This is a genomic window from Pseudoalteromonas sp. BSi20429 (genome assembly GCF_000238895.1).
GTDB lineage: Bacteria > Pseudomonadota > Gammaproteobacteria > Enterobacterales > Alteromonadaceae > Pseudoalteromonas > Pseudoalteromonas arctica.
Genome location: NZ_BADV01000115.1, coordinates 57672 through 152318 on the forward strand (window position 1 = coordinate 57672; position 94647 = coordinate 152318).

Annotated in this window: 83 protein-coding genes, 1 tRNA gene and 1 other RNA gene (1 of these 85 cut by a window edge); 31 read left to right on the plus strand and 54 right to left on the minus strand. The window is 39.4% G+C overall.

The features are described from left to right. Positions 1 to 545, plus strand: partial view of a PAS-domain containing protein gene (locus P20429_RS00445; RefSeq protein WP_007587185.1) — the 3' portion only. It extends 2896 nt beyond the left edge of the window; only the last 545 of its 3441 coding nucleotides appear in the window; the start codon falls outside the window, past its left edge; the stop codon is at positions 543 to 545. A gap of 101 nt (positions 546 to 646) precedes the next feature. Here P20429_RS00445 and P20429_RS00440 read toward each other — a convergent pair whose 3' ends face one another. From P20429_RS00440 to P20429_RS00430, 4 genes are all read right to left on the minus strand, one after another. Further along, entirely contained in the window at positions 647 to 3292 is a 2646-nt protein-coding gene (locus P20429_RS00440; RefSeq protein ID WP_007587186.1) for a DUF2339 domain-containing protein, read from the minus strand. 126 nt (positions 3293 to 3418) lie between these two features. Beyond that, on the minus strand, positions 3419 to 4780 hold the full coding sequence (locus tag P20429_RS00435; protein ID WP_007587187.1) for a hypothetical protein: 1362 nt from the start codon (positions 4778 to 4780) through the stop codon (positions 3419 to 3421). A 164-nt stretch (positions 4781 to 4944) separates the two neighbouring features. Continuing rightward, entirely contained in the window at positions 4945 to 5850 is a 906-nt protein-coding gene (locus P20429_RS20040) for a GGDEF domain-containing protein (RefSeq protein WP_033027217.1), read from the minus strand. A 98-nt stretch (positions 5851 to 5948) separates the two neighbouring features. Beyond that, positions 5949 to 6533: a YqaA family protein gene (locus P20429_RS00430; RefSeq protein ID WP_007587189.1), complete on the minus strand. Its 585-nt coding sequence runs from the start codon at positions 6531 to 6533 to the stop codon at positions 5949 to 5951. Between the two features lie 194 nt (positions 6534 to 6727). On the opposite strand from P20429_RS00430, the gene P20429_RS00425 reads away from it, so the two are divergent. After that, a complete protein-coding gene (locus P20429_RS00425; protein ID WP_007587190.1) occupies positions 6728 to 7963 on the plus strand; it encodes a TMEM143 family protein in 1236 nt (411 codons plus the stop codon). 86 nt (positions 7964 to 8049) lie between these two features. Here the strand turns inward: P20429_RS00425 and P20429_RS00420 are convergent, their stop codons facing one another. From P20429_RS00420 to P20429_RS00400, 5 genes are all read right to left on the minus strand, one after another. Further along, positions 8050 to 11196, minus strand: coding sequence for an efflux RND transporter permease subunit (locus P20429_RS00420; RefSeq protein WP_007587192.1), 3147 nt, complete (start codon positions 11194 to 11196; stop codon positions 8050 to 8052). An 8-nt stretch (positions 11197 to 11204) separates the two neighbouring features. Next, positions 11205 to 12452 (minus strand): efflux RND transporter periplasmic adaptor subunit, encoded by a 1248-nt coding sequence (locus P20429_RS00415; RefSeq protein WP_007587194.1) that lies wholly within the window; start codon positions 12450 to 12452, stop codon positions 11205 to 11207. Beyond that, a complete protein-coding gene (locus P20429_RS00410; protein ID WP_007587195.1) occupies positions 12449 to 13702 on the minus strand; it encodes a TolC family protein in 1254 nt (417 codons plus the stop codon). Before P20429_RS00410 ends, P20429_RS00415 begins: the two co-directional genes overlap by 4 nt. A gap of 150 nt (positions 13703 to 13852) precedes the next feature. Next, positions 13853 to 14173 (minus strand): hypothetical protein, encoded by a 321-nt coding sequence (locus P20429_RS00405; RefSeq protein ID WP_007587197.1) that lies wholly within the window; start codon positions 14171 to 14173, stop codon positions 13853 to 13855. Between the two features lie 80 nt (positions 14174 to 14253). Continuing rightward, a complete protein-coding gene (locus tag P20429_RS00400; protein WP_007587199.1) occupies positions 14254 to 15072 on the minus strand; it encodes a helix-turn-helix domain-containing protein in 819 nt (272 codons plus the stop codon). 112 nt (positions 15073 to 15184) lie between these two features. Here P20429_RS00400 and P20429_RS00395 point away from each other — a divergent pair, with 112 nt between their 5' ends. Further along, on the plus strand, positions 15185 to 18271 hold the full coding sequence (locus P20429_RS00395) for a beta-galactosidase (protein WP_007587203.1): 3087 nt from the start codon (positions 15185 to 15187) through the stop codon (positions 18269 to 18271). Between the two features lie 61 nt (positions 18272 to 18332). Here the strand turns inward: P20429_RS00395 and P20429_RS00390 are convergent, their stop codons facing one another. Together P20429_RS00390 and P20429_RS00385 are read right to left on the minus strand one after the other, a co-directional pair. After that, positions 18333 to 18779 (minus strand): DoxX family protein, encoded by a 447-nt coding sequence (locus tag P20429_RS00390; protein ID WP_007587205.1) that lies wholly within the window; start codon positions 18777 to 18779, stop codon positions 18333 to 18335. Between the two features lie 216 nt (positions 18780 to 18995). Continuing rightward, positions 18996 to 20141 (minus strand): iron-containing alcohol dehydrogenase, encoded by a 1146-nt coding sequence (locus P20429_RS00385; RefSeq protein ID WP_007587207.1) that lies wholly within the window; start codon positions 20139 to 20141, stop codon positions 18996 to 18998. 184 nt (positions 20142 to 20325) lie between these two features. Between P20429_RS00385 and P20429_RS00380 the strand changes: the two genes are divergently transcribed. After that, the gene (locus tag P20429_RS00380) at positions 20326 to 21210 is read left to right on the plus strand and encodes an AraC family transcriptional regulator (protein ID WP_024594102.1); all 885 of its coding nucleotides are present in this window, start codon (positions 20326 to 20328) and stop codon (positions 21208 to 21210) included. A 22-nt stretch (positions 21211 to 21232) separates the two neighbouring features. Here P20429_RS00380 and P20429_RS00375 read toward each other — a convergent pair whose 3' ends face one another. Together P20429_RS00375 and P20429_RS00370 are read right to left on the minus strand one after the other, a co-directional pair. Continuing rightward, entirely contained in the window at positions 21233 to 22051 is an 819-nt protein-coding gene (locus P20429_RS00375) for a hypothetical protein (RefSeq protein WP_007587214.1), read from the minus strand. Positions 22052 to 22245: 194 nt separating this feature from the next. Then, a complete protein-coding gene (locus P20429_RS00370) occupies positions 22246 to 22665 on the minus strand; it encodes a VOC family protein (RefSeq protein ID WP_007587216.1) in 420 nt (139 codons plus the stop codon). A gap of 273 nt (positions 22666 to 22938) precedes the next feature. Between P20429_RS00370 and P20429_RS00365 the strand changes: the two genes are divergently transcribed. From P20429_RS00365 to P20429_RS00350, 4 genes are all read left to right on the plus strand, one after another. Continuing rightward, a complete protein-coding gene (locus tag P20429_RS00365) occupies positions 22939 to 23244 on the plus strand; it encodes a hypothetical protein (protein WP_007587218.1) in 306 nt (101 codons plus the stop codon). Next, positions 23241 to 23630, plus strand: coding sequence for a hypothetical protein (locus P20429_RS00360; protein WP_007587227.1), 390 nt, complete (start codon positions 23241 to 23243; stop codon positions 23628 to 23630). Before P20429_RS00365 ends, P20429_RS00360 begins: the two co-directional genes overlap by 4 nt. A gap of 169 nt (positions 23631 to 23799) precedes the next feature. Continuing rightward, a complete protein-coding gene (locus P20429_RS00355) occupies positions 23800 to 24282 on the plus strand; it encodes a DUF3015 domain-containing protein (RefSeq protein WP_024589733.1) in 483 nt (160 codons plus the stop codon). A 79-nt stretch (positions 24283 to 24361) separates the two neighbouring features. Beyond that, positions 24362 to 26200, plus strand: coding sequence for a DUF4105 domain-containing protein (locus P20429_RS00350; protein ID WP_007587229.1), 1839 nt, complete (start codon positions 24362 to 24364; stop codon positions 26198 to 26200). Between the two features lie 11 nt (positions 26201 to 26211). Here the strand turns inward: P20429_RS00350 and P20429_RS00345 are convergent, their stop codons facing one another. Together P20429_RS00345 and P20429_RS00340 are read right to left on the minus strand one after the other, a co-directional pair. After that, positions 26212 to 27033 carry a sterol desaturase family protein gene (locus P20429_RS00345; protein ID WP_007587230.1) on the minus strand — a complete coding sequence of 274 codons (822 nt, stop codon included), beginning with the start codon at positions 27031 to 27033 and terminating at the stop codon, positions 26212 to 26214. Beyond that, the gene (locus P20429_RS00340; RefSeq protein WP_007587232.1) at positions 27030 to 27476 is read right to left on the minus strand and encodes an SRPBCC family protein; all 447 of its coding nucleotides are present in this window, start codon (positions 27474 to 27476) and stop codon (positions 27030 to 27032) included. Before P20429_RS00340 ends, P20429_RS00345 begins: the two co-directional genes overlap by 4 nt. A gap of 97 nt (positions 27477 to 27573) precedes the next feature. Here P20429_RS00340 and P20429_RS00335 point away from each other — a divergent pair, with 97 nt between their 5' ends. The 3 genes from P20429_RS00335 to P20429_RS00325 all read left to right on the plus strand — a co-directional run bounded on the left by P20429_RS00335 (position 27574) and on the right by P20429_RS00325 (position 30907). Then, on the plus strand, positions 27574 to 28587 hold the full coding sequence (locus tag P20429_RS00335) for an AraC family transcriptional regulator (protein WP_007587233.1): 1014 nt from the start codon (positions 27574 to 27576) through the stop codon (positions 28585 to 28587). A 92-nt stretch (positions 28588 to 28679) separates the two neighbouring features. Next, the gene (locus P20429_RS00330; RefSeq protein ID WP_007587234.1) at positions 28680 to 29453 is read left to right on the plus strand and encodes an ABC transporter substrate-binding protein; all 774 of its coding nucleotides are present in this window, start codon (positions 28680 to 28682) and stop codon (positions 29451 to 29453) included. A gap of 356 nt (positions 29454 to 29809) precedes the next feature. After that, the gene (locus P20429_RS00325) at positions 29810 to 30907 is read left to right on the plus strand and encodes a polysaccharide lyase family 7 protein (protein WP_007587236.1); all 1098 of its coding nucleotides are present in this window, start codon (positions 29810 to 29812) and stop codon (positions 30905 to 30907) included. Here P20429_RS00325 and P20429_RS00320 read toward each other — a convergent pair whose 3' ends face one another. Further along, positions 30908 to 31309 carry an NUDIX hydrolase gene (locus tag P20429_RS00320; protein ID WP_024589726.1) on the minus strand — a complete coding sequence of 134 codons (402 nt, stop codon included), beginning with the start codon at positions 31307 to 31309 and terminating at the stop codon, positions 30908 to 30910. 186 nt (positions 31310 to 31495) lie between these two features. Here P20429_RS00320 and P20429_RS00315 point away from each other — a divergent pair, with 186 nt between their 5' ends. The 3 genes from P20429_RS00315 (at position 31496) to P20429_RS00305 (ending at position 34887) form a co-directional block, all read left to right on the plus strand. After that, a complete protein-coding gene (locus P20429_RS00315; protein WP_007587237.1) occupies positions 31496 to 33379 on the plus strand; it encodes a propionyl-CoA synthetase in 1884 nt (627 codons plus the stop codon). A gap of 200 nt (positions 33380 to 33579) precedes the next feature. Continuing rightward, positions 33580 to 34437, plus strand: coding sequence for an MBL fold metallo-hydrolase (locus P20429_RS00310; RefSeq protein WP_007587238.1), 858 nt, complete (start codon positions 33580 to 33582; stop codon positions 34435 to 34437). Between the two features lie 216 nt (positions 34438 to 34653). Continuing rightward, positions 34654 to 34887, plus strand: coding sequence for a hypothetical protein (locus tag P20429_RS00305; protein ID WP_007587239.1), 234 nt, complete (start codon positions 34654 to 34656; stop codon positions 34885 to 34887). 163 nt (positions 34888 to 35050) lie between these two features. Here the strand turns inward: P20429_RS00305 and P20429_RS00300 are convergent, their stop codons facing one another. The 7 genes from P20429_RS00300 to P20429_RS20955 form a co-directional block, all read right to left on the minus strand. After that, positions 35051 to 35638, minus strand: coding sequence for a hypothetical protein (locus P20429_RS00300; protein WP_007587240.1), 588 nt, complete (start codon positions 35636 to 35638; stop codon positions 35051 to 35053). A 232-nt stretch (positions 35639 to 35870) separates the two neighbouring features. Further along, positions 35871 to 37163 (minus strand): HAMP domain-containing sensor histidine kinase, encoded by a 1293-nt coding sequence (locus tag P20429_RS00295; RefSeq protein ID WP_007587242.1) that lies wholly within the window; start codon positions 37161 to 37163, stop codon positions 35871 to 35873. Beyond that, complete coding sequence (locus P20429_RS00290; RefSeq protein WP_007587244.1) at positions 37160 to 37843, minus strand: response regulator transcription factor; 684 nt, start codon at positions 37841 to 37843, stop codon at positions 37160 to 37162. Before P20429_RS00290 ends, P20429_RS00295 begins: the two co-directional genes overlap by 4 nt. After that, entirely contained in the window at positions 37843 to 41031 is a 3189-nt protein-coding gene (locus P20429_RS00285; RefSeq protein ID WP_007587245.1) for an efflux RND transporter permease subunit, read from the minus strand. Before P20429_RS00285 ends, P20429_RS00290 begins: the two co-directional genes overlap by 1 nt. After that, positions 41031 to 42176, minus strand: a complete 1146-nt coding sequence (locus P20429_RS00280; protein ID WP_007587246.1) for an efflux RND transporter periplasmic adaptor subunit — start codon at positions 42174 to 42176, stop codon at positions 41031 to 41033. Before P20429_RS00280 ends, P20429_RS00285 begins: the two co-directional genes overlap by 1 nt. Next, on the minus strand, positions 42173 to 43357 hold the full coding sequence (locus P20429_RS00275; protein ID WP_007587248.1) for a TolC family protein: 1185 nt from the start codon (positions 43355 to 43357) through the stop codon (positions 42173 to 42175). The genes P20429_RS00280 and P20429_RS00275 overlap by 4 nt, the downstream gene beginning before the upstream one ends. Positions 43358 to 43374: 17 nt before the next feature. Further along, on the minus strand, positions 43375 to 43533 hold the full coding sequence (locus P20429_RS20955; protein ID WP_007587249.1) for a hypothetical protein: 159 nt from the start codon (positions 43531 to 43533) through the stop codon (positions 43375 to 43377). Positions 43534 to 43773: 240 nt separating this feature from the next. On the opposite strand from P20429_RS20955, the gene P20429_RS00270 reads away from it, so the two are divergent. Both P20429_RS00270 and P20429_RS00265 read left to right on the plus strand, forming a co-directional pair. Beyond that, positions 43774 to 44856, plus strand: coding sequence for a methyl-accepting chemotaxis protein (locus P20429_RS00270; RefSeq protein WP_007587250.1), 1083 nt, complete (start codon positions 43774 to 43776; stop codon positions 44854 to 44856). 401 nt (positions 44857 to 45257) lie between these two features. Then, entirely contained in the window at positions 45258 to 46343 is a 1086-nt protein-coding gene (locus P20429_RS00265) for a hypothetical protein (RefSeq protein ID WP_007587251.1), read from the plus strand. Between the two features lie 890 nt (positions 46344 to 47233). Here P20429_RS00265 and P20429_RS00260 read toward each other — a convergent pair. Together P20429_RS00260 and P20429_RS00255 are read right to left on the minus strand one after the other, a co-directional pair. After that, a complete protein-coding gene (locus tag P20429_RS00260; RefSeq protein ID WP_007587252.1) occupies positions 47234 to 48253 on the minus strand; it encodes a nucleotidyl transferase AbiEii/AbiGii toxin family protein in 1020 nt (339 codons plus the stop codon). Beyond that, the gene (locus P20429_RS00255; protein WP_007587264.1) at positions 48235 to 49002 is read right to left on the minus strand and encodes a DUF6088 family protein; all 768 of its coding nucleotides are present in this window, start codon (positions 49000 to 49002) and stop codon (positions 48235 to 48237) included. The genes P20429_RS00260 and P20429_RS00255 overlap by 19 nt, the downstream gene beginning before the upstream one ends. A 513-nt stretch (positions 49003 to 49515) precedes the next feature. Here P20429_RS00255 and P20429_RS00250 point away from each other — a divergent pair. Beyond that, a complete protein-coding gene (locus tag P20429_RS00250) occupies positions 49516 to 49800 on the plus strand; it encodes a hypothetical protein (RefSeq protein ID WP_007587265.1) in 285 nt (94 codons plus the stop codon). Between the two features lie 383 nt (positions 49801 to 50183). Next, complete coding sequence (locus P20429_RS00245; protein ID WP_007587266.1) at positions 50184 to 50789, plus strand: DUF998 domain-containing protein; 606 nt, start codon at positions 50184 to 50186, stop codon at positions 50787 to 50789. Positions 50790 to 51197: 408 nt separating this feature from the next. Here the strand turns inward: P20429_RS00245 and P20429_RS20790 are convergent, their stop codons facing one another. Then, entirely contained in the window at positions 51198 to 51401 is a 204-nt protein-coding gene (locus P20429_RS20790; RefSeq protein ID WP_007587267.1) for a diguanylate cyclase domain-containing protein, read from the minus strand. Between the two features lie 97 nt (positions 51402 to 51498). Continuing rightward, a complete protein-coding gene (locus P20429_RS00235) occupies positions 51499 to 52416 on the minus strand; it encodes a LysR family transcriptional regulator (protein WP_007587269.1) in 918 nt (305 codons plus the stop codon). Between the two features lie 131 nt (positions 52417 to 52547). Between P20429_RS00235 and P20429_RS00230 the strand changes: the two genes are divergently transcribed. The 4 genes from P20429_RS00230 to P20429_RS00215 all read left to right on the plus strand — a co-directional run bounded on the left by P20429_RS00230 (position 52548) and on the right by P20429_RS00215 (position 56142). Further along, entirely contained in the window at positions 52548 to 53687 is a 1140-nt protein-coding gene (locus tag P20429_RS00230; protein WP_007587270.1) for an alkene reductase, read from the plus strand. A 382-nt stretch (positions 53688 to 54069) separates the two neighbouring features. Further along, the gene (locus P20429_RS00225) at positions 54070 to 54327 is read left to right on the plus strand and encodes a hypothetical protein (RefSeq protein WP_007587272.1); all 258 of its coding nucleotides are present in this window, start codon (positions 54070 to 54072) and stop codon (positions 54325 to 54327) included. A 378-nt stretch (positions 54328 to 54705) separates the two neighbouring features. Then, positions 54706 to 55470, plus strand: a complete 765-nt coding sequence (locus tag P20429_RS00220; RefSeq protein WP_007587273.1) for a DUF6515 family protein — start codon at positions 54706 to 54708, stop codon at positions 55468 to 55470. 171 nt (positions 55471 to 55641) lie between these two features. Beyond that, positions 55642 to 56142 carry an RDD family protein gene (locus tag P20429_RS00215; protein WP_007587274.1) on the plus strand — a complete coding sequence of 167 codons (501 nt, stop codon included), beginning with the start codon at positions 55642 to 55644 and terminating at the stop codon, positions 56140 to 56142. Positions 56143 to 56242: 100 nt separating this feature from the next. On the opposite strand, the gene lptG is transcribed toward P20429_RS00215, so the two are convergent. Next, the gene (gene lptG, locus P20429_RS00210) at positions 56243 to 57310 is read right to left on the minus strand and encodes an LPS export ABC transporter permease LptG (protein WP_007587278.1); all 1068 of its coding nucleotides are present in this window, start codon (positions 57308 to 57310) and stop codon (positions 56243 to 56245) included. After that, complete coding sequence (lptF, locus tag P20429_RS00205) at positions 57307 to 58419, minus strand: LPS export ABC transporter permease LptF (RefSeq protein ID WP_007587281.1); 1113 nt, start codon at positions 58417 to 58419, stop codon at positions 57307 to 57309. The genes lptG and lptF overlap by 4 nt, the downstream gene beginning before the upstream one ends. A 309-nt stretch (positions 58420 to 58728) precedes the next feature. Here lptF and pepA point away from each other — a divergent pair, with 309 nt between their 5' ends. The 3 genes from pepA to P20429_RS00190 all read left to right on the plus strand — a co-directional run bounded on the left by pepA (position 58729) and on the right by P20429_RS00190 (position 63746). Next, positions 58729 to 60240, plus strand: a complete 1512-nt coding sequence (pepA, locus tag P20429_RS00200) for a leucyl aminopeptidase (protein WP_007587283.1) — start codon at positions 58729 to 58731, stop codon at positions 60238 to 60240. A 150-nt stretch (positions 60241 to 60390) separates the two neighbouring features. After that, on the plus strand, positions 60391 to 60837 hold the full coding sequence (locus tag P20429_RS00195; protein WP_007587285.1) for a DNA polymerase III subunit chi: 447 nt from the start codon (positions 60391 to 60393) through the stop codon (positions 60835 to 60837). A gap of 53 nt (positions 60838 to 60890) precedes the next feature. Then, on the plus strand, positions 60891 to 63746 hold the full coding sequence (locus P20429_RS00190; RefSeq protein WP_007587286.1) for a valine--tRNA ligase: 2856 nt from the start codon (positions 60891 to 60893) through the stop codon (positions 63744 to 63746). 113 nt (positions 63747 to 63859) lie between these two features. Here P20429_RS00190 and P20429_RS00185 read toward each other — a convergent pair whose 3' ends face one another. Continuing rightward, positions 63860 to 65110, minus strand: a complete 1251-nt coding sequence (locus P20429_RS00185) for an outer membrane protein transport protein (protein WP_007587287.1) — start codon at positions 65108 to 65110, stop codon at positions 63860 to 63862. A 294-nt stretch (positions 65111 to 65404) separates the two neighbouring features. Here P20429_RS00185 and P20429_RS20960 point away from each other — a divergent pair, with 294 nt between their 5' ends. Further along, positions 65405 to 65728 (plus strand): hypothetical protein, encoded by a 324-nt coding sequence (locus tag P20429_RS20960; RefSeq protein ID WP_007587288.1) that lies wholly within the window; start codon positions 65405 to 65407, stop codon positions 65726 to 65728. Here P20429_RS20960 and P20429_RS00175 read toward each other — a convergent pair. After that, positions 65688 to 66902 carry an HD domain-containing phosphohydrolase gene (locus P20429_RS00175; protein WP_007587289.1) on the minus strand — a complete coding sequence of 405 codons (1215 nt, stop codon included), beginning with the start codon at positions 66900 to 66902 and terminating at the stop codon, positions 65688 to 65690. The two genes, P20429_RS20960 and P20429_RS00175, sit on opposite strands and share 41 nt — an antisense overlap. Before the next feature lie 352 nt (positions 66903 to 67254). On the opposite strand from P20429_RS00175, the gene P20429_RS00170 reads away from it, so the two are divergent. Beyond that, the gene (locus tag P20429_RS00170; RefSeq protein WP_007587296.1) at positions 67255 to 69018 is read left to right on the plus strand and encodes a lysophospholipid acyltransferase family protein; all 1764 of its coding nucleotides are present in this window, start codon (positions 67255 to 67257) and stop codon (positions 69016 to 69018) included. Positions 69019 to 69126: 108 nt separating this feature from the next. On the opposite strand, the gene P20429_RS00165 is transcribed toward P20429_RS00170, so the two are convergent. From P20429_RS00165 to P20429_RS00155, 3 genes are all read right to left on the minus strand, one after another. After that, on the minus strand, positions 69127 to 69831 hold the full coding sequence (locus P20429_RS00165) for an NRDE family protein (protein WP_007587297.1): 705 nt from the start codon (positions 69829 to 69831) through the stop codon (positions 69127 to 69129). Between the two features lies 1 nt (position 69832). Next, positions 69833 to 70384 (minus strand): hypothetical protein, encoded by a 552-nt coding sequence (locus P20429_RS00160; protein WP_237715170.1) that lies wholly within the window; start codon positions 70382 to 70384, stop codon positions 69833 to 69835. A 196-nt stretch (positions 70385 to 70580) separates the two neighbouring features. Then, positions 70581 to 70655 (minus strand) — tRNA-Arg (locus P20429_RS00155). A 246-nt stretch (positions 70656 to 70901) separates the two neighbouring features. Here P20429_RS00155 and P20429_RS00150 point away from each other — a divergent pair. Further along, entirely contained in the window at positions 70902 to 71084 is a 183-nt protein-coding gene (locus P20429_RS00150; protein WP_007587299.1) for a hypothetical protein, read from the plus strand. 3 nt (positions 71085 to 71087) lie between these two features. Here P20429_RS00150 and P20429_RS00145 read toward each other — a convergent pair whose 3' ends face one another. The 3 genes from P20429_RS00145 to P20429_RS00135 form a co-directional block, all read right to left on the minus strand. Further along, on the minus strand, positions 71088 to 71894 hold the full coding sequence (locus P20429_RS00145) for a phosphotransferase (RefSeq protein WP_007587300.1): 807 nt from the start codon (positions 71892 to 71894) through the stop codon (positions 71088 to 71090). 3 nt (positions 71895 to 71897) lie between these two features. Next, positions 71898 to 72515: a nicotinamide riboside transporter PnuC gene (pnuC, locus tag P20429_RS00140; protein ID WP_007587303.1), complete on the minus strand. Its 618-nt coding sequence runs from the start codon at positions 72513 to 72515 to the stop codon at positions 71898 to 71900. A gap of 201 nt (positions 72516 to 72716) precedes the next feature. Next, a complete protein-coding gene (locus P20429_RS00135; RefSeq protein ID WP_007587304.1) occupies positions 72717 to 72968 on the minus strand; it encodes a hypothetical protein in 252 nt (83 codons plus the stop codon). Positions 72969 to 73075: 107 nt separating this feature from the next. Here P20429_RS00135 and P20429_RS00130 point away from each other — a divergent pair, with 107 nt between their 5' ends. Continuing rightward, positions 73076 to 73315 carry a DUF2960 domain-containing protein gene (locus tag P20429_RS00130; protein WP_007587305.1) on the plus strand — a complete coding sequence of 80 codons (240 nt, stop codon included), beginning with the start codon at positions 73076 to 73078 and terminating at the stop codon, positions 73313 to 73315. A 19-nt stretch (positions 73316 to 73334) separates the two neighbouring features. Here the strand turns inward: P20429_RS00130 and alr are convergent, their stop codons facing one another. The 9 genes from alr to rpsF form a co-directional block, all read right to left on the minus strand. Then, positions 73335 to 74414, minus strand: a complete 1080-nt coding sequence (alr, locus tag P20429_RS00125) for an alanine racemase (RefSeq protein WP_007587306.1) — start codon at positions 74412 to 74414, stop codon at positions 73335 to 73337. Then, a complete protein-coding gene (gene dnaB, locus P20429_RS00120; protein ID WP_007587308.1) occupies positions 74414 to 75793 on the minus strand; it encodes a replicative DNA helicase in 1380 nt (459 codons plus the stop codon). The genes alr and dnaB overlap by 1 nt, the downstream gene beginning before the upstream one ends. A 113-nt stretch (positions 75794 to 75906) precedes the next feature. Then, positions 75907 to 76845, minus strand: a complete 939-nt coding sequence (locus tag P20429_RS00115) for a DUF4097 family beta strand repeat-containing protein (RefSeq protein WP_007587309.1) — start codon at positions 76843 to 76845, stop codon at positions 75907 to 75909. A gap of 9 nt (positions 76846 to 76854) precedes the next feature. Then, positions 76855 to 77337 (minus strand): hypothetical protein, encoded by a 483-nt coding sequence (locus tag P20429_RS00110; RefSeq protein WP_033027221.1) that lies wholly within the window; start codon positions 77335 to 77337, stop codon positions 76855 to 76857. Then, positions 77324 to 77872, minus strand: coding sequence for an RNA polymerase sigma factor (locus tag P20429_RS00105; RefSeq protein WP_007587312.1), 549 nt, complete (start codon positions 77870 to 77872; stop codon positions 77324 to 77326). Before P20429_RS00105 ends, P20429_RS00110 begins: the two co-directional genes overlap by 14 nt. A 219-nt stretch (positions 77873 to 78091) precedes the next feature. Continuing rightward, positions 78092 to 78544 (minus strand): 50S ribosomal protein L9, encoded by a 453-nt coding sequence (rplI, locus tag P20429_RS00100; protein ID WP_002962755.1) that lies wholly within the window; start codon positions 78542 to 78544, stop codon positions 78092 to 78094. A 35-nt stretch (positions 78545 to 78579) separates the two neighbouring features. Continuing rightward, positions 78580 to 78807: a 30S ribosomal protein S18 gene (gene rpsR / locus P20429_RS00095; protein ID WP_007378475.1), complete on the minus strand. Its 228-nt coding sequence runs from the start codon at positions 78805 to 78807 to the stop codon at positions 78580 to 78582. A gap of 12 nt (positions 78808 to 78819) precedes the next feature. After that, positions 78820 to 79137: a primosomal replication protein N gene (gene priB / locus P20429_RS20045; protein WP_033027223.1), complete on the minus strand. Its 318-nt coding sequence runs from the start codon at positions 79135 to 79137 to the stop codon at positions 78820 to 78822. 43 nt (positions 79138 to 79180) lie between these two features. Further along, complete coding sequence (gene rpsF / locus P20429_RS00090) at positions 79181 to 79522, minus strand: 30S ribosomal protein S6 (protein ID WP_007378473.1); 342 nt, start codon at positions 79520 to 79522, stop codon at positions 79181 to 79183. Between the two features lie 377 nt (positions 79523 to 79899). Between rpsF and P20429_RS00085 the strand changes: the two genes are divergently transcribed. Further along, positions 79900 to 81099, plus strand: a complete 1200-nt coding sequence (locus tag P20429_RS00085) for an alpha/beta hydrolase-fold protein (protein ID WP_007587315.1) — start codon at positions 79900 to 79902, stop codon at positions 81097 to 81099. 269 nt (positions 81100 to 81368) lie between these two features. Here P20429_RS00085 and P20429_RS00080 read toward each other — a convergent pair whose 3' ends face one another. The 5 genes from P20429_RS00080 to P20429_RS00060 all read right to left on the minus strand — a co-directional run bounded on the left by P20429_RS00080 (position 81369) and on the right by P20429_RS00060 (position 87749). Next, positions 81369 to 83180 carry a S9 family peptidase gene (locus tag P20429_RS00080; RefSeq protein ID WP_081473451.1) on the minus strand — a complete coding sequence of 604 codons (1812 nt, stop codon included), beginning with the start codon at positions 83178 to 83180 and terminating at the stop codon, positions 81369 to 81371. Between the two features lie 286 nt (positions 83181 to 83466). Beyond that, positions 83467 to 84633 (minus strand): FAD-dependent monooxygenase, encoded by a 1167-nt coding sequence (locus P20429_RS00075; protein WP_007587320.1) that lies wholly within the window; start codon positions 84631 to 84633, stop codon positions 83467 to 83469. Continuing rightward, positions 84630 to 85817: a 2-octaprenyl-6-methoxyphenyl hydroxylase gene (gene ubiH / locus P20429_RS00070; protein WP_007587321.1), complete on the minus strand. Its 1188-nt coding sequence runs from the start codon at positions 85815 to 85817 to the stop codon at positions 84630 to 84632. The genes P20429_RS00075 and ubiH overlap by 4 nt, the downstream gene beginning before the upstream one ends. A 15-nt stretch (positions 85818 to 85832) precedes the next feature. Beyond that, positions 85833 to 87155 (minus strand): Xaa-Pro aminopeptidase, encoded by a 1323-nt coding sequence (gene pepP, locus P20429_RS00065; RefSeq protein ID WP_007587322.1) that lies wholly within the window; start codon positions 87153 to 87155, stop codon positions 85833 to 85835. A gap of 30 nt (positions 87156 to 87185) precedes the next feature. After that, positions 87186 to 87749 (minus strand): UPF0149 family protein, encoded by a 564-nt coding sequence (locus tag P20429_RS00060; RefSeq protein WP_007587323.1) that lies wholly within the window; start codon positions 87747 to 87749, stop codon positions 87186 to 87188. A 193-nt stretch (positions 87750 to 87942) separates the two neighbouring features. On the opposite strand from P20429_RS00060, the gene ssrS reads away from it, so the two are divergent. Next, positions 87943 to 88125, plus strand: a non-coding RNA gene (gene ssrS / locus P20429_RS20490) — 6S RNA. 185 nt (positions 88126 to 88310) lie between these two features. On the opposite strand, the gene P20429_RS00055 is transcribed toward ssrS, so the two are convergent. The 3 genes from P20429_RS00055 to P20429_RS00045 are packed head-to-tail and all read right to left on the minus strand — an operon-like array spanning position 88311 to position 94112. Further along, entirely contained in the window at positions 88311 to 91394 is a 3084-nt protein-coding gene (locus tag P20429_RS00055; RefSeq protein ID WP_007587324.1) for an efflux RND transporter permease subunit, read from the minus strand. Further along, positions 91391 to 92707 carry an efflux RND transporter periplasmic adaptor subunit gene (locus P20429_RS00050; protein WP_007587325.1) on the minus strand — a complete coding sequence of 439 codons (1317 nt, stop codon included), beginning with the start codon at positions 92705 to 92707 and terminating at the stop codon, positions 91391 to 91393. Before P20429_RS00050 ends, P20429_RS00055 begins: the two co-directional genes overlap by 4 nt. Beyond that, entirely contained in the window at positions 92697 to 94112 is a 1416-nt protein-coding gene (locus P20429_RS00045) for an efflux transporter outer membrane subunit (protein WP_033027225.1), read from the minus strand. The genes P20429_RS00050 and P20429_RS00045 overlap by 11 nt, the downstream gene beginning before the upstream one ends. Positions 94113 to 94647: the final 535 nt, after the last annotated feature.

Genomic DNA, 94647 nt, shown 5'->3' on the forward strand with positions numbered 1-94647 from the left:
GCGATAACAAAGGCGTAGGCTTAGGCTTAGGTGTTGTAAAACGTATGGCTGACTTATTAAGTTTGCCGCTTGATGTGCATTCTGAGCCCAATAAAGGTAGCCGTTTTAGCATTGAAGTACCTTATGGTGACGAGCAGTTTGTACAACAAAAAAGTACGACAAACAGCCTAATAGAAAACCGTGCAGCAATTAATATTGTTGCCGTAGACGACGACCCTGAAAACCTAGCTGCAATGGCAAGCTTACTTAAAAAGTGGCAAGCTAATTACACGCTATTTGATAATGTAAATAATGTACTGGCGCACGCTAAGCAAAACGGTGCACCCGATGTTATTTTAATGGACTACCAATTAGGTAATGACTGCGATGGCATAACGCTAATTAAAACCCTGCGCGAAATTTGGCAAAGCCAAGTACCCGCTATTTTAATTACCGCAGTGCGCGACACCGAGCTTAAACAAGAAACCAAAGCCGCTAATATTCATTATTTAAGTAAACCAATTAAACCGGGCAAACTAAAGGCACTGCTTAATCACAGTACATAATAAGCGAGCAAAAAGTGATCAAGTTAAAAGCTATCAAGTAATAGCGTAAAACAAAAAGCCCAGTATCTTCACTGGGCTTTGCTTTATAAAGTGTTCAAAAGTTAAACTGGATTTACTCGGCTTCTAAGCTTTTGGAATAACCAACTTAACCCCACCAACGAAAGTCCCAATCCAATAAACGAAAGCGCTTTAAGTAAGCCCTCCAAGTTAGCCATATCAATTAAAAACACTTTAACAATAACTGCAGCTAGTAAGCCTAAGCCTATTTTTTGTATTAATAACTGGTTTTTTAAATGACCAAAAATAACAGTACCCGCCCCCATTACTAACCAAATAACAGAGTAGCTATAAAGCTCTGCATTACTTGCGCCTTTTGATAAGTAAATGTAAGGACCTTGCCAGTATTGGCGAATAAAGCTGTTTATTGCCAATAATATAAACCCACCCGCAACGGCCAATATAAATGGCGTAGCTTTAGCATTTATTGGTTTTACAAGCTTGGCCAGCCAAAGCGTTAATCCTGCAGGTACTAACCACAATAGTAATAACCAGTTAAATATTGGCAGCTCACCTATGTAAAGTGATTCAAATAATGGGTTATCGTCAAGTAGTGTCTTAATAGCAAAAAGCCCTGCTAACCCTGCAAGTGCAAAGCCCGCCACTTGGTATAACTTAGCTAAAGTACCGGCAAGTTTTGCTCTGTGTAAATACACACACCCTAATGCCAGCCAGTTACAGGTAAGGAGTATTTGTTCGTAAAAGTTAAGTGAATCAAATTGCGGATAATGCCCTACTAACTGATAACTTGTTTCGGTTGTAATAAAAAGCGCTAAACAATGAAGCGCTGCACCTTCCAGCCATATTTTAAGTTTTGATGAGTCAAAGCACTTAGCTGCGGCAAAAAATAACGCGATACATAACGGGTAAACCACTATGCTCCAATGCAAACCAAATACCGTGAGTGCATCGTAACTTGGCGTCCAAGGTGAAAGCGTAAGGCGCAGTAATAACGCAGCAACCAAGGCTTTTATAGGCCAATGTGGCATAGGCACGCTATAGCGTTTAATAAGTACGCTTATAAGTAATACTTGTACAGCAAGAGCAATGGTTAGGCCGCTGTCACTTAGTAGCATGGTAATTGCTAACGTAATATTGGCATTAGCGCCTACCCAATAAGTAAAACGCTGAAATAGCGTTGTATTATGCTGCGCGAGCTTTATTAAAATAGCCGCCACTACAAACAATACAACGGCCCAAAGTGGATATGCAGTACTTAACGCAAAATTAGGAATAAGCGTATATAAAGTCGCTATCATTACAAATACACTAAATGCCCCCGTAATATGAAACGCTAAACGCTTAATCTGTTTTTTACCGTAATAAAGCCCAAAAGCGGTAAGTAACAATCCGAGTAATAAACCCAAACCGTATTCATTTTTGAATATAAAGAGGGCGTCATCAAATAGGTTTGGCGAAAGATGCGTGCGTTCAGCACTTATAACCAATAGCGCTGCACTTGCTAATGCTACTGCTTGCCAAATATCCCAGCGGCTATTTTTAAGGACTAAAAATAACATTAGTACAATACTCAACACACCGATTGTTTGCCACTGCATATCAAAGTGACTTATTAGCATTGTAAATATTAAGGGTGCTATAAAGGCGAGTAATAATGCATGATCTGGAAGCACGTTAATTAAGCGTTTTAAACTGTGCGGGCGATGTTCAATAACATTCAGTTTTAGACCTAAGCTCGGTATAGCAATTAACCCGATAATACTCAGTAGAGCAAACGTTCCCATTAACCAAACGGTATTAATTTTAAGTAATGTAAAACCAACTAAATACCAACCAATATGCCCTGCCCATAATAAATACCACAACCAAGCTCGCTGTACTTTATGTGCAACTAACGCGGCCGACAAACTTACAAAGCCAACATACATAAATAATGCAAACAAGTTACCACTGCCAGTGCTAACCCATATTGGTACGCTGTAAGCGCCAATAATACCAAGCACGGCCAATAGCGGGCCTAACCTAAGCGCCATCGCGCTTGCACTAATTGCTATAATAGCTAACGCAAAAAATGCCACGGTAGGGCTCAGCATGTCGTAACTGCTGTAAGCTAAAAGCGTTAAAGCAAAACAGGTAATAAACCCGCCGCTTGCAAGCGCTGCGGGTATGTAATTATTAAAGCCTTCAAATACAATGCGTTTATGGTGTAAATAAGCCGCGGCTGCAATTAGGCCAAGCCCAAATAAGCCGCCTAAGCTCAGCCTCATTACAGGCGATAATAATCCCGCCTCTAGGCTGTATTTAGCTAAAAATATGCCACCAAAAGCAAGGGCGATAGCGCCTATCCAGGTCATCCAGTTTTGCTCAAACCCTGCGCGTAGTTTATTAAATAGTAATTCTATGGCTGATGCTTCAGCTGGTTTGGTTTTTTTAGGAGGCGCTGATGGCTGATTTATTACAGGTGGCGACACGCTTTGGGACGTTAAGTTTGGCTGTGTTTTATGAGCAATTGGCTCAGACCTTGAAAGCGCTGCCTGAGCAGTAGATGCTTCGCTTTGAGGTTCACTTTGCGATATCGGTTTATGTGTTTGTAAGTGTGTTACTTTGGCCCTTAAAACAGCCACTTCTTGTTTTAATCCATTTAACTGCACTAGCGCTATTAAGCCGCAGATAGCACCGGCAACTACAACCAGTATTACTATAACGGCTAACCCAACTAAATCATCCATGGCACACTCTTATTAATTATTATGCCCTGAGTGTACCTAATTATTAATGAGTAGGTAAATTTTGTTCAATAAAAAAGCCTAAGTACTTAAAGTGCTTAGGCTTTATGCTACTTAATATGTTTAGATTTATTCAACACTATCGGTAATAGTGCGCTCTAGGGTCATTTTATAACCTGAGCTTGTTGTTTCATCATGCTCTAAAATCAATATGTAGTTACCCTCTTGTGTAAAGTCCATATCGCTTTGTTGAATAAGCACAATTTGCTGACCATTATCTTCATATACAACATAAACAGTGTAAATTTCGTTATCTACAACCTGCTCTTCTTGGTCATACTTATCTAGGCCATCGACTACGTTACTGGTGTCGTCTACTGTTTCGCCGTTAAGTGTAAAGTACACATCAACATCTGAAACCGATTGCCCTGCGTAGCTTTCAATTAGGTTTACAACCGATACCGTATGGCTGTAACTACTTGGTGTTAGGTTTTCTTCAACGCTCATCATACGTAAACCGTTATCTGCGTCGTTATAAAAAATACCCACCGCACTTTGCTCACGCTCTAGCGTCATTAAAAAGTTATCAGCTAGTTTTGTACCTTCTTCGTCGTACATCGCTACGCTGTAACTATTAGGCGAAAGTTCAACATAATCGGTATAAGAGTCACTAGCGACTGTATTTGTTGTGTTTACAGTTGTACCGCGTGTAGCAGAAAAGCTCACTGGCGAGTAGTCATCAACCGTATTTATAAAACGTAATTGCCCCAGGGCAGATTGATGTTTAAGCTCAGTAACGTAGTTGTTATCGGTTACTACATCAAGCGTAATACCGCCTTCTTCTGTAGCATAACTTGGGCGGATCATTGCTACATAGCTTGCTTCGTCGTATAAATAAACAGATGACGACTCGTACACAACATCACTGCTGCCCGCTTCTGTTATGTAAATAGTGTAATAGCCTTCATCAATGCTTTGCAGATCTAACTCACTTAAATATTGAGCCGATGAAAAAAGTGTCGCGCTTTCAAATACGCCATCATCTGTTGCTAAGTAAATATCGTAGTTAGTATCCTCCCCTGCAATATTATAAAACCCTAAGTTAAACTCACCCGTATCGCTTGTGATAGGTACGCTAAGCTCTGTAAATGTAGGCTCATCAAAGTTGCCGCTCATTACTACTAACTGTGTTTTATCACCTTTAATAGAAATTTCTTGGTCGCTAATTGTTATATAGCTGTCGTTAGCATCTAGGTATTCAAAACTTACATCATAAGTGCCTGTACTGTAGTTATGGCGAGTAGTTACATCGGCAAAATCAGCGCCTGAGCGCTCTGTTTCTTCAACAAACAAACGTGTATATGGGCTATTGTAAGAGCCGTTATACAATTGGATGTAACCTGTAGAGCTTGAGCTATCATCAGAGCCGCAGCCCGACAAAATAGTAATTAGACTTAAGGGTAATGCAGCTTTTAAAAGGGAGTTGGTCATTAAGGTTATTCCTTATTATTAATATCCCCATTATGACCCAAACATTCTATTTTAATTTCATGATTTACAAAGCATTACCCTCACTGACATTTCCTTACGAAAACGTTAAAAAGTGTAGTAAATGTGCAAACAATAAGGACGTGTTTTTATATAATTAAAAACGCTTACGGGGCAATTTCAAAACGATCTCGGCCACTCTTCTTAGCTAAATATAAAGCTTGATCAGCGCGCTTCATTACTTTATCTAAAGGCTCATTAGCCGTTTGCATTGCAACACCTATACTTACTGTTAAGTGGCGAGAATTTTGAACATTTATGGTGTGCGCAAGATCAATTAATTGCTGCGAAAAATCACACGCTTGCGTCATATTATTTGTAGGCAAGTAGCCACCAAACTCTTCACCACCGAGACGAGCAAACTTGTTTTGGTGCGTAAAAGCATTGTCGTATTTAGTTGCTAGTTCTTTAAGCACTACATCACCAACATCATGACCAAATTCATCATTAATTGCTTTAAAGTGGTCTATATCGATAATTAAAATAACGTAAGGTGAGTGCTGAGTATCTTTAGCGTGCTGATAAAAATAACGTCTGTTATGTACCTTGGTTAAATCATCAATAATTAGCTCACGCGCTAATCGATTATTAATACTTTGTACAAAGCGCATCGTTTTAAATAAACCATAGGAAGTTAAAAGCATACCGCTGGTTCTGCATAAATCTTCAAAATAAATACTTACCCAGTAAGGCTGTATCACTATCTCATCGATTAAATCAGCTGTATTACCCATGGACCAGAGCATTAATCCGAGAGTCGAAAATGTATATGCAAGCTTTGAAAGTTTGGAGCACTGAACCATCCAAAATAAAAAAATAAGAACAATTAAATTAATAAAATCGGTAGTAAAACCGTAAACATTGTTTTGAACTTGTAAGGGAGGAAAGTTAGTTAGGGAGTAGGCTGAAAAGATAGCAATATAGATCAATAAAGCTAAACTTAAAACTTTATTGATCAAAGGCATTTTATAAAAATTAGAAAGTTTAACGGTGAGTTTGACTGTTTCAATCATATTAATTGCTAGGTTTTTCAGTACTTCATTTAAAAACTATAGCACAATAATAAAAACCCTCGCGGAGATAAAACCCTCGGTAATACTCAAAGTTACGCTTAAATCAAGGTACTAAGTCCCCATAATCCTAACACTAAAATAGTAATGCCGATCATGGCCTTAGTTTTGTGTTTACTAATGATTCGCTCAGCTTCATTACCTGCATAATAAACAATAATAGCCAGACCAAAGTAACGAATAGAACGCGCAATACCCGAGGCCAACAAAAACAGCCAAATAGAGTACTTAGTCGCGCCAGCTGCAAGCATCGCTATTTGAAACGGAATAGGCACTATGCCTAGTGTTATTACAAACCAAAAACCTTGATCTTGCATTTGCTGTTTAACGTTTTCAAATTGCTCAGGGCTCGAAAACGTATTAATAATCCAATCGCCAACCGCATCAAATAAATAATAACCCAACGCATAACCAAACAATGCGCCCACTATGCAGCCTAAAGTAGCCATTAGCGCAATAAGCCATAGCTTTTCACGACGAGCTTGCATTAGCGGTACTAATACAGCTTCGAGTGGAATAGGAACTATGGTTGACTCTAAAAATGACGTCACTGTAATACCGCTAAGCATATGCTTAGAGTCAATAAAATTACGCGTTTTTTCTTTTAGCTTTTTTTGAATGGCCATAGTAAATCCTTTTCACTTATAAATAAGAACAAGAGTATTCAATAAGCCAATAATTACACATTTAGGTTAATACACGCTGAAAACAGTGTACTAAATTTACAGGTCCTACTGCATTAACAAATTAGTAATATCCATAAGAATATTTTATTATGTGCCCATGCAGTTAGATTCCCTATCACAGTAGTTATTAATTTATGCAAAGTGCGCGTTTTATTCCCTTTAGAAAGCAAGATATTGTTGATATGTGTAGCGAAGAGCTTAAAAGCAGTACACAAAAAACATCGTTTAAACAATTTTGCGATTTACTAGCAAGCCTTATTCATTACGATTACCACTCAACACTTGAGTCACTTAAAAACAACTACGCCCCTTTTGATCCCAACAGTGACACGCGATCGTTAGCGCCAGTATCGGCGGATCAAAAAGCGCAGTGCCAACATGAGTTTGCTAAAGATTTTGCTAAGGTGCTTAATGCCGCTAATTTTGAAGTGATCACCAATGAAGACTTACAAGATGCATTAAACGAAGAGTCACTATTTAAGGTGCGCCTTGAAGTTGAATTTGACGACTTTGAAGAGGTGGTATTTTATCGCCGTGGCGAGTCGCAACTCACTGAAACCATTACCAGCTTTTGGGGCTTGCGTAAAAAGCCGCTGCACTTTACTAATTACGACCGTGTTGCCGTGTTTATTCGCTTTAAAGACAGCGCTTATTTTGAAACTAAAAATAAAACGCCAATGGGATTTGAGCCAAGCTCAACCATAGTAAAGCTGTTTCAAAATGTGCCAAAGGCCGATCTCGAAATGCTATTTCCTAATAGCGAAGTACGCATGCGCCCTATTGATAAAGCAATTATTGGCTCATCGGCTTTAGTTGGCGGTGCAGTGGTACTTATAACTAAACTTGGCGCATCAATCGTATTATTGCTTGCTTTGTTTGCTTTTTGGGGTGGTTTTAGAAGTGAAGCTGTAGAAATGACCCAACAACATTTTATTACCTTTGCTATTGGCATGGGAGTATTTGGCAGCTTTATTTTTAAAGAATGGAGTAAGTTTAAAAACCGTAAAATTAAATTTATGAAAGCGCTTAGCGATAACCTCTACTTTAAAAACCTTGATAATAACGCGGGTGTTTTTCACACGCTTATTGACGCTGCCGAAGAAGAAGACATAAAAGAAGCCCTGCTTGCGTATACCTTTTTACTAAAATCAGAAAGCGGCTTAACCGCCCAAACGCTTGATGAACAAATAGAGCATTGGTTTAAAAGCAAATACCAGTGCGATCTTGATTTTGAAATTAGCGACGCACTTGAAAAGCTGGTACGTATGCGTTTGGTAACGTGCACTAGTGATGTGTATAGCGCAATAAATTTAGAACACGCAAAAACGATATTAGATGAGCGTTGGGATAATCTGTTTCAATATAATTAATGTAGTATTTTTGCTAAATAATACCCAAATAAAAAAGCAGCTGTAAGTACAGCTGCTTTTTTTATTACATTATCAATAGCTAGTATTTAAACTAATTCAGCTTCTGCTTTTTTAGTAAATTTAGAATGTACTAACTTATAAAGCGCGGGCAAAATTAACAGTGTTAGTAGAGTTGATGAAATAATCCCGCCAACCACTACTGTCGCGAGAGGTTTTTGCATTTCAGAACCCGTTCCCGAATTAAGCGCCATAGGTATAAAGCCTAAACTTGCCACCAGCGCAGTCATCAATACTGGGCGCAGGCGCTGTAATGCACCGCTGTGAATTGCATCAAACAAGCTTAAACCATCGCTTCGTAATTGCTTAATAAACGACAGCATAACCACGCCGTTTAATACCGCGACACCGCTTAGGGCAATAAAGCCGACACCCGCTGATATTGAAAGCGGCATATCGCGCAGCAATAACGCAAGCACACCACCCGTTAATGCCAGTGGCACACCACTAAATATAATCAATGAATCACGAAGCGATCCAAAGGCGCTATACAGTAAGCCAAATATAAGCAGTAAAGTGACCGGCACAACCAACGACAATCGCTTACTTGCCGATTGTAGCTGCTCAAACGTGCCGCCGTATTCAAGCCAATAGCCACTTGGTAAATTAAGTGATTCATTCATGCTCGCTTGCGCATCACTTACAAAGCTTGCTAAATCGCGCCCCTCTACATTGGCAGTTACCACTACGTTACGCTTACCACTTTCGCGGTTTATTTGATTAGGCCCTTTTTCAATGCTGATTGTTGCTACTTCGCCAAGCGGTACAAATGCAAGTTCTGGGTTACTATCTTTAGGTAAAGCAACTGGCAAACGAGCAAGTGCTGATACATCGCTAGACCAACGTTTATCAAGGCGTACTAATAACGAAAAACGTTTATCGCCTTCGTAAATTAGTCCGGTTTGCACACCACCAACAGCGGCGGCAAGTGTTTGTTGAATATCGTTTACGCTTAAACCCAATAACGCCATATGGTCGCGCATTGGTGTTACCGAAAGTGTTGGCAATCCTTCCATTTGCTCCAAACGTACATCGGTAGCGCCTGCAATATTACGCATTAGCCCTGTGGCTTTTTCGCCAAACTCTTTAAGTACGCTTAAGTCGTCACCATAAATACGCAGTGCCACATCGGCGCGCACGCCAGCAATTAACTCGTTAAAGCGCATTTCTATTGGTTGTGTAAATTCGTAATTATTACCAGGGACATCGTTAACACGGGTACGAATTTGCTGAACCAATTCTGCTTTAGTGAGTGCTGGATTAGGCCACTCATCTTGCGGTTTGAGTATTAAAAAAGTATCGGCAACATTGGGCGGCATAGGATCGCTTGCTACATCGGCAGTACCAATTTTTGAAAATACGTTAGCAACCTCAGGCTGATCTAATATGGCTTGCTCAAGTTCTTTTTGCATTTGCACAGATTGCTCAATACCAGTGCCAGTAATGCGCAGCGCGTGCATAGCAATATCGCCCTCATCAAGTTTCGGTAAAAATTCTGCGCCCATGTTTTTAACTTTAAAACCAAGCACTAATACTAATGCAGTGGCAATACCCACCATCAACCACGGTAATTTAAGCGATATACCAAGTAATGGTTTATACACTTTTTTAACGCCGCGCATGACTGCATTTTCGGTTTCATCAACCTTACCGCGAACAAACACTGCAATAGCAGCAGGTACAAAGGTAACGCCAAATATAAGCGCGCCAATTAACGCCGCAACTACAGTAAATGCCATTGGCTGAAACATTTTGCCTTCAACGCCGCTTAGTGCAAATAATGGTAAGTAAACCAGCATAATAATAACAATGCCAAACACAGCCGGTGTAAATACTTCTTTGGTGGCTGCGGTCACTACATTTAAACGCTCGTTTAAGGTAAGTAGCCTGCCATGTTTATGCTGAGCTACACCGAGTTGGCGCAGGCAGTTTTCAACAACAATTACAGCGCCATCAACAATTAAACCAAAATCGATTGCGCCTAGGCTCATTAGGTTACCCGATACGCGATTACCCACCATACCTGTAATTGCAAACAACATACTCAACGGAATAACCATTGCCGTAATAAGCGCGCCCGTTACATTACCCAGCAGTAATAGCAAAATCACTATCACTAAAACGGCACCTTCAAATAAGTTGGTTTGCACGGTTGCTATGGTTTTATCAACAAGAGTTGTACGGTCGTAAACCGCTTCAACAATAACGCCAGCGGGTAAGCTTTTTTGCACATCAACTAACTTATCAGCCATAGCTTTTGCCACTACGCGGCTGTTTTCGCCAATTAGCATCATGGCGGTACCGAGCACGGTTTCCTCGCCGTTATAAGTGGCCGCGCCGGTTCTAAGCTCTTTACCTAAAAGCACGTTAGCCACATCTTTAATGCGTACAGGTGCATCGTCGCGCTTAGCTATAACGGTATTGGCTATGTCTTCTAGCGTTTTAAGCTGCCCTGGTGAGCGTACTAAATATTGCCCGTCAAAGCGCTCAATATAACCTGCGCCTCGGTTACTGTTATTAACCTCAAGTGCACTAATTACATCGCTAATAGTAAGCTTATAGGCAATGAGTTTTTCGGGCACTGGCGCTACTTGGTATTGGCGCTCAAAACCACCTTGGCTGTTTATTTCGGTAACGCCTTTTACTTTTAAAAGCTGCGGACGAATAACCCAATCTTGCAAAGTGCGTAAGTCTTCGGCGTTGTAAGCAGTGCCATCTTCTTTTAACGCATTAGGCGCGGCGTGCACACTATAAGTAAATATTTCGCCTAAACCACTGGCAATAGGACCCAAGTTTGGCTCTACGTTATTAGGTAAGTCGGAGCGAATACTTTGAATACGCTCACCAATTTGCTGACGCGCCCAATAAATATCGGTGCCTTCATTAAAAATAACCGTTACTTGCGAAAGCCCATAACGCGAAAGCGAACGGGTGTAATCAAGCTTAGGTATGCCCGCCATGGCGGTTTCTACCAAATAAGTAATGCGTTGCTCTACCTCTAATGGCGTAAAACCCTGCGCTTTGGTATTAATTTGCACTTGTACGTTTGTTATATCGGGTACTGCGTCTACTGCTAAATTTTGAATGTTGTATACACCAAATCCAGCAAATAAAAATGTAAGCGCAAGCACCAGCATGCGGCGTTTAACCGCAAAAGAAACTATCCAATTAATCATGGTGCCTCCTAGTGAGCGTGGCTTGCGCCGCTTTTTAAAATATCAGCTTTAATGACATAACTATTGTCTGTTACGTATTCGCTACCTGCGTTTAAGCCTGTAAGTACTTCTACCCACTCGCTATTTTTTGCACCTAAGGTAACGGGGCGCACTTCAAATACATTATTTTTACGAACAAACACACTGGGTTGACCGTTAAATTCTTGAATTGCTTGTGGCTTTACACGCACGCTGGCATTTATTTTAGCCACACTTACATCGCTATTTATATGCATGCCTGGGCGCCAATGCCCGTCTGGGTTATTAAGCTCTATACGGGCACGCGCTATGTGCCCGCCAGTCATCATTGGGGCTATAAAAAACACTTTGCCTTGCGTATTTAAATGATGATGCAAGTCGTACACTTTAGCGCTTTGACCAATGGCTAGTTTTTCAATGTTTTCAGGAAAAGCCGATAACTCAACCCATACTTTATTAAGGTTAACTACTTGCATCAGTGCGCTGGTGCTTGCAAGCTCGCCACGCTTTAAGTATTGCTCGGTTACAACGCCGCTAATAGGGCTTTTAATAGGGTAGTTTTGCAGTGTTTCACGGTTGGTTACATTGGCAAGTACTTCGCCTTTTTTAACGTTTTGACCAATGCTTACAAAAATATCGCTGATCAATCCGGCATACGGCGCCATTACTTCTACCGTGCCGTGCTGCGTTGGTGCAATAACGCCAAAAAGCGTATCGGTAATATCCACTTCACCACTTTGCGCTATCTCGGTTTTAATACCTGCGCGCTCAATAGCTCGCTCTGTTAACGTGGTACGGCCTTCGTGTTGGTCGTATTCATAGCTAATGCTCTCGCCTTTATAATTAGCAGTAACGGTAAGTGCAAACGAATGCGGTTCGTTAATTGATTGCGTGCTAACAAGGTAGTCGCCCTCAGCTGCAAACTGTATATTTTGCGGCGCTTCAACTAAGCGCTTTAAACTCATTGTTATGTTTAAGTCGTTTATATTAATTGGCTTATTTTGTTTATAGCCGTATACACGTAGCTCAACATTACCTGCAAATTCTTGCAATTTAAGCTCAAGTGTTAATTTAGGGTCAGTTAATAAAAAGCCGCCGTGTGGACCTTGCTTTTGCTCGTGTTGTTCTGTTTCTTTATGACCTGACTCGCCATGCTCAGCAGAGGCAAATACACCTGTGCTTACAAAGCTGCTGGCAAACGAAAGTGATACTAGTAATGCGATTATATTTTTATTCATGATTGATGAGTCTCAATTAAAGATTGGCCTGTTAAACGCTCAAGAGTAAGTAGCACTTGGTACAGCTCTGCGTGAGTTGTAATAAGTGTGCGTTTAGAATCAAAAAGTGCTTGTTGAGCATCAAGCAATTGCAACACCGAAATTTGTCCGCGTTGATAACTTTTTAAGCTTTGCTCGATCAATGTTTGTGCCTGAGGAATAATTTGATCAGATAATAGCTTCGCCTGATTAGCTCGACCTTGATAATAAGCGTACAAAGTACGTACTTGCTGGCGTAGTTGGATGCGCAATTGCCCTTGCTGCTCATTTAAAAGCATGAGCTGACTATTTGCAGCTGCAATATTTCCGCTATTTGAATTACTTAATTGCAGTGGCATAGAAAACGAAAACACTAATGAGCTGGAGTCGCTTTGTTGGTTATAGCGCACGCCTCCCCCTACATTAATATCGGTTTGTCCGTTTGCTTTTTGCAGTGTTAAATTAGCTGTTTGCTGTAAATATTGCTGTTGTAATAATGCAAATTCAGGGGCTTGGTTAACCGCATCTAAAAGTGCTTGCGCTGATTTAAGCGCAGTAATTGCATTAATATTGCCAGCAAAAGTATCGTAGGATTGCTCCTCACTCCACAGCTCGTTAAGCGATAAACTGGCTCGCTCAAATTCACTATTAAGCATGGCTTTATCAAGCTCTACTTGGCTAAGTGCATAACGCATGCGCGTTACATCAGCTTGCGACGCAGCACCCGCATTGGCTCTTTGTTCAATCGCTTTAAGCGCCTGGGTAACTACCTGTTTACGCTCGTTGTTTAAACTTAATAATGTTTGAAATTTAAGCCCTTGGTAGTATCGCTCAGCAGTGGTTGCTAATAAGGCTAAACGGGTATTTTGATACTGTATTGCTTGGGCTTTAATATTGGCGGTTGCGTAATTAATACGGTGTTGCCGCTTATCGCCCAGCTCTATTAGTTGGCTAAGCCCAAGCGTTATTTCAGCGCCTTGAATGCCACGCGCCTTGTTTGTGCCCAGTAAGTTTTCAGCTTCAACATTTAAAACAGGATTAGGCGAAAGTGCAGCTTGTGATTTAAGCGCACTCAATATTTTTTGATGATACGGGTAGCGTTTTAATACCGGGTTTTGTTGTTCGGTATTACTCAGCGCTTGCTTAAGGGTTAATGTTTTAACATTCGCCAAAGTACTAAAAGCAGGTAGCGCGCACATTAGCGCCACCAGCATAATTGGTTTTTTATTCATATAGCGTGTCCGTTTTTTAACAAACAGAGTTAACTTAATCACTACGCCTATTTTAAAAACAAGCGCGATCAAGCAACCTAAATATGTAAATAACTAGCCTAATAGCGCACAAGCGCAGGCAGTTTTTTACAAAGTATTTAAAATTAAAAACTAACTAAGTGAATTGGGTGGCGGTACATCTGGCGGGTAATTTAACCCGTTATAGCACGCAGGCGAAGTTGCTTTACTTTGCTCTGGGCTTATTGAGTGGCTAGAAGTGCTGTTGTAGCCACAGTGGCAATGTTGGTGGGCATGAATCTCGGTAGTTGATGTTTTATCGCTTTGGTTATCATCGGCTATGGAGTCGCCTTGCGATAACGAACTGGTTACGTGATCAACGTCTTCTTGCAAATGATACGCAGCGCCATCACAGCTAATAAAGCTGTGTACAAGCACTAATAATATCACTATTAAAAAACGGTTTGAGCGCATTACCTACCTAAAACTCTAAAATGCAATTTAAGAAATCGCACAATACCTTAAATTTATTCAAATGTAGAGAGCCGCTCACGTTATTTTCTAAATTCGCTTGGCGACACACCTACCGACTTCTTAAAACGTTTGGAAAAATTAAAAATATTAGAGTACCCCACATAACTTGCCACATGCGAAATTGGCCAAGCCGTGTTTAACAGTAAGTTTTTAGCTCGCTCAATGCGTAAATAAATAAGTTGTTGTATTGGACTTTTACCAAATTGCGCTTGGCATAAACGATGCAAATGCGGCGATGAGTAATGCACATGTTCGCACATTGCCTCTATTGTCCAATCAAACTGCAAGCGCTTATCTACCTCTTCAAACAGACTAATTAAACGATTATGCGCCGCACCCTGAGAGTTATTTTGCAGCGTAGCATTTAAGTAGTGACTTAAAATAGGCGTTACGCTTTCGCGTAAATTAGCATTGGGCTCGCTGTATAAAAGCTCCATAGCAAGGTGTAACGGTTCAAGTTTTTGCTCGGTTAGTACCAGTGCTTGCGCTAAGTTTAAATGCTGCCAACGTTTAGTATTTGCAAGGTTTAACCAAATAACATCCCAATGTTCAGCATCAATTTTCACTTCAAAGCTTTGCTTTGCTGGTAGCACAATAAGTGTATTGGCATTAAGTGTGTACTGCTCATTTTGTGTTGTTAATTTACCCTGCCCTGCAAGTGTATAAAAAAGTGTATGTTCTAGCGGTGCTGAGCGTGCTACACAATAACGACCCGATAGGTTTGAGCAACCCGCAAGTGCTATTTCAAGGTTTGGCATTTGTGCGAGCGTTTGTGAATCAATAAAGCGTTCTATACAGCGCGGACCAATATCGAGTATGTCTTTAATGTTATAGCGCATAATTACAATGATAGTTTTGGACAAATAAAGGAGAGCTTTAAGCATAACCCCTGCGATTATTTTTAGCTATATTTAGCGCTTTATAATTGCCCGCTTATGCAATAGGATAAACATGACCTCTTTACAGCACATAATTAATCGCCGAGATTGGGAAAACCCAATTTCAGTACAAGTTAATCAAGTAAAAGCGCACAGCCCACTCAATGGATTTAAAAGCATTGACCATGCCCGTACTAACACGCAATCGCAAAAACAAAGTTTAAACGGTCAGTGGGACTTTAAATTATTTGATAAACCAGAAGCGGTTGATGAATCGTTGCTAAGTGAAACACTAAACAGCAACTGGCAAAGTATTACAGTGCCTTCTAACTGGCAATTACACGGCTTTGATAAACCTATTTACTGTAATGTTAAGTACCCATTTGCAGTTAACCCGCCTTTTGTACCAAGCGACAACCCTACAGGCTGTTACCGCACTGAATTTAATATAAGCGAAAGTCAGCTAACTCAGCGTAATCATATTATTTTTGAAGGCGTTAACTCGGCGTTTCACCTGTGGTGTAACGGGCAATGGGTGGGTTATTCACAAGATAGCCGTTTACCGAGCGAGTTTGATTTAAGCGAGCTGTTAGTGGCAGGTACTAACCGTATTGCCGTTATGGTTATTCGTTGGAGCGATGGCAGTTACCTAGAAGATCAAGACATGTGGTGGCTAAGTGGTATTTTTCGCGATGTTAACTTACTTACAAAACCACAAAACCAAATACGTGATGTGTTTATAACCCCCAATTTAGACGCTTGCTATCGCGATGCAACGCTACATATAAAAACGGCGATTAATGCGCCAAATAACTATCAAATAGCAGTGCAAGTTTTTGATGGCGAACAGGCGCTATGTGAGCCACAAATTCAAAGTACTAACAATAAACGTGTTGATGAAAAAGGTGGCTGGAGCGATGTTGTATTTCAAACAATTGATATACAAAGCCCTAAAAAATGGACCGCCGAAACCCCGTACTTATACCGCTGCGTTGTGAGTCTGCTTGATGAGCATGGCAATACCGTCGATGTTGAAGCCTACGACATTGGCTTTAGAAAAGTAGAAATGCTTAACGGGCAACTGTGTGTAAACGGCAAGCCGCTACTTATTCGCGGTGTTAACCGCCACGAACACCACCCAGAAAACGGCCATACAGTTACTACCGCCGATATGATTGAAGATATTAAGCTGATGAAGCAAAATAACTTTAATGCCGTGCGTACTGCTCACTACCCTAACCACCCTCGTTTTTACGAACTGTGTGACGAGCTAGGTTTATACGTAGTTGATGAAGCAAATATAGAAACCCATGGCATGTTTCCTATGGGGCGTTTAGCTAGCGATCCGCAGTGGGCTGGTGCATTTATGTCGCGTTATACGCAAATGGTTGAGCGCGATAAAAACCACGCCTCAATTATTATTTGGTCACTAGGAAACGAATGCGGACACGGCGCAAATCATGATGCCATGTACGGCTGGTCAAAAAGCTTTGACCCCTCTCGCCCCGTGCAATACGAAGGCGGCGGTGCAAACACAACGGCTACCGACATTATTTGTCCAATGTACGCCCGTGTAGATACCGATATTAAAGACGATGCGGTACCTAAATACTCTATTAAAAAGTGGCTAAGCCTACCAGGTGAAACTCGCCCGCTTATTTTATGTGAATACGCCCATGCAATGGGTAACAGCCTAGGTAGCTTTGACGATTACTGGCAAGCATTTAGAGAATACCCACGCCTACAAGGCGGCTTTATTTGGGATTGGGTAGACCAAGGTTTATCTAAAACAGACGAAAACGGCAAGCATTATTGGGCTTACGGCGGCGACTTTGGTGATGAACTAAATGACCGTCAATTTTGTATAAACGGGTTATTGTTCCCAGACCGTACGCCGCACCCTAGCCTGTTTGAAGCTAAATACAGCCAGCAACATTTACAATTTACATTGCGTGAGCAAAATCAAAACCAATACACCATTGATGTATTTAGCGATTACGTATTTAGACATACCGATAACGAAAAGCTTATTTGGCAGTTAATGCAAAATGGCATCTGTGTTGAGCAAGGCGAGCATGTACTTAATATTGCCCCGCAAAGTACGCATACGTTAACTATTAAAACTAAAACAGCGTTTGAGCAAGGTGCGCAATATTACCTTAATTTAGATGTAGCATTAGTTAACGACTCACACTTTGCAAACGCTAATCACGTTATGGATTCAGAGCAGTTTAAGCTTATAAATAGTAACAATTTAAGCAGTAAGTCATTTGCATCGGCTACAGAGCAAAGCGCTATAAGAATTAATGAAACCGACTCTCAACTAAGTATTGAAAACGATAAATTTAAACTTATTTTTAGCAAGCAATCAGGGCTTATAGAGCAGTGGTTACAAAACGATACTCAGGTTATTAGTAGCCCACTGGTTGATAACTTTTATCGTGCCCCACTTGATAACGACATTGGTGTAAGCGAAGTAGACAATCTAGACCCCAATGCATGGGAGGCTCGTTGGTTGCGTGCAGGTATAGGGCAATGGCAGCGCACATGCAGCTCAATTCACGCAGTGCAATCAAGCGTTGATGTACGTATTACTTGTGTATTTAATTACGAATTTAATGGCGTGCTACAGGCTCAAACACAGTGGCTATATACACTAAATAATACCGGCAATATTAGCTTAAACATTGACGTGCACTTAAACGACACTCTGCCGCCAATGCCGCGTATAGGGCTAAGTACAACGCTTAACAAGCAAAGCGATACAAAAATAAACTGGCTAGGTTTAGGGCCTTTTGAAAACTACCCAGATCGCAAAGCCGCAGCACGTTTAGGTTATTACAGCTTGAGCTTAAATGAGCTACATACACCGTATATATTTCCAACTGATAATGGCCTGCGTAGCGATTGCCAATTGCTGAGTATTAATAACTTAACTGTAACTGGCGCGTTTTTGTTTGCAGCCAGCGAGTATTCGCAAAGTACGCTAACGCAAGCAAAACACACTAACGAACTAATTGCTGATGATTGCGTACATGTACACATTGATCATCAGCATATGGGTGTAGGTGGCGATGATTCGTGGAGCCCAAGTACTCATAAAGAGTATTTACTTGAGCAAAAGCAGTACAGCTATTCTTTAACTTTTTCAGCTAAATAATTTAGTAGTTAACCTACAAAAATAGCGGCCAAATTGGCCGCTATTCTTCAATTAATAAACTCTATTTATTAGCTAGTTTTTTAGCTAATACGTTATCAAGCGAAAAGCTTCCCGCTCCTTGAATTGCTAAAACTACAGTTACTACAAGTAACGTTAATGCGTATTCATAGCCATTGTTTGCCATAAATAAGCCATTACTAATATGTACGCTAAAAATAGCAATCATCATAGTAAAGCCGGCAACTACAGCAGCTGGGCGAGTTAACAAACCAATTGCTAATGCAATGCCACCAAAAAACTCAGCGCTACCTGCCATCATTGCTAACCAATAGCCAGGCTCTAAACCAATACTTGCCATCCATTGACCTGTACCTTCAAGCCCGTAACCGCCAAACCAAGCAAATAGTTTTTGTGCACCATGCGCCGCTAAAATAAGGCCAACTGGTACTCGTAAAATTAATGCTGCTACGCCTGCTTTTGAGCAAAGTAATGTGTTTAGTAATTTCATGAGTTTAGTCCTGTTTTAATTTATTTAATCGTTAGATTTTTTCTAACCGTTGAGCACAGTTTACTATCATCATTAAAAAACATTAATACAGACTTTATTGGTTAATTAGCAACGCAGTATTTATAATAAACCATAAAAAACCGCCAACCTAAAGGTTGACGGTTTTTTATTAACGCTAAAACTTAGTATATTTAAGTAAGCGCTTAGCTTTGAAAATTAAGCAACTGCTTGCTCTAAAATTTCGCGGCTTTCTTTAAGCGTAATAGCTTGGTTTTCACCAAGTGCTAGCATGCCGTGTGCTTCAAGTTTGCCAATAATATTGTCAATAGCAGCGGCTTTATCATCGCCATGTTCAGTAAGCTGGGTCGCTACGTCAAGGCTGTGGTAAAACGCTTCGATTGCTAAAATTGTTTTCTCAGCTAAATCGTCAGATTGCTCAAGACCAAATACGTTTTTACCCATTTGCTCTAGTTTTGCTTTTTTAACTGCAAATTGGTTGCGTAGTAAAGAAGGCTGAACAATAGCAAGTGAACGAGCATGATCAACGCCGTAAGCAGCTGTAAGCTCGTGGCCAATCATGTGTGTTGCCCAATCTTGCGATACACCAGAACCAATTAAACCATTAAGTGCTTGGTTAGCTGCCCACATAAGGTTTGCACGCCATGCGTCGTCTTGGTTTTCAAAGTTATCGCCCAGTGTTTTAAGCGTTCTTAAAAGTGCCTCTGCGTAACCTTCTTGAACCAATGCTGTTTCAGGGAATGTTAGGTACTGCTCACAGGTATGTACCCATGCATCTACTAATCCATTCACAAGTTGGCGCTGTGGTAATGTTTTCATTACATCAGGGTCCATAATCGCAAATTTAGGAAGTACTTCTGGTGATGCAAACGGTAGTTTTTGCTTTGTTGCTTCTTTGCTCACAACTGAGTTTTGGTTAGACTCTGAACCCGTTGCAGGCAATGTTAATATTGCACCAATTGGTAATGCGCTAGTAATAGTGTGCTTACCAGTAGGAATATCCCAACCTTCTCCATCATAAACTGCAGATGCTGCAATGTATTTAACGCCGTCGATTACTGAACCGCCGCCTACACCTAGTACAAAGTCGATACCTTGTTCTTTACAAATTTTTACTGCTTGGTCTAGTACTTCTATAGTTGGGTTAGCGCCTACACCCGAAAATTCAACCCAGTCAAAGCCTTCAAGTGCTGCTGCAACTTGGTCGTACACGCCGTTCTTTTTAATTGAACCGCCGCCGTACACTACAAGTACTTTTTGATCCTTTGCGATCAAATCAGTTAGTGAGGCAATTTGTTCTTGGCCGAACTGGATAAGTGTTGGGTTTACGTAGCTAAATTTCATTATTTTGCTCCTAGGTGACGGTTAAATACTAAATATAATGCTTAGTTACTAACTAAGCTAAACTTCAATGAGTGCATATTAGTGGCAAAATAAACATAAAAAAAGCCCAATAACTCGCAAAAGCTTGCCTAAAACTGTCAAGATTGATATTTTACGCAAAATTCGTACGATAGTAGAAGTTTTAATGTCCTCAATAGCCAACATGATGCAAAAATTTGCAGAGCACAATAATTTACTTAACTTTGAAGGCAACATGGAAACCATTATTCCAGGTGTGTATTTTCATCGTGCAAGTAAAAGCTCGCCGCGCCAGCCACTTATATATAACTCAGGTATTATTATTGTTGGGCAAGGACATAAGATAATTCATTTCCCTGATCATCAAATAAAATATGGTGAAGGCGACTACCTTGTTTTAGGTGTACCAGTGCCACTTGAATGCGAAGCTTTTACCGATAACAACCAGCCTGTTATGGGTATTGTTATAGATATAAACCCGGTAATGTTACATAAATTAGTAAACCAAATTGGTACACATAAGCCATTCACCACTGGGCAAATGAGTGGCGTTCAATCGGCTAAAATAGATGGCGCAATGGAGCAAGTAACCCACCGTTTACTTAGCGTGCTTAATAACCCCATTGAGGCTGACGTTTTTGGCGAAGATATAGTAAAAGAATTGGTATATCGTGTACTTTGTGGTCCACAAGGACATACTTTAATAGGGCTTGCTATGCATGATGGGCATTATGCGCGTATCGCCCGTACGCTCTCAACTATGCACAGTAGTTATGCCAATCAAATTACAGTTGAGGGGTTGGCTGAAGATGTAAACATGAGCGTATCATCGTTCCATCGTGCTTTTAGGCAAGTAACATTTGAGTCACCTTTGCAGTATTTAAAAAAAGTACGCTTAGCTAAAGCTAAAGAGCTTATAACCAGTAGTGGAAGCAAAGCCAACGAAGCTGCATTAAAGGTTGGCTATACCAGCCCATCGCAATTTAGCCGCGAATTTAAACGCCACTTTAATAAAACCCCCAGTGAAATGTTAATTCAACTACATAACTAGGTAATGGCTTTAGAGATGTAAATTAACCGAGCGAGTCAATTTTAAGCACTGCTTTTTTGGTATTTAGCATAGCTTGCTTAGTCAATTGGCGATTAATAAGTTGGCTAAAAATAATAGTAAATAATGTTGAGCAAATGGCAGCTGTTGCGTACACCTGCCAAATCATAAAGTTATGTTTTAACATAAACGCAATCACCGCAAAAAATACACACCCACCTAATGAACCAATAATACCGCCATTAAGAATTTTAAACGTTGAGGCTTGTTTGTCACTAAAATGGGCAACACTGCCCATTACCCCTAAAATAACCGGAAAGGTAGATATTAACCCGCTCCATGCAGACCCTATATGCTGCGATATAAACGTAACAAGCACGATAAAGCTCGTCACTAATATCATTTTTACCGGAAGCTCCCAGCGAGCATTTAATGGTTTTGCATCAACTGATATATTTAGTTTTGTAGAGATAATAGTTAAACCGAGTAAAATACAAAGTGAAACCACACTCGCCACAATAATATTCACTGGTAAAAATAAAGTAATAACGCTAAATACGCACCAAATACTCAACGCTGTAAAAAGCGATTTAAGCATTCCAAATCTTCGTGATACAACCAAGTAACTAAAACAAAATAAGCCTATACCGCTCATACCATAAAGAGAGGCCACCGCTGAGTTAGCTGCAAATAATTTACCTTGCTCTAATGCTATAAAATAAGAAATAGGCCCAGAGGTAATAGGCAAGCCAGGAATTATGCCGCTAACAAAACTACCAAAGCGTTTTTGGGCGAATGTTATTAGTAAAATAAGCAAAGGTGCAATTATGAGTTTAAGCAGCATAAATAACAATAAAGTATGAGAATTGAAATTAAGTCTACGTGTCTATACCTACATTGTAGAGTGAATAAAAATCATGTATGTAGCGTAATTTTTTTTACCTGTAAATATTAACTAATTTATCAAAACACTGATTAATAGTTATAAAAAAACCACTTATTAAAGTAGGTTTTTAGTCTTAACTTAAACAACAGCATTTATACTTTTTTAAATAAAACCTCTGGGTTTACCATGGTTTTCATTTCAAGCACATTGCCATTTGGATCTTCAATAAAAAACGTTTCTTGCTCAAACTCATCACCAATAAATCGGCGGTATGGTTTATCTAAGTATTCAATACCCGCATCTTCAATACGTATTTTTAACCCGTTAAATTCATCTTCAGATAAGTGAATCCCAAAGTGAGGTACTGCCACAGCTCCCATATCTACATCATGGCGAACTGTTGGTAAGCGCTCAACACTCTGGTGCAAGGTAAGTTCATTACCCCAAAAATCTATATCTACCCAGCGACCTTCTTCACTGTTACCCGTTTTACAGCCTAGTACGTCACAATAAAACGCTTTAGCCACTTTTAAATCGCCAGCCGGAATAGCCAGATGTAAACAGTTAGACATAAATAACCCTTGGTTAACACTTTAATACATTAAATTATCGCCATTATACATAACTTGTGATTTATAGAACATTAACAGCGGCACTATTAAGCATATTTAATACCTAAAAGCCGTTTAAAAAACACGCTTTTAAAGTTTGTAATTACTTATAACATTTATTTGTTAGAGAGTATTAGAAAGCGGAAAAGGATTAGTTTAAAATGCGCCGCTATGATTAAATTCTTACTTTTAAAATTCATCACTTTCTTTTTAGGCTTTGTAGCTTGCTTCGCTATGCACACTACTTTTGCATTACCTTTAGTGATTTCTGCTGCGCTAACGGGGCTTATTGGCTCGTTTATTCCTTTTCCTGCACATTATAAAAACCATCCGTATGCTGCAATTTATGCTGGTAGCTTTGCAGGCATGTGTTCAACTCATTTAATTACCAGTTACTGGGAAATTGCTATTATTTCGCTTATTGGCTCAAGTTTGTATGTGCTTACTATGAATATGTTTACAGGTTTTGGTGGCAAGCTTGGCAGCGTAGCTTTTGCAAGCGTGGCACTTTTTGTATTAGCCAAAGGAATTGTATTATGAGTATTGAATATCCATTACTTGTACTGCTTGGGGCTTTTTTAACATTTTATTTAGCTAAGCATAGTCGCTTTGACGGGGTTAGAGCGTCGTCTTCACTTTCTATTATTGCTTATTTAATTTTTAGCGCTTTAAATTTGAACCCCGATTTATACGCAATTGTATTTTTTGGCGGCACATTCATAGGTATGAGCGCCCCACATCGATTTGGTATTTATACTGTAGCAAGCTCATCTATTTTGTTTTCAATCTTATTTGAATTTCTTGTACCAAAACTTGACGGCTATGGCGGTGCATTAGGTATTAGTGCATTTTTATCTGTATGTATTTGCCATACTTGTATTTTATTAGGTGCCCCAAGAAGTAAAAAACCGCCACCAGTTCAATAAAAAGTGGAAACTAGGCTGGTTTTTATCCTGACATTAACTTTAATATATTTAAAAATTAGAGTGTAAAATATTCATGTTTTAGCCTGTTCCTTTTTTCTGCAAGTCTGTTAGAATCTTCCGCGAACTTTATTTACCCTAAATAAAGACAATCATATATGGATTTATGAAAATGAAAAAACTAATCGCAGTAGCAGCTCTATCTTTACTTCCTTTCTCAAACGCAATGGCTGACCAAGATATTGGTTGTGGTCTTGGTTCTATGTTATTTGCTGGTCAGCAAGGTAAAGGCGTTAAAATTTTAGGCGCTACAACAAATGGTACATCTGGTAACCAAACTTTTGGTATCACTTTTGGTACTCTTGGTTGTGATGGTACTGGTACAGTAACTTCTTCAGAAAAAATCGCTTTATTCATTGACGGTAACATGGAGCAACTTGCTCGTGATATGTCAAAAGGTGAAGGCGAAACTTTAGCTACTCTAGCTGAAGCTTGGGGTGTTGCAGATCAAGATAAAGCAGCGTTCAATAAGCTTGCTCAAGCACAGTTCTCTTCAGTATTTACTTCTGAAAACGTGACTTCACAAACAGTTTTAGAAAACCTAAACACTGTTCTTGCAAGTAACGCACAACTTGCTTCTTATACTCTTTCTTAATCAGCTAAATTAGCCGGTTTTATACGTATAAATAAAGCCGCTGGAGTATTTCTCTAGCGGCTTTTGTAATTTAGTGATTATGAAAAAAATATTATTTGGTTTACTGCTCGCTCTTTTTAGTACTTACTCAAACGCTCAAAGTATTGAAACAAATACATTAGCAACACACCCTTACTGGCTTAAATTAGGTCACTACCGCTTGGCCACATTAGGCGATTGGAAAAGTGAAGTAGACAGTGCTGAGTTTTTTTTATCTCCTGTAGGTAAAACAAGCCCATATGACGAACTTAAAGCCACTATAGCCGCATTTAGTGGTAAAAATACTGACCCAAAAACAACACAATATCGTTGTCAGTTTCCTGCACGTTATAAATGGCTAAAAACAAAAATTGAAAATAACTGGCCCGAACTTAATTGCCCAGAGCTACAGGCGTGGCAAAAAATAATAAACCCTAAAGGGGTTACGTTAGTTTTTCCAACTGCATTTATGAATAGCCCATCATCAATGTTTGGCCACACTTTACTTCGTATTGATGCAAAAGATCAGACTCGCCATAAAGAGTTGCTCGCGTTTGCCGTTAACTTTGCAGCAGAGCCTGATGGCTCAGACAACGCAGCCATGTACGCATTAAAAGGCTTGATTGGCAGCTACCCAGGTAAGTTTTCGCTTATGCCGTACTATAAAAAAGTACGCGAATATAATGATTTAGAATCTCGTGATATTTGGGAATACAAACTTAATTTATCAGAGCTACAGGTAGAGCTTATTTTATTGCACTTGTGGGAGCTACAATTAGCTACATTCGATTACTTTTTTATTGATGAAAACTGCTCTTACCAATTACTTGCATTATTACAACTTGCACAAGAGGACCTTGATTTAACATCGTCATTTAATATGCAAGCTATTCCATCAGATACCGTTGCAGTACTAAGAAATAACAACTTATTACAAACACCTAATTACCGCCCTGCTTTTGGTACTAAGCTTTACCATTACTCTACTCAAATGACTGACGAACAACTTGATGATGCAAGAGAGTTAATGCAAGGTGGCTCTCTCAATACTCGTAATTACTCACAGTCGCAATTAGTCGCTATATTAGAAATGGCGTATGAATGGTTAAATTTTGAATTTTACGATAAAGCGTTAAATCGTGAAGAAATTGCCCCGCGACTAACTAAGCTACTCCTAATGCGTAGCAAATATAAAATAGCTTCGCCATTTACTAAGCCAAATCGCCCTATTGCTTCCCCAGAGCAAGGTCATGGTTCTTCTAAAGTATCGCTAGGTAGGGTACAAAATAATAACCAAGCAAACCTTACAAATTTTGGTTATAGGCTTGCGTATCATGACTTACTAGATAGGCCTGAAGGTTTTATAGCGGGTGCACAAATTAGTTTTTTTGATTTGGAAGCCGCTATTACTGACGAAGGAAATGCAGATATTGAACATTTTTACTTATTAGATGCTATGTCGCTTGCACCCGATAACCGCGTATTTGATAGCTGGTCGTGGAACTTTAAAATGGGCTTTGACCGACAACCAAGTGACAATAAACGTTTAGGCCGCTTTTTTACAAAAGGAGGTTATGGTAAATCTTATGGCGATCCTAATAATGTACACGGCTATATTCTTGGTCAATTTGAGCTAAATACAGGCGATATAACCGACCAACTTAGTACTGGAATAGGCAGCGAAGCCGGTGTAATTTGGCAAATAAACAATAAGCATAAACTCGCTTTAACTGGCAATATATTATGGCTGACTGATAACGCAGCAAGTAAGCACAGCGAAATAGCTATAACATGGAATTACGCTGTTTCTCGCAATTTATCGCTGCGCAGCAAAGTACAGCATGCTCAATGGCATAGCCATAATTCATCAATGAGTTTAGCTATGCAGTTTTACTTTTAACTTTTTCAATATTATTTATATTTAATGCTACTTGTAGGGTAGCCAAATAGCACTCTACATTTAGCTTTTATTCCCGATGCCTTATAAACACTTTTCAATAAGTGCTCCCACTGATGAAACGTAATAACGACTGGGTTATTGCTATTAAGCTGCCCTATAATGCCGTATTTACAAGGCTTTGATTTATCTTCTTCTACAAAGGTGCCAAATAACTTATCCCAAATAATAAGTACACCTGCAAAGTTTTTATCAAGGTAACCTGTATTTATTGCGTGATGAACTCGGTGATGCGAAGGCGTATTAAATACTTTTTCAAACCAGCCTAACTTACCCACTATTTGAGTATGTACAAAAAATTGATACGCCAAATTTAATGCAACCACGCTAAATACTGTTAGCGGTTCAAATCCAATTAAAATCATAGGTAGCCAAAACATCCACATACCGGCTACGGGGTACATTAAGCTTTGCCTAAATGCGGTGGTGAAATTCATTTTAATTGAGCTATGGTGCACCACATGTGCAGCCCACAACCAATGAATATGATGCGATGCTTTATGAAACCAATAATACAAAAAATCTTGCAGTAAAAATGCAAATGCAATACTTAATTCACTCACTTCAATATCAAACAATCTATAGTCATACAACCAATTAAATAAAGGCATTAACAGCAGTAACGCAATAGCATCTGCGCCTTGGTGTAATAGCGCTAACACTGTATTTGCTAGGCTATCTTTTATGTCGTAATAGCACTTAAACTTAATAAACTCACAGCAAACAAATATCAAAAATAACGGGCTAAGAGCGAGCAAAATAATTTCTGAGTTCATACTTTACCCGCCAAAAAATAATTATTTAAATTGTTTAACGCTTGGGTTATATCTTTTGTAATAACATATTTAAGTAATGCATTTGGCATCCACCATGGAGCTGAGCAGCTTATGCAATAGTTAAGTTCGGTAACTAAAGTATTGATGTCTTTATTTGCACTGAGGTATATGTCGCCTCGATGATTAGCTACTGGTTTATCGCCTACTATTTGGTAACTGATCTGATTTTGATCGGCACTGATTATTTGCTCTGAAAAAGTTATTTTACCTATTTTCACTTGCCTAACAGATCCTTTTCCGCCTTTTATTTGCCCTTCGTCTTGTGCTTGTAACAGCGTAAATTTGGCATTAAAAAATCGATGCAACTGTTGATGATCCAATAGTGTGCTTATTATTTGTTTTGGCTGTGCATTAAGCGTTTGTTTTATTGTTATAAGTATCATTTTTACAGCAAGAGGTTATTAGGCATTCAACTAGCATATAAAAATTTAACGTGGCAAACTTGCTAATACACGACTATTTTTTAGCTTTAGATGACAAATGCACACATTGGCTGATCATTACTTTTCAAGTATTCTTGATTACTTACAAGCGCAAGGCATTAGTACTAAAACGGCTTTGCACGCTATTAGCTTTGACGAATTTAGTAATCAGCGTACCCATCAATTAGCGCCGCGTATTAGTTTAAATAGTTACAATGCCTTATTAGTTTATGGCAAAAAAACACTTAACGATCCTCTTTTTGGTTTTACCCTAGGTCAGCAAATTCGCACTGCTGACTACGGCGTTTTAGGTTACTTAATTGAATCAAGCGATAACTTAAGCAGTGCCATTAAAGCATTGTTAAGCTACGACAGCTTGGTGGCTGATATTGGTAAAGCCAAGTTTGAACTAAATACTGATACAGCAACTATTCGTTGGATTGCTCACCAAAGTTGTAATGAGCATGTTGTTTTACGAAACATGACCGCGTGGGTAAGTGTAATTCGCCAGTTAATAAATTTAACGCTTTCGCCAAGTAGTATTAGTTTCACTTATAATTGGTTGCCATCGCAAAGGCGCGCCCTTGAATCATGGTTTAAATGCCCTGTAAAAAGCAGTGCTGAATATAATCAAGTTAGCTTTCCGAGCGATTATTTAACGCTGCCCTTTAAAACCGATAACGCCATTATTAATTCTACTTTTAAGCAATTGTCAGAGCAGCAACTCTCTAACTTTAAAAGCCAGCAGTGTATTGACGATAAAGTTAATCAGTTACTTACAGCTAAAACTACCTTGCAAAACTGCAACCTAATAGGCATAGCTGATGCGCTTAATTTAACACCCCGAACGCTACAACGACGCTTAAAACAACAAGACTTAACCTTTGCTCAGCTACTTGAAAAAGAACGTAAAAAACGTGCAGATACATTAATAGCCAGCATGCCACTTGCTGATTTATCTAATATTTTAGGATTTAAAGATCAAAGCTCTTTTAATCGAGCTTTTTTACGCTGGCATAAATGCTCGCCATTACAATTTATAAAATACAAAACAGCAAGTACAGCCAAGTAAATGCAAATTATTTACGTTATATAAACATAATATATATATGTTTTAGTTAATACTCTCTACACTAGGTGTATTATTGCTTTAAAAGATTTTTTATGTTTTTGCGTGTTTTATTAAGTGCTTTTGTATTTATTTTATATAGCCCCCTGTGTAACGCCGATTCGGTTACTTTTATAGCTGAAGACCTTCCTCCTTATCACTTTAAAAATCAGCAAGGTGAAGTAAGCGGCGCTTTAGTCGACATTGCCAAAGCAGTTGTGAAGCAAACAAACTTAACCGCTAATTTTGAAATAATGCCTATGGCCCGCGTTTTTAAGGAGCATAAAACAAATACCAACGCCATAATGTTGTCTTTGTTAAAAACCCCAGAGCGGATTAATAAATATACATGGTTAGGCGAAGTGTATTTTGCAGATGCTTATTTAATTAGCTTAAAAAGCCATGTAGATGAAGTTGTTCACTTAAATTTTGCTAAAGAGTATAAAGTAGCAACCATTCGTGGCTACCTGAGCGAAGCCTACTTAAAGCAAAAAGGCTTTACCGAAAATAACAATTTAATACTGGTCAGCTACTATAATCAACTTTGGCAAATGCTTTATAAAAACCGGATCGACTTTGTAGTAACTAATACACTTACACTTAATAACGAGCTAAAAAGCCTAGGACTCGATCCTAGCCTAATAACAAAACGAATTCATTTAAGCGATCTTCCCTCCTCACTTAATTTTGCAGCAAGTAATCAACTTAATCCTAAAACAGCTAAAGCACTCTCTGACGCATTAAGTAACATTAAAGAAAATGGTGAATACCATGCCATTTTAAACAAGTGGCAACTTTTATTACCAAACACGACTAACATGCAGCACTAACCATAGTTAAAGCCCGGCATTAGTTATTGGCAGTGGTTATTTAGTTATTTGCTAAACGCGGCAAAGCAAACTACAAAATTAAAAATCTCCTCCCCCCCAAAATAGACTACACCTTAGCGCCAAAATCTACGTTATACATCACTAAATGAATAGCCAAACACATAAAAAATACATACCGCAAACACTTCCATAAAAGCCGTTAAAAAACACCTAAACCAAATTGGTATAACAAAAGATCATTTAAAAAATATTTATTTTTACTAATTGGTAAGTTTTAATTGTTAAATTGGTATGCTAGATTGAGATTAAGCGATGCCTGTACCGCACAATTTTTACTTCATCACACAGAGACAATAATGATAAAAAATACATCCACATTTAAACTTACGGCTTTAGCCGTTATCACCCCTTTACTTTTTACCGCTTGTTCAAGTACCCAAAGCACTAATCAGCAAAGCGATGCGCCGGTACCTGCAACAAAGTTTGATTTATCACACTGGAAAATAAATGTACCAGTTGATTTAAACAACGACGGTAAAATTGATGAAATAGATGTAGAAGAAATTCAGACTTACGCACACCCTGATTTTTTCTATCTTGATGATAAAGGCTACATGGTATTCACCTCGCCTAATAAAGCGCTTACAAGTGCTAACTCTACTAATACCCGTAGTGAACTTAGACAAATGATCCGTGGATCAAATACTAAGATTAAAACTAAACACTCTAAAAACAACTTTGCTTTAGCTGTTCACCCGCTATCTGACCGATTTGGTTCTGTTGGTGGAAAAATGGAAGCAACGTTAAAAGTAGATCACGTTGCGCTACGTGCAACTGATCCTGATAAAAAAGCAGCTTACTCTGTTGTTGTAGGGCAAATTCACGCAGGTAAAGATCAGGCACTTATTGATACCAAGCTTGGTTATGGCTGGGGCAATGAGCCACTTAAAATATATTACAAAAAATGGCCAGGACATAAAACAGGCTCAGTTTTTTGGAACTACGAACGTAACTTAGCTAAAACGAATCCTGACCGTACAGACATTACTTACCCTGTTTGGGGTAATACATGGGAAAACCCTAACGAGCCAGGCGGCGCAGGTATTGCACTAGGTGAAGAATTTAGCTACACGGTAAATGTGTATAAAAATGTTATGCACCTTACATTTAGCGCACAAGGCAAAGAAGACGTTAATTACTCTATTAACTTAGGTAATAACGTAGATGCTTATGGCAAAGTGGACGAAAAAGACCATCCACATGGCTACGCTGCAGATTGGCATTACTTTAAAGCCGGCGCTTATAACCAATGTAGTACTAAAAGCGCGAAAGGTATTTGGTACCCAGGTTGTTTAGGTACTGGCGATTGGTCTACAGATAAACAAAATGGCGATTACGCTCAAGTAAGCTTTAGTAAACTAGAGTTAAGCCCAGCGACACCGCCAACAAAATAACTAGGCTAGTACAGCCTCAGATAAGTAATTTTTTAGTGATGTAAACAGTGGCGTTGGTAGATTATTAATATCGCACCAGCGCCACTTTAAACATTTATTAGGCTCTTTAAGCTCAGGCTCTCCGCCTTCAAAATCAGCTTTTACATACAACGTAATATAGTGCTTGTTCTCTGCTGTAAAAATATCATTGGTAAAATCAAGCTTAGTAATTTTACTTACCTTTAAACCTGTTTCTTCAAACACTTCTCGTATTGCACATTGTTCAACACTTTCACCAAACTCTAAATGTCCACCAGGTGTTGCCCATGTATTAGCACCATGCGCGCCAATGCGCTCACCTAGTAAAATTGTGTTTTGATGCTTTATGATAACCGCCACACCAACTCTTACTACGTTACTCATATCGTATTTTCTCTTATTTTTACTGCCCGCCATGCTGAACCACACACTTTGTATTGTCAATTTTGTATTTTTAAAACCAGTGCATTGATTAACTTTTAACCGACCAAGGTCGAATAGCTTGCTTGCTAAAAAAAGCCTACATTTTGTAAGGTCTCTCACACACAAATTTAGTTTTAGGAGCCTTACATGTCAGGCGAATATCAACAGCAATATAATGCCTTTAAACAAAACCCAGCCCAATTTTGGCTCGAACAAAGTAAAAACATTCCGTGGTACAAAGCTCCCACAAAAGCATACACACAAGACGACGACGGGCTTTACCATTGGTTTAGTGACGGGCAATTAAACACCAGTTTTTTAGCGCTAGACCAACACGTTATTGCCGGATTTGGCGAGCAAACTGCACTGATTTACGACTCCCCAGTCACTAATACAAAGCAAACTTATAGCTACTCACAACTACAACAAGAAGTTGCTAAATTTGCAGGCGTAATACAATCGTTAGGTGTTAAAAAAGGCGACCGCGTTGTTATTTATATGCCAATGATCCCACAGGCGGTTATTGGTATGTTGGCGTGCGCTCGCCTTGGTGCTATTCATTCTGTGGTATTTGGTGGGTTTGCTGCACACGAATTAGCAGTACGCATTGATGATGCCAAGCCCAAACTTATACTTAGCGCCTCATGCGGTGTTGAAGTAAACAGCGTTATTGAATACAAACCACTTATTGATAACGCAATAGACTTAGCTGCGCACAAAGTAGAACACTGCATTATTTATCAGCGCCCACAAGTTACCGCCACTCTTAAGCCTAAACGAGACATAGATTGGACTCAGGCAATGCAAACAGCTGCAATCGCAGATCCGGTGCCTGTAAATGGTAACGATCCGCTTTATATTTTATATACCTCAGGCACTACAGGCACACCCAAAGGCGTAGTGCGCGAAAATGGCGGTCACGCAGTGGCAATGCAATACAGCATGGAAACCGTTTATGGTATGAAGCCCGGCGACGTATTTTGGGCAGCGTCTGACATTGGCTGGGTAGTTGGGCACTCTTATATAGTTTACGCGCCGCTAATGTATCGCTGCGCGACCGTATTATATGAAGGTAAACCGGTTAAAACCCCCGACGCCAGTGCATTTTGGCGCGTGGTTGAAGAATATAAAGTAAATGCATTATTTAGTGCCCCCACCGCCTTTAGAGCAATCAAAAAAGAAGATCCAAATGCCGATGGTTTTAATCAATACGATACCTCAAGCTTAAAACGTTTATTTTTAGCAGGCGAGCGGTTAGATCCTCCCACTTACGAGTGGCTTAAAGAAAAAACCAAACTGCCAGTGCTCGATCATTGGTGGCAAACAGAAACCGGCTGGGCTATTGCTTGTAACCCTGTAGGGCTTGAGTACTTAGCAACAAAACCTGGCAGCTCTACCGTGCCTACTCCAGGTTTTGACGTGCGAATATTAGATATGGATGGCAATGAATGCGCAGCTAACGAGCAAGGCGCCGTGGTAATTAAACTGCCACTTCCACCGGGTTGCCTGCCGACAATTTGGCAAGATACCTCGCGTTTTAAAGCAAGCTACCTAAATGAATACGAAGGTTATTATTTATCTGGCGATGGCGGTTATATTGATGAAGACGGCTACCTATTTATTATGGGCAGAACCGACGACGTTATAAATGTAGCAGGGCATAGGCTTTCTACTGGCGAAATGGAAGAGATAGTAGCCGCGCACCCTGCTGTTGCCGAATGCGCTGTTTTTGGTGTGAACGATCCTCTAAAAGGGCAGCTTCCTATGGGAATGATCGTGCTTAAAAATGATTTTATGGGCTCAAGTACCGACGTAGAACAAGCGCTTGTTTTAAGTGTTCGTAATCAAATTGGCGCTATTGCATGCCTTAAAAATATAGTTAGCGTAGATAGGTTACCTAAAACCCGCTCGGGTAAAATACTGCGTAAAAATTTACGTCAACTAGTTGATGGCGAAGAGCTACAAATACCTTCAACCATAGATGATGCCAGTATCTTTGAAGAAATAAACCAACAACTAACACAAAGATAAACCCAACCAACCTATCTAAAGCCATTTTTATAATGGCTTTTTATTTATGCCTTATATTTGATCATTTTACTTAAGTTTAGGCTTAGGCTTAGGTTTTAGGTTTAAGTTTTAATTTAACTAGCAACTGAAATTTTTTACAGCTTTGTACTTTCTTCTTTTAATAGCGTTATTAATTTAATCAATTTTAAAAGGAATGGTGTATGCCCCGCTTGCTACAAAAACTATTAACCACAGCCCTATTGTTTATAGGCTTTGCCACACAAGCCTATGAAATAGAAGACTTAGGAGACGGCTTACACCGCTTTATAGACGACAGACACCGCTCAGTATTTTTAATCACTCCTGAGGGCGCAATTGTTACCGACCCACTTAATAAAAAAGCCGCCACATGGTTAAACGAGCAAATTAAAACTCGCTTTAACGTGCCTGTAAAATATGTAATTTATAGCCATAATCATAGCGATCATATTTACGGCGCCGAGGTATTTAAAAGCCCGCACACCACGTTTGTAGCGCATAAACTCGCTGCGCAAGATATTAAAAACACACAAATGAAAACGGTAGCGCCCAGCCTTACTTTTGATGACGAGCTACTACTTACCCTTGGTGAGTCAACAGTAAAGCTTAACTACCACGGTCCAAACGATGGTCGTGGTTCGGTTAGTATATTATTCGAAAAGCAAAAAACGTTATTTGTAGTTGATTGGATTGTTATTGGCAGAATGCCGTGGCAAAAACTGTGGAGTTACGATATTCAAGGCATGATTAACTCAACCCAAGCGGTACTCAAATATGACTTTAATACTTTTGTAGGCGGACATGCCGATATTGGCAGCAAGGCTGATGTAGCGCGCTATTTAACTTATTTAGAGCTTTTATATAGCCAAGTAACAGCAGGCGTTTTAGCCGGTAATACGCTTGACGAAATTAAACAAAATGTAAAGTTAGACCAATTTAGTGACTTTAAACAGTTTGATGCATGGTTACCGCTTAACATAGAAGGCGTGTACGAGCGTTTAATGGAAGAGTCTGGTATGGGTTGGCGCAGCGATTTATAAGCTTGAACTCAGCGGACTAAGCTCTGAGCTCTAAACTCAATATTATAAGCATTGGTATTGGCGTATTTAACGCAGTACCAATGCACTTATTAATTAGTTAAATAGACGTCAAAAGCCATATAAGTCACCTTTACAATATCCTTACGTTTGCTTACAGCACTATACAAAAAAAAGTTTATCCTAGGCTTTGTATTAAGCTACATAGGACTAATAAACATGAACTTATCTTTAAAAATAGTTTTAGTAATGACGACCGCGCTTATTATGAGCGGCTGTACTGTATATCAACATGGTCCCAGTGCGCATAAACCACATAAAAAAGTCGTTAAAGTAGTTACGCCTGCTTTAGTAACTGAGCACAACTCTCCCAACATTATTATCGTAAAAGCCAAGCCCACAAAACAAGCCTGCACTAAACACGATGATCATTGGCATTGTAAGGCTCAATAAAAAACGCTTTGTTAAGTAAATTCGCTTAGGTAAAAGTAAACTGTGCTGCTTTTAAATTGCGCTTTTATTAATATGATATTGGCAGCGCTAGCCTCCTCAATGTAATGAGGAGGTATCCAAAAAATTAGGAGAGCACATTACACTTTGCAATACCTTGTTATAGTTATTCTTTGACCATATCAAAATATGTAGCGGAAATAACAGATGATAGCTCAGGTTGATCTATAATTTGACAAATATCTAATACTGCGAGGAATGATAACTTACTAGCTTCTGTCAATATCCATGAAGAATACTCTATAAGATTCCGCCCCGATATTTCGTCACTTTGAGTACGAGATGCGATTTGAAAAAAACCGCCATGAGTATAATCATTCATACTTTTCCATTTACCAGCTTTGTAACGCATTAATACGCCGCTTTGATAACCTTTAGTTTGTTCAACATCATTAATAAGTGAATTAACTTTTAACTCTAAGTTTTTATTACGAACAAACTTATCAATATCTGCGTCATTAGCACAGCGGAGAAACCACACCCCTCTTAATAAGGCTTCAAATTGACAGCGGAGGAGAGCAAGTGACGAGCCAAATAAATTGCATTGTGCCAATTTTAAAATTGATTGTTGGTGTTCTAAACTCAGATGAAGCAACCCCATAGCAACACGTCGCCTCGGATTTGGCTCAAAACTCATTCCATCTAACTGGGCTTGATAATAATTAGACCAACTTTCAGCAACATCTATATCCATATATCACCATAATTATTTGATAGTGCATAAATAGCGCACACTTCTACTCGCGTCACGCTCTCCCCCTTCTTACCTGCAATTTTAGCAAATTACTATCACTAAGTTTTTTATATTCTCAGCGTTAAATTAAATATTTTTGAATGTAAAAAAACGCGCTAAAGCTTCTTTTAAAAGTGCCTTAGCGTGGTTTTATATTTCAAATCTAAGTATTCTAAGTATTAAAAAAAGCGTATTAACTAAAATCGACCACCACTTCATAGCGCCCAGGCATGTCGTTTACTTCGTATACCCAACCGTGTCGTTTTATTATTTTTTCGCTTAACTCTAATCCTAAACCGTAGCCAATATTGGCAGGCTTGTTTGTGTTATTAGCAGTGTGTGGCGTATCAGTTTGTTCGCTGCTATTTACTATAATCACACGGCTGCCCTGCTGAGTAATTCGCACTTGCCCTTGTTGCGTATGCTGATACGCATTACGTATTAAGTTAGTAAGCACAATGTGGCATGCAGTGGCTTCGGTATTAATAGTCGTATTTTGGTTATCGGTATTTATAAGTACATCAACTTGTTTTGAATTGAGTAAATAGTCGAGTTCGTTACCCAAGGTCGTTATTTTTTCGGCTAGGTTTACGGGCTCTGGTGCACTTTGCTGGTCGTCATTTCTGCTAAGCCACAATAACGTCTCGGTTAAATCGCTCATGGTTAAACCGGCGCGCTCTATTCGCTGTAGTGTAAGTTGCTGTTTGTCGCTTAAAGGCGCTTTTTCGCTTAAGCGGTTAAGTAATTCAACGTTGCTGCGAATAACCGAAATTGGTGTACGTAACTCGTGGCTCGCATAACTTAAAAAGCGCTGTTCTCGCTCAAGGCTGTCGTGAGCAGAAAGCAAGCTACTGCGTATTAACGTTGCCAAGGTATTTAGTTCGTTATAGGTAAAGTCGGGCGGCGTGTTTTGTAAATTCTTTTGATTTAACGACTTAGCCCAACCACGTAGTGACTCTACTGGCTTAGCTATTTTTTTCATTACCATAAACAAAAAGAAGGTAAATAAGGCAATGGCTGCAAAACCAGTAATGGCTATCAATGTCATGCGGTGTATTGGTTTTACAGTTCCCATTCTTTTAGGGCGATTTTTTTCAAGCATAATGCGCGATATATAACGCGCCTCGCCATTTGGGTTTTGATAGTAAACAACAAAAAACAAGTCTGCAGGCATAGTAAACAATGAGGTGTCATCTTTCACTTTTTGTAGTACACCGGCTTCATTTGGCGCTACTTCAAATTTTTGCTGTATTATTTCTGGCATGTCTTCCCAACGGCTCGCCACATTAAATCCAACAATATTTTTTGGCTGCCCATCTTCAATCTCAGTGGTTTGCGAAAGCTCAAACATAACTCCATTTAACCCTCGGTCTAAGCCATCAATAAAATAATTAACACTTAAAAACGAAAAGCCAATTGCCATTAATGAACTTAAAAGCACCATGGTGGCAAAAAAATACAACCTCAGGCTGGGTCTAATTTTCATGCTTGTGTCTCATTTTTTAATTTTAGCGCAAACCCTACACTGGGTATTGTTTCAAGTACGGCTTGGCAATGCGCTTGCTCTAGCTGTTTACGCAAATGATGAATATGCACTTTTAAGCTATTGCTGTCTGGCTGATCGTCGCCCCATATTGCTTGCATAATTACCTGTCGGGTTACCGGTTTTTGCTGCTCTCGTACAAGCACTTCTAATAACTTAAAAGTAATGGGTGATAACTTTAAGCTGTGCGCTGCCACTGTTGCTGTATGCGCGGTTAAATTAAGTGTTAAGTTAGCAAATGTAAGGCGCTTTACCTCTCCACTTTTACGCTTTGATAATACTTGAACCCGCGCTACTAGCTCTTTCATGGCAAATGGTTTTACTAAATAGTCGTCACTACCGGCTGCAAACCCCTCAAGCTTATTGTCGAGGCTATCGCGCGCTGTCAGCATTAATACTGGTATATCAATGCCTTGCTCACGCAATGTTTTACACATGGTTAAACCGTCCATTTTGGGCATGTTTACATCTAATATAATCATTTGATATTGATTACGTTCTATTAAATTTAAACCCATTACGCCATTGCTTGCATGGTCACACTCTATTGACTCAATTTCGAGATAATCAACAATGGTGGTTGCCAAATCTATGTCGTCTTCAACCAGTAGTACGTTTATCATTAAGAGGCTACTTCCTGCGTTTTATTTTTAGCACCTAGCGATATTAGCACAGCATCAATACCGCGTTTAGCATCGGTTTGAATCATCAATAATGCCGGTATAAGTATTAAGGTAATAACCGTGGCAAACAAAATACCGTAGCCAAGTGATGCCGCAGCAGGAATTAAAAACTGCGCCTGCATTGAGGTTTCGCTAAGTAGCGGCACTAAGCCTGCGTACGTCGTAATTGAGGTAAGTAATACCGCACGCAAACGACTCGTACACGACTCAACTATGGCATCGTGCGTGCTCATGCCCTCCTCTTTTGTTAGTTCGTTAAAGCGTGAAACAAGTAGTAGGCTGTCGTTTACAACTACCCCACTGAGCGCCAAAATACCATTTAATGACAATATACTAATGGTTAAGTCGTTCCACCAATGTCCTAAAATAGCGCCCACAATGCCAAACGGAATTGCTACCATAATCAACATAGGTTGAATGTACGATTTAAGCGGAATAGCCAGCAACACGTAAATAACTAATAAAGCCGCTACAAACATAGTGCTCATTGAGCTGGTGGTTTCGCTTTGTTGCTCTGCCTCTCCTGCAAAATACACACTTAAGTTAGGAAATTGCTGTGTTAACTCAGGGATTAAGTCGCGCTTTAAGTTAGCAACTAACTCGTTTGGAGCAATCACGTTTTTATCCACTTGGGCGCTTAAATAAATTGCACGAAGTCCATCAATGCGGGTTATTTCATCTTGCTGATATTCACTGCTTACTGTGGCTACGTTAACTAAAGGGACAACGGTGCCATCAGGCAGGCGAATACGCGACTGCATTATATCGGCAGGTGTTTTACGAGCATCTTCTGGGTAGCGTACACGTACTTTAACTTCGTCTTTATTACGTTGGTAGCGCTGTACAACTGCACCACCAAAGGCTTGCAGTACTTGCTTTGATAAACTGGCTGTATCCATGCCAAGTGCACGCCCTTGCGCATTTAGGGTAAATTTAAGCTGTGGCTGACCTGGGTTTAAGTTGTCGTCTATTCCGTTAACGCCTGCGGTATTTTGTAAGCGCTCCTTAAATAGTGCGCCCGCCGCCATTACGGTTTCGTCGTCCCACGCTTTAAGTTCAACTTTAAAGTTATCGACCATTTTACGCGTGGCTAATATTTGTAATTTTTTGCTGCCCTCAAGGCTACCTGCTACGCGCTGCCACTCTTGAGCAAATTCGTTTGCTGTAAAAGCGCCTTCGTTTAATAGCTCAACGCTTACTTCACCGCTGGTGTCGCTGCTACTAATGACTTGTAGGCTGGTTATTTCGCTTTTGTCAGAGCTCAACTTGGTCATTAAGTTTTGCTCTGCTTGTAATGCACTTTGCTCAAGCGTTAGTAAATTTGTGTTTGTTTGCCCATAAGCAGCGTCGTTTTGCATAACTAAATCGGCTGTTACGGTGTCGCCTGCAATACTTGGGAAAAAACCAACTTTTACTGTGCCTGTCATCGGCATGCCAATAACCAGTATAAAAAAAGCGATAAACGCAGCGACTACGGCGTATCTAAAGCGCAGTGAAAATTCAATAACCTTGCAGTAAATGTTTTTACTAAACCAGTTTAAGCCACTATCAGCACCATGTTGTATTTTTGACCACAGACCTCCTAAGCCTTTTTTAACTTGGCGTTTAGTACTAATGTGGGCTAAATGCGATGGTAAAATAAGTTTTGATTCAACAACTGAAAGCAGTAAACAAATGGTCACTACGGTAGCAAATTGAGAGTAAATTTTACCTAAGTTACCTGACACATTCGAAAGCGCCACAAACGCGGCAACGGTGGTTAACACCCCAAATATTGTTGGCACGGCAACCTTCATGGTGCCTAAAACTGTATTATTTAATGTATCGCCATGTTTTTTACGTGTAGTGTAAATACTCTCGCCTACAACAACGGCGTCGTCTACCACTATGCCCAGCGCCATAATAAAGCCAAAGGTGGTCATTTCGTTTATGGTCAGTGCGGTGTAACCATCGGTCATAAAATAAAGCGTACCAAAAAATACAAACGGCAAGCCACCAGCCACCCACAGCGCTACGCGTACGTTTAAAAATATGGCAAGTATTACAAACACCATAATAATACCGGTCACCGCGTTTTTAGTAAGTAGCGATAAACGTTCGGTGATCATGGTGCTTTTGTCGTGCCAGCTTTCAAGCTCTACATTTTGGGGTAATAAACCGCTTTCGTGCCATTTATCTATTACGCTATTAGCTTGTTCAACAATGGTAGTTATATCGCTGTTATCGCCCATTAAAATTTCAACGCCTACGGCATTTTGTTGGTTATAACGGCTTAATGAGTTGCTATCTTCGGCAAATGAGTCGGTAACGGTTGCTACATCGCCTAACTTAATTTGTGTGCCTGATGCGGTTGTTAGCAATACAATATTGGCAAAGTCGCGCTGCCAGTAAGCTTGGTCGGCGGCTTTTAAGCGTATAATTTTACTGCTATCGCGCAAACTAGTCGAAAGCGGACTTGATGACTCATTGTTAATGACCTCGCTTATATCGCTAATAGTTAAGTCATAGGCTTGGAGTTTACCTTCGTCGATTTCTATGGACATCATCGGGTCAATCACACCCGACTGCGCTACGTCGCTAATGCCTGATTGCGCTAATAAATCGGCTTTAAGTTTTTCGCCCAGGTTTTGTAATGTATGGCGATCGGCATCCCCAAAAAGTTGCAGCGTTAATGCATGATCTTGCCTACGGGCTTTATCAATAACAGGTTGCTCGGCATCTGCCGGAAAGTTATTAATAGCGTCAACTTGGTTTTTAACGTCAACAAGTAACTCATCGAGTGAGTAATCAGTACTTTTTTCAATGCTTACATGGCTGCCGCTAGCATCGGATGTAGAGGTAATACGTTTAATACCTGATACGGTTTCGAGCGCTTCTTCAATTTTTAACGCTATTCCTTCTTCGGCTTGCAATGCATCGCCACTGTCGTAAACCACCGATACCGAAATAGTATCTGGCTCTAAACTCGGAAAAGCCTCTTTACGTAAAGTCGTAAGCGACATAATACCCATTACAATCACACTAACTAGCAATAAGTTAGCGGCAACAGAGTTATTTGCAAACCAGTTAATAATACCGTGCAGCGGGTTATTATTACTGGGTAATTGAGGTGCTTGATGAGGGCTCATTATTGTATCTCCTCAACAATTGGATTTACTTTCATATCGCTTAGGTAACTTACTAATGGGCGCGTTACTACTTTTAAAGCACTTTGCTCTGCAACTGGCGAAATATATACGTAATCACCACGCTCAAATACTTTATTGGCTTGTATGCTTACTAAGTTGTTTTGATCATTTACGTACCAAATTGAACCATCTTGAGATACGGCAGAAGCAGGTAGTTTTATTACGTTACTTAACTGCTTACCGGCAATTTCTACTGCTAAAAATGTGCCAGGCAGTAACGGCGTTGCTTGCTCAAAGGGTTTATCTAAGGCAACAATTACGCTGCGCTGACGCGAACTGTCATCAAGGTGTTGCTCAAAACGTGCAATATAACCATTCCATTTAGTATTGGTGGTTACATCAGTTAAAATAACCTCGCCCGATTTATTATTTGCTAAGTTTTGCCATTGGCTTAATGAAAGCGGCACGGTTATTTCTATTTTGTCGGTACTGTTTAGCGTGGCAAGCGTATCGCCAATACCTACATAAGTACCTAAATCGATATCTCGCGATAAAATAGCAGCGTCAAATGGGGCACTTAACTGGGTGTTATTTACATCACGCTGTGCGGTTTTAAGTGCATATTGTGCGTTATCGAGCGTAGCTTGCGCGGCTTCTAATTGCAGCGTTCTAAATACAAGCGGCGAGCTTGGCGCTTGCGTAACGCCTGAGCGATCCCATTCACGTTTTGCCTGTTCACCTAAATCTTGCTCTTCTTGTAGTGCTAGTTTTGCATCAGCCAATGTTGCTTTTGCGCTAGCTAGGGCCTGTAAGTATTCGGTGTCATCAATTTTTGCAAGCACTGGCCCTTTAGTTATTAAGTTACCGGTCGCAAATTGCTCGCTCATACTGGTTACTTCGCCTTTAACTTGCGCTTTTAAGCTAAGTGACCAATGCGCTTTAGCTTCACCATGCCCACTAACATAAGCCTGATAAGTGCTCGGAGCTGCATTAATTACCGATACATTTGGGGCAATAGCTTTAATAGCGGCAGGTTGTGGGCTATTTGCTTGTTCGGCCATTTTTTGACCGTTATACATAATAACAAGCCCTATACAAACAATAGCAACAAGCGTTACAACAACCGGTGTTGGCGAAATTTTCATGACGATACTCCAAGGCCCAAAGCAAGGCCTAAATCTATGCGGTTAGTTAAAAGGGTGTAGTTTATTTGGCTAAGCTGGGCTTGCAGGTCGTATACTTTTTGTTGCACTGTTAGCAAATCTAAAATATCAACCAAACCTTGTTGATACTTACTTTGATAGTTACTAAAGCTGCGTTGAGCGCTGGCAAGTGCATTGCTAATTTGCAGTTGTTGCTCGGTTAATGATTGCTCCTGCCCGAGTGCATTTTCAACTTCGTTTACCGCACTTAGCAGCGTATCTTGGTACTGCCAAAACGCTTGCTCGGCATTTAATTTTGCAATATCAACTTGCGCACGCAGTGCTCCACCTTCAAATAAAGGGGCACTTAAACTACCCAATAAACTCCACACAGGGCTAGTTAATAATGCTTGGCTTGGCGTGCTTGCTAAATCACTCAGTGATGCCGAAAGCGAAATACTCGGTAGTAGCTCTTTGTACGATACATCAACCAAGTAATGCTTTGCCTGAATGTTGTAATAGGCACTTTGTAAGTCAGGTCGGCGTGCCAAATCTTGCTCTGGTAATGTACTTAATGGCTCAATAACGCTTGGCAGTGTTAATGTACTTGGCAGGTTTTGAAGTTTATCAGTGCCTACAATTAGCATTAAAGCACGCTTTGCTTTTGCTATTTGTTCTTCGTAATCGGCAATGGTCGCGCGGGTAGATGCCGTGCTAGTACGGGCGGTATCAAGCGCTTCTAAATCACCTAACCCATATTGGTAGCGCTCTACAATACTTTGCTCATTATTTTGTAAAACAACTAAACGTTGCTGCTCTATATCGAGCAAATTTTGCTGCAAAATAATATTTAAATAAGTACGAATAACACTCGCTACTAATGTGTCTTTAGCGCCTTGATAAGTAGCTTGGTTACTGGCAATAGTCATATCTTGCGCGGCTACGTTGTCAGCAATTTTTTGCCATATATCGGCTTCCCAGCTTATACCTACTGATGAACTGTATTGCGTGCCTTCGGTTTTACTGCGCTGCGCGTCAAATCCTGCATCTACACTAAACCACTGACTTGCAGCAGTTACATCACGCTGCGCATAAGCTAGTTTTAATGCAACATGCACTTGATTAAACGATGGGTTATTAGTAACAGCTTGCTCAATAAGCGAATCAAGCCCTTCAATATCCACCAAATCGGTAATGTAATTTACTTGCTGTGCGTTACTTGTGTGTACTGCCAGTTTGCATGTTGTTTTAGCGACTGCTCAGTACTATTACCTTGATAGCTTGGCTGACTACTGCATGCAGCAAGCATACAGCTAAGTGCAAGTAACAAACCGGTTGAGTGCTTTTTAAAATAAACCATTTAACTATGCCTAATTCATACCATTGCACATAGCTTATTCGGTCGAGGGTTAAGGAGAGGTTAAATGGCATTAACCTATTTAATTTTAGTTTTAATAAGTTATTTAAAGAGTGGTTGGGCTTTGGTGATAACGCTTAAAAACACCACAAGCACCTAAATAGTATAAATATATGCTCAAATAAAATTACCATCTATAATTAAAAAGTAGATAAATATTTAATTAAAATTCAGGACGTAAAAATGTTTGTTTTAAGTAAAACGTATTCATCGGTAAAAAATAAAAATGACGAACTACAAAAAGAAATTGAGTATTTACGCGCTAAAAACATTACTTTATCCAATGAAAACGACTCATTAAAAAAAGAACTCAGCAGCCCGATTAATAATTTTGAGCAACAATTTACGCATTCTTTACTTTCAAGCTCAATAGAGTGCATTAACCAAATAGAAGGTATAAGACAAACTGTTCTTGAGTCTTATTTTAAAATTAACGAAGAAAACCAAGTAAGTATAAAAATTAATACGCTTTTAGAAAAATCAAATAGTGTGCTCAGCCATATCGTTGAAGAAATGGATTTAATGACAAATAAAATGGGCAGCATGACAACTAATATTTCTGGCTTGGCAAGTATGGCAGGCACTATTAGTGGCTTTGTTTCAACAATTAGTAAAATATCAGATCAAACTAACTTACTTGCGCTTAATGCAGCTATTGAAGCAGCTAGAGCGGGCGAAGCCGGTAGAGGGTTTAGCGTAGTTGCTGATGAAGTTAGGGTGTTGGCAACCAATACAAATAAATCAGCGCAAGAGGTTGCAGATTTAGTTAATGAAATTATTAATAAAACAAACGAAACCGTTACCTCTGTTGATGGTATTAAAGAAAACAGCTCGCAACTGAGTATTAACTTTGAATCTCTAAATACCGACTACTCATCTATTATCGGCTTTTGCAGTAATATGAAAAATACGATTTCTCAAGCTGCTACTCGCTCGTTTATACAAACGGTTAAGCTTGATCATATTGTATGGAAAGGCGATGTATACGCTGTTGCTAATGGGCAAAGTAACAAATCAATTGAAAGCTTTAGCGATCATACAATGTGTAGATTAGGTAAATGGTATAATTCTGACCAATCGGCTGACTATAAACATTCTAATGCATTCAAACAGCTTGAAACCCCACACAGCGAGGTTCATACAAACGGAGTCGAAGCACTTCGATTGATACAAGAAGGTAAAAAAGAAGCCGCTATTAAACATATAAATAAAATGGAAATCGCGAGTGAGCGTGTAATGCACTTACTTGATGAAATAACTAATTAACCACCCAGCTAAATTTTAGCTGTAGTAACTCATATCAGATCTCCGTTTTAACTAATAAGCTTAGAGTTCATCTGAGAGGCAGCTAAGAGCGAAAACCAGTCATTCAGATTGGTAAATATAAGAGTTAGTTGATTGGTTAAACTACTCTTTGCACATATATTCATGAAAATTAGAGACGTGCGCATATTGTTCTATTTAACTTTTCTTTTAAGTTTTAGAAAACTTAGTGATAGTAATACCTTAGCTTATTTGTTAAAACTATATTATGTATAAAAATGAACGTAGCGTCGGCAGAAATATGCGCGATGAGCGCACTATTAAATTGTTAAACGTCTATTGGTGATGGAAGATCCACGCTCCTTTGGGCTTAATGATGTATTTATGGATCTTATGAGGGTTTTGTGTCAGTAAGTAATTTTGTGAGAGTGCTAATAACCGAACATGGTGAATGTTTCGCAAAAAATGTTGAATATTTAACTTGTGTTCCTTTTAATTCATCTTCAGCAAGTTCCGTACTTAATGTTTTTTATAACCGAGCCTTTCCAAATAATAGGAAAGATCTTAGAACTAGTTTGATTGGACAGGAGATAAAAAACTCAACGGATGGAAAGCATGATTTTAATTCATTTTCCAGTGATGTATGGAAAATCAAGACTATTGACAGATTGCCGAAAGGACTTGATTTTAACAGTGAAACACTAAACTATATTCGCGAATCAAATGGCTTTGTCCACAGGTTCAATCTAGCTGTTGAATTGACTGGAGATTCGTTGATTCAAGCTTTTGTAGATAATTACAGCAATGATGTGAAAACCAACAAATACTCTAATGCAAAGTCTCAGTTTAAGAAATACTTTTCCGTTAATCCTGATGAAAATCTTAGTTGGATGCAGGACATTGATATTAATAACCTTCCTATCTGGTTTGGAAGAGAAGAATGTAAATATCTTTGCGAGTTTATTCGCAGTGGAAAGTCGTTTACTGAAGCATGCAGTTCTGTAAACAAGAATGTTTTCGGCTATAGTCATGATGATATTAAGTCTTTTTGTTCTGTAAGTAAATCTGAAGCAAGAATTACACTTGACAATATTTTTGAGGCGGTAAAGGAAAAGATAAGCTCACCGCTGATTAGTCGTAGAAATCATGATCAAAATGAGTATGTTTACTTTGCTGTTCTGGGTAGTGACTTGATTAAAGTTGGTGGTTCTAAGTCTGATGTTAATTTAGAAAAAAGGCTTAAGGATCACCACAACTCTTATCCTGAGCTTAGCTGTACTGAGGTGTATCAAGTTCGTAGCTACATTCAGACAGAGAAAGTCATAAAGTCAGTATTTTGTGCAAATTTTGACATTGCTGCTTTTAAGTACAAAGATCCAAATAAAAAGAGAGAACTTGCTCAAGGGGAATATTTTTCCATTGAAAAATCCAGCCACCGTCGAGCGCTTGAGTTTTTCGATAAGTGTATTGAATTAGTTCCCCAAAAATAGACGTTTAACAAAGCATTTAAGACTGATTCCCAACGCTTGGAATTCTTCATTCCATCGTTGGGTTTTGTGTTTTCGGTGCAATGGATTAGGTAAGATGGCAGCGTTGCTCACACCTTAATGCGGCGTTGAGGCTGTAGAATTACTCTTTTTAAATAAAAATAGCCTGTTTTATTTGTTCATCTCCTTATGTGATTGATACTCATTGACTGCTAACATTTTAGTATTTATGCGACACGCAGTTTGTGTTGCATAATCGCTTGTTGAACTGAGGCACTACCTGCTCGCTATATCAGAGTTGGTGTTGTTTATGCTATGGGAATTTGCTTTTTATGGCCAAAACTATAGTAAGCCAATTTCATTGGCGTATCTCGCCTTATTTAAGCTTTCCCTGCACTGCTCAGCGTTGATTATGCTTCCATTACACCTAAATTTGGCTAGATAAGCAACTATATTTTACACGCACAATAGTTTCCAGCCTGAGCAATTAGCAGGTTAACTCATTGATTTTATGAAGCAAGTAAGGCTGCTAACTCGTTCTAACCATGTGATTTTCCGTCACACCTGAATTCATGACACCAATAAATCGTAAGATACCTACCTTGAATGACTGACAAGACCAATGCGGTATTAATAGCTCTTGCTCTGCTTTCGGTTTCACCGCTTTATGTAGTGTGGAAGCTTGAGCTTTTATTAGCCCTAACTACCGTCTCTTGATTGCTCAAAGCAATCATTAAGAATTTACTCTAACTTGTATTGGGGCAAAGGCGAGTTATATTCATAACCCATCGATGGACAATAGTGACTTAGCTAATGTCCAAAAAGTGCTAAGTAAGATCGCGATGAGCGCATCGAGATTTCACCTTATCCCTTTGGATTTTATTGTTATGTCTTTAGCTCATTGAGCGTAAGCAATCTTGGTGAAAAGAGCTATTTGAGTAGCTGACAAGCCTAGCCTGTAACAAACTAAATGCAGCAGAAATCTCATCAATGTCTGGGCTTCGCTCAGGTCTAGTCACCATTTTCTCGAAATCACCATAATAAGCTTCTTCTACAAGTTTCCAACATACTTTAAACTCGTGGAAAGGCTGGTTGAGGCCTATGTCACTATTTATCCAAGGAATATCAAATCTTCCAGCATGGTTAATATCATTCTGTACTGTTACCCCCATCATTTCAAAGAAAGAACAATCTGAGTTAGTGAATTCCTTTATTTCATCATGGCGCAACATTAATGTGATATCGTAGAAGTGACGAACCTTGTCTTGTAGTAAATCTCTCGTAGATGCAGCCATCAAACCCAAAATCTTCTCACAGAGCGTTCGTTTCCAACACAACACATTAATCTCAAAATCCTGAAGGTTAAACTCTTTAATAATGTCAGAGTTTCCGCTTTTAATTGCCCACTCAGCAATTAGCGTTCTTACTGGCTTTTTCTCAATAGGTGATGGGGTTGTAAATGCATTGCACTCGATTAAAATCGTCTCTTGGACTTCACCAAGGTCCTGCTTGGGATCAATTAGTGGGAATCGAACCCTTACTTTCTTGAACTTTGATCCTGAATTAAATCTTTCCCCTGTCTCTTCAAGATCTTTGCAGGCATTTTTAACAACCCGCTTAACTACCCTCTTGATTTTATTGTCACCCCATTCATTCCCCGGAATGATCGCTAAATCGATATCCTCTGAAAACCGATAGAGCACTTTGTATATCTTTGAAAGTGAGGTTCCACCTTTAAATACAACGCAATCTTTATCCGAAGATTGTGATAAATTAAGCAGAGATTTTGTTAAGAAGTAATCCTTTTCAACATAAGCTTGAGGTACATTGAATTCAGCAGCTGTGAATCGTATTACTTGATCAAATACCTTTTGGTTTTTTTCTTCATGTAGAATCAAAACGTAATATTCCATTCATCTTTATTTTTTACGTGCCGAGAAAGACTACCTAATCGATAATGGCTTCTTCTGCTCAAATCGTTCCTTATTTCAGAAAGAAACCCCTCAAAATTTGCATCGTGTTTTTCTTGATAATCATCTAGAATTGCACCGAACAGAGCCTTGGTTTTTTTATAACTTAAGTGTTTATATAACTTTCTCAAATTCTTGGAGTCATCAACAATATGTTGTATATACTCCTCTAATGAGTCAGATAAGCTGCCACCCTCAAAATCTTGAACTTTACTAATGTTGTTTAAAATATATTCCAGTTCATATCTAGCAATGTCCTTTTCTCTTACTGTTTCTTTGGTACGTTTTACTTCAATTTTAATTCCATATGCATTAATATGATGGGGAGCATTCTTCGATGTTATGATAGTAATAACAGAAGGAACTTGGGTACTAAGCCCTTTCTTGTTGAACAAGCTAGGTCCCACTGTATAGCCAACCTTTCTTTTATTTCTGTATGTTAAAGCGTGGATTACTTCTCTATAGGACGGCGGCAAATTACCAAACCTACTTTTTTCAACTTTATAAAATAATCCATCAGCAATCTTACCAATTGAACTATCATCATTTTTTTCATCTTTTTTCATGAAGTATGCAAGAGCTTTTGTTGTAGCAGATTTTGACTCTTTATACGCTTTAAGATCACTAACCAAAAAAACAGTGCCAGGCTTCATTTTTCGTATGTCAGATCTTACTTTTTCAGCTGTAGACATAATAAACCTCCGATTAACCTACTTCTATTATGAAGGCTATACGTAAAAAATCAACCACCGAACCCAAGCATTGACAATACCACATTGATATATAAAATAAATTCCGACTCAATAAAAATAAAATGTACCATAACGACTCCGGTTATTTTTAGGTCCCTATTTTAGGAAGGTAGCGTTTCTTAGAGTCCCTATCAGTCTCGTCATCTTTTTGAGCTTTAAGCTCGCCCTAGCTCATTTGAAGGCAGAAATGAGTTACATCTCAATGACCGCTATTGGCACTAAGCCGAACTTCGGCAAAGAGCGATAACCGACCATTCAGGTGAGTCGTCATTAACTTAGTAAGAATAAGTGAAAACCTCCCTCTTTTTCACATAGTAAAATAACCTTTCCTAAGCTTAATATTTATAGATGGCAATAACTTACACTATTTGCTATTAATAGAAACTCATACAATAAGGACGTTTTCGCGCTAACAAAGGGAAAGTGTCCTCTGATAGAGTTGTTAGGTTGCATATGAGCACTGAGATTGAACCAATGTATGTTGATTGTGGCGAACATGGTAAGCGAGTTGCAGCCGTCGTTTGTTGCCATTTGTTGAAACCAGAAGGTGTACCTGTAGGCTTTATTGAAAACTCTAGCGAACCTAATGACCTTCAAGCGTGGTGTTCCAAATGTGAAGCCTTGTTTGATGAAGAAGATGGTATGACTGAGAAGTTTCGAGCCTTTAATAAAATGTCAGTTGTGTGTGTCAATTGTTATGAAACATCAGCTGATTATCACAGCGTCGAGGCTCAATAGTGTTTGTTGTAGACCAGCAACCTAACAAGCCAAGTCAGCGGGAATTTTACTCGCTGAAAAACGCTCTTAAAATCCCCTGCTTGGGGCGTTACCACCGTCCGCTCATGGCACTTTGCAGAAGTCCACTTAGAACGATAATCGCACATTGAAAAATATTTAATTTATATTTATGGGAATAGATATTGCGACTTTGTACGATAAAATTATTAATTGCCGTTTCTCGTGCGAAATAACAAGCCATGATTTTCGGCTATTTTAATTAGCTGTTTACAAAGGTAATTACTGATAGAATTATTGTAGGATGTAATGTACGCCATTTTAGTGTGTTACAAACCACCAAAATAGAACAGGATAAGCTATTAGTTCACAAAGGGAGTTTTATAGTGTTTAAAAGTATTGCGGTCTATTCAGGATTAATTGCCACAATCTGGATCTTCATTGGTGTTTATGTAGCAGGTCGATTTTATGCAGGTTACGATCATTCTAAACAATTTTGTAGTGAATTAGGTGCGACAGGTAGTCCAACTGAAAAACTGTCTCCTTTAATTAATAACTATCCCCTAGGCTTTTTGTTTTGCTTTTTCGGCTGGTATTTAGGGCAGTTATCAAACGTTTCTATTTTAATAAATATTGTAGGTTGGTTAGTCATAGCTCACGGAGTTGGTACATGGGTAGCAGGCTATTTTCCGATGGACGCTGATCCATTTACTAAGAACCCAACTTTTAATTGTAAAGTACATTCTTGGGCTGGTTTTATCATGTTACTTTCGCTAGTTGTAGCGCCAATATTAGTAGCTATAAGCCCAACCACAGAAATTATCCCTCTATACTTCCGTATTTTTTCAGCTGTTTCTGTTATTGCTGCTGTTTATTATCTATTTGCTATGGTTAAAGCCGTAAAATCTCAAAGTAATCCAGGTATCTATCAACGAATTTCATATGCATTTCAGCTAATTTGGCTAAGTGTCTTTTCATTAGTGTTGATGTAACTATAAACTGTAAACGATAAGAAAATAAGATTCCTTAGCCCGCTTATGGCACATATCTGACAATTAAAGTTAAGACTTATTTATTTTAATCAATCAGTAAAAAATTATTGTTTACGTTATGTCTATTAGCTTAATTAAGCACTCGTAAGCACTATATCTATGCACCTAACCGCTACTAAAATAAGCTTTGAATATCATTTTTTTTAGAGGTGCTATTGACCATTTTTAGAATATAATTATCTACGATTTTAAGCATTACCTAGTCATTATCACTGTTTTGATACTAAAACCAAGCACAGGCTCTTTGTATAAAAGAGAAATTATGGTTTGTTACGGTATTTATATTTATCATCCTTGATATATTATTACCGTGTATAAAAATTAAATTTTATACACTAAGTTATTTTGTTATGAAACAACCCTATTGCGCCCTGTATTCTTTGCTGTATATAAATGTGTATCGGCTCGTTTAAATGCATCTACTGGGCTTTCACCTTGTATAACCTCAATTACACCCATACTTACCGTTGACTTAATTCTATGCAGTGTATGTACACACGCATCTAAATTTATAATTGCTTTTATTTCGCTTAAATTAGTAGGAAGTGACACAAGATTAAAAGTGCCTTTAAAGATAGTGCTATATAGTCACTTTTAATAACTGGTGTGATATAAATTATTTAGCTTACTAGAACGGTTAAATAACGCTTTATAAGTTTTGTAGTTGTTCTATCAACCATTTATGAATTGGACTGTTGTTAGTACGAGGGTGCCATGCGGCTATTACTTTAAATGTAGGTGGTAGCGCCTGCGTTTTAAGCTGTTTAACTTTGCTGTTTGGTAATAATCTTGATGGGTAAAACGCCAACATATCGGTTGTATGTAAAATGTCGGGCACTGCTGAAAAGCTCGGTACCGACATAACAATATTTCGCTTTAAACCCTTATTAGCAAACCATTGATCGTGTGATCCGCGTAAATTAGCGCGCGAAGGCGACACCACCAGCTGCGGGTGCGCTGCAATTTGCGAAAGTGTTAAGGGCTCATTTTCAAACTCATTTTTACAACCAGTAATACACAAGTGCTGCTCTTCTAGCAAAGTGACATACGCCAAGTTGTCAGGAATAAACTCAGGAAAGCTTATAAGCAAATCAAGCTCGCCTGCGGTTATAAGTTGATTAACGTTGTCGGATGCAAAGTCGCGCACTATAAGCTTTAAACCCGGTGCTTCGCGGCGAGTTATATTAAAAAGCTGAGGCAATAATGCCTGCGTTGCATAATCGGTCGCACTAATAGTAAATACACCTTTGTAGCTTTGTGGTGTAAATAACTCTGGCTCTAGCAAGGTTTCTAGTTGTTTTAATATATGAATAATAGGCTGCTGCATAGCGAGGGCTTTAGGGGTCGGCACCATACTATTACCTTGGCGTATAAATAAACGATCATCGAATAAGTCGCGCAGTTTTCGTAACTGTTCACTAATTGCTTGCTGAGTTAAACCCATTTTACGAGCCACTTGCGAAAGGTTTTTTAAATCAAGTAATGCGTTAAGCACTCTGAGCTGTTTAATATCGAGCCTATTAATACCATTCATAATTGTATCTAAAACAAAAAACTGTTGTTTCAAATTGTATCTTTAAAACTCTACCCTTACCAACATTGCTTAAGCAGCGAATTGCTGATTAAGCCCATCACAATATTTCACCTCGTTAAATGCGAGGTAATAAGCCATTAAGTTTGCTTTAAGAGAGAGTTTTAATGAATCACCCTATTTCAGATACCAACACGTTATTTTCATCTGTAGAACTTGGTCCTTTCACGCTTAAAAACCGTATTGTAATGCCACCACTAACACGCTCTCGCAGCACTCAGCCAGGTAATATTCCTAATGAATTGATGGCTGAATATTATGCGCAGCGCACGTCGGCTGGCTTTATGGTTACCGAAGGCACGCAAATAGAACCTCGAGGTCAAGGCTACGCTTGGACCCCTGGTATTCACTCGCAAGCACAAATTGAAGGCTGGAAAAAAGTAACAAAAGCCGTACACGCTAAAGGCGGTGTTATTTTTGCTCAGCTTTGGCATGTAGGCCGTGTATCGCACACGTCGCTACAACCAAATGCAGATAAACCGGTTGGCCCTTCAGATATTGTTGCTGACAATGTAAAAGTATTTATTGAAACCGCACCTACTGAGGGCGCGCTCGCTAACCCAAGTGAACCCCGTTCCCTAAGCACTGCTGAGGTTGGTGAACTGGTAAATATGTATGCTCAAGCTGCACGCAATGCTTTAGAAGCAGGTTTTGATGGTGTGGAGCTTCATTGTGCTAACGGCTATTTAGTTAATCAGTTTATTTCTGAGCACACTAATAATCGTGACGATCAATACGGTGGAACACTTACTAACCGCCTGCGCTTTTTAAAAGAGATAGTTGAAGCGGTAAGTGACGTTGTAGGCTCTGATCGTTTAGGTGTTCGCTTTGCTCCTTTATTTGAAAGCACAGATGAAACACGAGTGTATCTAGGACTTGTAGAATCAAACCCTCACCATACTTATGTACAAGCCGTTAAAGTGCTTGAGCAAGCTGGCATTGCTTACTTATCAATTGCGGAAGCTGATTGGGATAACGCCCCTGATTTACCAGAACAGTTTTACAAAGCGGTAAGAGCTGAATTCTCTGGTCGAATTATTTATGCTGGTAAATATACAGTAGAAAAGGCAATTCGTATTTTAGGCGAAGGTTACGGTGACTTATTTGCATTTGGTCGCCCATTTATAGCTAACCCTGATTTACCAGAGCGTATAGCGAATAATTGGACGTTTAACGAAGCCGATGCAGCGACTATGTATGGCGGCACCGAAGTGGGTTATAGCGATTACCCGTTTTATGAAAAGTAGCTAATGTAAACTCTAAACGATATAAAATTGGTATAAAACCAATACGGTTTTATACCAAGTAGCTTAATTAAGCTACCTGTTTTGAGGTAAGAAAACGGTGTTGATAACACTGCTAAATTTGTTATTAGTTGTTCTCGGCAATTGCTCTTGCATTGCTCTACCTTCTGCATTTATGCAACCGTATAGCAGTTATTTTTTAATAGAGTTAACGTTAGATTTAATCCCTCAAACTGATTAAGTATTACTGCGGATTGGTATTATCGTCAAGAATAGTAAAGATAAGTAAAAGGGTGTAAAGCCTCCCTGTATTGCCCTTACATGCAGTTGGCATTCAGTTTCAAACGTCAATACTAGCCATGTTAACCACAAACGAGGCAATATTATGAAACTTACATTTATACTACCGGCACTATTAGTTATTGGCACTTTATCTAGTTCTGCATTTGCAGCATCACATGATAGATATACAAAGCAAGAATATAAAAAGGTTCAGCTAAAACGAGAACTGAAAAAAATTAACCAAACTAAGGTAATCAAGTATGTTCCAGTTAAAGTTGTTAAAAGAAACGTTAATAACACAGCATTTGTTAAAGTTAATGTCATAACGTATCACCCTAGCCTTAAATTTATTAAAAGATAAATGCGCACTTTAAAATATAAAGTCATGTTTGCGGCAATAAACAACGCGCCGCAAACTTAGCTTTTTACACCATTTAAACTCTATTATTGGTATTTTCCCATCTAAAATGCACGGAAATAACGTTTTCTAAGCACAACAAAAAAGTCCAAATACATAATTTAATAGCAAAATTATTAAAATATCTCTCGTAATAAATATACTTACAAAGAACAGAGTCACCCTCAAAAATCGTCAAAAATAACTAAGTATGTCAATAACTGTCAGTAAAATGTAAAAAGCTGTAAGCATAGCTCCGTTTGCTGTTATATGTCAGTTAACATTCAGTTTGAACCGCTAGTATTGAACCCAGTTATGTAAAAACATAAACGAGGCAATACTATGAAACTTACTTTTTTACTACCTGCACTGCTCGCCATTGGCGCAGTATCAGGCTCTGCGCTTGGAGCACAAAACGAGCGAGAGAATGATAAAAGCTTTAAACGTGACCACGACAAACGTGTTGAATATAAACGCGATGAACGCCGCCATGAAAAAAAGCAGCGTATTGAGCATAAAAAAGAAAAACGAGAAGACCGTAAGCAAGAAAAACGTAAACTTGCTAAGTACAAGCAGGAAAAGCGTGAACAATACCGCTACAACCAGCGCAAATATAACTACTTAACAAACCATAATAATTCAGTCGCTTACAGACAAAATCGATTTATAAACCATTTACCACGCAATAGCGCATCGATTAGATTTAATGGTATTTCGTTTACGTTTAACGACGGCCTTTACTACCGTAAAGCTAGAAGAGGCTACCACGTAGTTACGCCACCTAGAGGCCTGCGTATAAATACGCTACCAAGAAATTACAGGCATTTTAAGCATCACAATACCACCTACTACACATATCAAAACGTGTATTACGTCGCAAATAATGACGGTTATACAGTGGTTGATGAGCCACCAACCCGTCTTAATCAGGCAATAAAAGTGGGTAATGTGAATGATTATAGCTTGGGCCAAACTTACGATTCATTGCCTCAGGCAGCACAGGCCGTAATAATTAACTCGCAGCAGTATTTTAAATACGGCGATATTTATTTTTTACCGCAAATAAGTGGTGACGACATAAAATACCTTGCTATAAAGCTAGGTTAAATCCGCTATAAATTAAAAGACCTTGCTACCAATAGCAGGGTCTTTTTCATTTCCCCTGTAGGTAATAACTTAAAGCAATAAAATCAATTCCCTCTCTAAGCATTAACATGTCTTAGTATTTGTAAGCTTTTTTGCTAAACTAGCTCGCATATTAATAGTGAGAGTGTATTTATGTCGGGTGAGTTTCCACGTGCTGGTTTTTGGCGCCGTTTTGCGTCGTTAGTTTACGATACGTTAGCCATTATTGCGTTTGCGATGTTAACTGTAGTGCTGTATTTATTTGCAGTACAAGGGCTTATTTCTCTCGATGTAATTAGTTTAAACGGCGCAGAGGATGTATCTGCCTTTATTCAAAATTCAAATCTTCTTTCGGGTATTCGTACCGCTCTTTTAATTATTGTTACCTTAGTATTTTTTGGCTACTTTTGGACTAAAAGCGGGCAAACCATTGGCATGCGTGCATGGCGTTTAAAAGTACAAACTCTTGAGGGTAATTTAATTAGCTGGCCGCAATCAATTATCCGCAGCGTTAGCGCTTTACTCGGTTTAGGTAATTTGGTGGTGTTAGTAGATTTTAAAAACAAAAAAGCACTGCAAGATTACATCTCTAAAACAGAAGTTATTGCGCTTACTAAAGAAGAAAACAGACGTATTTATAGTGAGCTTGATTAATACCAGCTTTCAAATCGTGAGTTAAGCGGTAGTTAGGCAGTAATTAAAAAGCAAAAAGGGTGACCACTGGTCACCCTTTTTCATGCTATGAATAGGCACTCTATACCCGTTTATTCATCAAATATGTCGCAAAGCCTATAAATATAATACTGGGCAATACCGCACCTATAATGGCAGGTATTTGGTAAACCATAACTACAGGGCCAAATATTTCATTAGTTAAGTGAAACACAATCCCCGTTACAACACCCATAATAATACGTGCGCCCATAGTAACGGTACGTAGTGGGCCAAATATAAACGAGAGCGCCACCAGCAGCATTACCGCAACAGATACTGGCTGCATCAACTTACGCCATAGAGCAAGCTCATAGGTACTTGTGTCTTGTTCGTTTTGCTCTAAGTAACTTAAATACGACCAAAGCCCAGTAAATGAAAGTGACTCCGGTTTTACCGAAACAACCCCTAACTTTTCAGCTGTGAGTTGCGAAGGGTAAAACTCTTCTGGTAATTGCTCTGTTGTGGTTTTTTCGCTAGTAATAATAACCTTATTTACGTCACGAAGTAGCCAACCTTCTTTTCGGCTCAGTGCATCTCTTGCTTTAGTAATCTGGGTAAGCTCTAACGATTTATCAAAGTGGTACATGTGTACCCCGTTGAGCCTGCCGTTTTCATCAACATCTTCAATATTAATAAAATTATTGCCGTCTTTAGCCCATACACCTTTTTGTGTATTAAACACATCGCCGCCATGTATTGCTTGGTTTCGCATTTCTTTAGCGTGTAATTGCGCTTCAGGTGCACCCCATTCACCAAGTGCCATCATGCATACAGCCATAAATATGGCCGTTTTCATCACTGAACCAATTATTTGTAAGCGCGACATACCAGCGGCTTGCATCACTACCAGCTCACTGTTTGAGGCAAGTGCCCCCAAACCCGTTAAGCCACCAATTAGCGCGGCCATCGGAAAAAACACCACTAAATCGCCAGGTATTGTGTAAAGCGTGTAAAGCATTGCGGTCATTAAGTCGTAACTGCCGCGCCCTACCGACTTTAACTGGTCGATAAATTTAATTAAGGTGCTAATACCAACAAGTACCAGCAATGCAAAGCCAGTAGTTTGTAAAATACTGCGGCCTAAATACCAATCAAGCGTTTTCATCATGAGCCTAACTCCCGCTTAGTTACAACGGCTTTAAGCCAAGCGCCCAGTGGTCGCCCTTTTATAATTAATAACCCACCTATAAACAAGGCACTTAGATGAATCCACCACAAGCCGATTGAAGGCGGGATTTTGCCATCTTCAACTGCAAATTTAGCGGCATTTAGTAAAATAAAGTAGCCTAAGTACAAGCTAATAGCAGGCACTAGTTTTGCAAATTTACCTTGGCGAGGATTAACCACACTTAGTGGCACTGCCAGTAAGGTAAGTAGCGGGATTGATAACGGAATAGCGAGTCGCCATTGCCATTGAGCAATAGATTCAGGAGTGTTTATAGCCAATAATTGGTTAGTTGGCACAGCCTCTAATTTACGGCGTTGATGCTCTATTTCTTGTTCTCGTATTTGTACGCTGTAACCGTCAAATTCTGTTAAATTAAGTGCAGGCGTTGTGCCGTCTGTTTCGTAACGTTTACCGTCTGTTAGTACTAGCTGTTGCTCACCATTTACGGCTTCAACCACAACACCTTGCTGTGCATATACTAAGCGCGCTAGATTGCCTTTTTCGCTATCAGGTAACTGTGCAACAAATACCTTATTGAGCTCTTTGCCGCCTTTTTCAATATTATGAATAAACACCACGGCTTTTTCGTTACCGGTTTCTTGAAACCGCCCAGCTCTTAGTGCAGATAACCCCGCATCGGCTTTGGCTTGTTCTTTCAATTGATACTCTTGCTCGCTTGCCCACGGCGCTATATACATAGTCAATGCAGCGGCTAATATGGCAAGCCCAACGCTTGATATAAGCGTTACGCGCACAACATACCATTCACTTACGCCACAGGCTTTAAGTACGGTCATTTCGCTATCGGCGTAAATACGGCTGTAAGCCAAAATAATGCCTAAAAATATACTCAGCGGAAGTATTAGCGAGGCTAGTTGTGGAAGCTTTAGTGCAATCATCGATAGCACTAATTTAGCAGGAATGCTGCCCTCAGAGGCATCACCTAAAATACCAACTAACTTTTGTGACAAAAAGATTGTCATTAAAGTTAAAAATACGGCGACCTGCGATTTTAAAACCTCAGCGGTCAAATAACGGAAAATTAGCAATGCTCGCCCCTGTTAAACATGGAATTTCACTACGATAGTGAGAATTGAATAGTTAAATAGCTATTTTACCCAATTAATACCGGCAAATAGGCTATTATTATAAGCCATCAAATTTAATTATCCTACCTAAGTGCACGATATAATGTTGCATTAGTAGCCCTTAAGCATATAAAGTTCAATTACACAGTAAGAGTCTAGCAAAATCAGCTAAAATTAAAATTATCCGCACATAAGTTACGTAGATAAGACTAGAAAATACTTTTTTAGCCCCAACTTACTAACTTAAATGACTCAAAATCAGGAGTGACAATGGAATTTAACGTAAAAAGTGGTAGCCCAGAAAAACAGCGCAGCGCATGTATTGTGGTTGGCGTTTACGAGCCACGTAGGTTATCCCCCATTGGTGAACAACTCGATAAAATTAGTGATGGCTATATCTCTAATTTACTTCGCCGTGGCGACTTAGAAGGTAAGCCAGGCCAAGTTTTATTATTGCATCATGTACCTAATGTATTAAGCGAGCGTATATTGCTTGTTGGTTGTGGTAAAGAGCGCGAGCTTGATGATAAGCAATATAAACAAATTATTTCTAAAACTATTAATACCTTAAACGAAACAGGCTCTATGGAAGCAGTCTGCTTTTTAACAGAGCAACACGTTAAAGGTCGCGACACTTACTGGAAAGTTCGTCAAGCAGTAGAAACAACGCAAGATTGCTTATATACGTTTAACCAATTAAAAAGTAAAAAAGTAGACCCTCGTCGCCCACTTCGTAAAATGGTGTTTAACGTACCAACACGACGCGAACTAACGATTGGCGAAAGTGCCATTGAGCATGGTTTAGCCATTGCTGCAGGTAGTAAGCTATGTAAAGACGTGGCTAATATGCCACCAAATATTTGTAACCCAGTGTACTTAGGCGAGCAAGCACAAGAGTTGGCAACTAATTTTGACAACATCACTGTTGATATTATTGGCGAAAAGCAAATGGCAGAACTAGGCATGAATTCTTACCTAGCTGTTGGCCGAGGTAGTGATAACGAATCAATTATGTCGATTATTAACTACAAAGGCGCCGCTGACGACCAAGCCCCTATTGTACTTGTTGGTAAAGGCTTAACGTTTGACTCAGGCGGTATTTCATTAAAACCAGGCGAAGGCATGGACGAAATGAAATACGACATGGGCGGCGCTGCAGGTGTTATTGGCGCAATGCGTGCACTTGCACAAATGCAATTGCCAATTAACGTTATTGGTGTTTTAGCTGGCTGTGAAAACATGCCTGGCTCAAACGCGTATCGCCCAGGTGATATTTTAACAACAATGTCGGGGCAAACAGTTGAAGTGTTAAACACCGACGCTGAAGGTCGTTTAGTATTGTGCGACGCACTAACGTACGTTGAACGTTTTAATCCAGATACGGTTATTGACGTAGCAACACTTACTGGCGCTTGTATTGTAGCCCTTGGCGCGCATGCGACTGGTTTACTATCAAACCATAACCCACTTGCACACGATTTATTAAAAGCGTCTGAGCAAAGTGGCGACCGCGCATGGCAGTTACCGTTATGGGATGACTATCAAGATCAACTAGAGAGCCCATTTGCTGACTTTACAAACTTAGGCGGACGCTCTGCGGGTACTATTACTGCGGCATGTTTCTTGTCTAAATTTACTAAAAAGTATCATTGGGCGCATTTAGATGTTGCGGGTACAGCGTGGCGCAGTGGCGCTAAAAAAGGCGCAACGGGCCGTCCTGTTCCAATGCTTACTCAGTATTTATTAAATAGAGCTGGCGTAAGTGAAGCCGCTCAAGATTAAACACACTGTTTAGCTACTTATAAGGCGCCGTTTGGCGCCTTATTTATTTGTGTATTAATTGAAGCAAACCCCGTTATATGGCAAAATCTGCCTCTTAATTTATGTATATCAATTTGGTATGCATTCAATGTCATGGGAAACCCCGATACAATGAACATGAACGCTAAATTTTTCGTTCTAAAGCAACAAGATGAGTCTAAAGCGAAGGCTGACGATCATTTTGCTTTGGCTGCTCAAATTGCGGCCGATCAGTATCGAAATGGGCAGCGTGTGTTTATTTGTGTTAACGATAACGAAGCTGCCTGTGCCATTGATGAAATAATTTGGGCATTCGATCCAGATAGTTTTGTGCCACATAATTTACAAGGTGAAGGCCCTAAAGGCGGCGCACCTGTAGAAATTGGTATTACGCCACCTGTTGGCAATCGTAAAGTTTTAATTAACTTGGCTACTCAATTACCGGATTACATTCGTCGGTTTAACCAAGTTTTTGATTTTGTACCCGTAGAAGCAGCGGCTAAACAAGCAGCCCGCGAGCGTTTTAAAAAGCTACGCCAACTCGGTGCCAATCTCACCACGCAAGATATTAATAGCTAGCCAATCAGGCAAACTAACCAACTAATTTAAGTACTTATTTAAGGTTCTGTGTAATGGATAAAACCTACAATCCGCAAGATATTGAACAGTCTCTATATCAAGACTGGGAACAAAAAGGCTACTTTAAGCCATCTGGCAAAGGCGTACCATATTCAATTATGATCCCGCCGCCAAATGTCACTGGTAGCTTACACATGGGCCACGCCTTCCAAGATACAATAATGGATACCCTAACGCGTTTTAAACGTATGCAAGGTAACAACACATTATGGCAAGTAGGTACTGACCACGCAGGTATTGCAACGCAAATGTTAGTTGAGCGTAAACTGCATGCCGAAGAAGGCAAAACACGCCACGATTTAGGCCGCGAAGATTTTATTAATAAAATCTGGGAATGGAAAAAAGAATCGGGCGGCACTATTACCAAACAACTTCGTCGCCTTGGCGCATCGGTTGATTGGGATCGTGAACGCTTTACCATGGACGATGGCCTATCTGAAGCCGTTAAAGAAGTGTTTGTACGCCTTCACAAAGAAAACCTAATTTATCGTGGTAAACGCCTAGTAAACTGGGATCCTAAATTACACACTGCTATTTCTGATCTTGAAGTTGAAAACAAAGACAAAAAAGGCCACATGTGGAACTTACGTTACCCACTGGCTGATGGCGTTACAACGCAAGACGGAAAAGACTACATAGTAGTAGCAACAACTCGTCCAGAAACCATGCTTGGCGACTCGGGTGTTGCAGTAAACCCTGATGACGAACGCTACATAGATTTAATCGGTAAAGAGATTTTATTACCTATCGTTAATCGTCGTATTAAAATTGTTGCTGACGAACATGCCGATAAAGATAAAGGCACGGGCTGTGTAAAAATAACCCCAGCGCACGACTTTAACGATAACGAAGTGGGCAAGCGTCATCAAATGCCGATGATAAACATTTTCGATAAAGACGCCGCTATTTTAACCCAAGGTGAAACATACACTTTTGACGGTAAAGAGCTTGAGTTTGATGCGCCAATTCCTGAGCGCTTGCGCGGGCTTGATCGTTTTGCTGCGCGTAAAGCGATTGTGGCTGAATTTGAAGAACTAGGCCTACTTGAAAAAATTGAAGACCATGGCTTAACGGTTCCTTACGGCGATCGCTCTGGCGTGGTAATTGAGCCACTACTTACCGATCAATGGTATGTACGTGTTGCACCACTTGCTGAACCGGCAAAAGACGCTGTTAAAAACGGCGATATTCAATTTGTACCTAAGCAATACGAAAACATGTACTTCTCGTGGATGAACGACGTACAAGATTGGTGTATTTCACGCCAGCTTTGGTGGGGTCATCGTATCCCAGCTTGGTACGACAATGAAGGTAACGTATTTGTTGGTCGCGACGAAGCTGAAGTACGCCGTGAAAACAACATTGCAGATAACGTAACGCTAAGCCAAGACGAAGACGTACTTGATACGTGGTTCTCATCAGCGCTTTGGACTTTCTCTACACAAGGTTGGCCAGAAAATACCGATGATTTAAAAACCTTCCACCCGTCTGACGTGTTGGTAACTGGTTTTGATATTATTTTCTTCTGGGTTGCGCGCATGATTATGATGACGCTGCACTTTGTAAAAGACGAAAATGGCAAACCACAAGTCCCGTTTAAAACTGTGTATGTAACTGGCTTAATACGTGACGACAATGGCGATAAAATGTCTAAGTCAAAAGGTAACGTACTTGACCCACTAGACATGATTGACGGCATTGAACTTGAAGACCTAGTACAAAAACGTACTGGTAACATGATGCAGCCAAAACTTGCCGCTAAAATCGAAAAAGATACGCGTAAAGTATTTGCAGGCGGTATTGAAGCACACGGCACCGACGCCCTTCGCTTTACCCTTGCTGCAATGGCATCTACCGGTCGTGATATTAACTGGGATATGAACCGCCTTGAAGGTTACCGTAACTTCTGTAACAAATTATGGAACGCGAGCCGTTACGTATTAATGAATACAGAAGAGCAAGACTGTGGTTTTGCAAACGGTGCTCAAACGGAGCTTTCATTAGCTGACCGCTGGATTTTAGGTCAATATGAAGCAACCATTAAAACCTACACAGAGCATTTAGATAACTACCGTTTTGACTTAGCTGCTAACACACTTTACGAATTCACTTGGAACCAATTTTGTGATTGGTACTTAGAGCTAACTAAGCCGGTATTATTTAAAGGTAATGAAGCGCAGCAACGTGGTACACGTAATACACTTATTACCGTACTTGAAAGCTTACTGCGTTTAATGCACCCAATGATGCCATACATCACTGAAACTATTTGGCAGCGTGTTGCACCACTTGCAGGCCTTGAAACAGCAAACACCAGCATTATGGTTCAGCCGTTCCCTGTATATAATGAAGCAAGCGTTGATGCTAAAGCAATGGACGACTTAGAGTGGGTTAAACAATTCATTTTAGCTATTCGTAATATTCGTGGTGAAATGGATATTAGTCCAAGTAAACCACTTAGCGTATTACTTGCTAATGCATCGAGCGACGACGTGCGACGCATTGAAGAAAACAAATCATTTTTAGCATCACTTGCAAAAATTGAAGAGTTTACAATGCTTGAAAACAAAGACGACGCACCAGCATGTGCAACGTCTTATGTTGGCAACCTTGAGATCATGATCCCAATGGCGGGCTTAATTGATGTGGAAGCCGAGCTTTCGCGTATTAATAAGCAACTCGAAAAAGCAGAAAAAGGCCTAGCACAAGTGCAGAACAAACTCGCTAACGAAAAGTTTGTAAACAACGCACCTGAAGCTGTACTTGCTAAAGAAAATGCAAAACTGGCTGAGTTTAGCGATGCTAAAACTAAGCTACTTGAGCAAAAAACTAAAATAGAAAGCTTATAAGCTTTCATAAAATGCCTATTAACACTATTTAATAGGTATTAAAAAAGCCGCTCACTTTAATTAAAGTGAGCGGCTTTTTTGTGCCCTGTGATTAACCACAAGACACTTCTACATTAAAACTTGTAGTTGTACTGAGCGCCAATAAGTACTGCATTACCTTCTGACTCAAACTCAAATCCATCTTCTTCAAAGTTCTGAGTTTTACCACGGATAATACTTACACCAAGATCAACGTTAGAGCTTTGATCAATTGTGTAGTTACCACCGAATGAGAACCAAAAACGATCTGTATCTGGGATAGAGATCGACAGGTGATCTTGTGATACTGGAGACTGATCAAATGCTACACCAGCACGAAGTAATAAATCTTCGTTATATTGGTAATCTGAACCAACAGCGAAACGGTATGAATCAGAGAAGCTTTCATCTTTATTAAATGCGCTAAATTTATCGCCAGTTGGAGCTGTAACTTGTGCTTCTAATGAATCAAAGCTACTCCAACCTGTCCATAAAATACTGTAATGAAGACCAAGTTTTTCATCTAACTGATGAGAACCTGAAAATTCAGCTATTGCAGGAAGTGTTATTTCAACAGAACCAGGTAATTCAGTTCCATTTAATCCACCAAAAGCTGTTGGTATTTGATTCGAGTAATCACCTTCGAATGTAATATCTGTTTCTGTACGATAATTAAAACCAAAACGGCTGTTATCATCTAGCTGATACATTAAACCAACATTTAAAGCGTAACCTGTATCATCACCTTCCAAGTTCACAACTTCAGTGCTTGAAGCAAATGGTAAACCAGAGCCAGCATGACGCACAATAGTTGCATCAGCGTAAATTACGTTTAAGCCAATACCATAGCTAAACTTTTCAGTAACTTTATAAGCAACGCTTGCATTTAAGTTAACGGTGAAGATTTCTGTTTTACCAGCAATCTGTCCTGCTGAGTAGTCATCGTCAAAGTCTGTTGATAAACCAAAGTTAGAAAATGCACCAAAACCAATCGATACTTTATCGTTGTAAGGCATAGTAAAGTAAGCTGCTGGTACCACTGCACTTGGTGCAATGCTATCGTCATCTAATGAAGATTGATCAATACCAGTTGGCGCGCCTTCACCTTCTAAGCTTACATCTGGAATTACACCAATAGCAGCAACACTTAGTTGCTTTTCTTTAAATAAAGTCATTAGTGCAGGGTTACGTGCAACTACAGACGCGTCGTCTGCGATAGAAGCTTCACCAGCGTATGCACGGCCTAAACCCGATGCATTTTGCTCTGATAATTGAAACGCAGCTGCAAAGCTATCAGCTGAAACAAATGCAAGCGAAGCTGCAATAATAGTTTTAGAAAATTTCATTGTTGAGTCCTTAACCAAACTGACCGTCTGGGTACTATGTGTGTTGTTATTAGGATTTAAAACTTGGCTACACTACCTTAATTTTTTGTAAAAAACTCTATGAAAGTGTCAAAAAACAGCAAAAAAACCGATTTTTAACCACATTTTAACGACAAATTAACGGTAATTTAAAACTCATCGGACTAGAAGTGTGGTATTAGAGTAAACACTCTAAATGTAATTAATTATCATTTAGATTGACTTGAAATTAGTAGCAACTTACACTCATTATAAAATCGCAATGGAAGTAAAACTGTGATCATTTTATTTATTATTACAGGGCTAATATTTTGTGGGGCGAGTGTGTTTTGCTTTTACAAAGCAAACTACTGCGCATGTACTCAAGCAGGACAATGCGATAACCCCGTAAACCATTATTGGTTAGGGGCAATGTTAAATGCGTTGATCTCTTTAGCGCTGTGTTGTTTTGCATTGCACGTAGAGCTAGGCACTTTGTTATGGTTAACACTGATGGGAAATTGCTTTTTGGGTGCGTTTATTTCTGCAAAACAAACTAAAAAAAGGCAATGCAGTAAGGCTAGTTCAGCAAATGCTCTTTTAGCAGGCGAGACAAATTAATCTGATAATCTAAGGGCTTAACACTTGATAGTATTTTAAGCTCTTGGGTGTGCTCACTTAAATCGATGTCTTTCGGTGTAACATGATGATTGTGCTTAGCATTATAAAATAGCTTAATTTTAGGTTTAATAGGATTTAATACGTTCCCTTCAAGCACTAAGGCTAAACGTTCATTCGTTAATTTTACAATAGTTCCTACCGGATGAACCCCTAAACACTTTATAAAACGTTGTACTAACTCACCATCAAACAATTGCTTATTGGCTAATAAGTACCGCAATGCGTTGATTGGTTCATCACCATCTTGATGCATTCTATCGGCAGTCATTGCATCGTACACATCTACAATTGCCATTATACGCGCTGGACGACTTAACTTCTCTGCCTGTAGGCCTCGCGGATAACCAGAGCCATCTAAGCGCTCATGATGATTCACTATCATATCAAGCATAAGGGGTGTTATACCCTTCTCGCCTTTAACTAAACCTAAACCTTGCGCTACATGCTTTTTAATCGCTAAGAGCTCATTATTAGTAACCTTAGTTGGCTTTGAAAATATACCCTGCGGTAATTTAGCTTGGCCTAAATCATGAAGTAACGCGCCCATGGCAAGCTCTTGCACAACAGCCATTTTGTACCCTAAGTATTTAGCAAATACAGCGGTAAAAATGGCGCAGTTGATCATATGCCGCCAGTTATAGCTGTGTTTATCTTTTATACGAGTAAGAATAGTCATGGCGTTGGCGTTACGAAAAACTGAGCTGACTATTTCGCTGGCTATTTCATCAAGCACTTTTATATTAACACTCAGGCCAGATGTTAAGTCACCGTATAACGACTGTAGCTTTCGGCCATGCTGATCGTAATTGACACTCGCTTTAGCAAATTCTTGTTCAATTGAGATTGCTATAGGTGTTTTTTCGGCTTTTTGCTGGCTATTAGATGTTTTAGGTTTGCTTTGAGGCTTATATTTGGCAGGAACTGGGGCATCACCTTTAGCAAAATCTATAAGCAGCTCAAGCACCCCTTCAGAGACTAAACGCTTAATAATAGATCTATCGCGCACTAAGCCACTGGTCTTAATTTTTATGCTATTGATCCCTTCATGTTGCTTAGTAACGCTATCAACATACATACCAGGAGTAAGCTCAGACACGGGCAAAGTAATTAGCATAAAGGCGGGATTTTTCTATTAAGGAATATGTACCTTAAATAGCATTAATTAAGCCTAAAAGTCTAGTTTTTGAGTTGTAAGTAGTTATATATAACTAAAACCATTATTTACAGCCCTATTAGAGCTGCACTGTAATTCTGATTATTTTACTTTTTAATAATTAAACGCTTCCATCTCAACTACACTAAATTGCTTATCACTAAAAAGCAGGTGATTTAGCTATAAAATTTATCTAATCATTATAAAAAAGCGAACTTTATTAACCTTTCTTGAACATAATATTGTTTTGCCTCGGTCTCAATATACACAGCACTTAATAACAACTGCTTTAAATTCTTAAGAGTACTAATATATGACAAAACTAAACCACCCCGTATCAAACCTAAGTGTGGCTGCAATAAACACAGCCTCGCCTTTGGGTCATATATTAAAAATAGCCGCTCCACTACTCGATAGCTTATTAGGTATAAATAAACTGCGTGATATATACCTCTCTAATAATTTATCGGGTTTAGATAAGCAGGAGTTTAGTGAAAAGCTTTTAAATGTATTGGGTATTAATGTACTTGGCGCACAAGGTGTTATTAACAAAATACCTAAACAAGGCCCTTGCATAGTAGTATGTAACCACCCTTATGGCATGATTGAGGGCGTAATAATTGCCAAATTACTCACCCATTATCGTAGCGATACTAAAGTAATGGCTAACGTTGGTTTAAAAATATTTACAGAAATTAAAGATTATTTTATTTTTGCCAATCCGCTAAAACCAAAAGCAGCCATTAACACCAGTGCAATTAAACAGTGTTTTAAACATGTAAATAACGATGGTTTACTTGTGGTTTTTCCTGCTGGCAGGGTTTCGTTTTTTCAATCAAAAAAACAACGTGTAACCGACGGTCAATGGAATCGCTTAGCGGCTCAACTAGCCTTAAAAACACAAGCCCCTTTATTACCTGTGTTTATTAGTGGTCAAAATAGCCCTATGTTTTACAATTTGGGACGTATTTACTACCGATTTAGATTATTAATGCTAATACGTGAATTACTTAAAATTCAAAAAAGGTCCATTAATTTAGGTGCTGGTAATTTACTTACACCCAAGTTATTAAATAAATTTGAGAAAACTGACGAAATTAACGATATTGCGCGCCTGCTTTGCTATTTAAACGATGAACGCTTTGTAACACCTTGGCAAGAAGATGCCCAGTCAATGCAACTAAAAGCGATTATGCAGGATGTTGATAAAACAAAAATGACGAGTGAACTTGCTAGCTTACCAAGCGAGCAGCACTTATTAGACTTCAAAAGTTACTCCGTTTATTACGGTTATCAAGATCAAATACCTAATTGTGTTGCTGAAATAACACGCCTTAGAGAAATAACCTTTCGTACATTAAACGAAGGAAGCGGTGAGTCATGTGATACAGATAAGTTTGACGCAAGCTACATGCATTTATTTATTTTTGATCATAAAAATGAAGAGATCATTGGAGCTTATCGAATTGGACAAACTGATTTATTACAAAAAAATAGCGACGTGAGCGCCCTTTATTTATCGCAAATGTTTAATTTTGAACCCTCTTTTATCAATCAACAACAGCCGTGCTTGGAAATGGGTCGCTCGTTTATAGTTCAAAAACATCAAGGCAGTTACCATGGCTTATTACTGCTATTTAAAGGGATCGGTGCGTTTATGGCGCAAAACCCACGTTATAGGACTTTATATGGCACGGTTTCATTAAGTAAGCTTTACGACCCTCGTTCTGTCGCAATTATTGACCATGCTATGGTTAATAATAAACAAGGTGTTAGCGCCAATACGCCTTTTAATAATAAAATTCATCCAGAGTTTGAAGACTTTATTAGTGATCACACGTTAAACATAGATCATGTATCAACATTGGTTATGGGAATAGAAGAAGATAAAAAAGACATACCGATTTTATTAAAGCAATATCATAAGCTAGGCGCTCAATTTCATTGTATGGGAATTGACAGTAACTTTAATCACACCCCAGGATTACTTTTAAGTGTGCACCTACCAAGTGCGCCTGAAAAGCTACTTAAACTCTACCTTGGTGATAAAAAAGATGATTATATAAATCACTCATAATTTTCACCTGCTGTATTAATACTGCAGATGAAAATAGAGCAACAAAAAAGTCGACGTAATTAATTGCGTCGACTTTTTTAGTTATGTAACAGCTATAAAAATATTTAGTTAAGCTGCAGCCACTTTTAAACAACTAATGCTGCTAATGAGCTGAGACTGCTTATCAAAATAATTAAAGCGTATAGTGTTACCAACTTTAATATGGCTAATACTGACTGTCATTGCATCTTCTCTTTGCATATTTACACCATATTGGCCTTGCTCGGCTTTGCTGTAATGAAATGCTAAAAACTGCTCACTTGCAGGATATCTTAAGTCAATAAGTTGCTTAAATTGTTGTTTACGCTTTTGTGTAACTGTTTCTAGCTCAACGCCAGATGACGTTGCAAGCGATTCAACTTGGCAATCGATTAATTGTTTTGTGTCCCATCGAACAAAAGCGATGTGACCATTATTTAGCGATAATTTATCCGGAAAAATACACAATTTAAAAGGTGCATAACCCGATAAATCCATATTTTGTAGTTGAGACAATGCAGGGGTATTATTGCTTAGTAAATGCGGGATTAAGAGGCCTCTGCTGTGCTTTACGGCATTTATATCAAATGCACTTTGATAATCGTTTAATAAAGCTAATGTTTGCCCCCAATGCGATACACCAAGCCAAGTACCACCCCCTTGCGGATCGATAGGGTAAATTGCGTTACCTGTGTGCTTACTCGGGGCGATTGCCATTTCTCGCGTTTTTTGTTCATCACGATTAAAAAACAACTCGTAGCCATCATCAGTTAGGAAGTAACTTAAAGTGCACATATTAACTTTGCAGTGATTTAGATTGGCTTTGTTGGCTTTTTTCTCTCAAAAAAGTGGCTGTACTTGGTGCTAACCCAAAGTTCTGGTCGAATGATGCTTTTTGTGCAAAGGTAATTTGTGAAATCATCGCATAGTGATGTACTGCATGGCTTCCTACAAATATAAGCTCTCGTGCTAATGAGGTTGTTACAGTTTGTACATTTTTACTTTTAATTGATACTTCGCTTGAAAGTAACAGCGGTTTATTAAAATCATCTGTACTTAGCTGTTCAATCCACGATGCTATCTCGGCAATTTTTTTTATAGCTTCGCAGGGGTTACTTTCAATATTACTGCCGCGTAGGCGACTATCGTAATCAATATTATTTATACCAAAGCCCGTCATTAAAGATTGGTAATGATCGATAATGTGGCGCATATGTGACCCAGCTGAACTAATGAAATTAGGAGCAACGATTTGCGAATAATCCTCTTTAGTTACACTTTCAAGATAAGCATGTCCTTGAGCGAGTATTTCTAACTGACTATTTAACATTGAATCGGTTTTCCTCATTTATAATTTCGTCGTATATGCTTACATAACGTTAGATAACATTTTGAATAATGCAATTTTGCATTGTATAAATAACTAGAAAGCTGTTCTTACAATAAAATTTCAAAATTTATGCAGTAATACATTTTTAAATACAAAAGTAATTAATGAGAAGCTAGATAATATAGAGGGGAATATTAGTAGATGTAGAAGCAAATGGCGCTCTCGGTAGGGATCGAACCTACAACTCAGCCTCCGGAGGGCCACGTGATATCCATTTCACCACGAGAGCACATTTGTTGCCGCCACACCAACTCGCGATATCAGTGCTTTAGCATCAGCAATGATAAAGAGATCTTTAAATAAATACCAGTAACATCAGCTTATATGCTTATTAATTAAACTCTTTTAAATAAAACACTTCACAATGGCTTAAAAACACGCTATTTATTCTTATTGAATAGGAAACAGTAACGGTTTAGTAACATTGAAACTATGATTGTCGCTGTGCGGATGGATTTAATACGAGGAAATAATGATGAGTTTAATGTCTACTGAGCAAGTTGCTGAGTTTTTAGGTGTAAAAGTAGAGCGTGTAAAACGTCTCTCTAGAGAAAGTTTATTAATTGCTAAATCAGAAGATGAAAATGGTGAACCACAATTTGATACAGCCGAAGTAACAAAATACAAAGAGCTCGCCGAGCGCTTTGGTGGTCTTTAACATCTATAAAAAAGTATTATTAACGAGTTTAGTTAGCTGCGCGCGTAACATTACAGATTTACTAGTTATGCTGCGCTCTTCATACCAGCCAATACATAACACTAAAAAAAACAGCTTATAGTAATTCAGCTTATCCATTGAAGGATTAAACGTTTTTGTTTTATCGATACTATTTTTATAGTTATTTAACAATGCACTTTCACTGCTCTCATTAAGATTAAAGCTCACTGCAAGGGCTGCCAAATCAAAATACACATCATTAGTTTGTGCATATTCAAAGTCAATTAAATACATGCCTGAAGCATTTACAATAATGTTATCTTTTACTAAGTCGTTATGACAAAAGCCTGCATTAAATGACATAGCTGCAACGGCTTTGAGTGCCTTCTCTATTTGAGGTTTGTATTGCGTATATACGTGGGTGCTTTGATAAAAATGAAGCTCTTTAGCTATATCCATTGGCGCGGTAGACACTTTGTAATTGTGCACTTGAGCAAGTTTATTAATAAAGCTAAGCGTTATATCCGATTGCGCGCTCTTGCCTTCAATATAATTAAATACCGCACGACCGTTTTCTTTATCAAGCCAAATAGGCGCAGGACATATATTAAAGTCACTTAAAAAGCGCTGCGCTTCAAGGCCGTCACTTGGCCAATGGCTTTTATAACACTTTAACAAATACCCTTGTTGCTCGGTACGTATTAAAAAATTATCGTTACTAAAGCCATTAAGTAGTCGCTCGCTTGAAACAATGCTTGTAGGCTCTATAAACGCACTACACATTTTTACTAACTGAGTATGTGCAATCATTGATTAAAGCTGTGCTAGAGGCTTAGCTTGGCTTTGTTCGTACTCTTCGTACCAAGTTTTAAAGCCCCACGCAGCCATAATCGTATAAAATATAAAGAGTGCTAGCGTTGGGTAATAGCCTTTTTCATAATATAAATACATAGAAGCGGCATCTATTACAATCCAGTACAGCCAGTTTTCGAGGACTTTTTTAGCCACTAAGTAAGTAGTTACTACGGCAAAACATGTTGTAAAACTATCAAGATAAGCAAAATCGGCATGAGTATAATTTTGCATAACGTAACCAATAACTATTGCAGCTACGGTTGTTAAACTAATTAAAACAGCATGACGGTTTATCGACCACGATGTAATATTTAAATTTGCAGCTTTGCCTTTACGCCATACAACCCAGCCAAATACAGCCATATACATATAATAAAAATTAAGTAACGACTCCATAAGTAATGCGCCATTCCAGTACATTATTGTATAAATGAGCGTGCTAAAGAATGCCGCAGGCCAACACCATAAGCTTTCTTTTATTGCTAATAATAAATAAGCCATCGACAACCCTACCGCAATATATTCCCAATGCGACATTGCTGTAAAACCACTTAAGGTTTGTGTTAAAAAGTCCATATTATGCAGTTACCGTTTAGTTGTGCCGATTGTTATACCAATCTGCTTATATACGGGGTCTATTTAACGTTAAGAAAATTACGTTAGAACTAGGCAAAAATTTTTGTATCTAGTTGTTCTAAATAAAAAATTTTTAACGACGTTATAGTGCAATTTAATTCGTTAAATTGATCAAAGATTTATGCAGGTTGGTATTATAGGTTATTCAGGCGATAAGTCGCCAGAGAGAAACTTACATACAAAAATAGCTTTACCAAATTCTTCATATGAACGTTTAATTTCGGTATTTAACACCTGCATTACTAAATCGTAATCACCAAAAATTTGCGTTGATAACGTGTTAGTAATCACTTTTAAATCATCGTATTCGTTTAATCTGTCAATAAAGCCCTGAATAAACGGGATATAATCTTGGTGAAGTGGGTATTTACTGATCTCTACTGATAATTTCATTTTTGACTCTTTATTTTAATTACCGATTACAACAAGTCATTCAATGCTAGAGCCGTTATTAAATACAGTGTAAAATCGCTGCAACACTCAATTGAAATGAGCTTAATATGGCACGTAGAATAACCTACAAATATAAAAACGAACCGCGCGAGATTAATTTCGCTAAAGATAAATACCACGACATGTATCAAGCAATTGCTGCCGCCGAAGGTATTGATCTAACTAATTACTTAAGCATGGTACAGCAAATAGAAATGACCTCAAAAGGGTCTGCTTCTGTTCGTAACTTTCGCGACCAAGAATTTGCCCGTATGGGCTTTAGCGACGTTTACTTTATAAAAGAGTAAATACCGCTTTATAGCTGTATTAACGCTGATACTCATAACTTACGCGCGGTGTAATATTACATAATAGCTCGTAAGGAATAGTATCAGCGCATAATGCTATTTCTTCAACTGGTAGCTCAGGGCCCCACATAGTGACTCTGTCGCCCACTTTAATATTGTGCTCATTAGCGCCTATATCTACGCTAATCATATCCATAGCAACACTGCCAACAATACCATAACGCTGCTTACCAATTATTACTGGTGTGCCCTCTTTAGCGTGCCGAGGATAACCATCGCCATAACCCATAGCCACAACGGCTAATTTGGTTGGTTTATCGCTTTTCCAACGACCACCATACCCTACCGCCTCATTGGCTGGTACATTACGCACTGCAATTACGCGCGTAGTTAAGCGCATAACTGGTTTTAATTTGTGTTGTTGCCCAATGCTATTTGCCATTGGCGATACGCCATATAACATAAGCCCAGGGCGTACCCAATCACCATGGCCGCTCGGCCATGCAATAATACCAGCAGAATTTGATAAACAATGTGCTTGGTCAATGCCATTCACTAAGTTATCAAATAACGTGATTTGTTGAACCGTTTTGGCATTATCAACATCATCAGCACACGAAAAGTGGGTCATTAAATTAACGGTATTTTTGGCGTTAGGTGTTTTTTGTAAGCGGTTATAAAACTCTTCAAACTGCTCTGGCGCAATACCTAGTCGATGCATACCTGTATTTACTTTTAACCAGCATGTTATTGGCGCATCGAGCTTTGCTTTTTCAAGCGCGGCTAATTGGTATTCGTCATGAATAATAGTTTGAAAGTTATTAGCGAGTAAAATAGGTAAGTCGGCTTTGTTAAAAAAGCCTTCTAGTAAAACTATTGGCTTTGTTAAGCCCCCAGCTCGAAGGGCAAGCCCTTCATCTATTCGCGCCACAGCAAATGCGTCAGCATTATTTAAATGCTGCGCAATCGTTACTAAACCATGCCCGTAAGCATTTGCTTTTAGCACCGCCATTACTTTGCTGTTAGGTGCAAAGCACTTAACTTGCGCTAAATTATGCGCAAGTGCAGCTAAATTAATTTCAGCAGTGGCTAGGCGCATTAGTAATCGTCATCTACCGCTGGTCCCGCGTAATTATCAAAGCGAGAAAATTGACCTTGGAATGTTAAACGCACTTTACCAATTGGGCCGTTACGTTGTTTACCTATGATAATTTCGGCAATACCTTTGTCAGTACTGTCTTCGTTATAAACTTCATCACGGTAAATAAACATGATTAAATCGGCATCCTGCTCTATCGACCCCGACTCACGTAAATCTGAGTTAATAGGACGTTTATCGGCACGTTGCTCTAGCGTACGGTTAAGCTGCGAAAGCGCAACAACCGGACATTTTAGCTCTTTTGCTAGTGCTTTAAGTGAACGTGAAATTTCAGCAATTTCGAGCGTTCGGTTATCAGCAAGGCTTGGTACACGCATTAACTGCAAGTAATCGACCATGATCATACTAATGCCACCGTGGTCGCGGGCTATACGCCTTGCACGTGAACGTACATCGGTAGGTGTTAAGCCCGATGCATCATCAACGTACATTTTACCTTTTTCCATCAACAAGCCCATTGTTGATGAAAGTCGTGCCCAATCGTCATCATCTAATTGACCAGTACGTACCTTAGTTTGGTTAATACGGCCAAGAGACGCTAACATCCTCATCATAATTTGTTCTGAAGGCATCTCTAGAGAGTAAATTAATACTGGTTTGTCTTGAGTCATTGCAGCATGTTCTGCAAGGTTCATCGCAAAAGTGGTTTTACCCATAGATGGACGCGCTGCAACAATAATTAAGTCAGAAGGCTGTAAGCCCGTCGTCATTTTATCAAGATCGGCATAACCTGTACTTACACCCGTAACACCATCTTGTGGTGATTGATAAAGCTCTTCTATTTTATCAACGGTTTTTTCAAGGATGCTATGAATGCTTTGCGGGCCTTCATTATTTTTTGTTCGTTGCTCAGCTATTTTAAACACTTTGCTTTCGGCAAAATCGAGTAAGTCGTGACTGGTACGCCCTTCGGTGTTAAAACCCGCTTCTGCAATTTCGTTCGCTACGCCAATCATTTCACGTACAACAGCACGTTCGCGTACAATACTTGCGTAAGCGTCAATGTTAGCAGCACTTGGCGTGTTTTTAGCTATTTCTGCTAAATAAGCAAAGCCACCAATTCCTGCAAGTTTATTATTTTTTTCTAAACTTTCAGAAATAGTGATTAAATCTATCGGATCGCCAATCTCAGCAAGTGCCGTCATCGCTTCAAAAATTAACTTATGCGTGCGGGTATAAAAATCCTGTGATACAACAAGTTCAGCTACGCGGTCAAACGCTTGGTTATCAAGCATTAAGCCACCTAAAACAGATTGTTCAGCTTCTATTGAATGGGGAGGAACTTTAAGTGTATCGACTTGCTTATCTGGTTTGGCCATAACTTCACAGTAGTAAAATTGAATGGCTCTATTCTATCGACTTGAAGGGGCTGTGCAAATAGAAAAGCAGGAAATCTTTTCCTGCTTTTTGTAATCGTGAAGGTGAATGAGCGTTATTTAATACGAAGCTCTATGCGTCCACTAATTGTATCCATTTCAACATTAGCATTACCGCCATTAATGCTAAATTCTAAATCACTGGCTGGGCCGTATTTAGCTTTACTGACTTTATCGCTAGTAACTTTATTAATGATTTTGCCATTAGCGTGCGCTTTAATTTCAAAATTTGCAGATACGCTGTCAGGAAAGTAAAAATCACCATCGCCACTTACCGATTCAAAACGTACATCACCGCCTTTTAAAAGCTCTTTAATATGTACTTCGGCTTCGCCATTCACCGTGTTAATACGTAAGTTTTTAATTGACGATAGCGTAAAATCTATATCGCCATTTACATTTTCAAGGCGCACATCATTGGCGCTTGAGGTTGATTTAATATCGCCATTAACAGCGCTAAAACGTAGTTCACCACTTGATTTTCTATCGTTAATTTCGCCATTTACGGTTTCAAATTGAATATTACCACTTAGGTTTTCTGCATTTACATCACCATTTACGGTGGTGAGCTTAATGTTGCCAGTAATATCATCTACCGTAATTTCACCATTAACCACATCAACTTCAGCGCCGTTTTTTAGCTCTTTCGCAGTCACCGATACATTAACGCCAGCAAACTCTAAACTACTGCTTTTAGGCATAAATATGGTTAGGCTTGAGCCATCGCCATTATTACTCCAATTTGATTTACGTGGCATTTTTACAATAAACTGAGTTTTATCGCCATTTGTTTTAAGCTCATAACCCTCGGCTTTGTCATCAAGCTCGCCAGATACTTTAAATTCGTTTTTATCCCAGCCTGTAATATGTATATCACCGCGTTGGTTTTCAATAAAAATAGTGCCGCCACTTGGTACGTCTATTTGCTTATCTATTTTTTCACCCGCTAATACCGCCAACGGAAATAAGCTCAGTCCTAATAAAATCGCTTTCATGTCGTACTCCTAAATGTGCTGCCAACGTGGCGCGTGCACCTTGTTAATTAAATCAAGTTGTTGTTGATATATTTGCGCTAACATTGTTAGTAGCGCTTGGTTTTGTGGCTCATTTTCAAGAACTTGCTTTATTGCTTGCTCTGCGTTTTCGAGCTCTTGTAGCTGCGTTTGCCAGTTAGTGGTCAATGCTTCTTTATTTTCATATTCAACCAACAAACTGTTTTTTTGCGCCGAAAAGTAATCACTTATAGCCACTACGGGTTGTGGCTCGGGCGCTATAACAAATAGATTTACAGCAATTAAAGCAACTAATGTGCAGGCAGCTATTGCTGTTAGTTTTGGCCAAATAGCAGTGCCTTTTAGGTCCTGCTTATTACTAACCATTGCTCGCTCAATTCCCGCCCATAGGTCTTTTTGTGGCGTAATGTCTTTATCAAGCGTGTTTAATGACTCATTTAAATAGTCGTCAAAATTTGGTTTATTCATTTTCATACCACTCTTGTAGTAGCTGCCTAGCACGATGATATTGCGATTTACTTGAACCAACAGCCATACCTAATTGCTCGGCTATTTCCTCGTGCCTGTAACCTTCGATTGCAAACAACACAAACACCATACGTGCGCGCTCAGGGAGCCTTACTATTAATTTATCGAGACCATTTAAGCCTTTGCAGTCATTAGCTGATTGCTCATCCATACCGCAGTGTTCAATGCTCACTACTTTTTGCAGCCAATTTTTTTGCTTGCGTAAGTAGTTAATCGCAACATTACTGGCAACGCTGTAGAGCCAAGTAGAAAACTGCGAGCGACCGTCAAATTGCGCTATTTTACGCCATACCTGTACAAACACTTCTTGGGCTGCATCTTCAGCATGCGCTTGGTCCGCTAATAAGCGTAAACATAAACCGTAGACTCGTTTTATATGTAACTCATAAAGCGTTGTGTATGCGCCTTGATCACCCAATTTAACACGCTCAATGAGCTTAGCTTCGCATAAAGGCGTTTGTTCGGGTTTAACGTGTAACATCCGTGATGTCGCCTTTTAATTATTATTATTGAGTTAGTGTATTGATAAGTTAGACGTAATAACAGTTCAAAAAGGTTTAAAGGGAATGAAAAAATAATTGAATAAAAAAGGGGCTTGTACGAGGTTGTATTTAACTGTGCCCTTAACTAATAAAGTTAGCCAAATTACAGACACAAAAAAGCCGTGCTAATAGCACGGCTTTTGTCGCTTAATTAAAAATTAAGCTTCAGCGATTACGATTACTTTAATAGTAGCCGTTACGTCTGAGTGAACTGAAATTGATACGTCAAATTCACCTGTCTCACGGATAGTACCTAGAGGCAAACGAACTTCTGACTTAGCAACTTCAACACCAACAGCTGAGATAGCGTCAGCGATGTCACGAGTACCGATTGAACCGAATAACTTACCTTCGTCACCAGCTTTAGATACTAATGTAACTTCTGCTAATGCTTCTAGTTTTTCAGCGCGTGCTTGTGCAGCAACTAACTGTTCAGCGATTTTCGCTTCAAGTTCTGCACGACGAGCGTCAAACGTTTCAATGTTAGCTTTAGTCGCAGGAACTGCCTTACCTTGAGGGAAAAGGAAGTTACGTGCGAAACCAGATTTAACTACAACCTGTTCACCTAGGCTACCTAGGTTAGCGATCTTATCTAGTAGAATAACTTGCATGTTTCTACACCTTTTAAAAACTGTTAATCCGCTGCTTACTTATGTAAGTCAGTGTATGGAAGAAGGGCTAAGTAGCGAGCACGCTTAATAGCAGTTGCTAGCTGGCGCTGAAATTTAGCGCTAGTACCTGTGATACGGCTAGGTACGATTTTGCCACTTTCTGTAACATAGTTTCTAAGAGTAGCTAGATCTTTGTAATCGATTTGTTTTACGCCTTCCGCTTTAAAGCGGCAGAACTTACGACGTCTGAAATAACGTGCCATGAGATTAATTCCTCAAATAATTCTTTCTATATGCTGAGCATGCAAAACCAATTGGCTAAGGCCGTTACGACCTTCGTGGCGATTTAAAAAACCACTCACTTGCAATGCCTGCCCAACGTGCAAATGTTGAGTCTGTTGTTGCATTTGCTTTCCACTGGCAACTACCTGAAGCCTCACGTAACTATTACGGTTAAGGTCTGCTTCGGTTTGCATCGATTTATGTTCTACAACAAAAATGCAATGCGGGATGCCAGCAGGGCTTTGGCTAAACTTGGGAGTTTTACAAACTACCCCAGATATAACCAGCTGATTCGTATATGGGCTAACCATTATAGTAACTGCTGATTACATGCCATGCTAGGACTCAAAACAATTAAGCAGCTGGTGCTTCTTTCTTCTCTTCTCTTGCAAGAGGAGACGCTTCAGTTTCAGCAGTTTTAGTGCGGATAACTAAGTTACGAAGCACTGCATCGTTGTAGCGGAAAGTAGTTTCTAGCTCGCTGATTACTTCAGTTGGTGCTTCAACGTTCATAAGAACATAGTGAGCTTTATGAAGCTTGTTAATTGGGTAAGCCAATTGACGACGGCCCCAATCTTCAAGACGGTGGATAACACCACCAGCTTCAGTGATAGAACCAGTATAACGTTCGATCATACCAGCAACTTGCTCACTCTGATCTGGGTGAACCATGAATACGATTTCGTAATGACGCATGGATATTCCTTACGGTTAATAGAGCCTTCTACCGTTTCGGCCGGTCGGTTTAAGGCAAGGAATTAATAGTTTAAAAGCCGAAATGAGCGCGCATTTTACGCTTAGACGGATAATTAAGCAAGCAGGTTTTTTAAGCTTTTATAGATAAGTGTTTAAAGGTAAACATTTCGAGCTTCGCTCGTCGCGTCAGCAAGCTGTACGCCCACCGCAAAAGTTAAGCACCGAGTATAATCTCTCTTGTAGAAGCCGAGCTTACTCGAGTGAAAAGCGATAGCTTTTAATTGCTTAAGCTTTATGTTTACCCCGAAAATATAAACATTTACTCAAGCTTAAAGCCGTGCAATTATTAAGCAATACATTATTAAATAAGGATATTTATGAAGCTCTTACTATCGCTTGTATTAATACTTACTTTTAGCACGCCGCTTTTAAGTCACGCAAAAACCAATACAACTGACATAACCGTTGGTAAAAAAGTCGTTCTGCAATCAAAAATACTTAACGAAGACAGACCCATTAAAATTTTCATACCTGACACTGTAAAAGACGATCAGCCGCTTTATGTTATTTATTTACTTGATGGTGTTGAGCACTTTCATACGGCGTCTGGTGTTATTAAATCCCTTGTTGATTACGAGCAGATACCTAACGCAATGCTCGTTGGTATTGATACAACTAACCGTGTTCGCGATTATTTACCCAAAGTAGAAGGCGAGCCTAAAACAGAGTTTCAAACTTTTGTTAAAAACAAATGGCCTGACGCAGGGCAAACCGACAAGTTTTTAAAATTTGTGTCTGATGAACTCATGCCTTATATAAACAGTAATTACTCAACTAACGGCTACAACACCTTAATTGGCCACTCTAATGCAGGTACTTTAGCGCTTTATACTTTAGTTAATCAGCCTGAGTTATTTAATAACTATATAGCTATAAGCCCAAATAGTTGGTGGAGTGATGAAGAATTAAAAAATAATATTATAAAATACACTAAAAACCCTAAAGGTGATCAGGCGTTATTTATTAGTGTAGCAAGCGAAGGAGCACGCTTTTATACAGGCGTATTAAATACTTTGGTAAATTTAGAGCAACAAACGCCCTCGCAGCTTAAATGGGAATATAAGCATTACCCCGCTTTTACTCATATGGGCACCATACTACCAGCGCTTAGCGATAGCCTAATTCATTTATTTAGCGACCTAATATTTAAAGTTACTGACGAGCACGGAAAGTTTGCTGATGTATCGCTCATTACAGGTTATTACCAAGCACTTAGTGATAAGTACGGGTTTGAGCTTAAAGCTCCACAAGATGTATACGTAGAGTTTGCTCATAGCCAGCAAAAGTTTGGTAATACAGCTAAAGCTATAGCCACGCTTAAACACTTTACTACCGATTACCCCAATGCAACTTATTCTCACATGCGTTTATCGCAAGGCTATACTGCAGACAAACAGTTTAAAGAAGCCGTTACCAGCATGAAACACGCACTCGAGCTTGCAAAAGAAAACAAAAAAGACCCGCTGTTAATTGATGCGCTCAAAGATATGGTGAATGAAGCACAAAAGAATTTGTAACTGATTTAACGCAAAGCGCTTTTTAACTAACGATAGTAATTACGAGCTACGCTCGTCGCGTCAGCAAGCTAAACGCCTACAGATAAAATTAAGCTCAGTGTTAAACTTTGCATGTAGACGCCGAACTTGCTCGCGTGAAAAGCGCGGCTTTAAATATGTTCAAAACTATTTTAAAAACAAAAAACCGATGTTTAAACTAAACATCGGTTTTTTATAATAACTAGAAAATTTAAAATAGGTTTCGAGTTAAAAAACGCTCACTCATTTATTTACAAGTGTTTTTTAAGAAACTCAGTAACCTCTTTGTATTGTACTTTTAAGCTTTCTGGGTCATCAAAAAAGTGTGTTCCGTCATCAATTTCAACATACTTTATATCTAGATTTCGCTTTGCTTTATCATAAAAATATTTTGATTGTCGATAGTCAACTCTCGTATCTTTTGTCCCATGGATAAGTAAAAGTGGGGCTTTAATTCGGTTAATCATATTGATTGCCGAAACCTCAGATAATGCATCAACGGCTTTACTATCAGTCATATCAACAATATTACCTAGGTAGGCATCTTGTCGCTCTTCATCCTCAACTAACCCTTTTAGATCCGATATTCCAGAAATACTAATAATACATTTAAAGCGATCGGGCTCTTGCCATGCAGCTGTTAATGCAACATAACCACCATAACTTGCGCCATAAATACATGCATTATTTTTTGATGTTAATCCGGTTCTAGTAGCCCAATCCATTGCATCATATACATCTTGTTGCATACGTTTACCCCACTGATAATAACCATCAGTTTCAAAAGCACTACCAAAACCTTCTGAGCCCCTGAAGTTCACTTGCAATACCGCATAACCTAAACTAACTAAATATTGAAGCTCTCGATTAAAGTATTTGTAGTCTCGACTATGAGGTCCTCCGTGAGGCATTACAATTAGCGGCGGAGTTTTAATCCCTTCTGGTTTTGTAAAATAGCCTGAGATTTCAGCTCCATCGCTCGCTTTAAAGCTATAGTTTTGCACTGGTACAAATTTATTACGTGCTAAATAAGGAAATTTAGATAACCAAGCGCCGCCCTTCTTTGTGTTTAAATCAAAATAATAATAAGTAGGGCTGACTGAATCACTTATTACATTTACAAGAATTCGTGTTCTATCTTTACTGCGGCTAACAATACTAGCTTGCTTATCACCAAATAAATTAGTAACCATAAGCTCTTGCTTACCGTCTACCTCTGAAAAATAATGGCTCTTGTAGAAATCATCATAGTAGCCAACCCCTATAAAATCGCCCTCACTATTAACGATTGCATTATTTATATCGTATTTATCATTGCTATAAACAAGCTCTTCAAACTCCCCTGACTCGATATCATATGACCATAAAGCTTGTCTGTGTAATACACGATCAGAAAGGACGTAAGCTTTTGTACCATCTTCATTAAGGCCTTGGATGGAGAAAGTACTATCTTCACCCAAAATATGGGTATGAATCATTTTTAATGCTTCATCTTTCTTTGCTCGATACCATATTGAAGCAATAAACTTATCATCTTTTTTATCAATTGCGATCCCCAGGCGTAAAACTCCCTTAGGGTCTGCATACCAACTTCCAATATTTTCTTTATTCCTCTGAATTTTATCAAAACTAGAATCACCTAATTCAACTTTAAAAACAGAATAAGCTTTATCTTTTTCATCAAACGTTGACACTAGCGCGAAATCTGGCTCATTTTTAAGTGAGGAAACGAGTCTGAAACTCTGATATCTATACCACCTATATTCAGAAAAACGTCGCGTAGTTAGCATTTTACTTTCATTGGTTTCAACATTGATCGAATATAACCTTGAAACTCTCATGTATTGACCATTGACATATTCAGGGTAACTAGCAGAAACAATGATATATTTATTACCTGACCAACGAATAAAGTCGACTCTGTCTTTATCTTTTTTGAGACTTGCTAATATATTGAATTCGATACTAGGAAATTTAGCTAAACTGATAGTAGGACCTTCAGCAGTATTATAAAGTGTTGCTATCATTTCTCCATTTGGCGATATTTGTGGTTGCTCTACCATTGGAAGTTTAGCGTAAGACTCCCACGGTTTATCTTTTGCATGAACTACAGACGCAGTTAATAAAAAAATAAGAGTGTTATTTTTAACATTTATTTCTTCCTTAAAATTTAGTAAAAACTTTTTATCATATTTAATGTAAAAATAACAAAATTTACCGAAAAAACATACAAAGTAAGTACTTAATTTATTTTAATAAAAAACCGATGCTTAAATTAAACATCGGTTTTTTATTAAAAGCGAATAACTAACCGCTTTTCTCGTTGGGTTTTGTTTCACTCAACCTACATCACTTTCCTATCGCTTCTTTGGCGAACAGGTGCTTGATTGGCCCAAGATTATCAACTAATGATAGCCCTACTCCGCGAATAAGCTTTTTAAATGGGTTTGCACCTTCAAATAACTCTTTTAGCCCTTGCATCATAGCTATGTGCTTTTGTGCATCGAGCTTACGAGTGCGCTCGTAATCGCGCAGTGTGCGAGTGCTTGCAAACTCCTTGCTATCGCTTGTCAAAAGCTCAATTAAATAAGCCGCATCTTTTAGGCCTAGGTTCATACCAAGCCCTGCAAGTGGATGGATTGTATGTGCAGCATCGCCAATGAGTACCACTTTGCCTGAAACCCATTGCTGAGCGTAGCGCATTTTAAGTGGGAAAGCAGCGCGCTTACTTTGCACTTCACACAAACCGCATTGACCATCTATTGCAGCCATAACGGCTTTATTAAAGGCACAATCGTCCATTGCAAGCAGCTCATCGCAGTGGTTTGGGCTTGTAGACCATACTATTGAATGCGTATTTGCATCGCTCAGAGGTAAAAATGCCAGTGGCCCGGTTGGTAAAAACACTTGGCGTGCGGTATTTACGTGCGGCTCTTTAGTTTTAACAGTCGCAACTAGCGCATGGTGATCGTAATCTTTAAAGCTAAGCGCCATATTAAATTGTTTACGTATAGCTGAATTTGCACCATCAGCCGCCACCAGCAGTTTTGCAATAATTGGCTCGCCGCTTTTAAGCGTTATAAATACATCAGATTCGCTTTGATGTATTTGCTGATACTGCGTATCAAACATTAGTGTTGCACTGCTTTGTTGCTCTAGCTCTTTTATAAGCGCGTAGCGGATAATGTCGTTTTCAACAATATGGCCTAAATGCTCAAGCTCTAGTTGTTCGTTATTAAACGCTATTTTGCCAAAACTGTCGGCATCACGTACATCCATATGCGTATAAGCGCACGCTCGCTGTGCGATAATTTCGGGCCATACGTTTAATTGCTCAAGCAAGGTTTGACTTGCAATGCTTAGCGCACTTACACGCAAACCATATTCGTCAGTTGGCAACGCTTGTGTTGGTGCGCCGTCGAGTACAACGACGCTTATATCGGCTTTTGCCAATCCAAGTGCCAGTGTCAACCCTACGCAGCCACCACCTACAATACAAACCTGTGCTTGCTTCATAAACGCCTACCTTGTTTAACTTGCCCCATTAACTGTTTGGCTAATGGCGCTTTTAATGCGGGAAATAAATCCATCGAAAACAACCCAATACTGCGCCCCAATGCGAGCACTCGCGATGAGTTTGAAAAAAGCCTAACAAGTGCATCGGTTAAACTCATTACGGTTTTTATATCATCACTGCGCTTTTTTGAATATTCACGTGTAAACGCATAGCTGCCTAAATCGTGTTGGCTGTTTGCTATTAAATTACTAAGTACTTGCACGTCGCGAAGGCCCAAATTAAAACCTTGCCCTGCAATAGGATGAATAGCATGTGCAGCATTACCAATAACCACTGTACGGTGCGCAATTAAAGACTCAACTTGCCCGTAAACGAGCGGGTAACTCGTGCGCATGCCTACTTTAGTAAATTGCCCACCGCGATAACCAAACGCGCTTTGCAGTGCACTTATAAAGTCTTGTTCATTAAGTGCCATGTGCTGTTCAACCTGATCTTGGCGCATACACCATACTAACGAATAACGGTTATTGCTCATGGGTAATAACGCCATAGGCCCGTTTTGTGTAAAGCGCTCAAAGGCATGATTATTATGCCCACCAGCCACTTCTACATTAGCAATAATAGCGCCTTGTTCATAAGGCTGGGTATTAAAACCAAGCCCGAGTAAACTACGTGTTGGTGATTGTGCGCCATCAGCAATAACCAATAGCGCTGCGTTTAATTGCTCGCCGCTTTGTAGGGTGAGTGTATTGCTATGCAGAGTTTGCTCAATGGCAGTTACGCTATCGGGGCACAAAAGCGTAATATTTGACTGCGTTAAACGCAGGTGAAGCGCTCGGCCAAATGGATTTACTTCTACTACGTAACCAAGTGAGGGCTTAGCAAATTCGTCGCAATTAATGTGCGCTTTGCCAAAGTGGCCTCTATCAGACACGCTCACTTTTTTGATTGCTGCGGTGTAAGGGGCATTTTGCTCAAATAAATTGAGGCTTTGTAAATACTCTACCGATTGCTGAGCAAGTGCAATGCTTCTGTCGTCAAAGCTTGGGTGGTAGTCGCCGGTTACTTGATTAGCTTCTACAACGGCAATATTTAACGCGGGATTAGTTTTAGCCACACTTAATGCGCAGCTTGCTCCCGCTAAACCACCGCCAATAATAACTACATCAAACTGCTTAGCCACTATACTCTCCGAGCTTTATACGTTTTTAGCACTTTGCATAAGTGCTTCTATATCGCTAATTTTTTTAGGTACGCTTAGGGTCAAGTTTTCATGGCCGGTTTCGGTAACTAGCAAGTTATCTTCGATACGAATGCCAATGCCTTTGTATTTTTGCGGTGCGCTTGAGTCTTCGCTTATATAAAGCCCTGGCTCTATAGTGAGTACCATACCCGGCTCAAATGCCCGCTCAGCGTTATTTACTTTGTAATCGCCAACATCATGTACATCTAAACCAAGCCAATGCCCAAGCCCGTGCATGTAATATTCTTTACACGCACCTTTTGCCATTAGCTCGTCAAAGTCGCCGGTTAAAATACCTAAATCAAGTAAACCTTGGGTCATTACTTCCATTGCTAGTTTATTAGCATGCGACATATAACCACCGGGTTTTACTTCATCAAAAGCAACTTCTTGCGCTTTAAGAACAATATTATAAAGCGCGGCTTGCTCTTCGCTAAATTGTCCATTTACTGGAAAAGTACGGGTGATATCGGCGGCGTAACCTTGTAGCTCGCAACCGGAGTCTATAAGTACCAGGTCGCCATTTTTTAATACGTCGCTATTTTGCGTGTAATGTAAAATATTGGCGTTGTCGCCACTACCAACAATTGTGCCGTATGCAGGGTGCGGCGCACCATTCATGGCATAATGATGATGCAGCTCTGCCTCTAGCTGAAATTCAGTAGCTCCGGGGTGTGAAAAACGCATAGCGCGCATGTGCCCTCGCGCACTAATTTCACAGCCTTCTCGCATAACATCTATCTCGCTTGGCGATTTAAACAAACGCATTTCATGAATAAGGCCGCGTATTTCTTTTAAATTACTCGGTGCTTTGAGGCCTTTTCGAGAGCCACTTCGAAGCGTACCTAGTAACGAAAACACTTTGCTATCAAATGAGGGGTAAGCACCTTGTGCAAAATAGAGCGCATTTTTTGCATTTAGCATATCGAGTGTTTTATCGTTTAATTCACTTAGCGGGTAAGCTTCATCAAACAGGTAGTCACTTTTAGCTTTATCAAAGCCAACTCTGCGGCCATGCCAAATTTCTGCAAGCTTGTCTTTATCTAGGCAAAATAAAGTACTGGGTGCATCGCTGTTATTACAGAGTACAAGTACGGCGTCGGGTTCGTTAAAGCCAGTTAAGTAAAAAAAGTCGCTATCTTGTCTAAATGCATATTCGGTATCGCGGCTGCGCGTAACTTCGCTCGCAGCGGGAATAATAGCAACGCTATTTTCATCCATTTGAGCAAGTAAGCGCTCGCGACGTGCTTTAAATTCTGACTTTTGTACTTCAACCATTATTAACCAACCCGTTTTGCTTTTTAAAAGTTAATGAAGTGTTTTTTTAGTACTTTGCGTGCTTTGCTCTTTACCAAGCTCTGCAAAACAAAGTAGTGCTGATACACGCACATATTCAATCACTTCGTGCAGCGCTTGGCTGTCTTCTTCGGTTTCTTCAAAAGTAGTATCTAGGCGAGTGATTTCGCTAAAGTCAGTAATAACCTCTTTAACATCACTCGATAGTTTACCGTAGTCTTTTTGCTTTAAACCAAAACCAAGCATAAAACCCGCTACCCATGATACGAGGCCATTAGCCTGATCGATGAGTGTTTCGTCGTCGCTTGGTAAAAATAAATCAAACTGAAATTCATCATCATTAAAGCTCGCCACTACTTGCTTATAAATAGTGCCAAAAAACTGCTTTAAATCGTTACTAAACGATTCACCATCGTTAAACACATCACTCAAAAGGCCTAAGTATTCTTTGTCGTCAATGGTTAAACCACACGCAAGTAAACCACTAATCACACCATGCGCTTCAGCAGGTGATACAAATATTTCGTTTTTTTCTAAAAGCAGTTGAGCTTTTTCGTAATCGGGTAAATCGTTCATAATCGAATCTTCGCTTTGCAAGTTAAGGCAATGCTACCACTCGATAAAAAGCAACTCCAATTAATTGTATGATCAAGCTCAAAAACCATGCGATAAAGTAAATGATGAGTTAAAGGTGCGGAAAAACTAAGCGAACGGTTTAATTTTTTACGTTTGGGGTTTAAGGATTGGATTATGTCTTATATACTTAAATTGTTCCCTGGGGTACCGGAGCTTAGTTAAGTCCCTGAGCCGATAAATTTTATACCAGGGTTTCTGTTCGTCTACTATTGTGCAGGCTCGGCATGTACCGAGAAGCCTACGGTAAACCGCAGATTCCCGCCCTGAAACCTTCTGGTTTCAGGACTGAAACCGAGTACCGTATCTTGGGGAACACCTTTTTAGCAAACCCTCGCCTTTAAAAGGCTTTATCAAAAAATTAACCTTCCTGTTTACTCTTATATTTATCTAAATTTTTTATTCACTTATCTTCAATTGTCTAATATTACTTTTTAGCTTATAAAAAAAGCCGCAGGTAATTACTTACCTACAGCTTTAATAATCACGTATTTAAGAGTGAAGTTATTTAAACCAACCTTGAAAACGCTCCATTAGCATGTAGTTTATTGGTACTAACAATAAAGTAATAAAGGTAGCAAAAATAATCCCAAACCCTAAGCTCACCGCCATTGGTATTAAAAACTGTGCCTGAGTCGCTTTTTCAAACAGTAATGGCATTAAGCCAATAAAGGTCGTTAAACTAGTTAGCATTACAGGGCGAAAACGTGATGCACCTGCAATTTTTATAGCATCGAGAACTTTACCACCTTCACTCCGCTTTTTATTAATAAAATCAACGAGTACAAGCGAATCATTTACCACCACCCCGGTTAGCGCAAGCATACCGAGTAAACTCATAATAGTTAAGTCCATTCCCATAATCCAATGCCCTACTACAGCACCTATCATGCCAAATGGGATTACACTCATTACTATGATTGGTTGTAAGTAAGATTTAAGCGGTATTGCTAATAGCGCATAGATTATGAAAAATACAAACACAAGTGCCCAAGCCAACGAACCAAACGACTCTCTTTGCTCTTTAGCCTCACCTTCTAGTTTGTAATCTACTCCAGGATATTGCTGCATTAACCCATCTAAATACTCCGTTAGGTCAGCCTGCAGTATGGTCATGTTGGTATTATTTTTTTCGATATCGGCTGTTACGTTTAATGTGCGGTAACGGTCTATTCGATTAATAGTTGATGGACTTTGCCCAGCAGTAAGTGTTGCCACATGCGACAATGGCACTGAGCCTCCATCAGGCGTATTTATAAGTATGTTTTGTAGGTCAGCTACAGAGCGGCGCTCATCTATAGGTAAGCGTACCATTACACGTACATCATCCCTGCCTCGCTGAATACGTTGTGCTTGCGAGCCAAAAAACGAGTTACGTACTTGTCCTGCTACATTGACTCTATTTAAGCCCAGCGCTAAACCTTGTTGCGTAAGCTCTATTTGTAACTCTTCTTTACCGTCGGACATACTATCGGCAATATCAAATACCGTTGGATAGGTCGATAAACGGGTTTTAATGTGATCAGCCACGTCTTGTAAAATAGTCAACGAAGTGCCGCTAAGCTGAACATCAATGGGGTCTGAACTTCGGCCAATTTCGGCTCTAAACGTTAAACTTTCGGCGCCTGGTATCACACCAATTAAATCGCGCCATTCGCTGGCAAGTTCTCGTGATCCTATGTCTGATTCACGCTTTTCAGCCGGTGTTATTTCAAAGCGTACAGAGCCTGAATTAGATACACCACCACGCCCGCCTGTTGTGGCTAATATATTTAAAATAACGCTTTCGCCAGTATCTGGATCGCGGTATTTTTCTTGTAATTGCTGCGCCTTTTGCGACATGTCAATTACGTATTTATTCGTTACTTCAAACGGTGTACCTGTTGGTAGTGTTAAGTTAACGCGGACTGTTTCGCTTGGTATGCGCGGGAAAAATACAAACTTAGTCCAACCGCTGGTGATCATGGTTAAAATTATAACAAATACACCAATAAACAAGCTTACCGAAGCCAATTTATGGCGCAGTGCTAAATTTAAAGTGGGTTGATAGTATTTTAAAATCGCGTTTTCAAATCCATCTGCAAAACGCTGTTGAATAACATCAAACTTTGAAGGTTCGCCTTTTTCGTGGCGTAGTTTTATATATTTTAAATGTGCTGGTAGTACAAATTTAGATTCAATCAATGAAAACAATAATACCGGAATAACCACTACCGGTATTTGTGCAAACAAGGCACCACGCGCCCCTTCAATAAAGGCCAAAGGTAAAAAGGCAGCAACGGTAGTCAACACACCAAATGTTACTGGTGTTGCTACTTCTTGAGTACCTAAAATTGCGGCCTGCTCGCCCGACGTAGCTGTTTTTAAATGGGTGTAGACGTTTTCACCGGTAACTATGGCGTCATCAACAACAATCCCCAGTACCAATATAAAGCCAAATAAGCTCATAATATTAAGGGTTACGCCAAAAATAGGCATCGCTATAAACGCGCCCATAAACGAAACCGGAATACCAATAAATACCCAAAATGCAATTGCAGGGCGTAAAAACAAAGTAAGTAAAGCCAGTACTAAAATACCGCCTTGTAAAGCATTGGTAGTAAGGGTCGAAATACGACTTTTAACCAGCTCCGAATCATCATCCCAGTAACTTAGTTCAAACCCTTGCGGGAGAGAGCTTTGCTGCTCTTTTATGTAGTTTTTAACATCGTCAGCAACTGTAATCGCACTTTGTGGACCAATTCGATATACGTCGATAAATGCAGCTTGCTTACCATTAAAGCGAGTACGTACTGGTGTTTCTTCAAAATCATCTTTTATAGTCGCTATATCACCTAAGCGAATAATAGTGCCATCGGCTTGGTTTTTAACAACAATGCTGGCAAATTCATCTTTACGATATGCTTGCCCTTTAGAGCTTATAAGTACGTCCCCGCCTTCTGTTTTTAAGTTACCAGCAGAAATATCTGAGCTTGAGTTTGAAATAGCACTCGATATTTGTGCCAAGCTTAAATCGTACTGACGAAGAATATCTTGGCTTACTTCAATGGCTATTTCGTAATCACGAACGCCACTTAGCTCTACCTGCGTTACATTAGGTAAACGTAGGATTTGATCGCGTACTGTTTCTGCGTATTCGCGGGTTTCTTTTTCGCCATAGTCACTCGATACGGTAACCGCGATAACTTCACGAATTCGCTCAGCAAGCGCTACTATCGGCTTTTCAGCATCGGCTGGAAAAGTGTTAATTGCGTCTACACGACTTTTTATATCAGCTAAAAGCTCACGAGGGTCGTAACCGCTTTCCACTTCTATTGTCACAGAGCCTGAACCTTCAGAAGAGCGACTAAATATTTGCTTTATGCCCTCTAAATCTTGTACTGCTTCTTCTATTCGTATAGTTACACCTTGCTCTACATCCTCTGGTGTTGAACCACGCAAACTTACATTTACGCTTATCATGTCGGTTTCGAATGAAGGAAATACCTCAAGCGGTATTTTGCTTGATAAGCTAAAAAGTCCCGACAGTAACAGCGTTACTAGCAATAAGTTAGCAGCAACATGGTTTTTGGCAAACCAAGCGATCATGGCTTATCTCCTTGCTTTGCTGCGCGGCGTTTTTTTAGCTCTTCAACACTAATACCCTGCTCTTTTGCTTTTTGCTCAAGCTGCTCTGGCGTCGGGCGCTTTCCTTTACCTTGCCTATTAGCTCCTCGGCTTTTAGGTTGCTCTGTGCTTTGTTCGCCTAAAATACTTACCTGAGTTCCAGAACTCACTTGCCCTAGTGGAGTAATAACCAGTTTATCATTTGGATTTAATCCCGTTTTTATCATCGCTTGTGTCGCATTTTGCCAAGCAAGTGTAATGTCTTTACGCTTAAGTACACCCTCTTCAACAACATAAACATACGTCCCTTGATAAATAGTACTGTTAGGGATTATAAGTGCGTTAGGAACTGTTTTACCGGTAATTTGCGCCTTTATGTATTGCCCTATTTTTATTGGGTACTGGTTATTAGCCGTTGCTTTATATGGGTCGTTAATTTTAGCAACTACGTAAAGCTGTTGTGCACCTTCATCTATAGCACCTTCGGTACGCGCTAGCTGCCCTTGCCACGTTTGCTCACCCACTAAGTCAGAGGTAAATTTAACAATTGAACCTGCTTGATTTTTGGCGCCATCACGATATTGCTCTGGTAAATTTACGAACGGAAGATCTTTATTTTTAATCGGTAAACGAATCTCTACGCTATCGATTGCGTAAATAGTGGCAAGCTGGGTATTGTTAGTAACAACTTGCCCCAAATCAACACTACGGCTAAGTATACGACCCGCATATGGCGCGGTTACTTTAGTGCGCTCTAAATCAAGCATGGCTTTTTCAAGTACTGCTTGAGCAGATAAAACTTCTGCTTCGGCTGCTGCAAGTTGTGGTTCACGCAGTACTAGGCTGCTTGCCTGATTTGAGCCGCCAAGGCGTTTCCAATCAGTAATAGCTTGTTGTCCACGCGCTTTTTCTTCTAATAAGCCTTGCTCTGCCGTTAATAAATTGGCTTGAGCAGATTTAACTTCAGCTTGATGATCTCTATCGTCTAGCTTTAAAAGTACGTCGCCCTTTTCAAAAAAGCCACCTTCTCTAAAGTCATCACTTACTTCAATTATTTGCCCAGATGCCTGAGCAACTAATAAACTTTGTGTACGTGGTTTTACCGTACCGTAGCTATCAATCATCACTTGGTAATTTTGTGGTTTAAGCTCAAGCGCAGCCACACTTATTGATGCTTTAGGAGGTGAGCCAAAGCGTTTAGCCTCTGGCGGATTACCTTTAATAAACATAACAATTAAAATAGTGGCAATAATAACCACCGCTGGAATAATAATTTTTGCTGTTTTAGTTTTCATCATTATTGCTCTTTAGTTCACTTGAGGGCTTTGCAAAATCACCACCAAGGGCAACGTGTAAGTTAATTCTGTTAACTATTAATTGGTTTTTAATGTCGATTAAGGAGCTTTGTGCATCGAAAGACCTGCCTTGTGCGTCAAGCACCGTAGTGTAAGTTACCAAGCCACTTTGATATTGCTCAAACGACAACTGCTCTGCTGCAAGTGCGTTTTCTTGCGCCTCAAGGGTGCTGCTATATTGCGCTTTGAGGGACTGCTGCTGTGAAATCGCATTTTCTACATCACCAAATGCATCGTAAAGCGTTTGCAAATAAAGTTGCTCTTGCTTTTGAGTATTAAGGCGCGCTATTTCTTCATTCGCTTTTAAGCGTCCGCCCTCAAAAAGTGGTGCTGAAATACTACCTAATAACGACCATGCAAGGCTTGATGGAGAAAACAAGTCGCTTACTCTGTCGGTGCTATCACTTAGTGAAGCTGTTAAGTTTAAACTTGGAAAGCGTTGTTTGTGCGCATACGCCAATGAAGCGTCGGTGGCTAAAAGATCATACCAACTTGCTCGCAGCGTAGGTTTACGTGTTATAAGTTCAGAAGGTAAGCCTAGTGGAATATCGGTATTAATAACGGGTAAGTCGCTACTAGCAGTAATGGCACCTTTTGGGTATTCACCCAGTAAACGCTCAAGTACACGTGCCGAAGCCGTTAAGTTCGCCGTTTGAGTGGCAATGCGAGCGCGTTCAGTATTGAGCTCATTACGAGCTAAATATACATCGAGTGCTTCGTTTATACCTTGGCGATAGCCAGACTCGATAATATCTAGGTTTTGCTGTGCGTTAGCTTCTCTGCGTTTAAATAAATCGAGTAATTGTTGTGATGTAACAACATCAAACCAGCCTGTTACCACATCAGCAACGAGTTGCTGTTTAGCTTGCTCAAACCGTGCCTGTTGCGCTAAATAGTTAAGATTAGCTTCGCGCTTTGAATCTGAAAGCTTACCCCATAAATCAACCTCGTAAGTTAAGTTTAAACTAACTGAACTTGCGTTGTCGTAGCTCACTGGGCGGTTGTCTTTACTACGGCTAGTACGCGTTGATAAATCGAGGCTAGGCCAAAGCGCAGCGCCCGATACTATAAGCTGTTGTTTTTGAATTTCTACATCGTAACTAGTTTGTAAAAGCTGTTGGTTGTTTTTAAGTGCTTGTTGTACAAATTTGTTAAGCGTAGGGTTTTGTAGTTGTGTAAGCCATTGCTCTTGTACTTTTAATACCGAGCTTGATGCTTCTTGCTGCCATTGCTGTGGCATATTATTAGGCGCTTGCATGCGCTGCGACGAGTTAAAATCACTCGCACAGCCGCTAAGCAGCATCACACTAATTGCCAATAGGGTTGGCTTGCATTGCCAAATCATAATTAAACCTAAATTACTGCTATTTATGAACGTAATTCAAGCACTTTGGCAACTTTTGCTCAACCTACTTTACATAACATTACATAGCTAGCGATGAACTAACATAATAGCCAGTTATACGGTAAAAATGAGCAAATGATCAGCAATTTTTAATAATAAAAAATTAACTTTTTGTAGTGTGTCTAAGAGATTATACCAATTCGCTTAATTAAGTGGTCTATTTTGAGGTAAGAAAATCGTGTCGATAACAAGGCAAAAATTTCGTTATTTAGTTGCTCTATATCAGAAATTTTTAACGCAGTTAGCGTCAGGTTTAATCACTCAAATTAATTAAGTATTATTGCGGATTGGTATTAGACATATAGAAACAGAAAAGCCCCGCTATAAGCGAGGCTTTTGAATAAATGGTGCCGACTAACTAAGTCGAACGGATAACTTATACAGACTATTGATTACAAGTCAGTTGCTTTGCTCTTAACTATGGGTATTTTTAATTCTCAAGTTGAAAACAAAAAAGCCTCGCTATAAGCGAGGC

What these genes read in the sequence shown, in the direction of transcription:
- P20429_RS00440 (WP_007587186.1), bottom strand. Translation starts at nt 3,292, where the DNA reads ATGGATGATTTAGTTGGGTTAGCCGTTATAGTAATACTGGTTGTAGTT.
- P20429_RS00435 (WP_007587187.1), bottom strand. Translation starts at nt 4,780, where the DNA reads ATGACCAACTCCCTTTTAAAAGCTGCATTACCCTTAAGTCTAATTACT.
- P20429_RS20040 (WP_033027217.1), bottom strand. Translation starts at nt 5,850, where the DNA reads ATGATTGAAACAGTCAAACTCACCGTTAAACTTTCTAATTTTTATAAA.
- P20429_RS00430 (WP_007587189.1), bottom strand. Translation starts at nt 6,533, where the DNA reads ATGGCCATTCAAAAAAAGCTAAAAGAAAAAACGCGTAATTTTATTGAC.
- P20429_RS00425 (WP_007587190.1), top strand. Translation starts at nt 6,728, where the DNA reads ATGCAAAGTGCGCGTTTTATTCCCTTTAGAAAGCAAGATATTGTTGAT.
- P20429_RS00420 (WP_007587192.1), bottom strand. Translation starts at nt 11,196, where the DNA reads ATGATTAATTGGATAGTTTCTTTTGCGGTTAAACGCCGCATGCTGGTG.
- P20429_RS00415 (WP_007587194.1), bottom strand. Translation starts at nt 12,452, where the DNA reads ATGAATAAAAATATAATCGCATTACTAGTATCACTTTCGTTTGCCAGC.
- P20429_RS00410 (WP_007587195.1), bottom strand. Translation starts at nt 13,702, where the DNA reads ATGAATAAAAAACCAATTATGCTGGTGGCGCTAATGTGCGCGCTACCT.
- P20429_RS00405 (WP_007587197.1), bottom strand. Translation starts at nt 14,173, where the DNA reads ATGCGCTCAAACCGTTTTTTAATAGTGATATTATTAGTGCTTGTACAC.
- P20429_RS00400 (WP_007587199.1), bottom strand. Translation starts at nt 15,072, where the DNA reads ATGCGCTATAACATTAAAGACATACTCGATATTGGTCCGCGCTGTATA.
- P20429_RS00395 (WP_007587203.1), top strand. Translation starts at nt 15,185, where the DNA reads ATGACCTCTTTACAGCACATAATTAATCGCCGAGATTGGGAAAACCCA.
- P20429_RS00390 (WP_007587205.1), bottom strand. Translation starts at nt 18,779, where the DNA reads ATGAAATTACTAAACACATTACTTTGCTCAAAAGCAGGCGTAGCAGCA.
- P20429_RS00385 (WP_007587207.1), bottom strand. Translation starts at nt 20,141, where the DNA reads ATGAAATTTAGCTACGTAAACCCAACACTTATCCAGTTCGGCCAAGAA.
- P20429_RS00380 (WP_024594102.1), top strand. Translation starts at nt 20,326, where the DNA reads ATGTCCTCAATAGCCAACATGATGCAAAAATTTGCAGAGCACAATAAT.
- P20429_RS00375 (WP_007587214.1), bottom strand. Translation starts at nt 22,051, where the DNA reads ATGCTGCTTAAACTCATAATTGCACCTTTGCTTATTTTACTAATAACA.
- P20429_RS00370 (WP_007587216.1), bottom strand. Translation starts at nt 22,665, where the DNA reads ATGTCTAACTGTTTACATCTGGCTATTCCGGCTGGCGATTTAAAAGTG.
- P20429_RS00365 (WP_007587218.1), top strand. Translation starts at nt 22,939, where the DNA reads ATGCACACTACTTTTGCATTACCTTTAGTGATTTCTGCTGCGCTAACG.
- P20429_RS00360 (WP_007587227.1), top strand. Translation starts at nt 23,241, where the DNA reads ATGAGTATTGAATATCCATTACTTGTACTGCTTGGGGCTTTTTTAACA.
- P20429_RS00355 (WP_024589733.1), top strand. Translation starts at nt 23,800, where the DNA reads ATGAAAAAACTAATCGCAGTAGCAGCTCTATCTTTACTTCCTTTCTCA.
- P20429_RS00350 (WP_007587229.1), top strand. Translation starts at nt 24,362, where the DNA reads ATGAAAAAAATATTATTTGGTTTACTGCTCGCTCTTTTTAGTACTTAC.
- P20429_RS00345 (WP_007587230.1), bottom strand. Translation starts at nt 27,033, where the DNA reads ATGAACTCAGAAATTATTTTGCTCGCTCTTAGCCCGTTATTTTTGATA.
- P20429_RS00340 (WP_007587232.1), bottom strand. Translation starts at nt 27,476, where the DNA reads ATGATACTTATAACAATAAAACAAACGCTTAATGCACAGCCAAAACAA.
- P20429_RS00335 (WP_007587233.1), top strand. Translation starts at nt 27,574, where the DNA reads ATGCACACATTGGCTGATCATTACTTTTCAAGTATTCTTGATTACTTA.
- P20429_RS00330 (WP_007587234.1), top strand. Translation starts at nt 28,680, where the DNA reads ATGTTTTTGCGTGTTTTATTAAGTGCTTTTGTATTTATTTTATATAGC.
- P20429_RS00325 (WP_007587236.1), top strand. Translation starts at nt 29,810, where the DNA reads ATGATAAAAAATACATCCACATTTAAACTTACGGCTTTAGCCGTTATC.
- P20429_RS00320 (WP_024589726.1), bottom strand. Translation starts at nt 31,309, where the DNA reads ATGAGTAACGTAGTAAGAGTTGGTGTGGCGGTTATCATAAAGCATCAA.
- P20429_RS00315 (WP_007587237.1), top strand. Translation starts at nt 31,496, where the DNA reads ATGTCAGGCGAATATCAACAGCAATATAATGCCTTTAAACAAAACCCA.
- P20429_RS00310 (WP_007587238.1), top strand. Translation starts at nt 33,580, where the DNA reads ATGCCCCGCTTGCTACAAAAACTATTAACCACAGCCCTATTGTTTATA.
- P20429_RS00305 (WP_007587239.1), top strand. Translation starts at nt 34,654, where the DNA reads ATGAACTTATCTTTAAAAATAGTTTTAGTAATGACGACCGCGCTTATT.
- P20429_RS00300 (WP_007587240.1), bottom strand. Translation starts at nt 35,638, where the DNA reads ATGGATATAGATGTTGCTGAAAGTTGGTCTAATTATTATCAAGCCCAG.
- P20429_RS00295 (WP_007587242.1), bottom strand. Translation starts at nt 37,163, where the DNA reads ATGAAAATTAGACCCAGCCTGAGGTTGTATTTTTTTGCCACCATGGTG.
- P20429_RS00290 (WP_007587244.1), bottom strand. Translation starts at nt 37,843, where the DNA reads ATGATAAACGTACTACTGGTTGAAGACGACATAGATTTGGCAACCACC.
- P20429_RS00285 (WP_007587245.1), bottom strand. Translation starts at nt 41,031, where the DNA reads ATGAGCCCTCATCAAGCACCTCAATTACCCAGTAATAATAACCCGCTG.
- P20429_RS00280 (WP_007587246.1), bottom strand. Translation starts at nt 42,176, where the DNA reads ATGAAAATTTCGCCAACACCGGTTGTTGTAACGCTTGTTGCTATTGTT.
- P20429_RS20955 (WP_007587249.1), bottom strand. Translation starts at nt 43,533, where the DNA reads ATGGTTTATTTTAAAAAGCACTCAACCGGTTTGTTACTTGCACTTAGC.
- P20429_RS00270 (WP_007587250.1), top strand. Translation starts at nt 43,774, where the DNA reads ATGTTTGTTTTAAGTAAAACGTATTCATCGGTAAAAAATAAAAATGAC.
- P20429_RS00260 (WP_007587252.1), bottom strand. Translation starts at nt 48,253, where the DNA reads ATGGAATATTACGTTTTGATTCTACATGAAGAAAAAAACCAAAAGGTA.
- P20429_RS00255 (WP_007587264.1), bottom strand. Translation starts at nt 49,002, where the DNA reads ATGTCTACAGCTGAAAAAGTAAGATCTGACATACGAAAAATGAAGCCT.
- P20429_RS00250 (WP_007587265.1), top strand. Translation starts at nt 49,516, where the DNA reads ATGAGCACTGAGATTGAACCAATGTATGTTGATTGTGGCGAACATGGT.
- P20429_RS00230 (WP_007587270.1), top strand. Translation starts at nt 52,548, where the DNA reads ATGAATCACCCTATTTCAGATACCAACACGTTATTTTCATCTGTAGAA.
- P20429_RS00225 (WP_007587272.1), top strand. Translation starts at nt 54,070, where the DNA reads ATGAAACTTACATTTATACTACCGGCACTATTAGTTATTGGCACTTTA.
- P20429_RS00220 (WP_007587273.1), top strand. Translation starts at nt 54,706, where the DNA reads ATGAAACTTACTTTTTTACTACCTGCACTGCTCGCCATTGGCGCAGTA.
- P20429_RS00215 (WP_007587274.1), top strand. Translation starts at nt 55,642, where the DNA reads ATGTCGGGTGAGTTTCCACGTGCTGGTTTTTGGCGCCGTTTTGCGTCG.
- lptG (WP_007587278.1), bottom strand. Translation starts at nt 57,310, where the DNA reads ATGATGAAAACGCTTGATTGGTATTTAGGCCGCAGTATTTTACAAACT.
- pepA (WP_007587283.1), top strand. Translation starts at nt 58,729, where the DNA reads ATGGAATTTAACGTAAAAAGTGGTAGCCCAGAAAAACAGCGCAGCGCA.
- P20429_RS00195 (WP_007587285.1), top strand. Translation starts at nt 60,391, where the DNA reads ATGAACATGAACGCTAAATTTTTCGTTCTAAAGCAACAAGATGAGTCT.
- P20429_RS00190 (WP_007587286.1), top strand. Translation starts at nt 60,891, where the DNA reads ATGGATAAAACCTACAATCCGCAAGATATTGAACAGTCTCTATATCAA.
- P20429_RS00185 (WP_007587287.1), bottom strand. Translation starts at nt 65,110, where the DNA reads ATGAAATTTTCTAAAACTATTATTGCAGCTTCGCTTGCATTTGTTTCA.
- P20429_RS00175 (WP_007587289.1), bottom strand. Translation starts at nt 66,902, where the DNA reads ATGCTAATTACTTTGCCCGTGTCTGAGCTTACTCCTGGTATGTATGTT.
- P20429_RS00170 (WP_007587296.1), top strand. Translation starts at nt 67,255, where the DNA reads ATGACAAAACTAAACCACCCCGTATCAAACCTAAGTGTGGCTGCAATA.
- P20429_RS00165 (WP_007587297.1), bottom strand. Translation starts at nt 69,831, where the DNA reads ATGTGCACTTTAAGTTACTTCCTAACTGATGATGGCTACGAGTTGTTT.
- P20429_RS00160 (WP_237715170.1), bottom strand. Translation starts at nt 70,384, where the DNA reads ATGAGGAAAACCGATTCAATGTTAAATAGTCAGTTAGAAATACTCGCT.
- P20429_RS00150 (WP_007587299.1), top strand. Translation starts at nt 70,902, where the DNA reads ATGAGTTTAATGTCTACTGAGCAAGTTGCTGAGTTTTTAGGTGTAAAA.
- P20429_RS00145 (WP_007587300.1), bottom strand. Translation starts at nt 71,894, where the DNA reads ATGATTGCACATACTCAGTTAGTAAAAATGTGTAGTGCGTTTATAGAG.
- pnuC (WP_007587303.1), bottom strand. Translation starts at nt 72,515, where the DNA reads ATGGACTTTTTAACACAAACCTTAAGTGGTTTTACAGCAATGTCGCAT.
- P20429_RS00135 (WP_007587304.1), bottom strand. Translation starts at nt 72,968, where the DNA reads ATGAAATTATCAGTAGAGATCAGTAAATACCCACTTCACCAAGATTAT.
- P20429_RS00130 (WP_007587305.1), top strand. Translation starts at nt 73,076, where the DNA reads ATGGCACGTAGAATAACCTACAAATATAAAAACGAACCGCGCGAGATT.
- alr (WP_007587306.1), bottom strand. Translation starts at nt 74,414, where the DNA reads ATGCGCCTAGCCACTGCTGAAATTAATTTAGCTGCACTTGCGCATAAT.
- dnaB (WP_007587308.1), bottom strand. Translation starts at nt 75,793, where the DNA reads ATGGCCAAACCAGATAAGCAAGTCGATACACTTAAAGTTCCTCCCCAT.
- P20429_RS00115 (WP_007587309.1), bottom strand. Translation starts at nt 76,845, where the DNA reads ATGAAAGCGATTTTATTAGGACTGAGCTTATTTCCGTTGGCGGTATTA.
- P20429_RS00110 (WP_033027221.1), bottom strand. Translation starts at nt 77,337, where the DNA reads ATGAAAATGAATAAACCAAATTTTGACGACTATTTAAATGAGTCATTA.
- P20429_RS00105 (WP_007587312.1), bottom strand. Translation starts at nt 77,872, where the DNA reads ATGTTACACGTTAAACCCGAACAAACGCCTTTATGCGAAGCTAAGCTC.
- rplI (WP_002962755.1), bottom strand. Translation starts at nt 78,544, where the DNA reads ATGCAAGTTATTCTACTAGATAAGATCGCTAACCTAGGTAGCCTAGGT.
- rpsR (WP_007378475.1), bottom strand. Translation starts at nt 78,807, where the DNA reads ATGGCACGTTATTTCAGACGTCGTAAGTTCTGCCGCTTTAAAGCGGAA.
- priB (WP_033027223.1), bottom strand. Translation starts at nt 79,137, where the DNA reads ATGGTTAGCCCATATACGAATCAGCTGGTTATATCTGGGGTAGTTTGT.
- rpsF (WP_007378473.1), bottom strand. Translation starts at nt 79,522, where the DNA reads ATGCGTCATTACGAAATCGTATTCATGGTTCACCCAGATCAGAGTGAG.
- P20429_RS00085 (WP_007587315.1), top strand. Translation starts at nt 79,900, where the DNA reads ATGAAGCTCTTACTATCGCTTGTATTAATACTTACTTTTAGCACGCCG.
- P20429_RS00080 (WP_081473451.1), bottom strand. Translation starts at nt 83,180, where the DNA reads ATGGTAGAGCAACCACAAATATCGCCAAATGGAGAAATGATAGCAACA.
- P20429_RS00075 (WP_007587320.1), bottom strand. Translation starts at nt 84,633, where the DNA reads ATGAAGCAAGCACAGGTTTGTATTGTAGGTGGTGGCTGCGTAGGGTTG.
- pepP (WP_007587322.1), bottom strand. Translation starts at nt 87,155, where the DNA reads ATGGTTGAAGTACAAAAGTCAGAATTTAAAGCACGTCGCGAGCGCTTA.
- P20429_RS00060 (WP_007587323.1), bottom strand. Translation starts at nt 87,749, where the DNA reads ATGAACGATTTACCCGATTACGAAAAAGCTCAACTGCTTTTAGAAAAA.
- P20429_RS00055 (WP_007587324.1), bottom strand. Translation starts at nt 91,394, where the DNA reads ATGATCGCTTGGTTTGCCAAAAACCATGTTGCTGCTAACTTATTGCTA.
- P20429_RS00050 (WP_007587325.1), bottom strand. Translation starts at nt 92,707, where the DNA reads ATGAAAACTAAAACAGCAAAAATTATTATTCCAGCGGTGGTTATTATT.
- P20429_RS00045 (WP_033027225.1), bottom strand. Translation starts at nt 94,112, where the DNA reads ATGATTTGGCAATGCAAGCCAACCCTATTGGCAATTAGTGTGATGCTG.